The sequence below is a fragment of the Emticicia aquatilis genome, from assembly GCF_014644295.1.
GTDB lineage: Bacteria > Bacteroidota > Bacteroidia > Cytophagales > Spirosomataceae > Emticicia > Emticicia aquatilis.
The window spans coordinates 1-115343 of the sequence record NZ_BMKK01000009.1 but is presented as its reverse complement, the minus strand read 5'-3'; the positions used below and the strand labels follow the sequence as shown (position 1 = coordinate 115343).

At 38.2% G+C, this 115343-nt stretch carries 77 protein-coding genes (1 of these 77 running past the window's edge); 45 read left to right on the top strand and 32 right to left on the bottom strand.

Features of this window, described 5'->3' with window-relative positions; translation table 11 throughout:
- Together IEX65_RS19930 and IEX65_RS19925 are read left to right on the top strand one after the other, a co-directional pair.
- A protein-coding gene (locus IEX65_RS19930; RefSeq protein WP_188768652.1) for an alpha-L-arabinofuranosidase family protein crosses the window boundary here: on the top strand, positions 1-130 show its end. The gene continues 1844 nt to the left of window position 1, outside the view; the window shows 130 of its 1974 coding nt (coding positions 1845-1974); the start codon falls outside the window, past its left edge; its stop codon occupies positions 128-130.
- Positions 131-297: 167 nt separating this feature from the next.
- Positions 298-1953 (top strand): sodium/sugar symporter, encoded by a 1656-nt coding sequence (locus IEX65_RS19925; RefSeq protein ID WP_188768650.1) that lies wholly within the window; start codon positions 298-300, stop codon positions 1951-1953.
- Positions 1954-2009: 56 nt separating this feature from the next.
- On the opposite strand, the gene IEX65_RS19920 is transcribed toward IEX65_RS19925, so the two are convergent.
- The 5 genes from IEX65_RS19920 to IEX65_RS19900 form a co-directional block, all read right to left on the bottom strand.
- Positions 2010-2195: a hypothetical protein gene (locus tag IEX65_RS19920; RefSeq protein WP_188768649.1), complete on the bottom strand. Its 186-nt coding sequence runs from the start codon at positions 2193-2195 to the stop codon at positions 2010-2012.
- A gap of 83 nt (positions 2196-2278) precedes the next feature.
- Positions 2279-2785 (bottom strand): murein L,D-transpeptidase catalytic domain-containing protein, encoded by a 507-nt coding sequence (locus IEX65_RS19915; protein ID WP_188768648.1) that lies wholly within the window; start codon positions 2783-2785, stop codon positions 2279-2281.
- A 131-nt stretch (positions 2786-2916) separates the two neighbouring features.
- Positions 2917-4095: a hypothetical protein gene (locus tag IEX65_RS19910; protein WP_188768647.1), complete on the bottom strand. Its 1179-nt coding sequence runs from the start codon at positions 4093-4095 to the stop codon at positions 2917-2919.
- A 32-nt stretch (positions 4096-4127) separates the two neighbouring features.
- Complete coding sequence (locus IEX65_RS19905) at positions 4128-5585, bottom strand: S41 family peptidase (RefSeq protein ID WP_188768646.1); 1458 nt, start codon at positions 5583-5585, stop codon at positions 4128-4130.
- A gap of 112 nt (positions 5586-5697) precedes the next feature.
- A complete protein-coding gene (locus tag IEX65_RS19900) occupies positions 5698-7209 on the bottom strand; it encodes a S41 family peptidase (RefSeq protein ID WP_188768645.1) in 1512 nt (503 codons plus the stop codon).
- Positions 7210-7375: 166 nt separating this feature from the next.
- On the opposite strand from IEX65_RS19900, the gene nusB reads away from it, so the two are divergent.
- The 12 genes from nusB (at position 7376) to IEX65_RS19840 (ending at position 17145) form a co-directional block, all read left to right on the top strand.
- On the top strand, positions 7376-8512 hold the full coding sequence (nusB, locus tag IEX65_RS19895; RefSeq protein WP_188768643.1) for a transcription antitermination factor NusB: 1137 nt from the start codon (positions 7376-7378) through the stop codon (positions 8510-8512).
- Between the two features lie 91 nt (positions 8513-8603).
- Positions 8604-8924 carry a YtxH domain-containing protein gene (locus tag IEX65_RS19890; RefSeq protein WP_064198399.1) on the top strand — a complete coding sequence of 107 codons (321 nt, stop codon included), beginning with the start codon at positions 8604-8606 and terminating at the stop codon, positions 8922-8924.
- 139 nt (positions 8925-9063) lie between these two features.
- Positions 9064-9555, top strand: a complete 492-nt coding sequence (locus IEX65_RS19885; protein ID WP_188768641.1) for a DUF1573 domain-containing protein — start codon at positions 9064-9066, stop codon at positions 9553-9555.
- A 59-nt stretch (positions 9556-9614) separates the two neighbouring features.
- Positions 9615-9893 carry a preprotein translocase subunit YajC gene (yajC, locus tag IEX65_RS19880; RefSeq protein WP_188768639.1) on the top strand — a complete coding sequence of 93 codons (279 nt, stop codon included), beginning with the start codon at positions 9615-9617 and terminating at the stop codon, positions 9891-9893.
- Positions 9894-9980: 87 nt separating this feature from the next.
- Entirely contained in the window at positions 9981-10634 is a 654-nt protein-coding gene (locus IEX65_RS19875; protein WP_188768637.1) for a YbbR-like domain-containing protein, read from the top strand.
- 31 nt (positions 10635-10665) lie between these two features.
- Positions 10666-10971, top strand: coding sequence for a DciA family protein (locus IEX65_RS19870; protein WP_188768636.1), 306 nt, complete (start codon positions 10666-10668; stop codon positions 10969-10971).
- Between the two features lie 87 nt (positions 10972-11058).
- Complete coding sequence (locus IEX65_RS19865) at positions 11059-12018, top strand: ion channel (protein WP_188768635.1); 960 nt, start codon at positions 11059-11061, stop codon at positions 12016-12018.
- 76 nt (positions 12019-12094) lie between these two features.
- Positions 12095-13009 (top strand): S66 peptidase family protein, encoded by a 915-nt coding sequence (locus IEX65_RS19860; protein ID WP_188768634.1) that lies wholly within the window; start codon positions 12095-12097, stop codon positions 13007-13009.
- 158 nt (positions 13010-13167) lie between these two features.
- Positions 13168-13659 carry a nucleotidyltransferase family protein gene (locus tag IEX65_RS19855; RefSeq protein ID WP_188768633.1) on the top strand — a complete coding sequence of 164 codons (492 nt, stop codon included), beginning with the start codon at positions 13168-13170 and terminating at the stop codon, positions 13657-13659.
- Entirely contained in the window at positions 13649-15793 is a 2145-nt protein-coding gene (locus IEX65_RS19850; protein WP_188768632.1) for a 3-hydroxyacyl-CoA dehydrogenase NAD-binding domain-containing protein, read from the top strand. Before IEX65_RS19855 ends, IEX65_RS19850 begins: the two co-directional genes overlap by 11 nt.
- 197 nt (positions 15794-15990) lie before the next feature.
- The gene (locus IEX65_RS19845; protein ID WP_188768631.1) at positions 15991-16569 is read left to right on the top strand and encodes a hypothetical protein; all 579 of its coding nucleotides are present in this window, start codon (positions 15991-15993) and stop codon (positions 16567-16569) included.
- A 42-nt stretch (positions 16570-16611) separates the two neighbouring features.
- Positions 16612-17145, top strand: a complete 534-nt coding sequence (locus IEX65_RS19840) for a hypothetical protein (RefSeq protein ID WP_188768630.1) — start codon at positions 16612-16614, stop codon at positions 17143-17145.
- Here IEX65_RS19840 and IEX65_RS19835 read toward each other — a convergent pair.
- Positions 17142-18764, bottom strand: a complete 1623-nt coding sequence (locus IEX65_RS19835; protein WP_188768629.1) for a glycerol-3-phosphate dehydrogenase/oxidase — start codon at positions 18762-18764, stop codon at positions 17142-17144. The genes IEX65_RS19840 and IEX65_RS19835 overlap by 4 nt on opposite strands.
- Before the next feature lie 509 nt (positions 18765-19273).
- On the opposite strand from IEX65_RS19835, the gene IEX65_RS19830 reads away from it, so the two are divergent.
- From IEX65_RS19830 to IEX65_RS19810, 5 genes are all read left to right on the top strand, one after another.
- A complete protein-coding gene (locus IEX65_RS19830; RefSeq protein ID WP_188768627.1) occupies positions 19274-19864 on the top strand; it encodes a hypothetical protein in 591 nt (196 codons plus the stop codon).
- 105 nt (positions 19865-19969) lie between these two features.
- On the top strand, positions 19970-20761 hold the full coding sequence (locus tag IEX65_RS19825; RefSeq protein WP_188768625.1) for a hypothetical protein: 792 nt from the start codon (positions 19970-19972) through the stop codon (positions 20759-20761).
- A gap of 118 nt (positions 20762-20879) precedes the next feature.
- On the top strand, positions 20880-23819 hold the full coding sequence (locus IEX65_RS19820; protein WP_188768623.1) for a hypothetical protein: 2940 nt from the start codon (positions 20880-20882) through the stop codon (positions 23817-23819).
- Positions 23820-23821: 2 nt separating this feature from the next.
- Positions 23822-24361 (top strand): hypothetical protein, encoded by a 540-nt coding sequence (locus IEX65_RS19815; RefSeq protein ID WP_188768621.1) that lies wholly within the window; start codon positions 23822-23824, stop codon positions 24359-24361.
- Positions 24362-24364: 3 nt separating this feature from the next.
- Entirely contained in the window at positions 24365-24871 is a 507-nt protein-coding gene (locus IEX65_RS19810; RefSeq protein WP_188768619.1) for a hypothetical protein, read from the top strand.
- Positions 24872-24882: 11 nt separating this feature from the next.
- Here IEX65_RS19810 and IEX65_RS19805 read toward each other — a convergent pair whose 3' ends face one another.
- From IEX65_RS19805 to IEX65_RS19790, 4 genes are all read right to left on the bottom strand, one after another.
- Positions 24883-26061 (bottom strand): galactokinase, encoded by a 1179-nt coding sequence (locus tag IEX65_RS19805; RefSeq protein WP_188768617.1) that lies wholly within the window; start codon positions 26059-26061, stop codon positions 24883-24885.
- Between the two features lie 280 nt (positions 26062-26341).
- Positions 26342-29689 carry a VCBS repeat-containing protein gene (locus IEX65_RS19800; protein WP_188768615.1) on the bottom strand — a complete coding sequence of 1116 codons (3348 nt, stop codon included), beginning with the start codon at positions 29687-29689 and terminating at the stop codon, positions 26342-26344.
- A gap of 181 nt (positions 29690-29870) precedes the next feature.
- Positions 29871-31727: a RagB/SusD family nutrient uptake outer membrane protein gene (locus tag IEX65_RS19795; protein ID WP_188768613.1), complete on the bottom strand. Its 1857-nt coding sequence runs from the start codon at positions 31725-31727 to the stop codon at positions 29871-29873.
- Positions 31728-31738: 11 nt separating this feature from the next.
- Positions 31739-34930: a SusC/RagA family TonB-linked outer membrane protein gene (locus tag IEX65_RS19790; RefSeq protein WP_188768610.1), complete on the bottom strand. Its 3192-nt coding sequence runs from the start codon at positions 34928-34930 to the stop codon at positions 31739-31741.
- Positions 34931-35675: 745 nt separating this feature from the next.
- On the opposite strand from IEX65_RS19790, the gene IEX65_RS19785 reads away from it, so the two are divergent.
- The 5 genes from IEX65_RS19785 to IEX65_RS19765 all read left to right on the top strand — a co-directional run bounded on the left by IEX65_RS19785 (position 35676) and on the right by IEX65_RS19765 (position 45057).
- Entirely contained in the window at positions 35676-38873 is a 3198-nt protein-coding gene (locus IEX65_RS19785) for a SusC/RagA family TonB-linked outer membrane protein (RefSeq protein ID WP_188768608.1), read from the top strand.
- 14 nt (positions 38874-38887) lie between these two features.
- Entirely contained in the window at positions 38888-40771 is a 1884-nt protein-coding gene (locus tag IEX65_RS19780) for a RagB/SusD family nutrient uptake outer membrane protein (RefSeq protein ID WP_188768607.1), read from the top strand.
- Positions 40772-40910: 139 nt separating this feature from the next.
- Complete coding sequence (locus IEX65_RS19775) at positions 40911-42251, top strand: vanadium-dependent haloperoxidase (RefSeq protein WP_188768604.1); 1341 nt, start codon at positions 40911-40913, stop codon at positions 42249-42251.
- Entirely contained in the window at positions 42248-43978 is a 1731-nt protein-coding gene (locus tag IEX65_RS19770) for a CRTAC1 family protein (protein ID WP_229250799.1), read from the top strand. Before IEX65_RS19775 ends, IEX65_RS19770 begins: the two co-directional genes overlap by 4 nt.
- 68 nt (positions 43979-44046) lie before the next feature.
- Positions 44047-45057: a LacI family DNA-binding transcriptional regulator gene (locus tag IEX65_RS19765; RefSeq protein ID WP_188768600.1), complete on the top strand. Its 1011-nt coding sequence runs from the start codon at positions 44047-44049 to the stop codon at positions 45055-45057.
- 38 nt (positions 45058-45095) lie between these two features.
- On the opposite strand, the gene ppk1 is transcribed toward IEX65_RS19765, so the two are convergent.
- The 3 genes from ppk1 to IEX65_RS19750 all read right to left on the bottom strand — a co-directional run bounded on the left by ppk1 (position 45096) and on the right by IEX65_RS19750 (position 50273).
- Complete coding sequence (gene ppk1, locus IEX65_RS19760; protein ID WP_188768598.1) at positions 45096-47390, bottom strand: polyphosphate kinase 1; 2295 nt, start codon at positions 47388-47390, stop codon at positions 45096-45098.
- A gap of 136 nt (positions 47391-47526) precedes the next feature.
- Positions 47527-48345: a leucine-rich repeat domain-containing protein gene (locus tag IEX65_RS19755; RefSeq protein WP_188768596.1), complete on the bottom strand. Its 819-nt coding sequence runs from the start codon at positions 48343-48345 to the stop codon at positions 47527-47529.
- Positions 48346-48356: 11 nt separating this feature from the next.
- Entirely contained in the window at positions 48357-50273 is a 1917-nt protein-coding gene (locus IEX65_RS19750; RefSeq protein WP_188768592.1) for a Kelch repeat-containing protein, read from the bottom strand.
- Positions 50274-50774: 501 nt separating this feature from the next.
- On the opposite strand from IEX65_RS19750, the gene IEX65_RS19745 reads away from it, so the two are divergent.
- The 3 genes from IEX65_RS19745 (at position 50775) to IEX65_RS19735 (ending at position 53036) form a co-directional block, all read left to right on the top strand.
- A complete protein-coding gene (locus IEX65_RS19745; protein WP_188768590.1) occupies positions 50775-51554 on the top strand; it encodes a transglutaminase domain-containing protein in 780 nt (259 codons plus the stop codon).
- A 136-nt stretch (positions 51555-51690) separates the two neighbouring features.
- Positions 51691-52623, top strand: coding sequence for an outer membrane protein assembly factor BamD (locus IEX65_RS19740; protein ID WP_188768587.1), 933 nt, complete (start codon positions 51691-51693; stop codon positions 52621-52623).
- A 107-nt stretch (positions 52624-52730) separates the two neighbouring features.
- A complete protein-coding gene (locus IEX65_RS19735) occupies positions 52731-53036 on the top strand; it encodes a DNA-directed RNA polymerase subunit omega (protein ID WP_188768585.1) in 306 nt (101 codons plus the stop codon).
- 68 nt (positions 53037-53104) lie between these two features.
- Here IEX65_RS19735 and tamL read toward each other — a convergent pair whose 3' ends face one another.
- Together tamL and IEX65_RS19725 are read right to left on the bottom strand one after the other, a co-directional pair.
- Positions 53105-55543, bottom strand: a complete 2439-nt coding sequence (tamL, locus tag IEX65_RS19730) for a translocation and assembly module lipoprotein TamL (RefSeq protein WP_188768584.1) — start codon at positions 55541-55543, stop codon at positions 53105-53107.
- On the bottom strand, positions 55540-60465 hold the full coding sequence (locus tag IEX65_RS19725; RefSeq protein WP_188768574.1) for a translocation/assembly module TamB domain-containing protein: 4926 nt from the start codon (positions 60463-60465) through the stop codon (positions 55540-55542). Before IEX65_RS19725 ends, tamL begins: the two co-directional genes overlap by 4 nt.
- Positions 60466-60652: 187 nt before the next feature.
- Between IEX65_RS19725 and coaBC the strand changes: the two genes are divergently transcribed.
- Positions 60653-61849, top strand: a complete 1197-nt coding sequence (gene coaBC, locus IEX65_RS19720) for a bifunctional phosphopantothenoylcysteine decarboxylase/phosphopantothenate--cysteine ligase CoaBC (RefSeq protein WP_188768571.1) — start codon at positions 60653-60655, stop codon at positions 61847-61849.
- 113 nt (positions 61850-61962) lie between these two features.
- Complete coding sequence (gene porD / locus IEX65_RS19715; RefSeq protein WP_188768562.1) at positions 61963-62865, top strand: type IX secretion system protein PorD; 903 nt, start codon at positions 61963-61965, stop codon at positions 62863-62865.
- Between the two features lie 50 nt (positions 62866-62915).
- On the opposite strand, the gene IEX65_RS19710 is transcribed toward porD, so the two are convergent.
- From IEX65_RS19710 to IEX65_RS19650, 13 genes are all read right to left on the bottom strand, one after another.
- Positions 62916-63752: a DUF2306 domain-containing protein gene (locus IEX65_RS19710; protein WP_188768560.1), complete on the bottom strand. Its 837-nt coding sequence runs from the start codon at positions 63750-63752 to the stop codon at positions 62916-62918.
- Positions 63753-63906: 154 nt separating this feature from the next.
- Positions 63907-64428, bottom strand: a complete 522-nt coding sequence (locus tag IEX65_RS19705; protein ID WP_188768557.1) for a hypothetical protein — start codon at positions 64426-64428, stop codon at positions 63907-63909.
- A gap of 23 nt (positions 64429-64451) precedes the next feature.
- A complete protein-coding gene (locus IEX65_RS19700) occupies positions 64452-65231 on the bottom strand; it encodes a DUF3108 domain-containing protein (RefSeq protein WP_188768555.1) in 780 nt (259 codons plus the stop codon).
- A 111-nt stretch (positions 65232-65342) separates the two neighbouring features.
- Complete coding sequence (locus IEX65_RS19695; RefSeq protein WP_188768553.1) at positions 65343-65981, bottom strand: hypothetical protein; 639 nt, start codon at positions 65979-65981, stop codon at positions 65343-65345.
- Positions 65982-66058: 77 nt separating this feature from the next.
- Complete coding sequence (locus IEX65_RS19690) at positions 66059-66430, bottom strand: VOC family protein (RefSeq protein ID WP_188768551.1); 372 nt, start codon at positions 66428-66430, stop codon at positions 66059-66061.
- A 57-nt stretch (positions 66431-66487) separates the two neighbouring features.
- Positions 66488-67051 (bottom strand): Crp/Fnr family transcriptional regulator, encoded by a 564-nt coding sequence (locus IEX65_RS19685; protein ID WP_188768549.1) that lies wholly within the window; start codon positions 67049-67051, stop codon positions 66488-66490.
- Positions 67052-67061: 10 nt separating this feature from the next.
- Positions 67062-67643 (bottom strand): Crp/Fnr family transcriptional regulator, encoded by a 582-nt coding sequence (locus IEX65_RS19680; protein WP_188768547.1) that lies wholly within the window; start codon positions 67641-67643, stop codon positions 67062-67064.
- Positions 67644-67764: 121 nt separating this feature from the next.
- Positions 67765-68169: a hypothetical protein gene (locus IEX65_RS19675; protein WP_188768545.1), complete on the bottom strand. Its 405-nt coding sequence runs from the start codon at positions 68167-68169 to the stop codon at positions 67765-67767.
- 279 nt (positions 68170-68448) lie between these two features.
- Positions 68449-68883 (bottom strand): hypothetical protein, encoded by a 435-nt coding sequence (locus IEX65_RS19670; protein WP_188768543.1) that lies wholly within the window; start codon positions 68881-68883, stop codon positions 68449-68451.
- 93 nt (positions 68884-68976) lie between these two features.
- Positions 68977-69930 carry an aldo/keto reductase gene (locus IEX65_RS19665; protein WP_188768541.1) on the bottom strand — a complete coding sequence of 318 codons (954 nt, stop codon included), beginning with the start codon at positions 69928-69930 and terminating at the stop codon, positions 68977-68979.
- 109 nt (positions 69931-70039) lie between these two features.
- On the bottom strand, positions 70040-70942 hold the full coding sequence (locus tag IEX65_RS19660; RefSeq protein WP_188768539.1) for a sugar phosphate isomerase/epimerase family protein: 903 nt from the start codon (positions 70940-70942) through the stop codon (positions 70040-70042).
- Positions 70943-70988: 46 nt separating this feature from the next.
- Positions 70989-71306: a low molecular weight protein tyrosine phosphatase family protein gene (locus IEX65_RS19655; RefSeq protein WP_188768538.1), complete on the bottom strand. Its 318-nt coding sequence runs from the start codon at positions 71304-71306 to the stop codon at positions 70989-70991.
- Positions 71307-71332: 26 nt separating this feature from the next.
- The gene (locus IEX65_RS19650; RefSeq protein WP_188768535.1) at positions 71333-74080 is read right to left on the bottom strand and encodes a DUF1553 domain-containing protein; all 2748 of its coding nucleotides are present in this window, start codon (positions 74078-74080) and stop codon (positions 71333-71335) included.
- A 271-nt stretch (positions 74081-74351) separates the two neighbouring features.
- Between IEX65_RS19650 and IEX65_RS19645 the strand changes: the two genes are divergently transcribed.
- On the top strand, positions 74352-75017 hold the full coding sequence (locus IEX65_RS19645) for a hypothetical protein (RefSeq protein ID WP_188768533.1): 666 nt from the start codon (positions 74352-74354) through the stop codon (positions 75015-75017).
- 150 nt (positions 75018-75167) lie between these two features.
- Positions 75168-76151: a hypothetical protein gene (locus tag IEX65_RS19640; RefSeq protein WP_188768531.1), complete on the top strand. Its 984-nt coding sequence runs from the start codon at positions 75168-75170 to the stop codon at positions 76149-76151.
- 104 nt (positions 76152-76255) lie between these two features.
- Here the strand turns inward: IEX65_RS19640 and IEX65_RS19635 are convergent, their stop codons facing one another.
- The 4 genes from IEX65_RS19635 to IEX65_RS19620 form a co-directional block, all read right to left on the bottom strand.
- Positions 76256-77929 carry an ABC transporter substrate-binding protein gene (locus IEX65_RS19635; protein ID WP_188768529.1) on the bottom strand — a complete coding sequence of 558 codons (1674 nt, stop codon included), beginning with the start codon at positions 77927-77929 and terminating at the stop codon, positions 76256-76258.
- Positions 77930-77996: 67 nt separating this feature from the next.
- The gene (yidC, locus tag IEX65_RS19630; RefSeq protein ID WP_188768527.1) at positions 77997-79862 is read right to left on the bottom strand and encodes a membrane protein insertase YidC; all 1866 of its coding nucleotides are present in this window, start codon (positions 79860-79862) and stop codon (positions 77997-77999) included.
- 221 nt (positions 79863-80083) lie between these two features.
- The gene (pyrG, locus tag IEX65_RS19625; protein WP_188768525.1) at positions 80084-81721 is read right to left on the bottom strand and encodes a CTP synthase; all 1638 of its coding nucleotides are present in this window, start codon (positions 81719-81721) and stop codon (positions 80084-80086) included.
- 132 nt (positions 81722-81853) lie between these two features.
- A complete protein-coding gene (locus tag IEX65_RS19620; protein ID WP_188768521.1) occupies positions 81854-82588 on the bottom strand; it encodes a hypothetical protein in 735 nt (244 codons plus the stop codon).
- 291 nt (positions 82589-82879) lie between these two features.
- Here IEX65_RS19620 and IEX65_RS19615 point away from each other — a divergent pair, with 291 nt between their 5' ends.
- The 14 genes from IEX65_RS19615 to IEX65_RS19550 all read left to right on the top strand — a co-directional run.
- Positions 82880-83557 (top strand): hypothetical protein, encoded by a 678-nt coding sequence (locus IEX65_RS19615; RefSeq protein ID WP_188768520.1) that lies wholly within the window; start codon positions 82880-82882, stop codon positions 83555-83557.
- A 17-nt stretch (positions 83558-83574) separates the two neighbouring features.
- Positions 83575-84543 carry an oxygenase MpaB family protein gene (locus tag IEX65_RS19610; protein ID WP_188768519.1) on the top strand — a complete coding sequence of 323 codons (969 nt, stop codon included), beginning with the start codon at positions 83575-83577 and terminating at the stop codon, positions 84541-84543.
- Between the two features lie 91 nt (positions 84544-84634).
- A complete protein-coding gene (locus IEX65_RS19605) occupies positions 84635-85276 on the top strand; it encodes a TetR family transcriptional regulator C-terminal domain-containing protein (RefSeq protein ID WP_374757860.1) in 642 nt (213 codons plus the stop codon).
- Positions 85277-85352: 76 nt separating this feature from the next.
- Positions 85353-86687, top strand: a complete 1335-nt coding sequence (locus tag IEX65_RS19600; RefSeq protein ID WP_188768518.1) for an ABC1 kinase family protein — start codon at positions 85353-85355, stop codon at positions 86685-86687.
- Positions 86688-86880: 193 nt separating this feature from the next.
- Positions 86881-88953, top strand: coding sequence for a glycoside hydrolase family 97 protein (locus IEX65_RS19595; protein ID WP_188768507.1), 2073 nt, complete (start codon positions 86881-86883; stop codon positions 88951-88953).
- A 178-nt stretch (positions 88954-89131) separates the two neighbouring features.
- Positions 89132-90676, top strand: coding sequence for a bifunctional metallophosphatase/5'-nucleotidase (locus IEX65_RS19590; protein ID WP_188768505.1), 1545 nt, complete (start codon positions 89132-89134; stop codon positions 90674-90676).
- A gap of 73 nt (positions 90677-90749) precedes the next feature.
- Positions 90750-91265, top strand: coding sequence for an LVIVD repeat-containing protein (locus IEX65_RS19585; protein ID WP_188768502.1), 516 nt, complete (start codon positions 90750-90752; stop codon positions 91263-91265).
- A 98-nt stretch (positions 91266-91363) separates the two neighbouring features.
- Positions 91364-92098: an LVIVD repeat-containing protein gene (locus tag IEX65_RS19580; protein WP_188768497.1), complete on the top strand. Its 735-nt coding sequence runs from the start codon at positions 91364-91366 to the stop codon at positions 92096-92098.
- Positions 92098-92808 (top strand): hypothetical protein, encoded by a 711-nt coding sequence (locus IEX65_RS19575; RefSeq protein WP_188768496.1) that lies wholly within the window; start codon positions 92098-92100, stop codon positions 92806-92808. Before IEX65_RS19580 ends, IEX65_RS19575 begins: the two co-directional genes overlap by 1 nt.
- Complete coding sequence (gene porQ, locus IEX65_RS19570) at positions 92708-93769, top strand: type IX secretion system protein PorQ (RefSeq protein ID WP_188768495.1); 1062 nt, start codon at positions 92708-92710, stop codon at positions 93767-93769. The genes IEX65_RS19575 and porQ overlap by 101 nt, the downstream gene beginning before the upstream one ends.
- Before the next feature lie 179 nt (positions 93770-93948).
- Positions 93949-95220, top strand: a complete 1272-nt coding sequence (locus IEX65_RS19565; protein WP_188768493.1) for a sialidase family protein — start codon at positions 93949-93951, stop codon at positions 95218-95220.
- A 37-nt stretch (positions 95221-95257) separates the two neighbouring features.
- Entirely contained in the window at positions 95258-95830 is a 573-nt protein-coding gene (locus tag IEX65_RS19560; protein ID WP_188768491.1) for a YceI family protein, read from the top strand.
- A gap of 623 nt (positions 95831-96453) precedes the next feature.
- Positions 96454-112917, top strand: a complete 16464-nt coding sequence (locus tag IEX65_RS19555; RefSeq protein WP_188768489.1) for an Ig-like domain-containing protein — start codon at positions 96454-96456, stop codon at positions 112915-112917.
- A 435-nt stretch (positions 112918-113352) separates the two neighbouring features.
- The coding region (locus IEX65_RS19550; RefSeq protein WP_188768485.1) for a DUF11 domain-containing protein at positions 113353-115343 on the top strand (1991 nt) is incomplete at its 3' end.

Below are 115343 nucleotides of genomic sequence, written 5' to 3'. Positions count from 1 at the left end.
TAAGAACTTCAATACTATTACTGAACCCAATAAAATCGTTCCTGTTGAGTCGGCAATCAGTATTGCTCAAGGAAAGGCAAATCTTGTCTTAGAACCTTATTCATTTAAGGTTTTCAGGATTAAAAAGTAAGCTTTTTGATGTGATAAGAATGTATGTTTCATTCATGTCACCTCAATTTCAGTACCAATTTATTATACTATTTTATTGAAAAATGATGAATTGATATTCAAAATATAATGATTTAAAGAATTTATTGATATATTCACGACTAATAATTAACCCTAATACAATTACTAATGACACTTGGACTCGAAACGCTCGACTACACCATTTTTTTTATTTATTTCGTTATCGTATCTTCCTACGGCTACTGGATTTACAAAAACAAAGGCAAACAATCTGCCGATAGCAAAGACTTCTTTTTGGCTGAAGGCTCGCTAACTTGGTGGGCAATTGGTGCTTCAATCATCGCCTCGAATATCTCGGCCGAACAATTTATTGGTATGAGTGGGCAGGCTTTTCAGCTCGGTATTGCCATTTCGGTTTACGAACTTTTGGGTGGTGTTTCACTAATCATTGTGGCGGTATATTTTCTGCCGATGTACCTCAACAACAAGATTTTTACGATGCCACAATTTCTGGCCAAACGCTACGACAAGCGATTGGCAACAATTATGGCGGTTTTTTGGCTTTTTCTCTACATTTTCGTCAATCTTACCTCAATTATTTATCTCGGAGGTTTGAGTTTGGAAAAAATGACAGGTTTTAGCTTTATGACTTGTGCTATTTTCTTGACAGTTTTTGCGGTAATTATCACACTTGGAGGTATGAAAGTAATTGGTTATACCGACGTAATTCAGGTTGTTTGCTTGATTTTCGGAGGATTAGCAACTACTTATTTAGCTCTTGATTTACTTTCAAATAAAGTAGGAACTGGTGCGGGTATTTTTGAAGGTTTAAATCTAATTGCCGACAAAGCCGATAGCCATTTGCACATGATTTTTAAGCCTAATCAATATCAAGTACATGATGGAAAAGGTGGTTTTATTGATGCCTACAAGCAATTGCCGGGTATTATGATGTTTATCATCGGCGGCCAGTGGGTAAATAACCTCAACTATTTTGGTTGTAATCAATACATGACTCAGCGTGCTTTGGGTGCAGATATTTCTACGGCTCGTAATGGCGTTTTGTTTGCGGCATTTATGAAAATGTTAATGCCATTTATCGTTGTTCTCCCAGGTTTGGCGGCTTATGTGATTTTTCAAGAAAATGCCGATGCTTCAATCGTAAATGGAATTACGAGCAATGGCGTCGTGAAACCCGATAATGCTTATCCTGTACTATTAAATCTATTGCCAGTTGGCTTAAAAGGCTTAGCATTTGCTGCCCTTACGGCGGCAATCGTGGCTTCGTTGGCAGGAAAAGCCAATAGTATTTCTACGATTTATGTGTTGGATATTCATAAAAAATTCTTCAATAAAAATCTTACCGAAAAACAAACTGTTTGGACGGGTCGTGTGGCAATCGTTATTGCATTTATCATTGCTCTGATTGTGAGTCCACTTTTAGCTAATTTCGGACAAGCATTTGAATACATTCAAGTTTACACAGGCTATATTTCACCAGGTATTCTGAGTATTTTCTTGTTAGGTTTCTTCTGGAAGAAAGCTACTGCCAATGGAGCTTTAACGGCAGCTATTTTGAGTATTGCACTTTCGGCAGTGATTGCCAATCTTTATCCTGATTTTCCTTTCATGAATAGAATGGGCGTTGTATTTTGGATTTGTTCTTTGGTTCACATCATCATCAGCCTAATTGAAGGAAAAGGCAAAGACCAAGAAAATGCCTTTGAAGTGAAGAAAGAATGGTTTAAAGTTGATAGAACTTTTGCTATTGGAGCGGTAGCGATTGTAGCGATTTTTGTAATTATTTATACAATTTTCTGGTAAAAAGAATAGTTTTTATGAATGGTACTTTTGAGGAATTAGCTCAGAAGTGCCATTTTTTATGCTTCATCAATCGTTAGTCCATCTTTAAGTTGATACTTTATTAAGACTTTCGTGTAATGCCGATTTCGTCTGTTTTTCTTGGCATCGGCTCGTTTATCGTTGCGTTTGTCTTGCACAATTCTCTCTAAATTATTCAAATCGGTGATTTCCTGAATGTCATTAATCGAAGTACGTCTGGGCATAAAAAACTTTTCATTGATTTTATTTAAACTAATCAAGTGATAAAAGGTTTCTGAACTATAAAAGTACTGCCGCTCTATTAGACTTATTTATAAATCCAAAGTAAAACAGGTTTTGAGGTTTTACTAAGCTTTGAGTCTAAATCTTTCATTACTTCATTTGAAATAGCAGGGCATCCCCAGCCTTCGGGTGTGCCTTCTGGATACACTTCCCCTTCGGTCACATCATTCCACGAATGTAAAACTATCGTTCGAACAAGTGCATTATTATTTGTTTCTTCAAGACCGTGAAGTAAATACTTTACCTTTATTCCCCATTGACTCACGCCCCTTTCTCCGATTTTATATTTACCTAAAGCCGAACAGTGACTTCCGTCTTTATTGCTAAATGATGGGTTGGTTTTACTAAAATCTTTTCCCCACGGCATATTACCGCATCCATGGCTGCACATTCCACTTTTGATGATTTTATTTGTCTTGAAATCCCAAAGAAATAAGCGTTTTTTGCCTGAATGGATACTCATATCAATCAAAATACAGAAATCAGTATTGTATTTTTTTTGATTTACAAAACTCTTTTGCTTCTTTGGCATAAGCCAGATTTCTGAGATTTTGAAGAGAATCGTTTTGGGTTTTAGTTGCTCTGTAATTCTCAGCCTTAGATTGACAACTCCATGAAAGAACCCCTATAATAGTTGTGATAAATAAGTATCTCAGCATATCTTTATCTACAATATTTTTTCAGAAGAGGCTCTAACTCTGCCATTTCTTCGCCTGTAATATTACTTTTTATAAATGTTAAATCACTACAAATCATATCCAAAATATTTTCTGGTATTTCGTTAGCTAATAAATTTTCCACTGGAGTATCTTTTTTCTTTTTAGTATCAATAATTGGCTTTGGGTCGTAAAGATTTATTGCAGCAATTATTCTGTAATAATGAGCATCAAGCAGTAGTGGTTCTATTTGAAGAACTTTTGAGAAGTTATCTATAGCTTGGTCATATTCTTTCAAATCACTCAAAATATGTCCTCGCATCATGTAGTGGTCAGTATTGGTGCTATCTTCCATGATTATGTCCCCCAATTGATTAACCGCACTTATTGGGCTACCTGTACTTACACTATTTTTAGCAAAATATACTTTTCGCTCAATTCTCTTTTGTTGAGGCGTTAAGAATGTAAAGTTTTCTTGGTAAGTTACTGATGATTTAAGAATACCTGTCGAATACCATTCTTCTTTTTGCCCATGAATCCTTCCTTTTTTATAAGGAGTTTCTTCTCTTAACTGCCCATTCGGATACCAACTTCGATAGACACCATCGTATTTGCCGTTTACATAAAAACACCTTATTTTGAGTTTGCCATCTTCATAATATTCAAACCATTCGTCGTCTGGTTCACCATATTTATAACTTTTATCGCTCTTTAGTTGCGTATTTTCGTAATATTCATACATCACACCATCTAATTTCCCCTTAGCCAGATACCCATTGGCTTTTATCAAACCATTGATAAAATAATCTAAAAAACGGCCCTCATAGACTTGCTTTGAACCTTTTAGCCTGTATTTTTCTTGTAAGTCTAATTCCATCATGTTACGTGACGGAATCTTTTTGATTGAATCAGGTCGAGTGAAATAAGGTTTGGTTATGACAAAAATGATTTCGTCGGTTTTACCTTCTAAGTTATACTTTTTAAAGGTCTGAATATCTGTCGCTTTTCGTCGAGAATGAATTAATGTGTCTGCAATAAAGGCACTTTCGTTAGGTGGAAATGTGTAAATGGGGATTGAGTCAATGACATAAAATTTGCGACTATTCAATAGTTTTCCTCTGCTTTCTATCTGAGAATAAGCCCAAAAGCTGCAAAAAGTGAATAATAGGAGTAGTGTTTTTTTCATAAAAGCGGTTTTTATGATTTAACATTCGGATTTTATCTTTCTCTAATCGCCTTACTCTGCCGAATCATCTCGACCGTAAAATCAACTACACTTGTATTATTTTTGAGTAGTTCTTCACGGTTGCGGTTTACTTCATAGTCAGGTTGTAGGAAAAAATCTTTGTTTATATTGTTTGGTAAATTATGGCTGATTTTCATCAAAGGCGTATGTACAATAAATTTTGAATTGGGTAGCTTGAAATCTTGCCAATTTACTGCAAAACTTCCCCAACTGGCACCGCCTACTTGTTGGCCAATGATTTTTTCTGGGATTCCCAAATCTTTTGCCAAATTGAGCGTAAAAGTGGTTGCCGAATAGCAACCAGGGTCGGTTAAGAAATATGTTTTTCCACGATAGCCCAGTTGTTTTTCTGGTTTTTGCTTGTCATTTCGCTTATTTACCCGATACATAAATTCGCCCTCACGCTTCATAAAACCCAACCACATTGTCAATGGAGGGCCAAAATAATAAGGTTTGAAAAGTGTAAAATAGGCTTTTTTCTTTAAAGCCAGTGTATCGACCAATGTAAAAGGTTTCGGCGAAAGGTATTTCAAGAAACGAGAAATATTTGGAATAAATCCACCTCCATTGGCTCTGAAATCAACAATCAAATGTTCTACTTTGATGTCTTTTATGGTTTTGAATCTTACCCGCAAAACCCGCTTGAATTTTTGGTTGCTGAAATCCAGAAATTTCCCACTCATCGTAAACTCAGTAATATCAAGTTTGGCAATGTGATTAACACTATCCAAAATTTTCAGCGAAAGATTAGGGCGATTGAGGTTTTTGTAGCGTTTTTTATCAATTTTCAGAATTTCGACGTTCGTTTGGCAAGCTACTTTTTTATAGAAAATAGTGTCGTTTTTGGGTAAACGATAAGAGATTTTAATCGAATCAACTTCTCCGAAATATCTTTTAAAATAAGTCGGAAAAGCACTCAATGTGTAATAATCTTTTACGTGTTCATTGCCATTATCGCTCGAAACAAATACTTTGAGTTTCTGTATTAATTGCCCTATAGGCTCGTCGTTAAATGCCAAAACCTCGCTTCCTCGAATGATGGTCGAATCGGCCGAATAATTCAAGGCCAAATAGTAATTTTTGTCAATTTTGCGAAGATAAAAAGGTACAAACTTGGCATTTTTTTTATTGAATCGCTTCTTGTCGTATCTTAGATTAGTGTGTCCGTCTTTGACGTTTGTCACTAATTGAGATAAAACTCGAAATGTTTCTAAATAGTTAAGTGGCTGATTAATAGAATTATAGAGCGAATCATACACCTTATTGTAAGCTTCTCGACTCATATAATAATACATTCCTGGGTGAATTTTCTCGAACTTTTTTTTCAGAAATGCCATATCTGCTCGAATCTCCTCGGGCGAAAAAGTATCTTTTGATTTTTGTGCTTGTAGAAAAAGTGGAAATAGTAAAAAAACAATTATTTTCTGCATAGTGGTTGGTTACTGGTATACTGGAGATTAGTGTACTGGATACTGGTTATTTGTGTACTGGTTATTGGTTTTCGGTGTTGTCTGTGAACTATCGGCTGCTGACTCAATAATACTATCTAATTTTAACCTTATTTTTTATCAGATTGAGGGTGTATTTCAGTACAGTATCTTCATTATTCAAGAAATCTTCAAGGTTGGGGTTGACCTCAAAGTCAGGCTGCAAAATTGGCTTATTGTATTTTTTTGCATCAACATTATAGAGAATCCTTCCCAATGGTAATGAAATCTCCAGTTCGGTATTCGGTAATTTAATTGATGAAAACTGAGCAGCCGAGCAGCCGTCGTATGCTCCACCGCAAGTCATACCCACAAACGTACCCACACCCATGTTATGAAGTTTTGAAACCAATAATGCTGCCGCCGAAAACGTACCTCCATTCATCAGCACATACACGTTTTTGTTAAATCGAAACTCATCGTGAGGGCGTTGTTTTTGTTGGTATTTGCTTTCTAAATAGCCGTCGGAGTCTCGCACCGTAAACTCTTTGTTAAGCCTCGAAGCTGCCTCTTTGGCCAAATAAGCGTCGTATTTTTTGTAATCTTGTTTGAGTCGTTGTAAGCCTTCGTCTCTAAACCCTAACTTGTAAGCATCGAAAGGTTGATTGGCAAAGTATCGTAAAAAGAAAATAGAATAATCAATAATTCCACCCGAATTACCTCTTAAATCAAGAATCAAATTTTCGATTTTGTTTTCTTCCAATTTTCTGAAAATCTTGCGGGTTTCGCCTTCAAAATTAGTACCTTTGCCATAATCTCTAATACCGTACATAAAAGAGCGTATATCAACCATAGCAACTTTCTGAGTCGAATCAATTACTCGATAAGATACAATTCCTGTGGTGTCTTCGTCAACATCAGGATAACGAATTTCGAGCATCTTTTCCATAAAATCTACACTTTGGCCTTCTATTTTTGTAGTTTTAGGTTTATTTTGCCCTTGCTTGATGTACGTTATCAAGAAATTATCTTCTTCACCTTTCCATAAATAATACAATTTTCTGAACTCCCTAATCGCATAATACTTTCTTGCATTGGGGTTTACGCCATCGCCATTGTAGTAAGAAATTTTCTCCAAATGTTCCAAAATTTTCTTTACTGGCTGACCATCAATTTCTAAAATCTCGGTGCCACGAGTAATCTTTTTATCGGCAGAATAATTGCGAGAAACCAACAACTGATTATTGATGTATCGTACACTAAACGGAAAAAATTTGGGACGTTCGGTAAATGAGTTGCTCTTAGAAAGTAACCTCCGGTCGGGCGACATGTGTGTATGACCACAACCGACAGCCTGCACCAGCGGCAAAAATGTAAAATAAGCCTCACGTAGCGTATAACGGCCCGAAACTCTTTGTAATATAGAATCTTGTAAGAATGTAAAACGCTCTTTTGAAATATATTTGAAAGGGTCGGGATGATATTTCTCAATCTCATTTTTGAGATTCACAAGGTCTTCTTTTATCTGTTCTGCCGTGTAGGTTTGCGAGAAACCACTCAACTGGCTGACTAACAGTATAATAAGAAGGATATATCTTGATTTTATATTCATTTTCGCTTTTTTCATAAACCCAAATCTACTCTAAAATAATTATTTTTCCGTATTAGCCACAAAATAATCTATCTACTAAACACAAATTCGGTATTGGTGACGGTCGGCCGCTGCCGTTTGGGGTTGTGAATTTTTTTTACTAATTTTGCACCAAAATAAAACTTCAGTTCTTTGAACGCCTATGCTTAACAGACGCCTCATACGGATTCGTGCGATGCAAGCCCTCTTTGCTTACAAACAAGCCGAGGGTGCGAATTTCCAATTAGCTTTAGACTTAATTGCCGACCACTTCTCTCCAGATTTGAATTCGATGGAATATCAAGATAAAGAGAAACTGGAAGGATTAAAAAAGTTAGGTCAAAATCTTTTTCAAGAAGCTTTTTCTCGACAAGAAGCTGAAAAATTCGATGCACCCGACGAAGTGTTGAGAATGGTCGAAAAAGCAAAAGAATTTTATCTTCTCAAAAACAAAAAAGACGTTCAGCATTATGCCACCCGCATGGTAATCGAAGCCGAAAGAGTGTATGAATTGTATCTACAAATCTTATTGCTCTTTATCGAACTCGGCAACCGTGCCAACCAAGATAGCAACGGCGATGCAAAATCAAAATTAATTGATAATCAAATTATTAAGGCTTTACGTCAAGAAAAATCGCTTGAAATCCTTTGTAGTCGTCGCAGCATTAGCATGGTCAATGAGCAGGTTTTTGTTGCTAAGCTATACCGTGAGGTAATTCGTGCCAACGACCGCTACAAAGAATATGTATCGAAAACCAATCATACACTCGAAGAAGATTTTGCGATTTTGAAATATCTACTCAAAAACGTAATATTGAAACACGAAATTGCATGGGAGTTTTTTGAGAAACAAGATTTGTATTGGATTGACGATATCGAGACTCTTAGAGCAGCCGTAACGCATACTTTCCAAGCTTTGGTAGAAGACGGTAAATTAAAATTAGCTCTTTTAGACGAAGAATGGGACGAAAGAAAAGAATTTTTACAAACTTTGTATCAGAAAAGTATTCTCGAAACCAAAGATTTAGAAGAAATTCTGATTCCGAAGCTCAAAAACTGGGAAATCGAGCGTATTGCTATCACTGACCATATTTTATTGAAGATGGCGGTTGTAGAAATGCTCAACTACCCAAGTATTCCGGTGAAAGTTACAATCAACGAAATCATCGAAATCGCTAAAGATTACAGCACCCCAAAAAGTGGGCAGTTTGTGAATGGTATTTTAGATGGTGTATCGAAAGACCTCAAAGAATCTGGCAAACTTCGTAAGAGCGGTAGAGGTATGTTGGATAATAAATAAGTCTAAAAAAGAGTTCTGTATAATAAAAAGTAGTTTTAGTGGGAAATTAACTCACTCATTCAAATATTCAAACATTCACTCATTGAATTTTATGAGCAATTCATCAAGAACTTTCATTGCATTTTTGGCTGGAGTAGCCACAGGAGCAGCCATCGGTATTTTATATGCACCCGATAAAGGCGAAGTAACTCGTGATAAACTGTCATTCCGTTTATCTAAATACCGTGAACAATTACAGAAATTCATCAATGACCTCATCGAAAGAGGCGACGAAGTAGCGATGGAAGTAGTTGGTGGCGATAGTTCGGCCAAAGCAGAAGGCCAAAAAGTGGTAAGCGAAGCACGTCAAAAAGCCGAAAAATTACTCGAAGACGTAGAATCTTTGATGAGCCAAATTAAATCTAAAAACTAAGAGTAGGCAATAGACGATAGCTTTTTGAAAATTTCAAATTAATCAGCTTAGCGTATCTATTGAAAATTGGCATTTCTTTGTACATTAATTATACACCTTTTGTCTATCGACCATCGTCCATGGACTATTGATTAAAAACATGAAAAAAGTATTTTTAGCTCTTACTTCAACGATTATTTTAGCAGGATTGAATTTTTCTTGCAACCTAATTGATTCAAAAGGACAGACAGGAATGAGCCAAGAAGACTCGTTGGCTGCCCTTGCAAATGCTCCAATCATGGAGTTTGATAAAGAGGTTTTTGATTTTGGTACACTCACCGAAGGCGATACTGTATCGCACGCATTCAAATTCAAAAACGTCGGAAAAAGTGCTTTAACAATCACAGATGTGCAAGTGCAGTGCGGTTGTACGGTTGCTTCAAAACCCGACCATCCAGTTGGTGTTGGCCAGTCTGACCAAATCGTTGTGCGTTTTAATAGCAAAGGAAAAGTGGGAACAAACAAAAAATTTGTGACTATTTTCTCTAATGCCAATCCTCCGCAAACCGTTTTGGCTTTTACGGCTATCGTTTACGGAAAAGATATGCCAGATTCGGCTAAGGCAGCATTAAAAGCAATACCTAAGTTATAATAGGCCGAATATCGAGCCGTTGAAATTCAAATATAATCTAACCAAAAAAATCTAAAATAATGATTCTTTTACAAGCACAGGGCGGAAATGGTATGTTTTCGATAGTTATGATGGTCGGGATGATAGCAGTATTTTACTTCTTCATGATTCGTCCACAACAAAAAAAGACCGAAGACCAAAAGAAAATGGTTGAGGAATTGAAAGAAGGTGATGAAATCGTAACTTTCGGAGGTATGCACGGTAAAATTGTTGCTAAAGACGAAACTACCGTAACTATTTCGGCAGGTGGTGGTGCAAGATTGACTTTCGATAAAACTGCTATTGCAAGAAAAAAATAATAGAAAACAGTCCACTGTCGATAGTCTATAGTCCACAGAAAATAATTTTATCTGTTGTCTGTGGACTATCGTCTATTGACTTTTAAGATGAATATTAAAACCTTATTACTGTGCTTTTTGGCTGCCTTTGTAATTTGGCTGCTAAACTCTCTAAATAAATCGGGATATTCGGCCAAAATCAGTTATCCCCTCACCATTAAGTATAACGACTCCCTATATATATCAACCAAACCTTTACCCCAAAAATTAAATGTTAGTTTGTCGAGTACGGGTTGGGACTTGTTGAAGTACAACTTGTTTTCAAATGCTACACCTTTGGTTTATGAAATCAATAATCCATTGTCAGTCAGCAGTTTAGATAATACCTCATTGCTCGAATCGCTTACAGTTTTGTTGAAAAGACCAAAGTTGAATTATATCTTGGCCGATACAACAACCCTACATTTTGAGCGGAAAAAGAGAAAAACTATTAAACTGAAAGTTGATAGTTTAGGAATTGATTTACAGAAGAACTTTGTGGTATCGAGTCTTATTAATATTTCTCCATCAGAGATAACATTAGAAGGCCCAGAGTCAGTACTCAAAGAATATAATGATACGATTTTTCTCACGATACCAACCAAGCGTTTAGCAACTAACTTTGATGATAAAGTGAAAATTACTTTGCCGCCGAATAATTTAGTAAAATCGAATGCCGAAAAAGCATTAATAAGTTTTGAAGTAGCAGAGTTGTTGAAATAGTTTTGATTCATCGCTAAAAGCACCAAAAATCATGGCATCAGAAACCGCCCGTCGTTCGCAAGCTACACCACTGAAAGATGCTATCGAAGCATTTCTGAAAACATTCGACCTAAAAACTCGTTTCAACGAAACCTATCTGATAGCGTTTTGGGGACGAATGATGGGGCCAACCATTGCCTCCCGTACCAAAGAAATCTACGTAAAAAACAGAGTTTTATATCTCCGAATCGACTCCTCGCCACTTCGCCAAGAACTTTTTATGGCAAAAACCAAGCTACTCGACCTCATCAATAAAGACGTTGGAGAATCAGTTGTTGATGATGTAGTATTTCTTTGAAAACTTTTTTATAGTAAAATTGTGTTTTCTGTTTAAAACTATCCTAACAGAATGCGGTCGAGGTCTGATTCGCACCACAATATATTTATGAAGAAAAAAGATTCCCTTGTTGAAAAAGAACGTAATCGTCAAGATTTAGGCTTTGGTACAAAAATGACCGACCGCCAAACCCGTCTGATTACGGGTGCAGGTCAGTTTAATGTAAAGCGAGTTGGGCAGTCATTTGAGGCTTGGCTCAACTTATACAATCGCCTTATCACAGTTCGTTGGAGTGGCTTTTTCGTTCTTGTATTATGTGTTTATTTGGTTTTAAATCTCATTTTTGCAAGTTTATATTATCTGATTGGTATGGAACACTTAGCAGGTGTTGATATGACCAATACTCATTCTCAGTTTTGGGATGCCTTCTTCTTTTCGGCACAATCACTCACTACCGTAGGTTATGGCCGTATTGCTCCAGTAGGTTTTGCTGCCAGTTTTGTGGCAGGTATTGAGGCTTTGAGTGGCTTGATGATGTTTGCTATCATTACAGGTCTATTGTACGGTCGTTTTTCTCGCCCAAACCCTCGAATATTGTTTAGTAGAAATGCAATTATTGCTCCGTATCTCGATACCAACGCCTTTATGTTCAGAATGGTTAATGAAAAAAGTAACCAAATCATTAATATGAGTGTGAGCTTGGTTTTCTCTAAAGTAGAAGAAAAAAATGGTGTTAGAAGCAGGCAATATTATGGCCTTACCCTCGAACGTTCGAAAGTTAATTTTTTTCCTACTAACTGGACAATCGTTCATGCGATAACTGAAGATAGCCCACTTTATGGCGAAACCGCCGAGTCGCTTGCTGAATCAGACGCCGAATTTATGATTGCTACTGAGGGTATTGACGATACTTTTGCTGATGCGGTTCATAAGCGTCATTCATACTTTAATGATGAACTCGTTTGGGGGGCAAAATTCAAACCAATGCTCGAAAACGATGGTGAAGAAAGGTATATTTTAGATTTACGTAAAATTCATGATTTTGACCTCGTATCTTTGAACCCTTAATTTTTTTAAATTCTTACGAGAATCAACTCCGTGAAGCTCTGTATTATCCGTGCCTCCGTGGTAAAAAAATACAATAATGAACTCATTAATTTCTCCTCCGTTCCTAAAAAAAGGCGATAAAGTAGCCATAGTTGCTCTTGCCAGTAAGCTAAATCCAGAAGATATTCGGTCGGCTATAAACCTCATGCAAGAAAATTGGGGCGTAGAAGTTATCGTAGGCGAATCGGTGAGTGCATCATATTTTAATTTTGCAGGAACAGACGAAATACGTTTGAGAGATTTTCAACAGCAGCTTGATAATCAAGAAATTAAAGCAGTTTTTTCGGCCAGAGGTGGCTACGGAAGTTCAAGAATCATTGATGCCGTTGATTTTACCGCATTTAAGGAAAATCCAAAATGGGTTATTGGTTTCTCAGATATTACGGCTGTGCATGGGCAGTTGCAAGTAATGGGTTTTCAGAGTCTTCATGCACCGATGCCTAAAACGTTCATGCGAGATTATGATTCGGTTCAAAAACTCGAAGCATTTCTTCTTGGCAGAAACATTGACTACACCATTCCATCAAAACCAAGTAATAGAATAGGAGTAGGGGCAGGGCAAATTGTAGGTGGAAATCTTTGTATTTTAGCTCACTTGATTGGCTCGAAATCAGAAGTAGATACCGATGGCAAAATTTTGTTTATCGAAGATATTTCTGAATACCTATATAATATCGACCGCATGATAGTGCAATTAAAACGTGCAGGCAAACTCAAAAACTTAGCGGGCCTGATAGTTGGAGATTTTTCGGATGTAAAAGAAAATGATGAGCCATTTGGTAAAACTTTCTACGAAATCATAGCCGAGCATACTGCCGAATATAATTACCCAATCTGCTACGATTTTCCTGTCGGTCACGAAGCTATAAACTGGACAATTCCTTGTGGTAGAGTTGCCTCGTTGAGTGTTGATAGTGAGGATGTTAGGTTAGCGTTTCCATTGTTAGGATAACTAATATTTATATTTTTTAAAGCTCTCAAGATGTATTTTTCTTACATTTTGAGAGCTTTTTCTTTTAAATCATTATTTCTGTAATTCATTTCTAATCGGTATTACTATTAACTATAATTTTTTTATATTTGCAAATAGTATGCAAGCATACGGTATTTATGTTAGAAAAGATTAAAGAATCAATCACGTATATTTCAGAAGACTTAACTCATCTTCAAGACCCATTTTGGGTTGTTGGAAGCTCTGCTCTGGTATTAGCGGGGATTCAGCTTGAAAGTATTGATGATATTGATTTATTGACCTCAAATCGTGATGCTGACTTTTTAAAACAACTTTGGCAAAATAATAAATTGGAAGCTTATTCGCCTGCTCACGGTGATAAATTTCTATCGAATTTTGGTAGATTCCGATTTGGCGAGATACTTATCGAAGTAATGGGTGAATTGAAAGTTTTTCATGAAAATAAATGGCAAATACTGAGAATTAATGACTGGCAAGAAGTTGTAATCAATGAAAAATTGAGCGTGAAAATTCCAACTTTGGCCGAACAATATCGAATCTTTAAGCTATTTGGTAGAGAAAAGGACTTAAAAAAAGCAAATTTGATTTTACAACAAACAACATATATTCAACCATCTAATGGAAATTAACTATAAAGTAGAAAACAACGTGGCGATTATCAGTTGGAACATGACCACTTCGCCGATGAACGTTATGAATGATATTTCGATTCCTGAATTTGAGGGGCATCTCGAAAAAGCCTATGCTGACTCAGAAGTCAAAGGAATCATCATCACTTCCGAAAAAAATGAATTTATTGCGGGAGCTGATGTAAAGATGATTTTACGTAATAATGGTAAAGACCAGAGCGAAATGCACAAATTTTCGCTTGATTTCAATGCTATTTTCCGTAAACTCGAAACTTGTGGAAAACCAGTAGTTGCGGCTATGAACGGAACGGCTTTGGGTGGTGGCTACGAAGTTTGCTTATCGTGTCATTATCGTATTGCTCTTGATAATCCAAAAGCTGTTATTGGCTTGCCCGAAGTACAACTTGGTTTGCTTCCTGGCGGTGGTGGTACGCAACGTTTGCCTCGTCTAATCGGTATGGAAGCTGCTTTGATGTTGATGGTTGAAGGTAAGCGAATTTCGCCAAAAGAGGCATTAGGTTATGGCATGGTCAATGATATTGCGGCTACTCGTGGAGAAATGATGGAGAAAGCCATGAAATGGATTTTGGCAAACCCAAAGGCCATTCAGCCGTGGGATGAGTTTGATAAAAAGACTGGAGCAATCAAGGCTCGTGAAAATTTCAAAGTACCAGGTGGAAATGTGCAGTCGCCAACTGGAATGAGAACTTTTGCAGGTGGAACAGCCATGATTATGGATAAAACCAAAGGTAATTATCCTGCTCCGATTGCCATTCTTTCGTGTGTGTATGAAGGTTTGCAAGTAAATATGGACCGTGCAATTCCGATTGAGGCTCGTTATTTCGTGAAGGTTGCTACTTCTCGTGAAGCGAAAAACCTGATTGGAGTAATGTTTTTAGGTAAAAATGAAGCCGATAAAGGTGCAAGTCGCCCGAAAGATATTCCAGCCACTGATGTGAAGAAACTCGGCATTTTAGGGGCTGGTTTTATGGGTGCTGGCATTGCTTATGTATCGGCAATGGCAGGAATTGAAGTTGTTTTGAAAGATATTACTGTCGAAGCGGCCGAAAAGGGCAAAGATTATTCGAGAGGACTGGTACAAAAAGGTATCGAACGAGGAAAAACGACTGCCGATAAAGGTGAAAAACTATTGAGTTTGATAAAACCAACGGCCGAAGTAGCTGATTTGCAAGGTTGTGATTTGATTATTGAAGCAGTTTTTGAAAACCGTGAGCTAAAAGCAACTGTAACCAAAGAAGCTGAACCAATGTTAGTTGAAGGTGGAGTATTTGGCTCAAATACTTCTACGATTCCGATTACTGGCTTGGCAAAGGCCTCTGCAAAACCCGAAAATTTTATCGGTATTCACTTCTTCTCGCCAGTTGATAAAATGATGTTGGTTGAGCTAATTCGAGGCAAACAAACTTCAGATTATGCCGTAGCCTTAGCCGTTGATTTTGTGAAGAAAATCCGCAAAACGCCAATCGTTGTCAATGACTCTCGTGGTTTTTATACTTCTCGTTGTTTTAGTACATACACCACCGAAGGCATTGCTCTGTTGAAAGACGGTGTTGACCCAGTTTTGATTGAAAATGCAGGAAAAAATGCAGGAATGCCAGTGGGGGCCTTAGCAGTATCTGATGAAGTGGCTTTAGATTTAGCCTTGAAAATCTCGAAACAGTCAATTGCTGATGGAGCCTTGAGTGAAGAAGATGGTGCTTATCAAGTAACCAAAATGATGGTGGAAGATTTGGGGCGTTTTGGTAAGAAAAACAAAAAAGGTTTTTATGAGTATCCAGAAGGAAGAAAAAAACATTTATGGGAAGGTTTGGCTGAGTATTTCCCTGTCGCAGAAACCCAACCCGATGTTGAGGAAGTAAAGAAACGTTTGCTTTACCGCCAAGTGGTAGAGTGTATTCGCTGCTTCGACGAAGGTGTTTTGATGACCAAGTTAGATGGAAATATCGGTTCGATTTTGGCTTGGGGCTTTCCTCCGTATGCGGGCGGAACGCTCAATTTTCCCGAATTCGTAGGAAAAGAAACTTTCTTGAAAGAAGTAGATAGATTGGCCGATACTTATGGTGAACGATTCAGATTGACCGAAAAACAAAAGGAATTAGTTAGAAATTTGTAAGTAATATTCAAACGTATATGTAAAAAAAGACGAGGCAACTCGTCTTTTTTTATGACTAAGTATTTGATATTGTAATTTTTTAAGCTTAAAATTCGTTTTCAAATAAGAAAAATGGTTAGAAAATTACAAATTATTATTTAGCGGATACATTTTGGCACGTTTTTATCTTACTTAAATTGACGTAATCCTATAATCGAGTGAAGTATTTTCTAACCCTCATCATTTTAGTCACATTATTTGAGACAACTAATGCTCAAATAATGTATCGTACACGTTATCGTACGGCAATTATGGCCGAATCGTTTGCTATTAGTCCGTTGGGGTCAGTCAATGTAGAATATTTACCTGTAAGGTGGAGAAATAGTTTTTTAGCATTGCGTACGGGTATTGGTTTTCTACCAGGTGGAAGGTCAACTGGAGTTGGGCAAGTAGCCAATGGTGGCGGCGTTTCTGTGCCAACGTCAGTTACTTATAATTATCTAATTAATAATCTTCGTAGAGGAATTAATAAACGAGTTGCTGTGAAGTGTAAGTCGGCTCCTTCTAAAATTGCTGCTGAGTGGTTTGTTGAGATGGGAGCAGGAATAACCCCCGTTGCATACAGAAGTGCCGAAACTCGGAGTTATTCATTTGGCATTTTGGGCTTGAGACAACAAGTCATTTTTGATATTCCGCCACATCCAAGAGTTGTTTTCTTTAGGGTGAATGTCACTCCTTCTTATTCATTCGGTAAATATGAACTTCGTGGAGGACTTAGCTTAGGCGTTTCGCTCTAAAATCCTTATCTTTGCGGTTACGAAAATTCAAACTATTCTTGAGTGAAACGGAACACCGCCCGATTACATTTTGCTGGTATTTTATCTTTTATTTTTTTCTGTAAAACTGCTGCTCAAATTCAATACCGTACTCGCAGTGACATTGCTTTGTCTGCTGAGATTGGGGGAATAAGTCCGTTTTTATCAGCTAACTTTGAATTTGTGCCTTACAAAGCTAAAAATTCGTTTGGAGTTATCAGGGCTGGGGTTGGGTTTAAGTCAAACAGCACTTCACAAGCCGTTTCGGTGCCATTTTCTTTAACCTACAATTTTTTATTGAATAAGAAAAAGGATTGCGATGCGGCCCCGCAAAAAGTTTTTAAAGAACGTTTTCTGGAAACAGGATTGGGGTTGAGCTATGTTTCTTCACTGGGGCAAAGGCCTGTCTTGTATCTCGCACCTATCGTAGGTCTTAGAAAACAGTTTATAAAATGGGGAAAATCTGATGTTTTTTTCTATAAAATTCACCTCACACCAATCTACGCTGAACAACACTTTCGGTTTGGAGCTGGCCTAAGTCTTGGGCATTCGCTCTAAATTACATTGGCTTTTTGCATGAAATTTTTCAAAAGCTTTTTATAATCAGCAATATTGGTTTGTGTTTGTTGTTCATTCCAATTTAGTTCGGAAGCCATGATTTCTGCTACTGCATCTACCGAATTAAATGTAGCTTTCCAATCCATTAATTCCATGCGAGTTCGGCGGGCAAAGAAATCTCGGAGGCTGCCTACCATTTCCTCACGAACCGTGTAAATCACTTCGGCTTTGATGAATGGATAATCTTTATGAATTCGGTCAGTTTGAATCGAGGTTTCCAGCACATTGTGTGCCTTAGTACCGTATTTTTTTACTAAATGCTGACAAATATCTTCGTCGAGATTATATTTTTTCTGAATGATTTTCCATTCTTCAAAATTATAATTTTCTCCACCAATTAGATAGTGAAGCTCGGTGGTACATTCAGTTTCGTTATTCAAAAGCTTACACGCTTCATCAATTGTATCCTTTGCCATTAAGCGATAAGTAGTCCATTTACCACCTAAAAGGCTCAGTAAATTTGATTTCTCATCGTATTCTACTTCGTGGTCACGTACCAGTTTTTTTGTTGCTTTCGAGCCAGACGAAGCGATAAGTGGACGTAAACCGCCAAATCCAGACTTAATTTGTGATTTATCTGGAACTTTGGCAATGTATGGTCGGAGTGTATCGAGCAAGAAATCAATTTCCTGTTCAATTAAAATAGGCTCTTTATCTAAATCTCGGTATTCATCGTCGGTTGTGCCTACCATCACTTCACCTTCAAACGGAATAACAAAAACAACCCTACCATCTTTGGTTTTAGGAATCAGCATCGCATCTTGGCTACGCAAAACTTCGGGAGGAAGCATGATATGCACACCCTTACTTGGGCGTAGGCGTTTTTCTTGGTCAGGGTTTGCCAATAGCCTAATACTATCTCCGTGTGGGCCAGTGCAGTTAATGAAAAGTTTGGCTTTAACGCTAAAGCTTTTATCTGAAAGATTGTCTTTTATGGTTGCAGCAATCAACTTACCGCTGCTATCTTTTTCAAAATTTGTGATTGAGGCATGATTAACTACGGCTGCTCCTGCTTCGTCGGCAGAGTGGGCAAGGGCTAAACAATAACGTGCATCGTCGAGCTGGCCATCGTAATACATTACAGAGCTATGAAGCTTTGGCGTAAGCGTAGGGATATGCTCAAATGTCTCTTTTTTATTAAGCCATTGGGCTTTGGGCATGGTATCGTTTTTGGCAAAGAAACCATAAATAGTAAGCCCAATAGTAAAGTAAAAACCTTCAAACCAACTAAATACTGGCGTAATCAAGGCCAATGGGTGAGCTAAGTGCGGTGCATTACGAATCACGGTATGGCGTTCTTCAAGCCCATGTCTGACTTGGCGAAGTTGGGCAAAATCAAAATTTTTGAAGGCTTGCTCCAAATATCTTACTCCTCCATGAATTAGTTTGGTTGATTTTGAAGAAGTTTCGGCTGCAAAGTCTTCTTTTTCAATCAAGGCTACTTTAAAACCTCGCAAAGTAGCATCTAAGGCACATCCTGCACCACTGGCACCACCACCAATGATGCAAATATCAAATTGTTCGTTTTGTAATCTTTCAAGGTTTTTACTTCTATTCATGAATTGCTGTACTTGATACTAATTGATTTGGGCGAGCCTACTGGTCAGTAAACGATTAGCGAAAATAATATTTATTTTTTAGACGTGTAACACTTTTATGATTTACTTTCAATTAATTGATTTTTAGGACTTAAATCTGCCAATTATTAAAAAAGCAAATGGTACAATTTTTGCTATTAGTTACTGCATAATAGAAATCCTCAGTAATACATACTATTTTGCCTATAATTACTTGCTTAGATGTATATTCTCTATTACTTTCGTTGATTGGTATATTTCTTGCCGCAGTTTATAGTATAAAGACTATAAAATATTGTAGTCTAACTCTCCGTTAAACACCCCCTTTTAATAAGAAATTAGTTTCTGAGCCACAAAATTGTGTTTCCGAAATTAATTACCTGCTATTGCTGTGTTAAAAATTCAGAAATGCTATTAGAGTGTCTTGAAAGACTAAAAATTGTATCACCGTTTGTTATATCCATATTTTTATTAAACACCCATTTACGTCAATGAGAAAGATAATTATCGCACTTGCACTTTTAAGTGGAATCTACACCGAGTCCTTTGCCCAAACTACTTCACATAATGTCAGTATTGAGATTCCGGCAGTAACAATGATTAGAATTAGCCCTACAACTGGCAACACTAAGACATTGACTTATTCGGCTCCCGCAGTAGCCGGTGACCCAATCACGGGGGCTGTTGCGAGTGGTGCTGCTTTGTACTTACAGTATTCTTCAATTATGGGTACAGCCATAACTGACCGCAAGATTTATGTTACTGCTACTGGGGTTACATCGCTTACTAATGGTCTGAACGTAAAAGTTGCAGCCGCAACGCCTTCATCTGGTTCTGGTGTGCTTGGTACAACTACTGGAGCTCAGGTGGTATTGGCTCCAACTCAAACCTTAGCCACTGGTACAACCGTGAAAGTCTTAGATGGTATCACGAGTTGTTACACAGGAACTGGAGCAACGGATGGTAGTTTGCTGACATATACTTCAGATGTTTTGCCTGCTACGCTCAGTTCGGCTCAATATGGAGCTTTGAGAGCAGGTACATACACCATTACAGTAACTTATACACTGGCAGATAATTAATTTTGGTATCAGTATTTATAAAAAGGTTAAGTTGTATGGCTTAGTTATTCGATTTAGCTAAGCCATATCTTTATTGTACTTGTTTAAATAAAATCCATCCTTCAAATGAGAAATCGTCGTATTGCTGCTTATTTGGTTTTATTTCTTTTCTGGTCAACTCAAACATTCGGAACGATAGTCGTCTTAAATGGTCTTACTCACCAACATACGGGTTCGGATGGAAGTATTATTACAGGAAAAATAAAACTAAAAAATGATGGCGTAAAACTCGAAAAGTTTGTGGCATATAAACAAGATATGCTATTTTCTTGTGGAAAAAACGAGGTTTTTTCGAGTACCGAAACCCATGATAGAAGTTTGAAAAATTGGCTCAAAACGAGCATTGATGAAAAGAATTTAGTAGGCGGAGAAGAATATGATTTGTCTTATACCATCAATGTTCCACGTCAAGTCGATAAGAAAGGTACATACTGGGTAGTGATAATGATTGAACCTGGCGACCCCGTTTCGACCAGCGAAAAAAATGGACTAAACATAGCATCAAAAGTAAGATATGCTATTCAGATTTTAGTTGATTTAGGCTCTTTTGAAGCACCAAAGATGACCTTTGAAGATATAAATCTAAAGAAAACCCAAATATCTTCTCGATTAGTGGAAGTCCAACTCAAGAATGAAGGGCAGTTTGTGGTTCGCACAAAAATGCAATTAGAAATCTATGATGCTAAAGGCCAGAAAATAAAGACTTTAGATGCAAACCCTCGCCGAGTATTTCCCGAAAAATGCAGCAATTTTGAAATTGAAGTAAGCGATTTGCCCAAGGGTAAGTACGACGGAGTATTGGTAGCAGATAACGGTAAGAACCTAATTGGGTCGAACCTGACGATTGAGATAGAGTAAATATTGACTTACGCCTAATAATTCCCTGACTAATAGACCTGTGAAGCCCTTTTACTATATATTATTTTGTTTGATGATTTCTTTTGGTTGTTTCGGACAAGAGGAATTAGAAATAAATATGCTTAATATTCCAAAAACAGCTTCACCTGGTTCTCATTTTAACATCATTTTTGAAGTAAAAAGCCCTACCAAATTGCAAGAACCTATCATTGTTTCGGTTGGAGTTCCTGCTTATTGGCAAGTACTTTTCAAGAAAGAGCCACAAAACCAAGTCAATGAAGAAACCCTCCGATACATTTATACCATCATGTCTCCAAAGTTCGCAAAGGCAGGGAGTTTTACGCTTTATGTCTATGCAAAAAGGAAAGATGGGCCGATTATCTCAAAGAAATTATTGATTGATGTAGTAAGAGTAAGAAAAGTAGAAATAACTCCAGTGGTTTTGCCAGAGTATGTTAAAGAAGGAGATACGCTAAAAGTAGAGTATTTGATACATAATTTAGGCAATAGTCAGGAAGAAGTAAGGCTCGAAAGCATAGGTGGGCGAATAGAGTTTAATAATGATTCGCTAAAAATAGGTCCAAATGAATCGGTAAGGCTCAAAAACATACAACTGATAAAAGAGAGCGATAGTAATTCATGGGAAACTCCCTTGGGTATCAAAGCCTATCTGAAAGATTCGCTTGTGCCGATACAAGTGATTAATTCACTGCCAGTATATTCTAATAAAATCAAGAAAAAAGACCCATATCTAAGATTTCCGATTGAAGCAGGTATATGGTACACCAATTATATGATTGGCAACAAAAATACTTCGGGGGTGCAGTTTGATATTAGAGGCAGAGGTTTTTTGGATATGAAAGGTAAGCATTTCTTAGATTTTACGGCTCATGGCCCCACCAATATTGATATTCCGATTTTGGGAAGCTACGATGTGTATTCGCTTAATTATAGTTTTAAAAATCAAAACTTTATCAAATTAGGCGACTATACTTTGCAATTTAATAACCTCATGGAATTTGGTCGTTTTGGCCGTGGAATGCGTATTGATAATGAATTTAAGAAGCTCGGTTTTTCGGGATTTTATATTCAACCAAGGTTTTTTAATGAGCAAAAAGAAACATTTGGAGGTAGTTTTTTTCTGAAACCAAGTACCAAGTTTAGGGTCTCGATTGATTATATGTCGAAATACATGGTCAAGAAAAACCGAGCATTTTGGTCAGATTTAGTGGGAGTTTCTACAAAATTTCAGGGGAAAGTATTAAACTGGGAAACCGAAGTAGTAGGAAATAGGGTAGAGCAACAGTATGATTATGGTCTTTTTAATCGGGTTTCGATACAACTTAAAAGATTCCAACTCCACAGCGACTACATATATGCTGGCAAGGACTTTTATGGATATTATAACAACAGTTATTTGTTGGTCAATAATCTTTCGATTGCTCTTAGTAAGAAAATAAGTATCGGTGTAGGGAATAATATTACTCGTATAAATCCGAGTTTAGATGCCATTAATTTTAATATATCGCCTTATAATTCAAGTATACAGGCATTCACCAGTTTCCAACTTAGTAAGTTTAGCAATTTATTGCTGAGTTATAATAAACAAGAACGAGAAGACAGGCTCGAACCTAAAAAGTTTCATTTCAAACAAGATTTTGCCCGAATCGCCTACAATCTGAATGCTCCTAAATTTATTCTTTGGTATGAAGGAAGATACGGTACCGCTCAAAATCTATTACAAAATAACGACGCAAGTGTGCCGAGACAGTCGATAGCTAATTCTCTACAACCTCAAGTGAGAGTTTTTCCGTGGATGTGGATTGGCGGAATGGCTGAACACCAACGAACAAGCCGATTCTCGACCGAAAACACACTGACAGATTTGTTTTTCTATGGTGGTTCTTTGCGAATGTTTGTAGGCGATAAATTGAATGCTAATTTTTCGTATAGAAATAATTTCGCACCCGACGAACTCATCGAAAATAGAAGCTTAGTTGATTTGTCGGTAGGGCTTAGGATTAAAAATCATAGTTTTAACCTAACTGCGGGACAAACTTTTATACCGAACTTATCGGTCGATTTTCAGAAAACAACGTATCTATCGCTGAAATATACACTACGAATCAATGCCCCAGTTGCTAAAAATAAAAATCTGAGTAATATCAGAGGGCAGATTTTGGGCCTTTCTAATAGCACGAGCAAGAAAGGTATTGTGGTTCAGTTAGGCGAAAAACGTATGCTAACTGACGAAAACGGTAATTTTTATTTTAATAAATTAATTCCAGATAAATATTACCTTGAAATAGATAAAAGCACAACTCCATTTGGTGTAATTACGAACGTAAAATTGCCATTAGAAGTAAATTTAAAAGCTGATAGCACGACCAATATTCAGATACAGTTACTAAAAACAGGTGGAATTGAAGGAAAGGTGTTTTTTGAAGATGGTGAAAAACTTGCCACAAATTATACCGAAAAGCCAGTTGTTTTGGTGAAGCTTTTTAATGATAATGAAAGTTTTGTTACTCAATTGAATGAAAGTAATCGGTTTTCGTTCAAAGAGATGAAGCCTGGTACTTGGCAAATTTTAGCAACTTTGGCAGGTAATGAAGAAGGGTTCACGGTGATAAATGCCCAACAAACGATAGAAATTGTGGTTGATAAGATTAAGAAAACCGAATTTGCTGTGCGTCCAGTTGAGCGTCAGATAGAATTTATGCCGAGAACCTTCAAACTTGTAGATAAGCAGGGAACTGATAGTAAAAAGCAGAATTCAAATCGAACATCTACCGATAATAAAAAGAAAGTATCACAGCCTATTTCAAAGAATAATAAAGCCAATCAGGCCAAAAAACTATTCGATTCGACGCCAGTTAGCCTTATTCTGAAGCGAGAACCGATATTAATAAAGTTGGAGGTCGAACCCAAGTTTCAGTTGCAAAATAGAATTGTGCAGCGTAATAAAACAAAAACAGGGAATATAGAAGGCAACCGCACTTCGAGCATCAAACAGAGCGATAACTTAAACAAGAGTGTAGCCTCAAATTTAGAATAGAAATGAGAAAAATCGTGCTTACATTATTACTAACGCTTATTTACCTAAAAGGCAAAGCTCAGACTTCTGGCAATGCTTCGGTAAGTTTGACTTTTAGTAGTGTTGCCCGAATAAGTATAGCCTCAAGTGGAAGTAGTACATTGACGTTGGGAAGCCCTGCAACGGCTGGTTTGGCACTAACAACTACTGTCAGCGACGAAACCAAATGGCTCAATTTTACTTCGGCAGTAGCGAGCGGTGTAAGCCGAAGAATAGAAGCCAGTATTTCGGCTGGTACTGTGCCGAGTGGATTACAATTAAAATTAGGTTTGAATGCAGCAGTGGGCGGCGGCGGAACACTGGGAACAATAGTGGCGAGTGTGGCAAGCCCTATAACACTCGGAACGGCTGCCACTGTCTTAAATAATATTACTGGGGCATATACAGGCGTTGGAGTTGGCAACGGATTTAAACTTACTTATACCGTGAATGTTTCAAACTATGGATTGCTGAGAAGTGGCACAAACGTTGTCCAGATTACTTACACACTCATTGATAATTGATTTATGATAAAGACTGGACTTCTTGGGGTTTTACTAACGATAAGTTTGTTGGCTGAAGGTCAGGCTATTTCGGTTAGTGGAAACTGGCTACCAAGTATTACCGCAATTTCAACTACGGGAAGCGATTATTCGCCCAGTACGTTGACCAGTGCAGCTAATCAAACATTGATTACTGCCAGTGGTTTGGGGTCCTTGTTGGTGGCCAAAAACTATCGGATTTCGGTTAGTAAAACCAATACTGATTGGCACAATAATTTAGTACTAACTGCTCGCAGAACTGGTGCTGGAACGCCCAGTATTTTGAGTGCAGTGAGTGCCAGTGGAGGCACTACTGCTCAAACTATTACAAATATTTCTACTGCTTTTTTTACAATAAACGTTAGTTTTTTAAGTCTGGGTGGTATTAGCCTTAGTAATATACCGATTGAGTACTCGTTAAGTGGTATATCGGTTATATTGCCAGTAAAAACATATAGCACAACAATCACCTACACGATTGTTGAATTATAAGTTATAAAAATTTATGACGCTTTTTCGACTATTTCCTGTATTTCCTCTACACCATTCGTGATTTTTACTTTGTATGATAGTAATTCTCGGTCAAACTTATCTTTATAAGCTAAGGTCATACTTTCAATAAAATCATCTACAACATCGGCTTTGACTAAATTAATTGTGCAGCCACCAAAGCCACCACCCATCATTCTGGCCCCAGCAACCGTGTCAAGGTTGAGTGTCTGTTCAACCAAAAAATCTAATTCTGGGCAGCTTACTTCATAATCTTGGCTTAGACCCTCATGCGTTTCGTACATTTTTTGACCGAAAGTCGTCAAGTCTCCATTTTCAAGTGCTTCGCACGCAACATCTACTCGTTCGATTTCTTCGACAACGTATTTGCAACGACTATATACAACAGGCGATAATTTATCGGCTTGGCTACGAAGCATTGGTATTGTTACATCACGCAAGCTATCAACTTGTGGAAAAGGCTTCTGAAGTATTCTGATTCCTTCTTCGCATTCGGCTCGACGTTGATTATATTCGCTATCGCCGAGGTTATGTTTCACACCTGTATTGCACAAAACGAGTGAATATTCTGGGAAATCAAACGGAAAATATTCAAAAGTAAGGTCTTGGCAGTCGAGTTTAATAACAGAATTTGTTTTTCCATGAATCGAAGCAAACATATCCATGATACCACAGTTAACACCCGCATATTTGTGTTCGGCTTGTTGGGCAATAAGTGCCAATTCGAGTTTTGAAAGCCCTAAATCAAATAATTTGTTAAGAGCGAATCCCATTCCGCTTTCTACGGCTGCCGATGATGACAGCCCCGCACCAAGAGGTACATCTCCGCCAAAAACTAAATTAAAGCCAGTATTGATTTGTTTGCCTGATTCTTGAATCTCAGCTAAAACACCAATCAGGAAATTAGCCCAATTCTTTTCTGATTTATGAATATTGTCTAAAGAAAGCTCATACGAATCATCTAAATCATAAGCGAATAAAATACACTTTTTATCATTTCTGGGAGAGATTGCGAAGTATATAGCTTTGTCGATAGCAGCGGGGAGAACAAATCCATTATTGTAATCGGTATGCTCGCCTATAAGATTAATTCGACCGGGGGCTCGTACTAATAAAGTAGGATTTTCCCCAAAATGGTCTTTAAATTTTTGGGTTAACAGCTCATTCAACATTATATTGTCAATAGTTTGTGTTTTTGGTTAAAGAGTAAAAAAAAGAAAGCCCCAAGAAACATCGGGGCTTCTATAAAGTTTTGTTAACTTAATCACTTTTGATTCTTTCTACTAATATCAAAAATAATATTTTTTTGAATAAATTATAGATAAAATTTTGAAAAACAGTCAAATAACTATCAGTGCAATCGTTTGAATAGTCTTATTCTCGCCTATAATATGGTATTGCAAAGGTTTGCACATAATTTGTAAAATTCTAAGAAAGTATATAATGTTTTTCTTATAATTTGGTTTTAAATGCTCGGATGCCCTGCTGGTTGATTCCGAATAAAATATGGTTTTTAATTGATAAAGCAGAGCGTACATCGCCTTGTAAATTAAAACCTGATTGACGTTGAGGAATACTCACGAATTGCCCTTTTCCATCGCCCTTGAGCAATAGCCCGTAGTTGGCATCATATTTGCCAAATTTCAGACGAGCTTTATTCAAATTACCACACATGATAAGGTCTTTTTTGCCATCTTGGTCGTAATCAGTAATTGTAATTGTATAAATCGGTGCAAACTGAACCTCAATCGGGAGTGCTTTTTCTTCAAACTTTCCTTGGGCATTTTGTGTTAAAAGGACTGTTTTTAAATAGTTTGTTTCCAGTTTTTTAGCATCTTTTAGTTCATCTTCGCCAAAAACATCAGTCAAGGTTGCATTTGAGTAACTATCATAAGACGTAAATTTTGGTCGTTTGGTTGGTACTTGCTCCAATAATTCGTCACGAGTCAAATATGGATAACTTTTTCCCTGAATATAAGTACACAAAATTGGGTCGATGCTACCATTATCGTCGAAGTCTTTGTAGTAAAGTTCGGTAGGTTGTTTATCGCTTACTTTACACTGACTATTCAGCCCTAAATTACCAACTAATAAGTCGGGCGAACCATCGCCATTGAGGTCTTCAACTGTCAGTTTATTCCACCATCCTGATAGTTTACGGTCAAAATAATTTTCGGTTTTATCTGTCAGTTTACCTTCGGTAACTTCAAAAACTGTTATTGGCATCCATTCACCAACAACTACTAACTCTTGTTTTTTATCTTTATTCAAATCAACAAAAGCGGCATCTGTTACCATACCGATGTTTTTTAATTCTTCTGGTGTGTTGTCTTTGAATCGTGGCGACGAACCGTTTCCTTTACCATCATTGATTAACACATAACTACGTGGAATGTTTGGATATTTGCCCACCGAAACTCTACCACCCACAAAAAGGTCAGGTTTTGAATCGCCATTGATGTCGGTTACTCGTACACAACCTGTGCTTGTAAGCATAGCAGGTAGGGCAGAAGCACTAAGTTGGAAATCGCCTTTGCCGTTATTCAAGAAAAGTTGGTCTTGTAGATTTGGGTCATTTTCGGTGAAATTTCCGTAGCCACCGTGAGCCACATAAATATCTTGAAAGCCATCGCCGTTGGCATCAAAGAAAACAGCATCACTCACATCTGCATTAGGATTTGAAGGAAACGGTTTCTTTGTAAATTGTAATGACGAGCCATTCGATTGAATATAAAGTTCGCTGTTTTTGCCATAACTTCCACCTACAAAAACATCTTCAAGACCATCGTTGTTGACATCACCTTTGGCCATTACTGGACTTATATAAGATTGAGAGTTGGTCAACAAAATTTGTCTTTTGAAATCATTATAAGTCGTTTTATTCTGAACCGATATGATTGGAGAAGTTACTTCCGTGAAAATTGTATTACTCTGAATGCCTAAATTTGCTTTATTCGTAGCATTTTTTTCTTCTAAAACTAAAGTTTGATTAGGTTGGACGTTGGTCAAAACTTGACTTTTATCGCTATTCCAAATAACTTTTATTGAGTCGATTTTAGCATTTTTACCCAAACCGAAATTCAACGTAAAACTCACATTCGATTGAAAACCACGAGTAGGCATTTGCTCTTGATATTGACTTTTTCCTTGAGCATATAGATAAACTTTGGCACCAATACCCATTTTATTACCGTTTTCACCGTTGAGTTTTACTTTCAAAAACTGATTGCCAAGTTTATTGTTGGCTTCGTTTTGGTAGATAAATGCAGGTGAATTAATATTATTGACCACTAAATCTAAATCTCCGTCATTATCTAAATCGGCATAAGCCGCTCCGCTACTATTCGACTGCTCGCCCAAGCCCCAATTGGTAGTTTGGTCTTTGAAGCTGAGTTGACCATTATTTCTGAAAATGTAGTTTTTTACATTGGATGAAGGCATTTTTTGAACCAATTCAAGTACATCGGTTCGTTGGAAACCACCTTGTTTGGTAGCCATGAAATCGTCCATGTATTTCAAGAAATCAAGGTTGGTATAATCGTGCAGATACCCGTTCGTGATGTATAAGTCTTTCAAACCGTCGTTGTCATAATCGGCAAAAAGGGCAGCCCAACTCCAGTCTGTATTGGAAATACCCGAAACTTGCCCAATTTCGCTAAATGTGCCGTTTCCGTTATTGAGTTGGAGCATATTTCGCATATATTGGTGATGAAACCCTGACCTTACACTCAAATCAAACTTATCATAATTATCGGGTGCCATCAATAATTTCTGACGACGATTATCTTCAGGAAGCATATCAAGTGTGAAAATGTCGGGTAAGAGGTCATTGTTAATGTCGGCTACATCATTTCCCATCGAGAAATTAGAGGTATGGCCGAGTTGTTCGTTGCTTACTTCCTTGAAAGTTCCGTTTTTATTATTAATGTATAACCTATCAGGTACGGCATAATCATTACTCACATAAATATCTGGCCAGCCATCTTGATTAAAATCTGCGATTCCCGCCCCAAGCCCATAAGATAAAGCCGAACTTTGGATACCTGCTTGGCGAGTAATATCTCTGAAAAAACCTTTATCATTTTTATAAAATCTCGAACCACTTACGGCATCATCTTGCTTGATGAGTGCTGCCGTACGGGCTTCGTCAAGAACAGGCAGCGACTTGATATTATGATTGAGTAAAAACATATCTAAGTCACCATCTTTGTCGGCATCGAAGAAGTAAGCATTAGTACTTGATGCTGGACTATCAAGTCCATATTGTTTGGCTTGTTCAATAAACTTAGGAATACCATTAGCATCATTACCTTGATTGACGAATAACTCATTGGCTTTTTTTTCAGGCATGAGGTTGCCCGAGTGGCACACATAAATATCAAGTTTTCCGTCGGCGTTTATATCTACCATCGTAGTACCTGTTTTCCAAGGGCCTTCACGACCTGCAACACCTGCTGGGGTTGTTATGTCTTTAAATTGCATCTTGCTTTTATTCAGATACAATTTGTTTTGCTGCATGTTGCTCGTAAAGTAGAGGTCTTCGAGGCCATCGCCATTTACATCGCCAACCGCTACACCTCCACCATTATAGAAGTATTCATACATCAATACATTGGTGTTTAGGCCTTCGTTAATGACATTCTGAAAATCGACGTTGGTTTTATCGGGAAAAAGTAACGTAAATATGGGTTCTTGTTTTTCACCTTCATCTTCATCTTCGGTTACCTCTGATGACGACTTATTACAGCTTGTAATGAATACACTTATTAATAATAGGTATGCGATTGTAGAGATTTTCATTTTTTAGGTCAATAGTCTCCGAATGGGAGAATAAAAAGTGGGGTTGATATTTGCTTTATTGTAAAAGAAAACAAATATACAAAGATGTGTTATGATAGAAAGAATTGAATTATGAAATAGAAAAAATGGGTAGCTAAAAGTATTACTACCTTCAACTACCCATTTTGATTCAAAACGTATATTAGTAACCAGGGTTTTGTACCAGTTTACTATTTCTATTCATTTCATCTCGATGAATTGGTAAGAAATAAATTTTGTCATCCCAGTTACGATTTTCTTTGCCTGGGTCAATTTTACCTACTGTGAAAGAATAATCGTAGTTGCTTGGGTCATACTTATATGTCGAAACAGTTTTACCTGCTTTAAGTGTGCCTTTTACAACAATGATACTTGCCTTACGGCCGAGCGTGGTTGGGGCAATCATCCAACGGCGGGCATCGTGGTAACGTTGTTCTTCAAAGACCATCTCAATACGACGCTCATTGCGATAACGTTGACGAAGTGCATCGCCCGATTCAGTGATAGCTGGCATACCTGCACGGAAACGAATTTGGTTTAACCATTTTCTGGCTTCGGCATCTTCGCCAAGTTCGATACATGCTTCAGCGTAGTTAAACATTGCTTCAGTATAACGTAAGAACGGCCAAGGAATTTGTTGCCACGAGTTTTGGTCAACTAAACCTGGGTTAGGGTCAGTAAACTTACGCATATAATAACCAGTGTAGCTACCATTCCAGTCTTCGATGCTACTCTTACGAGTATCTAAACCAAAGTGTGTTTTCTTTGCTCCACCCGAGATAACTTCGTATTCACCAGTTTGGATTTGGTTGGCAGGGTCAAGCGGAGCTGCACTTGCTGAACGTGGTTTCCAAGGAGAACCTTCGTATAAGACAGATGCTTTTAAGCGTGGGTCACGGTTATCGTAAGGGCTTTTTGCCAATTCTGGTTTAGTCCAATCGAATTTCGAGCCATCCATCATTTCATAATCATCAATCAATTCTTGGATTGGAGTGTTTCCAGCCCAGTTATTGTAGCCATTAGGGCCATTGAAAAGTCCAACACGACCACCATCTTCGTTTTTGCTTTGGATAAAATAACGTCCAAAAATGATTTCGTTTTGTCCCCCATTACGAGCAAGCGATTGGTTTATGTAGTTAGTTGTACCTTGGTCGGCAGTTGCAGGTGCAGTTAAGCCTAATTGAAATCCGTATCCCGAAAGGTCAAGCACTGCTTTTGCAGCAGCTTTTGCTTTTTGCCAACGTTCAGTACGGCTACCCGATACATAGCCCATCAACTCAGGCTTTCCGAAAGATGCCATTGCTTTAGATTTTGCTTTAGCCGTTGGCACATCATATAAGTCACTGGCAGCATAAATTAGCATACGTGATTTAAGAGCTAATGCCGCAGCTTTTGTAGCACGACCTTTTTGTAGTGATTTGCCATCAAGTAGAGTAGCTGCTTCGTCGAGGTCTTTTACTATGAAGTTTAGACATTCCTCAAAAGTATTACGAGGTGTCAAGAAATCTGCATCAGTTAATGCAAAAGCCTTATCAACGATTGGCACACCACCATAATAACGCACCAATTGGTGGTAATAATAAGCACGCATAAACTTAGTTTCGCCAATAAGTCGCTCAACGATATTACCTGTATTAGGGAATTGTGGTTTTGCTAAGTTAGCGAGAGCTAAATTACAAGCTCTGATTCTTGAGTACATATTCACCCAACTTAAAGTACCGTTAATCCAACCTGGGTCAGCAGGATTACTTCTACCTTCTGTAACAGTTGTTATACCTCTACCTGGGTGTGTAAAAATTGTTTCGTCAGTTAATGAAGCAAGCATTTGCTCATTGAAACCGCCCACACCTAAGCCTCCGTACAATTCGCTTACAAAGGCTTCGGCCAAAGAAGCATCGCCCCATACTACCTCTTGCGAGAGTTGGTCGAGCGGTTTAGTATCTACAAAGTCATCGTTACAACTAATCGTAAAAAACGAAACTGTAAAGAATGACAAAATTATTTTTTTATACATTTTCATTTTTCTAATAATTAAAATTTAACGTTTAAGCCTAAGTTAAGAACTCTTGATTGAGGATAATATTGACCAGTTGTACTTGCTGTTTCTGGGTCAAATACTTTCAATTTGTCAATCGTAAATAAATTGATACCACTTGCGTAGAGTCTCATGCTGCTAAAACCAACTTTTTTGCCGATTACTTCAGGAATCGTATAGCCTAATTCGAAGTTTTTCAAACGCATATAATCTGTGCTTCTCAACCAATAAGTGTTTCCACCCGAAAAATATTGGTCAGAACGGTTAGCGATACGTGGGTGTACATCGCTTGGATTGTCAATCGTCCAACGATTTTGATAGATGTCAAGCAAATAGTTACCGATATTACCCATTTCACCAGCACTTACATATTGTTTTGCACCTGCTGCACCTTGAATCAAGATAGTGAGGTCAAAGTTTTTGTATTGAGCACCGAGATTGATACCTCCTTGGAAAAGCGGAAGTGTAGTATTATCAGTTCTTACTTGGTCGTCAGGTGTGATTTTGCCATCACCGTTGTAATCTTTATACTTCATGTCGCCAGGGCGGAGTTCTTTTACGATAGCCGAATAATCAATACCACGAGCATCAATAGCAGCTTGGTCTTTGAATACACCATCATAAAGGTAAGCCATGAAAGTATTCATCGGGCGGCCAGTTGTGCGTTGCCATTCTGGAGCACCTGGAGCTTCATCCCAGAATTCGATTCGGTTTTTAGAATAACCACCGTTTACACTTACATTATACTTAAATTCGCCAGCTTGTCCACGGTAGCCAACATTAAAGTCAAATCCACGGTTTGATACTTCACCAATGTTTTGAGCAGGAAGTGTAATACCTGTCGATTGTGGTACCGAAGCATTTTTAAACCAAAGGATTTTTGAACGGTAGTTGTAGAAATAATCAAACTCGAAGTTGATTTTTCCGTTAAATAATTGACCTTCTAAACCAACGTTTGAGTTAGAGGCAACTTCCCAAGTAATGTTTTCGTTAGGAAGACGAGTCTCAAATAATGTTTTTTGCTCTGCATCACCTAAGATATAACTACGGAAACCGTAAGTTGACAAGTATTGGTATGTTGCAGGAGTAGAAGAGTTAGGAAGGTTCACTTGGTCGTTTCCAAGTTGTCCCCACGAACCTCTCAATTTCAAGAAACTGATTGCTGGAATTTCTTTCATGAATTTTTCTTCAGAAAGTACCCAACCTGCCATTACACCTGGGAAGAAACCATAGCGAGTTGCTTTAGGGAAACGGTCAGAACCATCATATCTCCACAAAAACTCAACTAAGTATTTTTCTTTGAGGTTATAAGCCACACGACCAAAATAGTTGATACGTGCAGTTTCAAATCCACCACCACCGTTGTTTCTTTCGAGGTCGCCACCCGCAAACATTTGGTCGAGAGCAGGAGAGATGAAATAACGACGATAAGCATTGAAGTTATTTCCTTCGATAGTTTCAGTGTTTGTTCCTGCCAATACCGTTAAGCCATGATTACCAAATTTACGCTCATAAGTAGCAACTCCACCGAGCAAGATATTCAATTGGTCATCGAATGATTGTGTTAAGTTTGGCTCAGCTGGACCTCTCTTGCTCGCAACTAACTTAGGTGTTGTACCATCAGCCTCGAAGCCAGAGCCTTGTTGATAAAGTGTCCACGGAATTTGCCATAATTTTCTTGTTCCCAATCTTTTGTCGATAGCGGCAGTTCCTGTAAATTTCAAACCTTGTACCCACGGAATTTTAATATCGAGTGAGCCATTTGTTTGGATATAGTCTTGTTTCTGACGGTCATAACCCGATAGACTTGTAGTGATTACAACTGGGTTTTCGCCGTTTTCGATATCAGGACCCGGAAGACCGTTTGGCCAATAAGCTTGTTGTTGTGGTTTTCCACGCATCTGCATTCTGAAGATAGCAGCAGCCGAACGAGTAGGGTAGTTGCGAGCTTCTTCACGGCCTAAGATACCTACGTTGAGGTCGATGTACTTATTGATTTTTGCATCAATATTAAAGCGAATATCATATTGTTGATAAGCCGTGGCTGAGTTTTTGTAGAAACCATCTTGATTTTGGTAGCCAATCGAAGCCAGATATTTTACGTTTTCTGTACCACCCGTAACTTGTAAATTATGCTGAGTTTGAGGCGACCACGGTTTCAATGTAGCTTTGTACCAATCAGTATTTGGGTGAAGCCAAGGGTCAGAGCCATCAGAGTATTGTTGAATATCTTTAGGCGTAAAAGGAGCTTTTCTGATTGTTCCGTCAGGACGAGTGTACGAACCCGTCGATTTGTAGGCCGAGTTAGCAGCAGCCCATTCGCTCACAGGCAAACCATAAATATCAAGGTCATTGAGCATACTCACGTACTGAGCTGCATTGGCCAATTTAGGGATTACGGTAGGTTGTGCGAAACCTTGGTTAGCCGAATACGAAACTTGTGGTTTTCCAGTTTTTCCACGTTTGGTAGTAATCAAGATAACACCATTGGCAGCACGAGAACCGTAGATAGCTGCCGAAGCATCTTTCAAAACTGAAACACTTTCGATGTCGTTTGGATTAATACGGTCAAGACCACCCGCACGGTTCGGGATACCATCAACTACAATAAGGGCATCTCCATTGTTGAGGGTATTTGAGCCACGAATACGAATTGCCGAACCATCGGCACCAGGCTCACCACTTCTGTTCACTGCCACAACACCAGCCATACGACCAGCGATTGAGTTACTTAAGTTTACGGTTGGCGACTTGATTAATTCAGAACCTTTTACTGATGCAACCGAACCAGTAATGGTTTCTTTTTTCTGTACGCCATAACCTACGACCACCACTTCGCCCAAAGTCTTTGTGTCAGATTTCATACCAACGTTTATGGTAGTACGGTTTCCAACCGCAACCTCTTGTGGCTCATAGCCCACAATACTGAAAACCAATACCGCTTTGCTGTCTGCAACAGTGAGGGTATAGTCGCCATTAGCATCTGTTGTCGTGCCTTTTTGAGTGCCTTTGATGAGAATACTCACCCCTGGAAGTGCTTCTCCTTTTTCCGAATCGGTTACTTTTCCCGATACTTTTTGTTCAAGTATTTTACCTGAACTGGGACCAGCAAAAACGTTAGGAACTGACAAAGCACCTACTGCCCCGAGCAACAAGACAAAGATACTCCGTAGAGTAAATTTTTTCATAGAAGATTTAGTTAAAAGGTTAATAGACGTTTAAGATTAAAATTCGATTAAAATTAAATTAATTTTTTTTAATAATAGAATTGAAATAATTAACACTATTGAAGAAAAAAGGCTTAGTTATGCGTTTTTTTGGAAAAATATGGGCTAAATCTTATAATTTTTGATTTGCAATCGTTTGCACAAAATTTCAATATTTGATTAAAATATTATACTTTTCTAATAATTTTAAGAGCGTATCAAATTGAGATTAGGATGCCAAAGTTGCTTGTCAATTTTGGTTTTTAAGGGCTTTCTTAAAGAGAGTTTTAAGAAGAAAAAAATGCCTAAGAAAATACTCAACGAATTATCTATTGTTGCCTATATTCTCAAAATTTAAGCGATTGTTCGAAGATGCTTTAAATATTGGAAAAATTAATGAAAAACTTAAATCTGTGCAAACCTTTGCACGCTGGTATGTTGCTCTAAATGACAACTTTCAAACGTTTGCACAAGACATCACTTGTTAATTTAATATGAATAGTACAAATCTATATTGTATAGTTTATATGATTATTGCAATTTGCACTGAAGAAACCTAATATTTATGAAACTTCTGCATTGTTCAAGGCGATTTTCAATTCGCACAAAAACGCATACCTAATCAATTCAATAACATGGCTCGCTTGTTCAATATCGAATCTCCTCGCTTCGATAATCGTATTGTTTTAACCTTAAAATCAAAATTTAAACCTACAAAACTAAAATTATGATTATTTCTACTCGGTGTATTCATCCCAATAGGAAAGTGAATTTCTTGTTGTTGATGTTTATTTTTACAATCTTTACTAATGCCATCGCCCAGAACGTCAAGGGTAAAATCGCTGACGATAAAGGGCAAGGCTTACCCGGCGTAAGCGTGTTGGTGAAGGGAACAAACGTTGGTAGCATCTCTGACGTTAATGGCGAATACTCTATTGCGGCAGGAAAAAACGCTACATTAGTTGTTTCGTATATTGGTTTCGTTACACAAGAAGTTGCCGTAAATGGCCGCTCAGTGCTTGACATCGCTCTCGAAACTGATACAAAAGCCCTCAGCGAAGTAGTTGTTGTAGGTTACGGTACACAGAAAAAAGTAACCGTTACGGGTGCCGTCGTACAAGTACAAGGCGAAAAATTAATCAAGTCGCCAGCAACTGATATTTCAAACTCTTTGGCTGGTCGTCTCCCAGGTTTGGTTGTTATCCAAACAAGTGGTGAGCCAGGTAATGACGGTGCGAAAATCTCAATTCGTGGTACAAATACACTCGGAAACAGCAGCCCATTGGTAGTTATTGATGGTATTCCTGACCGTGATGGTGGTTTGGGTCGTTTAAGCCCGCGTGATATTGAGTCTATCTCAGTATTGAAAGATGCTTCGGCAGCCATCTATGGTGCAAGAGCTGCCAATGGTGCAATCTTGGTAACTACTAAACGTGGTAAGTCAGGCAAGCCGACAATCACTTATGATTTCAACCAAGGTTTTTCGCAACCAGCGAGAGTTCCTCAAATGGCCAATGCTTCGGAGTATGCTGCCATTATGAATGAATTGCCGATTTACAAATCAATTCCTGCGGGCGAATGGTCTGCTGCTTGGCAAGCAATCAAAACAACGGGTGTTTATAAATCACCAACGGCGGGCGTTAGCTCATTGAGTGCCAATTATAGCCCAGAAGCTGTAAAAGGATACGCAACAGGCAATAACCCTTGGTTATATCCAGATACTGATTGGTTTGGCGATGCCTTCAAAACTTGGTCGCCACAAGCACGTCATAACTTACAATTATCAGGTGGAACTGAGGCCGTAAAGTATATGGCTTCATTGGGTTATGTAAACCAAGATGCTTACTACAAAAACTCAGCAACCAACTATCAGCAATATAACTTCCGTACAAACCTTGATGCAAAAGTGAATAAGTATATCAATACTAATTTAGGCATTATGGTTAGAAGAGAAGACCGCAAATATCCAACTGAAGATGCGGGTGCAATTTTCAGAATGTTGATGCGTGGCCGTCCGACTGAGCCAGAAGTTTGGCCAAACGGAATGCCAGGCCCAGATATTGAAAATGGTCAAAACCCTTACGTAATTACTACTAATGCGACTGGTTATAAGCAATCTCCAACCGATTATATCCAAGCAAATGGTGGGGTGAATATCACTAACCCTTGGATTGAAGGTTTGAAATTATCATTATCAGCAGCGATTGATAGAACAAGCGGAACAACTAAAACTTGGCAAACGCCGTGGTCGTTGTATTATTGGGACAAAAAGACTTTTGAAGCAGATGGCGTAACTCCAAAACTCGAAGGTGCTATTCGTTCAAACTTCAAAGACCCACGCCTAACGCAAGAATATCGCTCAGTATTGAATACCAACTTGAGTGCAGCTTTAACTTACGACAAAAAAATCGGTGCTAATAATAATATATCGGCATTGGTTGGTGTAACGAAAGAGGTTTTCAAAGGCGATAACTTCAGTGCTTTCCGTAGAAACTACATCTCGCCAGCAATTGACCAAATCTTTGCGGGTGGTTCGCTTCAACAAAGTACAGGTGGTAGTGCATATAACAGAGCTCGTTTAGGTTACTACGGCCGTTTGCAATATAACTACAAAGAAAAATACCTCATCGAAGGTATCTACCGTTACGATGGTTCGTACATCTTCCCTGAAGCTAAGAGATTCGGTTTCTTTCCAGGTTTATTGGTGGGTTGGAATCTTACTAACGAAAGCTTCTTTAAAGTACCGGGCATCGACTACTTAAAACTCCGTGCATCGTATGGCCAAATGGGTAACGACCAAGTATTCTACAACAACCAGTTGCAAGAATATGCGTTCTTATCAACTTATGGCTTTGGACAGTATCCAATCAACAACCAAGTGGTTACGACTTTGAGAGAAACGGTGTTGGCAAACCCTAACTTTACTTGGGAAAGAGCCAATAACTATAACGTAGGTTTAGATGGTACTTTCTTGAATGGAAAAATTGATGCGACTTTAGAATATTTCTATAACCGTCGTGACCAAATCTTGATTCAGAAAACAGGTTCAACTCCATCATCATCAGGTATTAACTCATTGTTGCCTCCCGTAAATGCTGGAAAAGTTGATAATCGTGGTTTTGAGTTCAACATCGGCTATAACGGAAAAGCGAGCCAAGACCTTACTTTCAGAGCGGCCATCAATGGTGGTTATGCTAAAAATAGAGTGGTATTTATGGATGAAATTCCAGGAGCACCAAGCTATCAATTACAAGAAGGTAAGCCAATCAATGGTTATTTAGTGTATAAATCAGATGGTGTATTTAAGGATGCTGCATCCATTGACGCTAACAAAATTGACTATTCGGCCGTAACATCAAAACTTATCCCAGGCGATATGAAATTTGTTGATTACAACGGTGATGGCAAAATTACGGGTGACGATAGAGTTAGATTAGATAAAAACGATACGCCTACATTTAACTTTGGAGCAACCCTTGATTTCAGATACAAAAGTTTCGACCTTAATATCTTGTTCCAAGGTGCAGCGGGTGCAGCTATTCGTATTCAAACAGAATCGGGTGACATCGGTAACTTCTTGAAATATTCTTACGATAATCGTTGGTCAATTGATAATCCGAGCAGCGAACACCCTCGTTTGGCGAGTAGAGGTGATACCTATTATACAGGTGGAAACTACGGAAACAACACTTACTATTTATTTAGCAAAGATTATATCCGTTTGAAAAACTTAGAATTAGGTTATACTTTACCTACAAAATTGACAGATAGAGTAAAACTCGGAACCGTGAGAGTTTATGTAAATGGCTTAAACTTATTTACAATCGACAAGATGAAAGTTTATGACCCAGAAGCAACAGCTCAAAGTGGTGTTTACTACCCTCAGTCTCGTGTAATCAACACAGGTTTAACTTTATCATTCTAAATCTAAATTAAAATATGAAGAATATTAAAATAAAAGCAAGCCTGTTTGCAATCTTAATGGCATTTGCTTTATCGTGCGACAAGGATTTTTTAAATACAAAGCCACTTGATAAAATCTCAAGTGCAGCTACTTGGGGCGATGGAGCCTTGTCAGAGGCCTTCATTTTCAATGTTTACTCGTTTTTGGGATATGGCGGTTTTGAAGAGCAAGCTCTTGCCGCCTATACTGATGAGGCGATGTTTACGCACGCTGGACGTAATATCAATACTTTTACCGAAGGAACCGAAAGCCCAAATAACTTAGGTTGGGAAAGTGATACTTACAAATGGAGTACTATGTATTTGGCTATCAGACAAGCAAACGTAGCACTTGAAAATCTTCCAAAAGCTACATTTACTGATGCGGTTTTGAAAGATAAACTCATGGGTGAAGCGTATTTCTTGCGTGCTTATTACTACCACCAATTACTTCGTTTTTATGGCGGTGTACCTTTGATTAGCAAGGCTTATGGCTTAGATGAAGACTATTCTGCTCCACGTAATACCTACGATGAGTGCGTGAAATTTATCGTAAGCGACCTTGACAATGCGTCGAAATTATTAGATGGAAAGCCAAATATTGCAGGTAGAGCATCAAAATTAGCAGCGATGTCGCTTAAAGCTCGTGTATTACTTTATGCGGCCAGTGACTTGCACGATGGGCCAACCGTTAAAGCTAAATCAAGCATTTTGGGTAGCTATCCAAACCTTGATTTGATTGCTTATCCATCAGGCGACCGTGCTGCAAGATGGAATGCCGCCAAAGTTGCTGCCAAAGCTGCTTTAGATGCAGGTGTTGGTTATAAAATGGCTTTATCGGCTCCAGTATCGGCCGAAGAAGGCAGAAACAACTATATGTCGATTGCTCTTGGTGGACAAAGTGCTGTTGGCGACCCATCAGCCGCAGTTGAGTTGATTTTCCAACGTACGCATACGGCTCTTTATACGCAAGAAGACAACTGGCCTTTGGGTGGTATTCACTATGGTATCAATAACGGCCCGAATGGGTATCATAACTGGGCTGGTAACACACCAATCCAAAACTTAGTGGATGATTACGAAATGATGGACGGCTCGAAATTCGATTGGTCAAAGAAAGAACACAAAACTGCTCCTTATGATAACCGTGACCCACGTTTCTATGCAACCGTGTTATATGATGGTGCAACATGGAAACCAAGACCATCGGATGTGGCGGGTTTAGACCCTGCTAACCAAATTCAAACTGGTTATTATGATGATGGGAAAGGTGGAAGAATCAACGGTATCGACACTCGTGAGTCTGCTATTGAAAACTGGAATGGTAGCCGTACGCACTACTATACTCGTAAGTTTATCGACCCAAATCCAGCTTTAGCAGATAACCAATCATCAGCACAAGTAATTCCGTGGCCATTTATTCGCTATACAGAATTAGCTCTTAGCTATGCTGAGGCTTGTATCGAAACTGGCGATGAGGCAGAAGCCCTTAAATGGATTAACCGAATCAGATTCAGAGCAGGTATGCCAGCCGTGGCTGATAAAGGTACTGCATTGCGTGATAGATTACGTAACGAACGCCGAATTGAGCTGGTATATGAAGAACACCGCTATCATGATGCACGTCGTTGGATGATTCCTGCAACTACTGTTGGTCGTGGTATCAAATCAATCAATGTTGATGCTAAACTTAAAGCAGGTGCAAAAGCTCCAGCTATCTACAAATACGATAAATCATTGTATGATTATACTTATACCGTAGAAGATAATACATCGAACGAAACCCGTAAGTGGACTGACAAAATGTATTATCGAGCTTTAAGTCGTGATGAAGTAAAACGAAATACGAAATTAGTTCAGAATCCAGGTCACGAACAATAATCGTCATTCATTCAAACGACAGTAATTTAAAAATCTACCTCTTTGTGGGGTAGATTTTTAAATTTTAAAGCAATTTTATAAAGAATTGCTTAATTTTCAGCATTAATACTAACCGACTCAAATCCCTAATGAGTTTCCTATGAAAAAAAGTTTACCGAAATCTATTATTGTCTTAGTTTTTATAATCGGTACGCTCCTTAGTTGCAAAAAAGATATTGTGTTGGATGAGCAAGACTTAGCAACTAAATGGGCCGATATGACCCTTTTTATTACCAAAAACACTCCTTCAAATTCACCTACTTATGCGTCTCGATGCTTAGGTTATATCGGATTGACGATGTACGAATCTTTTGTATATGCCGATTCTTCGTATCAGTCACTTACTGGTCAACTCGATGGTCTTGATAGTTTGCCAAAGCCCAACCCAACCATAAAATACGATTGGAAACTCGCTCTAAATGCCGCCCAAGCCTCAATCCTTAAAAATATTTATAATCAAACTTCTGACCAAAATAAGCTAAAAATAGACTCTCTGGAGAAAACCATTTTTGAATACTATACAAAAAATAAAGAAGATAAAGCACTGATAGAAAGGTCAGTAAGTTTTGGAAAAGAAGTAGCTAAAGTGATTTTTGAATGGTCGAAAACCGATGGTGGATACCGTGGCTATTTACGAAATTTTGATAAGAAAATGGTCTATCCAAACCACTTAGGTTCGTGGAAACCACCACTTTACGGACAGTCGTTTAGTCATTATCCGCTTCAACCACATTGGGGCGAAAACCGAACATTCTTAATCTCAAATCATCAAATTCCCGACCCTAAACCCATACCTTACGATACTTTACCCAACTCGGCTTATTACAAGCAATTTTTAGCAGTTTATAATCAAGAAAAAAGCCTTACCCAAGCTCAGAAAGAAGCTGCTATTTGGTGGGGAGACGACCCCGACGAAACTTTTACACCACCGGGGCATTCGTATTATTTGGCAACTTTAGTAATCAAAAAAGCCAAACCAAATCTAATGAAGTGTGTCGAAACCTACGCCAAAGTTGGCTTAGGAGTAGCCGATGCCTTTACCAATTGTTGGAAGTGGAAATATAAGTTTTTTACCGAACGCCCCAACACATTTATTCCTCAGTACATTGATAAATTTTGGGAGTCATTTTGGCCTGACCCTCCGTTTCCAGCTTTTCCGTCGGGTCATGCTATTCAAGCGGCTTCAACCGCAACTATTTTGAGTAGTTTGTATGGAGAAAAATTTTCATTTACTGATGATGCCCACGTAGGTCGGAAGCGTGATGAACTGCGAAATGTAGATTTTAAAGCCCGTCATTTTGAGTCTTTTTGGCAAGTAGCCGAAGAAACCGCCAAGTCTCGTTTCTATGGAGGTATTCACGTTCCGCAAGATAACGAAGCAGGCTTAGAAAAAGGGAAGGTTGTGGCAGAAAACATTATTCAATTGAAATGGAAGAAATGAAGAATATTAAATTTATAGTCGTTGCCAATGCGGGTTTTCAACTCAAATCACTTAACTTGATTGGGTTTTTAACTTATATTTTAGTCTTTTGTGGTAGTTATTCATTCGCTCAAACACCTTTCAAAGACATCACTGAGCAAGCTGGAATCAAACACCAATTTAAGGTTTTTGAAGGGTTTTTAGGTGGTGGAGCTTGTGTTTTAGATATTAATAATGATGGCTTTGATGATATTTATTTGGCAGGTGGCATGGCCGACGATGTGCTGTATTTGAATAACAAAAAAGGGGGATTTACAAATATCTACGAAAAATCTGGTCTTATTGACACTAAAAAATTTATTACACAAGGTGCTGCCGCAGCCGATGTAAATCGAGATGGATTCGTAGATTTATACATCACTACCATTACTTCAAAAGGGCAAAAGAAGATTATTCCAAGAGCCATTAATTTATTGTATTTGAATAATGGCAACAATACTTTTCGTGATGCAACGGCCGAATTTGGACTCGGAAAACTAAACTCTTTTAGCACTGGAGCAAGTTTTGGCGATTTCAATGCCGACGGCTATCCTGACCTTTATGTTGGAAATTATTTTACCGAATACCCTGGCGACCTCAGCACTATCAACGACGCCATGATTGTAAGTGCCAATCAGATTACGGAAGGATATTTGTTACTCAACGAAAAAGGGAAATCGTTTAAGAATGTTTATAAAGATTATGGACTGAGCCACAAAGGTTTTGGATTTGGTGGACTTTTCACTGATTTCGATAACGATGGCGACCAAGACCTTTTCGTAAACCATGATTTTGGTTACAAACGCACGCCCGATTTATTGTTTAAGAATGAATACCCGTGGCATGAGTTTAGAGATGTGAGCAAGGAAACTGCAATGGATTTGAAGATAAATTCAATGGCTTCGGCGGTGGGTGACTATAATAACGATGGTTGGATGGATTACTTCATTACCAACATTCGTTTCAATAAGTTTATGGTCAATAATGGCGTAGGAAAGCCATTTGTTGAGAAATCCCGTGAAGTTGGCTTAGGATTTATCACGATTAGTTGGGGGGCAAATTTTGCTGATTTCGACCATGACGGCGACCTCGATTTATTCGTAGCCAACGGAGATTTGAACCCAAATTGTGTACCGATGGGCGACTATTATTTGGAGAATATCAACGGAAGATTTGAAGAAAAAGGCCGTTTGATGGGTGTAAGCGATTACGGAATTGGTCGAGGTTCGATTGTTTTTGATTTAGAAAACGATGGCGATTTAGATATTCTGGTTGTCAATCAAGAACCGATTTTGACGGGCTATCCAGTTGCTTCAACTACCCATTTGTTTCGCAATGATTCGGCCAAAGGAAATTGGATAAAAATTGCACTTAAAGGTGTTGATGCTGAGTCGCACGGCTTGGCTTCGAGGGTAGAAATTGTAGTTGATGGGAAACACCAAATCAGAGAAATAGATGGGGGAGGGTCGAGTCATCTTTCACAGAATGCCACCTTTGCTCATTTTGGCGTAGGCAATGCCACCCAAATCGACGAAATAATTGTGCATTGGACAGGAGGAGAAAAACAAGTCTTGAAAAATCAGAAAGTTAATCAGACGATTACAATTACCGAAGAAAAACATTTTGCGATTTGGTCAATATTGAAATGGATTTTATTAGCTTTGGGACTTTTGGCAGGAGTTTGGTATTTCTGGCGAAGAAATAAGTGATTTTCCTTTAAAACTGCTAAATCCTTTAACATTTATAACCCTAACTAAATTTATAACGACTTGCTTTTATGCAAAGACATCAAGCCACCATCAAAGAAATAGCCCAAAAATTGGGTGTTTCCATTTCAACGGTTTCGAGGGCTTTACAGAATAACACTCGAATTGGCCTTCGTACACGAGAGCGAGTATGGGAGTTGGCAAAAACAATGCACTATGTGCCAAATCCAGCTGCTATTTTCTTAAAAAAGAATCGTACATACACCATTGGTGTTCTACTTCCGTACTTGCAAGAAGAGTTTTTTTCGATGGCTATTTCGGGTATCGAAGATGTAGCTTTGGAGAAAGGTTATAACGTTGTTGTGAGCCAATCAAGAGATAAGTTTGATAGAGAAGAAAAGGCTCTCAAATCGTTTCTAAGCAGCCGAGTAGATGGGGTAATTGCCTCAGTAGCTGCCGAAACAAATAATTACAGCCATTTTAAAGAAGTAGAGCATTTCGGAACCCCACTTGTCTTCTTTGACCGTGTGCCACGCAATCTTGAGGCCAATAAAGTGCGTTGTAGTATTACCGATGGTGCTTTTGAAGCAATTGAATATTTGATAAATAGTGGTGTTAAGAGAATAGCTCTTTTAAATGGCCCATCGAATTTGGAAGTGTGCGATGAACGCCTAAATGGCTATCTGACTGCCATCAAAAAGTTTAATCTTGAAACCTCACCTAAGTACATAAAATCAACCGATTTATCGAAAGATGATACAATGGTAAAAATGGAGGAACTCTTGGCTCTGCCAGAACCTCCTGAAGCTATTCTGACTTTCAACGATTATTTGGCACTTTATGCGATGCAAGTTTGCAAGCAAAAGGGGCTTGTACCCAACAAAGATATTCTGTTCGTAAGTTTTGCCAATCTGCCTATGACATTTTATTTAGATAATCCTCCGTTGGCCTCAGTCGAGCAATTTGCTTACAATATGGGTATAAAAGCAACAGAACTACTGATAAATATCATCGAAAATCCATCCGAAGAAATGCCACCGTATCAAGAAATTGTGATGGGTACGAAGCTAATTGTGCATTAAAAAAGGAGTTGGATTCTGAAATCCAACTCCTTTTTTACTCAGTTTTCAACCTCGCTTGTTTCTATTTCTTCAACTACTTTTGGTTCGGTATCGAACAATACGATTGGTTCGTTGTCTTGTCCTGTTACTTCAAAGAAGCGTTGGTGAATATCAAAAGGCTGTTCTTCTGATGAAAGAGAGCAAACTACCCGCTTATAGGTGCCATCTTCTTGAAGCTCATAAGCGTTTACATTATCTCGAAGATTATAGTCTAAGATGTGCATCACTTGGCGTTTTATATCTTCATCAACAATTTCAAATAGAGACTCAATACGTTTATCAAAACTTCTCACCATAATATCAGCACTGCCACCATAGAGCTTTGTTTGGTTATTATTATGGAAATAGAAGATGCGTGCGTGTTCGAGGAAAAGCCCAACGATTGAGCGTACGGTGATGTTTTCGCTTAATCCTTTTCTACCTGGGCGTAAACAACAAATACCTCTCACAATCAATTTTATTTTTACACCTGCTTGAGAAGCCTTGTAAAGTTCGTTAATTACGTGTTGGTCTTCGAGTGAGTTAAGCTTGATACAAATACCGCTTGGCAAGCCATTTTGAGCATTTGTGGCCTCATTGCGAATCATCTCAATGAGTTTATTACGCATATCACGAGGCGACGTAATTAAGTTATGATAATCGGCAGGCTGTGAATGACCCGTAATTACATTGAAAAACTCCGAAATATCCTTCGTGTAAGTCGGATTACTTGTTAGCAAGCCAATATCTGTATAAAGTCTTGCCGTATCTTCATTGTAATTTCCACTCGCTAAGTGAGCATATTGGGTAACTTTATTTCCTTCTTTTCTTACAATCAACATGAGTTTGGTATGGGTTTTATACCAACCAATACCATAAATCACAAAGCAACCCGCACGTTGAAGTCGGTCAGCTTCACGGATATTGTTTTCTTCGTCGAAACGAGCTTTAATTTCAAACAAAACCGATACGTGTTTGCCATTTTCAGCCGCTTTCAGAAGGGCTTGTGTTACACGAGATTTTTTAGCCAAACGATAGATGGTAAGTTTAATAGCCAAAACATCTGGGTCTTCGGCAGCTTTTTCGATAAGTTGTAAAACTGGCTCAAAATTGTTGTATGGATGATGCAACAATAAGTCTTTTTCACGAATTACCTCAAAAATATCAGCGTTTTTATCTCGCAATCTCGGATGAACGATTGGCGGATGCACTGGTTTAATATCTTCTTGAAACTCTGGATGACGAATAATTTGCCATAAACAAGTATAATCTATAAGGTACTCATCAAAAAAGATATTGTATTTGTCAATCTCGAAACGCTTTTGGAGCATCGTAAGCATCCACTCATTTGGATTGGGTTCAATTTCCATGTGAACCACTCGTCCTAAACGGCGACTTTTAATTTTTTGCTTGATTTCGTCCACGAAGTCTGCTTCAATATCATCAGATTCTTCGAGGGTAAAATCTCCATTCCTTACGATGCGAAACAGATTAACCGATTGAATTTCTATGTTTCGATATAGTTTCTTTATTTCGTGTCGAACGATTTCTTCGATTGGTAAAAACAAAATTTCTTCTCCACGCTCAATCGTAAAAAATCTTGGGAGATTTCCTGGAATCTGAACAAATGAAAGTTTTTTGTTTTCGCTATCGTCGGGAAAGAGTGTTGAACGATTAGCATCAGTTACGACCCCAAAAATCAACGTTTTAGCAATCAAAACAGGGAAAGCATGGGTGTGGTCGAAAAGCATTGGCGTAAGCATCGGATAAACAGTATTATCGAAGTACGCAATGGTTTCTTCTAACTCGGCAGGAGAAAGCTCGCTGATTTTTACGATTTTAAACTTATAATCAGAAAAAAGCGGAGTGAGTTCTTCCTTAAAAATTCTATCTTGTTCCTGACAAAATTGCTTAACCGAGAGCATGAGAGCTTTCCGGAAAGGAATTTCACGCAAACCAGAATAGTCGATACGCTCTTTATTGAAGTCAAGATAATTGTAAAGACTGCCCAAACGAACCGTGAAGAACTCATCAAGATTAGACGCTGTAATGGCCAAAAACTTCAATCTTTCAAATAGATTAAGGTCTTTTTCACGAGTTTGGTCAAGAACTCGCTCGTTGAATTTGAGCCAACTTAAATCACGACTCAGGTAATTCGACTGTTCAATGCTATCAGCATAGCGGTTGATTTTAGAATCTTCTGCAATGCCTTTCGATTCGTTGGCTTTATTACTTGGGACTAATCCATTTAAAAAAGAAAAAAGGCTACTTTTCGAGCCTTTGTCATTGGGGGTATTTTTTATGCTTTCTTCCATCGCTCGACAACAAAATGTGTTCTGCGAAATAAGTCAAAAATGGCGTAAAATTCAAGTATTTAACAATAATTTAACGATATAACCTCACAAAAAGAGCCAATTCTAATGCTAATTTAATGAAAGATTAGGTTAAATCTCAATCACAAGTCGAATAAGAAGTTTTACTATCAATTAATGCCGTGTTATTTACAAACATTGGTTGTATTTTTTTCGGAATAGTAATTTTTGCGATATTATTCGACGAACAAATGAGTTTGAGAATTTCGGTATTATTACATAAGTCAAGCGTTGATAATGAATTGTTCGATACATCTAAATAACGTAGCTTAGTGTTTTTACTCAAATCAATTGTTGTGAGTTTATTGCTGTTGCATTTCAACTCAGCAAGAGCTTGATTATTGATTAGGCTAATGCTTTTGATTTGATTATTTGATAAATAAAGCAATGAAAGTCTTGTAGCCGCATCAACTGATACCGTCACCAATAAGTTATTATTGGCATTTAGGGCATATAACTGCTTACTCGGAATGGATAAATCTTTTAATTGATTATTAACACAATTAAATGCCGCCAAATTGAGATTTTTGCTTAAATCAATATTAGTAAGAAGATTTGATGAACAATCTAACGATTCCAAAGCAGTATTCTGACTTACATCAAGATTTGTTAGCTGATTTAACGAACAATCTAAATAAGTAAGGGATTTAAAGCCTTCAATACCACTCAATGATTTTATTTGTAAGTTCGGAACGCTCAAAACTTTAACGTCTTCGGCATCAGACCTTTTTATTTGACCATTAATAGTGCTGTCAGAGTCAATTTTTTCTGCAATTAAGGCTTTTTCAAAATTACTATCTTGAATAAGAATAATATTTGGGTCGATTTCTATGGTTCGAGAGCTGCAAGCTACTACAAACACACCAGCTACTAAACAAGAGTAAAAATTTTTTTTCATCTTTTTATATTTTAATTGCAGCCAGATATCTTGGCTTCAAAGGTTGAACCATTATTAGTATTGACTGTCATACCAGGTAGAAATACAATTGATGTGGCGGCATTTACTTTAACTGTCACTGTATTTTCACCGACAGGATTTATTTTATTAATAAGTTTGGCAGATTCATTATTATTGTATTGATAGACTCCGTTCGTAATATCGTTAGAGGGTGACGCAAGAGTTAATTGGGTCGTGGCACATTTATAGACAATTAGCTTGAGCTGTGCCGTGTTTGAAACATACTTAGCCGAATTTTGGTAAGTATAACTCAATAAAACAGTTCCCACAAAGTTGGTGGTTGTTGGTTTAAACCAAACAGTTCCAGTACTGTCAACCGTAAATGTACCACTGGTAGTACTAAGACTCTTCTGGATTCCCGCAAGGTTTATATCAATATCAAATGTGGCATTATTAAATGAGCCTTTGGGTAAGTCATTTGCTTTTATATTACAGGCAATAGAATCTCGGTAAGGTAAAACAAGAGAGTCTGAATTGGCGATTGGTATTAAATTGGGATTATAGCCATCTAAAGAATATCGCCACATGGCTCCTGTAAAGCCCAAAAGGTTATTCGACCCCATACCATATCCGCTAAACATATAAGTATGTGAGCCAGTAGTGAGGTGATTGAGGGTGTTAACTGAAGACCCTGGCATATTAGTAGAATTTTCGATTTTAAGGCCTGCCGAAATAGGAGCTTCGTTAGTTAATGTATCTATTTTGACAACTTCCCAACTACCGTTTGTGGGGTTTACTCGCCAAGTATCTCTTAAAAAATACCAGTATTGTCTTTGCCCGCCAGTCATGTATAGTTTGTTGTCATTACCTACCCAACAATAAGGAGCATTTCTTGAACCTGGGTTAGTTGCAGTTTTAGGCGGGTTTAAAGTGTCATTTCCCGAAATGAGTGTCCATACTTTTGTGGTAGGATTAAACTTCCAAAGGTCACCATATTCATCTGAGCCATGAGATTCGGCATAACCACCATAAATCCATACATTCCCAGAGTTGTCTTTCCAATATCCATAATCAGACCTCGCACGTGGAAAATACTGTGTCCCACCAGTGCCTGGAGTTGTTGGATATACGCCATTGAGACAATTCTTACAATATGAGGCATTTTTGTTACCACTTATAAAAAACCAACTTTTAGTTGTGGTATTAAACATCCATAAATCATTATACGAGAGCGAACCGCTTGGAGAATCAATCGCACCACCATATAACCACATATTATTGTTATCATCAAACCAAGCTCTGGCCCTATATCTGGGACTTGGCTTATCTGGAGAACCTCCATGCTCATCAAAATAAGTGAATTTTTTCGTTTTTGGATTATATTTCCATAAGTCTGACTTTGCATAGGAATCAGACATATTTCTATCGTAATAAAGCCCACCAAATAACCAAATATTTCCATTTTTATCAACCGTAGAAGCCGTCCTGTTTCTTCCTCCAGGATGTGCAATTGTGCTTTCTTTTCCAATAGAGTCAGCTATAGCTTGAGAACCTAAATCAGAAATAAATGCCCATTTTTGTTGAGAAACGTCATATACCCAAAAATCAGAAGAATATTCAGACTCTAAAGAAGCCCCTCCATAAACATAAATTTCATTATTATTGGCTATACCTCCAGCAGCGTGTTCTCTAACCGAAGGTTTAAAGGTACTGCCTAAAGTCCACGGAGTGCCTCGCACGCTTAAAGGCGAGGGTAGAGGACGGGGGTAATTCCAAGCTGCATCACTTACCAAATATCCTGACATCCAAGTCCATTGATTTTGAGAAAAACAATTAAAAGAGATGACCGTAAGAATAATTAAGGGGAAGGTTTTTTTAATTTTTATGCAGGGATATACAGTAAAAGCGTAGCTTTTAAGGTTAATCATTTGCGTTATTAGGAAAGTTAAAGATAACAAGTTAAAAACACGATAAAAATAAACGTAATTCTAAAAAGGTTTATAATTTTCGCAGTTTAACTTATTTTCAGTGAAAAGCTAAGGCAAAGGTAACACTTCTTCAAATTATAAAGTTATTAAGTGGTATTAAAAATACCTTAAAATTGAAAGAAGTACCTATTAAGAATTTGCCTAAAGTCTATTTTGGCAGAATTATTTTTTGCTAAGTGGTAAGCAAACAGATAAGGTTCTTAATTACACTTAAATAAACAACGACAATAATTAAACGTTAGTATTTTAAGGAAGAATTATTTTTTGAAAGTTGTTAGGTCGTTGAAAGGAGTTTGTAGTACGTGTCAGAATATTCTAAAATCTTAGGAATTAATAATAATTTAACATTAAAATGTATATTTCTAATGTATTTTTGAGGTAATGGATAAAAGGATTTCTTCTTCTGAATAATTCCACTATCTTTATCAAAAATAGCCCCCAATGAAATTAAAAGTATCTTGCCAGCTTGATTACGATTGTCCCGATAATGTCCCTTTAGTGATGATGCTTCGCCCGCAAAGTGGGGCTGCTCAACAGGTTTTAGACGAACAATTTTCGCTTTTTCCATTCACAAATTTTACTGAGTATCAAGATATTTATGGTAATCTTTGCCAAAGATTATTGAGTCCGATAGGTAATTTTAAGATTCAAGCTTCTGCACTTGTTGAAACTTCAGAAACAATTGATGTTAATTTTGCTGCTCAAGCAGTTTCGATTGAGCAACTTCCCGATTATAGCTTAATTTATTTATTACCAAGTAGATATTGTGAGTCAGACAGGTTTTTGTATATGGCCGACGAAATCACACAAGCCTATCGAACAGGCTATGAGAAAATCGATGCAATATGCCAGTGGGTACGAAATAATGTAGTTTACGAATATGGTTATAGTTCATCTTCATCATCAGCTTGCGATATTAATTTGAGTCGAATTGGGGTTTGCCGAGATTTTTCTCATCTCTGCATTGCACTTTGTCGAGCCATCAATGTACCTGCTCGTATGGTAGTGGGATATTTGTATGAACTTAACCCCATGGACTTGCACGCATGGTTTGAAGTATATCTCGAAAACCAATGGTTTACATTCGATGCTACACAAGCTCAACCCAAAGGGAATAGGGTCGTATTGGCCTACGGACGTGATGCCAGTGACGTAGCATTTGCCACACAATTTGGTAATATTTACCTCAATGATATGAAAGTATCGGTTGAGCAAGCCTAATTCTCTAACTCGCTTATTTCAAATATCTTAGATTTGAGCCGTTTCAGACCATAAACCACTTATATTTTAATCATTAGAAATAATTAAGCTATAAAATTCGTTACAAAAACGTAGCATTTTTATTATCTTTGCACCCATGTTTTTAAAAAGACCACATATCGCCCTGTTATTTGTTAGTATTTTGATGCTTTCGGCTTGTTCAAGTAAGTTTATGAAGCTTCAAAAGAAAGGTACTACTGATGAGAAATATAAAGCTGCTAATGATTATTATAAAAAAGGTGACTACTACAAAGCAGGCATACTTTTTGAAGAAATCATTCCATTGTTGAAAGGTGACTCTCTCGCCGAAAATGCTCAGTTTTATAATGCTTATGCTCAGTATCAGCAAAAACAATACAGCATGAGTGCTTATTTGTTTAAGAGTTTTTATGCAACTTATGCCAATAGCCCAATGGCAGAAGAGGCATTTTATATGTACGCCAACTCGATGTACAAAGACTCTCCAAACTTTAATCTTGACCAGTCAAGTACGCTTACAGCTATTGATGCTTTACAGACTTTCATTAACTCGTTTCCTGAAAGTAAGTATGCTGAAAGTTGTAACCAAAACTTGAAGGAGTTAAGACATCGTTTGGAAGAAAAAGCTTACGAAAAGGCTAAACTTTATTATAAAACAAGTGGTGTAACGATTGCTAATTTTAAAGCAGCGGTTGTGGCGATTGATAATTTCCAAAAAGATTTTCCAGATTCGGAGTTTATCGAAGAGTTATCATTCCTGAAAGTGCAGTCACAGTATGATTTGGCAGCGGTTAGTTTTGAAAATAAACAAAGGGAACGCTATACAGATGCTTTGAAATTCTATGAAGATTTCATTGATAAATTTCCGAAAAGTAAATATATAAAACAAGCTGAAAAAGTATATGACGGTGCTACTAAAGGGTTAGAAAAAGCCGTAAAATACGAACAAGAAGTAAAAGAATTGAAAGCCAAAGAAGCTGCAAGAGTTGCCAAAGAAAAAGAAGATGCCGCAGCTAAAAAAGATGATAAAGCAGGAAAAAGTAATCCTTGATTTATTACTTATTCGGGTGGTTAGTATCAAAAAGTATAATAGTTAAAATAGATTATAAGTAAACTTAAAATAAAGTTCCTTTGAAAGTAGGGGACAAAAATAAAAATATGGCAGTAAATCCTTCAATCATTGCAAGAGACGTAGATAAATTAGCCGCTAAAACTGGTAATGTCTATGAGTCGGTTTATATTGCATCACAACGTGCCAGACAAGTGGCTGTGAAAACCAAAGAAGAATTGACTCAAAAATTGGGTGAATTTGCTTCAAATATCGACAACTTAGAAGAAATTTTTGAGAACCGTGAGCAAATCGAAATCTCAAGATTCTATGAGCGTCAACCAAAGCCAACTTCAGTAGCATTGGAAGAATTTATTGAAGATAAAGTTGAATACCGTTGGAAAGACGCTGAGTAATTTTTTACAGAAAGAACTTTTTAAGGAAGACTTCACCCCAAAGTGGAGTCTTCCTTTTTTGGTTTATGTCAGAATGGATAATCGACGGCAATGTTTAGAATCAGATTTTGTTTTCTCCATGCTTTATCAAATGGTTTGATGTCTTGAATCACCCAACGCTCGCCTTCGGGCAACCACGGCTTACAGAATGGTGTCGCTAAGTCGAGGCGAAGTTTGACATACGTGAAGTCAAGACGTAACCCTAAGCCTCCACCAACGGCCAGTTGTTTGTAGAAATTTTTACCAAAAACACTACTTTCTGGATAACCCGAAGATTCATTATATTTTGCCAACCATATATTTCCTGCATCAATAAAGGCGGCTAAATTTATAATCTGACTAACTTTTATGCGTAGCTCTGAATTTAATTCGAGTTTTACGTCTCCGTATGCTGTTGTGAAAATAGCAGTGCTATCTCCCAAAATATTATAGTTGCCAGGGCCAATAGACCTTGCTCTAAACGCTCTGATACTATTGCTACCACCTACAAAATATTGCTTTACCTGAGTTGGCAAGTTTTTAGAGTTTCCATACGGTAAACCATAGCCCAATATGGCTCTATTGGCCAGCCTAATGCTCGGTGAAAGGTCTAAGTAATAACGAGTTTCGACATCAAAACGGGTGTATTGCTCAAAGACAGTATTGGCAATACGTTTTGAATCATCTGACTGTTTTTTTGTAAATAAACCTGCTATATTTCCAGCAATATCAACTCCTGCATTGAGATAAAAATAATGCTTGCTTTTGGGTGTTTGTACGGGGGTATAAACAATATTGTATTGCCCCCCTAAAATCAAACGTGTGATTAGAATTTGGTCGTAACGAAGCAAATCTTGTACATTTCCTGCACCTGCACTTCTAAATATCTTTTCTGTAAATTCCTCACTAATATTCTGTGGTTTAATCAGATTGATGGAAAGCGGTGTGAAATTATGCTCTACGGAGGCGTTTTTTCTTAAAGTATAACTAAGCGAACTTCGTAGCGAGGTAATTGTATATTGATTATAACGATAAGTGCTACTATCGGGATTTATACCAACGCCTTTTTGCACCAAACGAACATACCCTAAATTGATATTGGTTTTGGGCAAGGCCTGATTTCGGCCTGCTCTTACACTATAAAATGGTAGCAGGAATCTCGGAAAAGTCAAATCCGCATCAGCGGCCAAACGATAATAGCTATTTAGCGTATTATTGAGATTTTTACTTGCTAACTGAAAGTCGAAACCAGTATTGATACCTATTTTTAAGATTTCAGCTCCCTTAAAAATGTTTCTATTGAGCCAGTTGACACCCAATTGTGTACCAGCAAGGTTATTGGAACGAGTCAGAAAATTCGCTTCTGCTTGTAATGATTTATTTTTGAGTGAAGTAAGGTCATAAACCACATTGATGAGTGCAGAATCAGAGCGATTCACCATCTCAAATCGGTTTTTTACAAACTTAAAATTTCGTAAATTGATTAATCTTGAAAGTGAGGCATCGTGCGTTTGGCTATTATAGAGCCGTCCACTACGAAAACCAATGGCATCATTAAATACTCTGTTATTATATGCCCGTTTTGGGTCGAAAACTTTAAGCCCACGCCTGATTTGCACGCCAGTGTTGGTGGTGCTATCGGGGGTATCAATATAAACCAAAACATCTTTGATTGTATATTGCTTGAGTGAGGTTTGGGTGATGTTAGGTTTGAGTTCCAGATACAAGTTTACTTGTCGAGCATTTTGGTTTGAGTCAGCTTTGATGATTAGAAAATCAGGTCGGAAATAATAATAACCGTTGAGTTTTAAGGCTTTATCAATTCGGTCACGCTCAAGTTTGATATTATCAAATCGGTATGGTTCGCCTACTTTTAGTAGTGAATTATCTTTGGTTTGAATGAGACTTTTGCTGAATGCTGAAGTATCCTTTTTTATAAATTCTACCTTTCCAATCGAATATCGTGGTTTCACATTCGCTACATAAATAGCTTCGGCTTTTTTGCCTTTTACAACTAATTCGCCCGTGGCAGTTGAGCGGAAATACCCTTCGTTGTTTAGATAATTACTGATGATTTCAGTATTAATATTTACGGCTCTTTTGCTTGCCAGAACTGGTACTTCACCGAAACGTTTTCTGAACCAAGCTCGTGGACTTTTTTCTTTTTTAGGCTTACCAACTACGTAATAGAACCAAACTTTATACGGAAACCCAAAAATCATACTGTTTGGTATTGGCCGAATGATGGTTTTTAGTTGTTCGTCGAGGGCTTTCTTTTGGCTTTTATTTAAGCTTGAATCAATATTGGTCTTGATTTTTGCACCTGTATAAAGGCTTTCACCCGATTGAATGTATTTGTTTACGGAGCAAGAACTAAGTACGAAGAAACCTAAGAGACAAGAAATAAAGTAGATGACATAGCCTTTTAGCTTCTTTCCGAAAAAAGAAAAAATATCAGTTTGAGTATGTAAAAGGTAGGCTTTTCTCATTTTTTCTTTTCAAATAACTCTTTAAAATACGCATAGTCGAGGGTGAGTGTAAATGCAACTCCAGTTTCGACTACAAAGCCATCGAGAATAGCTTGATACTGGTTTTTGCGGTAAGCACTAAACAAGTATCGTCCGTCTTTGCTGAGGCTATAATTAAGCGAAATATTATCTACGATTTCATTTGAGCTTGCTGCCGAACCCGTTGTGTTTTCGAGTTGGAAGTTGCGGCCAACCGCAATTTTTAGGCGGTCATTGAGAAATGCCTTACTTAAACCCACATTCAAATCAGTGCGGGCTTTATTTCCAGCATCGGTACTCATTGCGGTTGAGTTAAGGTTAAAATCAAGTTTGATACCTTTAATTAAATCGCCAGCCAGTAGGTTGAGTTGGTCAGTGAGCAATTTACTCACACTTTGTCGAGCAATGGCTTCTGGATTTATACCCGAAAAGAAATCACTCGATTGTTCGCCCAAGAATTTATTCAAAACCAATAAGGCAAAAACCTGCTTGTTCATTTCTACTGGGTTTTGCTCAAGTGTTTTTAAGTATCCATCTTTCTCGATTTCGCTGCTTACATCAGACGGTGCATTGTCGGCAACGACAACTTTAAAATCAATGACTGGACTCGATAAGTTTCCACTCATTTTGAGTTGTACTTCAAGCGGAACTTTGGTTTTATTGGTGTTTTTATCAGAAGCAACTGCTCTTGGTACTTCAGCTTCAATATTATAAACCGCCGTAATATCCACTTGGGCTTGCATTGGGTCGCCCGTCCAGAGTAGATTGCTGCCTTTTTTAATGGCAAATTCCTTCTTCAGAAATTGGAATGACAAATCATAACTACCAGAGGTAAGTTCGTATAAACCGAGTACATAAGGCTGCCCGCTGGGTGTAATACCAGTATTGAGTTGGGCATTTCCTTTTACCTTGATGTTGTCGCCGTTTAGCTCATCAACAATAATTGTTAATTGAGATTTATCATCGACTTCGATATTAAGAGAAACTTCTTCAGCAAAATCAAATGTAGGGGCAATGTCGTTTGAATCAACTTTGGCAACATTGGCTGCTGATGGATTTTTAAGATTTACAAATTCAACAATGCCATCGGTTTCGGCTTTATCAATTTCTCGGTCGGGGAGAAGAACCGTAATATCACTGCCGTCTTTTACTTTTACGCTACCCTCAATGGCTGGTTTTGTACCAACTCCTTGAATGTTTAGGTTAGCATCAACAAAGCCTTTTCCGTAAAAGAAATCATTGTCTTTGCGGTTGCCATTTAACACCATGAAGTTCTTGGTGTCGATGTTGAGTTTATAGTTGAAGTTTGGAATATTTTGCAGTGAAAGATTGCCATTGACAGTCATATTCTGACCAAGCGAATCGGCAATAATAAACTTATTGAATGAAATGACACTGTTTTTAAATATCATTGACTGATTTTGAATACGATATACCGCACCCAATTGTGCCAAACTAAACGAAACTGTATCGAATTTGATAGTTCCATCCAGTACAGGTTTGCTTGGTTCGCCTTTCAGATTGAGTAGGCCCGTTAGGTTTCCTCGGGCATTTTTCAACTGCCCAAAACTAAATGCTTCTACGGTTTTTGCTCCAATCTTATTGATATTAATCTTGAAATCAAGTGGTTTCTTTTCTTTCAAAAGATACTTTCCATTGATATTAACATCATTATTATTACCCAAAATTGTTGCTAAAACATTGATTCGGTCGGATGTTTCGTTGGCAGCATTTACTTGCAAATTCCCGATAGGGATTTGGGTGAAAACAAAGTTTTTGATGGCCAAATCTCCTGTAAACTCAGGGGCATTCATGTAGTCGGTGAGTGTGAAAAGACCGTTGAGTGTACCACCCGCAAGCGTAGAGTCTTGCGTAGCGAGCGTAACAAATGGTTTGATATTGAGACTATCAATTTGAATGTTGAGCGGTGAATTGGGAGTAGTACTTTGGCTATTAATTGTCAATCGCTGTTTGTCTTGTCGAAGTTGTAGGTTATTGATATAAATTCCTGCTGGGCTGTACTCAAGATAGCCTGTTGAATCTGCCGTCCATGCTTTATAATCAATCAAAGTGCCTTTTTCGTCGAGGTGTAAGCGAAGTTTTTTATCAATCGAACGCAGGTTTGCCGCTAAACCATAACGATTGGCATTGAGAGAATCTTTGGCAATGAGATTTAGCCCCAAAACATTATTTTCAACATCTCCACCTATAAAAATACGACGGAAGCGGTAATCACTATAAAAGATTTGAGCGACATTACCTTCGTATTTTGCATGATTATTTGCTCCAAAAATCTTGAATCGGGCATTATCAATGCTTGAAGTATCGTATTCGATTTTGGGTATAAACAAGTTTGCTTGAAGTGTTGTATCTCGCTGATTATTGATTTGTGCATCGAAATTTACTGTATCTAATTTGCTGATTCCCGAAACAAAACTTTTGATAATTGGGTGGTTATTTAGTTTTGCTGAAATGCTCAAATCATAAGGTGCTGTAATGGGTTTATAAGCAATATCGGGCAAAGCAAAATACTTATTTACTTCGGTTAATAGTATATCGCTTAGTTGGGTATAGATAAATTGGCCATTAATCTGAGCATTTAGAAATGGCGATTTTAGCGTAATATCTCGTCGATTGTTGGTATTACGAATATCCAAATCAATGCCATCTAAAGGGATAGTTTTTCCGTCTTTTTTGATTACGGCATTGTTAATTAATATTTTTCCGAGTGGATTATCAGGGTTTGTCGAAACCATATTCATTTCAATATCGCCTTTCAGACTCAGACTACCCGTATAAAGTTTGAGTTTATTGAGGTCGAGTTCGTCGATATTTACTTTTGCTTCAATGGCTGGATATTCGTCTGCTAAATTGATTTTGGTACTTAGCACTACTTTCGCATTTTCGTCATTGACTGAGGCATTGAAGTTAGCTATTTGGTCTTTAACTGAGCCTTTCAGAAGTAAGTTATTATACTCATAACCATTGACTACGGCCTTCTGAGCCACACCATCAACGGTAGTATTCATCGTTTTTGGGTCGAAATCTGTTCCTTTGACTGTGGCATTTAGCGTAAGTTTACCAACTTTTTCGGGTTGTTTAGTCAACTTCCCTAAATCAAAATCTTGTAGGTTTATTTGCCCATCATACATTTGATTTTTATCGGCGGTAATATTTTTAAGCGTACCTTTGAAAGCCGCTCCTCCCAAATCAGAATCAAGCGAAGCATCAAGCACCAAGTTTTGTAAACCACCTTTTATTTTACCTTTTACATCAATAAATTGTGGTAGTTCGATACTTTTAGGAATTGCACTATCGCCCGCCATTCGCAGAATATCTGCTTTGGTCATGCTAAGTTGCCCTAATTCCATATCGACAACCATTTTATCGGTATTGGGCAAACCTACGATTTTACCTTTTACTTGAAGATGAGCTTCACCAAAGCCATCAACCGTTAGTTTTGAAACTACAAGGTTGTTTACTCGCCCGCTGATTATTCCATCAGCTTTGATTATCTCGTTGGTTTTACCTTTAAAAGTAGGGTTTTCGGCTAATGTAGGCACTAAAATTAGTAAGTCTTTTACGGCCAGTTGACTCTTTTTTAGATTTAGTTTGATACCAACATTACCTAAGTTTTCATTAAAATCTTCGACCGAATTGTATTGCATCGCCAATTCATCTTGCAATAAAGTATTCGGTGTTTTGATGATGAGCTTTTTGAGATTGAGAGCTTTGTTGGTGTAACTGAAGTTCGAACTAATATTCTGAATATTTAAACCGCTTTTTTCTTGAAAAGTGGTATTTTTCAAGATACCCGAAATCTGATTTTGAGCAAAAACAAATTTATCGAGTTTAAATCCTAACTTTTCGATACCAATATGTGCTGGGTCGAATCCCTTTGCTTGCTTGGTGTTGTTATTGTCGTCGTAGCGGAGATTCGTGTTTTTTACAATTACTTCACCCAAATTTAACTTCCAAGTTTTGTTTTCGGAAGTGTCTTTTTTTATTACTGGTGAGCTTTGTTGAGCTTTTTTTGCAAACTCTACAAATGCTGTGGCATTGTTGAGTAGTACTTTTGGTAATTTGATTTCTTGGTTTTCTAAGTAAACCTTTTCACCTTCGGCTTGAACCGTGTCGATTTGACCACCACTCCTGATACCATCTTCGCTGCTATCAAATAGCCAACTTATATTTGTAAAGTTGAGTTTTTTGAAATTAAAATCGAGGGTATCTGTGCTTGTTGTAGGAGCTTGGGTAATGTTTACAGTTTTTTCTAAAGGTTTATAAAGATTCAGAATAACTGAGCCTTTATTTCCGTTAATAGATGCAAGATGATATTGCGATTTGTTGAGGTTAAATTTATCAAACTTTGTTTCTAAAAAAGCAAAATTTGCATCGGCATCAGTTCCCAAAACGGCATCTTTGTAGGTGATATGGACATTCTGGAGTTTTACGCCTTTCATTCCCACATCAAATGGTTTGGAAGTAGTATCAGCCGATGGCCCCGAATCAAAAGCTTTTAGAATAAAATTGAAGTTAAAAGTAGTATCGGGTAGTGTTCGATTAATTTTCAAACGAATATCTTGAAGCTCGATTTGATTAATATCGGCACGGTTTTGTAGCAATGCCAGCATATCAATGTCAAGATAAAGGCGTTTTCCTGATACCAATGTGTCTTTCGTTAGGTCTTCGATATAAACATTTTCGAGCGAAACCCAGTCAGGAAAATCAAACCTTACTTTTCCGATTTCAACCTTAGTGTGTAGTTTTTTTCTTAAGTACGAAACTATTTCTTTTGTCAGAAAATCTTGCCCAGTAGGAGATTGTAGATACATCAAAATACCTCCTATTAGTAAAGAAATTCCAACAAACAGCCAACCTATTATGTGGAGAAGTCGTTTCATCAAACAAATTTAGCCAAAAACTACGTACTTTTAACGAACAAAGCGAATACTTCGCATTTAGATTTTGATTTTTATTATGAATTATCTCAATTTTGTGAGACATTATTTAACACTAAAAAACTGTGCCAGCACTAAAATAAGCAAGTAAACCTATTAATTGAATCATTCACCGAAACTGAAATATACATTGAGCTTAAAAAATAAAAAAATATTGTTGGGAGTATCGGGCAGTATTGCGGCTTATAAGTCTGCATTGTTAGTACGATTGTTGGTAAAAGAAGGAGCAGAAGTAAAAGTCGTAATGACCGAATCGGCTAAGGACTTTATTACACCTCTTACTCTTTCGACGCTTTCCAGAAATCCTGTTTTGTCAAGTTTTACGAAAGGAGATTCGGGAGAATGGAACAATCACGTTGAGCTTGGTCTATGGGCAGATGCTATGATAATTGCACCAGCATCGGCCAATACGCTCGCTAAATGTGCCAACGGAATTTGTGATAACTTATTGGTTGCCACGTATTTATCGGCTAAATGCTCGGTGTTTTTTGCTCCTGCAATGGACTTAGATATGTACAAGCATCCAAGCACGATTGAGAATTTACGAAAACTGACCTCGTATGGCAATCAGATAATTAATGCTGAATTTGGTGAATTGGCAAGTGGATTGGTAGGTGAAGGGCGTTTGGCCGAACCCGAACAAATAGTGCATGAGTTGAACCGTTTTTTCTCGAAGATACCTGCTTTTCAGGGCAAGAAAGTATTGATTACGGCAGGGCCAACCCAAGAGCCAATCGACCCCGTGAGGTTTATTAGTAATCATTCATCTGGCAAAATGGGTTTTGCTATTGCCGAGGCCTTTGAGATGGCAGGGGCCGAGGTCACGCTCGTAAGTGGGCCAGTTTCGATTGCATCACCAAAGGGAGTGAAGCTTGAAAAAGTACAATCGGCACAACAAATGTTTGAAACAACCGCCAAATATTTTGCCGATAGCGATATTGTGGTATTATCGGCTGCCGTTGCTGATTATACACCTCTACATGTAGCCGACAAAAAGATTAAGAAAAAGGAAGATGTGTTTAATATTGAATTAACCAAAACTACCGACATTGCGGCTACTTTGGGGCAACAGAAAAAAACTGGTCAGATAATTGTAGGTTTTGCACTTGAAACAGATAATGAGTTTGAAAATGCAAAGGGAAAACTCGAACGCAAAAATTTTGATTTCGTAGTTTTGAATTCTTTACAAGATAGTGGGGCTGGTTTTCGTTATGATACAAACAAAATCAAAATAATTGACCGAGAAGGACAAGTGTATGATTTTGACCTTAAAACAAAAAAAGAAGTTGCTCAAGATATTTTGGCAACTGTCATGAATAAATTGTAGGATTTTTATTTAGGCGAATAACATCAAAAAAAACGTCTGCATGGTTCAAAACCATGCAGACGTTAGCTAATTTAAAGATAGTGTTTTGACAAACACAAAAACATTCATTGAAAATGAAAAAACTTGTATTATTAGTATTACTAACTGGCTCATTTGTGAGTAATGCTCAGGAAATAAACTGTAACGTAACGATTGTTTCTGACCAGTTGCAATCTCAGCAGGCATCGGAAAAGCAGGTGTTTGTTGATATGAAAACTGCTATAAGCGATTTTATGAACGGCAAACGCTGGACAAGCGATATTTACAGCCAAGAAGAACGCATCAAATGCAATTTGATTATTACGTTTACGAAATCTCCGCAGCAAAATGTCTATCAAGGAAATGCACAATTTCAAGTCATTCGCCCAGTCTATAATACTACTTACGAGACGATTGTGTTGAGTTATGTTGACCGAAATTTCAATATTTCGTTCACACCAGAAGACCGACAAATGAATTTCAACGAGCAAACTTTTACCAATAACTTAACGTCAATTTTGGGCTTCTATTCCTTAATTGCCCTTACGGTTGATTATGATTCGTTTGGGAAATTAGGTGGAAATCCGTATCTGACGAGAGCGTATAACATTGCCAACTTAGCCTCAAGTGCTGGGCAAGGTGGTTGGGAACAATCAGGCGACCAACGTAATCGTTATTGGTTAGTAGAAAACCTACAAAATCAACAACTCTTGGCCTTCCGTGAGGGAATGTATAATTATCACCGAATTGCTCTTGATAATTTTACGATTGACCCAGTAGGCGGACGCAAGCAAGTAATGGATTTACTGACCTCGATAAAAGCAATGCAGCAATTAAAGACAAACTCAGTATTGCTTACGAGCTTTATGAATGCCAAAAACCAAGAAATGGTCAATATCTTTTCAGAGGCTACCAAAGATGAAAAGCAAAAAGCATTCACTTTATTATCAGCCGTTGACCCTTCAAAAACCGAACTTTATAGAAAGTTAGTCAAGTGATATTTTGAATGAATGCTCTTATTATCAATAATTTAATCGAGGGTTTTGTTTTAGATTCTTGGTAGCCACATTCCCATTGTTGCTCCAAAAATCCCGACTGCCATAATAATTGTAAATAAGAAAATAATGCTTGCGGTAAGGTTAGAAAAGGTTTGTCGTTTCATTTTTTGAGCATAGAAATACATTTCAAGTAAAATCAAAGAGATAGGAACTGCATAAGCGAAAGTAGATAATACCCACAAGAATGGCCCTGTAAAAGTTTCTGGGTCAAACCCAACCGCAGATTGATTGATAACCAACCAAGCCATTAGACCAACTCTGAAAAACCAAACCCCATTGGCTACCATAAAAAGGCGAAGTGCAGACATTCGGTGTTGCTTTATTAGCCGTTTTTGAGCAAATCTGATTGTTTGAATGGCAAAAAATATAATATAAATGACTTGAATACTGTTGGTTATGTGCATAAAAGTATCACCAACCGTGCCACGTGTCCAGACCATAATGAACCCCGCCGAACTAACTACAATGGCTGTGATAACATAAATTCTACCCAACCAACGATGAAAATTCGGTAGCCGCTCACGAATCTGCGGAATAAATTGTAAGGGGCCACCGATTATCATAATTGCGGCTAAAATTACATGAATGCCGACCATCAAATTTCCTTTCCAGTCGCCCGCAACATAGCCTTTTGGAAGTACAGTATTCCATTTTTCAAAGTTGCCTTTGAAAGTTGAGACATGATAAACCGAAACTACATAAAAGCCAAAAATCCATTGTCCAATGGTGGCAATGATGAACCAAAATTTTGCTGATAAATTCAATAGTTTTGGATTGTAACTAACCTGTTCGGTAGTTTTTTCGAGAGGTAGAGTGTCTTTTTGCATAAAGAATAGCGTTTTGTTTTTCAAAACTAATGAGCTATTCTTTATGCGTAATTAGACAAATGTCCTATTAGGATGAGTGGCGATTTTTTGATGTAAAAGTTACAAAAAATTACGTAAATTCTTTTGGTTATTTTCCAATACTTCAATTAACATCTCAATTTGGTTTACTGTTTACTTTTAAAAGTTTATTAACTATATGCGACCCTCCGGCATATATGGGATGAGGAATTTTATCTGATGAGGTAACACTCAATCCCGTCAGAATTAATGTGTCTCCACTAAACGAACACTTGAATTTTGCCAGTCCATTGACAAACATCGGGTTCATAGCGAGTAGTGCTTTTGTGGTCAAGATTGAGTCTTTAAGTTCAAAAGTACCAGTATTGATAATTGATTGGTTGAATCGGTTTAACTTCACACTATCAGCTATTTGCCAACTATGGATAGTGGAAACATGACTTGTCCAACAAAAACTGTAATGATTATCTGAAAAGATGGCGACACTTTCTTTTGGGTAGGTGGAAGTATATCTCCCATTAGGTTTTACGGTCTGTACTTCAATAAAAGTCCAAACACCATCAATTGAAAGCTTTTTCTTTGATTTGAAACCTAATAAGGTGGTCGAAATAATGAATACAATAAGAGTACTCGAAAGAATAAAAAACTTTGATTTCATCCTGCAAAATGTTTTTGGTTATCTTAAATATCTGTTTCCGACACTATCATTCTAAGTTTTATTCGATAAAAATTATTGACTTTATCTTCTTCTTTAATAAATTCTCTTGTTTTCTTAGCAATCCAATATCTTTGATACCCATTCATACCTTTCGGAAGAGCATACTCCATTACCCAACAATCAATTTTTTCGTCACCCAAACCTTTTAATGTTTCACTTTTGATGATGGTATAAATTTCGTTGGTTGGAGTTTTTATACCTGGGTCATGAAATCTGATTTTAAAAACCGCATTCTCTTTAAAAGGTAAAAGCGGAAAAATGACCATATCGCAGTGCCAATTCAAGAAATTGCCACTTTCGGTAGCGATATTGAAATCTTTCATAAATTTCTCTTTTTGGGTATCGTTAAACTTACCTTCTAAGTTTGCTGTTCGCTTTTCAAAATCTAAGCTTATTTTTTGTCCTGTTCGCTTCCACCAATAATCATGCTGAATCGTACTTAAATCGTTCGCTCTTAATAAACTAAATGCTCTATGTTCGGTAGTGTCGGCTGCTTCCCAAACTTGGTTAATTGCAATAGCCTCACGCCCATTATGATTTTGTTTAGATACATTTACTTTCACTAAAGTATTACGTTGAGCTGGCTTGTTTTCGCCATTTTTTGAATAAATGATATAAGTAGAGTTACCAAAATGTATATCATTGATTTTAAGATTTTTTGAGTTTACTTCGATGGTATCTTGTTGAGCAAAAATATCAAACGCAGATGGTAAAAGAAGAATTGTTAAAAGTAATAGTTTCATAATTGTTGAAAATGTTTCAGAAATGATTAAACGATTAGCTAAAAATATGCTGAGTTTTATCAAAATAATAAGACATTTTATGAGCGGGCTTTTTTTGATTTTAATGATATTTCAGAAGCTTCTTTTTGAAGTCATAAAAATGCCCGCAAGTACTATCCAACTGACAATTCCGAAAATGTAAATTCTGAATCCCCAAACGCTGATAAAGTTATATTCTAACAAAAATCCAAGAAGTACGAATGCCAAAAGAATAAAACCGTAAAAGCCAATCCAACGAGGCAGCTTTGAGGTTTGAATAATGATTACTGACCAAATAAACATAGCAATCGAATACCCCCAGATAAAAATATAATCCATTGCTTTGTTGAATTTAGAACCGTAACTGATAATTAGCTTTACATTTTCGAGATTTTGCCCAGATTCGGTCGAAAACTTTGAAGCATACATCGGTAATATCAATCCATTGATTGAAGCGGCCATCATTGCAGCAAACAATGCAAATACAATAAAAGCAAAGCCCAAATAGGAGAGTCGGTTATTGGTTGTTAAGTTTTCGGATAAACCATAAAAGCCAAAAGCAACGAATGGTACGCTAAAAACAGCAATCGAATGACTGATAATTAGCACATTTGAAATGCTGACGATATGCTCTAAGTCTCCGCCAGCTGGGTGCAAAACCATCGTCAGAATCATTAATACTGAGCCAATAACTAAACAATAGCCTGCAAATTTTGTGAATGTTGTTTTCATTGAGTATGTATTTTTTGTGATGCCACAAAAATAGATGCTCATCTTCAAGCCTACACTTGATTGTAATCAAGAAAGACTTACCCTTTGTTAAAAAATTCACCAAAATGCCATAATATGCCTGATGGGTCGTGCAGAAAACATTCTTTTCCCCACGGTAACACTTTGACTGGCGTTAGCCTTACACCCTCATACTTTTGGGGTAAATTTAGACTTAAAAGTTCGTTGTAATAGCGGTCTGTATCATCTACTTCCAAAAAAATCATTGAATTGTCAATCCAATCTTTAACATAGGCATCTTGTAAATAAAAGCCGATACTTTCGGTTTTGAAATAAGAAAAATTATGACCTAAAACGACTTCTTGAAATCCTAAGTCACGATAAAAACTGCGGGAAATTTCAAAGTTTTTGGCTCCAATAAATGGCCTGATAGAAATAGCTTTATGTTCCATTGATATATTTTTTTCCTAAAAGTACGGCGTTACTTTCACTTAAGCACTTGATTGTAATCAAGAAAGCCCTTTGGTGATTTTTTCTCGAACCCTACTCAAGGTTTCGGGCGTTATTTTTAGATAAGAAGCAATGATTTTCAATGGAAAAGCCTGTACAATCTCTCTACGATTTTCGAGTAGATATTGGTATTTCTGCAAAGGGCTAAGAGAATTATCAAAAAATTGAATTCTTGAATGGGCTGGCTCTAAAATACTTCCCAGTTGCAGAAAAGCAGGCGAGTTGGCAATCAAATTATGGATAGAGTGAATGTCTAACTTAAAAATAACGCTTTCTGAAAATGCTTCGATGATGGTTTCAGAAGGCTCTTGCCTGACAAAACTTTGTTTATTCAGAAGCCATTCATTTTCAATGTATAAATCAATAATATTCTGTTCGATTTCATCTTTAAAATTGTATTCTAAAAACGCTCCTTTTGAAATAAAATATACTGTTTGACAGATTTGACCTTGTTTGAGGAGAATCTCTCCTTTCTGAACCACTCGCTTGGACAGACTTTTTTCAAAAAGCTGAATGTCTTTGTCAGAGAAATAACCAATTTTTTCTAAAATTTCAGTCGCCATTTTTGTGTTTTTACCTATTTTCTTTTCGTAACCTACTCAAATGTCTTTGTGTAATGCCTAAAAATGAAGCAATATAACCCAAAGGCACATGACGAATGATATTAGGGTTTTCTTTCATAAATTTATTATAACGCTCTTCGGCTGTTAAGTTGGCCATATCAAAAGCCCGTTGTTTGTTGATTTCCAAGCGTTTATTTAAAATCTGAACGGTATAATCTTTTTGTGTGATACCTTGACTGGCTGCAATATCGACATCATCTCGACTGATTTGTAGAAGTTCACAGTCAGTAATAGTATGTACGGTTTCGTTTGAAACCGTACGATTCATAAAATTAAAATATGAAGTAAAAAACCTTGAGCCGTCGTTTAGGTCATTAGTGATTTCGTTGCCATCTTTATCAAGATAGAAGTTCCGCATAAACCCCGAAACTATAAATGTATGATTCTGATGCACAGTACCCGCCTTTTCAATTATAGTATCTTTTGGCACAAAAACAGGCTTAAATAATTGCCTACAAAGCTCTTTGTCCGACTCTGGCATTATCAGAATTTCGGATACATAATCGAAGAGTTTTTCGTAATAATGATTCATTTTTGTAATTTTCTTGAAAAATGAACCGCAAATGAGCATAATATTTACCTTTTTTACAAAGAATTTATATGAATGGTAAATTTCATGAAATAAACTAAAGGTCGGCTATGTTAGGATTATATTACTTCAGAATGTATGCCTTATTTGTCAATGAGATAAATCCTGAGCTTAAAGCGGTTCCAGTTCCCGAACTTACTTCTGTACCGCCAACGTAGGTCTTCAAAGTAGCGGTTTGGCCTGCTAAACCAGGTGTAGAACCCTGTGCTGTTGCTACCACAGTTTGGATAGATTCTTTTGCGGTAAACTCAAGTTTCCACGGGAGCTTTTTTACCTCAATCAATTCGAAATTATCATTATTTGTGGTGGCTACTACGAGTAATTCTCCTGAATAATTACCAGTAATTTCATACTTAATAGCTCTACTACCACTACTGTTTGGCGATGAGTCAACGTCATCTTTTGAACACGCTTGAAGAACAAATACGAGTGCGGTTAACGCAAGAATAGATTTTAATTGCTTTTTCATGGGTTTTAATTAATGTAGATTTATGTGAAAAATTTAAAGCACAAAACAAGTTTTTTATAGAGTGAGTGTCGCTTTATCTTGTAAGATGAAACGAATTTCTATATGGAACATAGTTGAAAAATAGCTGTTTATAGACAGTTTTGTGTGTCTATTCACTACTTCTGTGCAAAGTTGAGACTTTAAAAATAAAAATTAGTTAACCTTAGTTAATTAATGAGTAGTATCGAAAAAAAGCTCTAAATACTGAAATTTAGAGCTTTGGTAAATATATTTTTGTGTTTAGTAAACCAAAACAGGTTTGCCGTTTTCGCATGAAACATTCTTTGGAGAAGGACTTATCATACAGTCAGATATGATACCGTGCTTTGTATTATACTTTTTGGTTTGTGCGGTATAATGCTCAACTTTTTTCAAAAAACACGCAACATCAATCTGCGAGCTATAAGCAATATAGCCACTCGGCCCACCACAGGCTTTTGCACCAATGGGTGTAAAAAGCCATTGTCCTGCATTATCACAAGTTTTAGAGTTGCTCAAACTCTCAATTTCCTTGAAAAGCTGTGTTAAGACCGCATTATCTTCGTCTTTTGATGTTTTGTCGCCTATCACGCTGGTAGGTGTGCAGTCAGTGTTGACGCTTTCGGAAGTACAACTCATAGTCGAGCCAATCAGAAAAGTAGCCAACAAAAAGATTTTAATACCTTGCTTTTTCATGATTCAATAAAATTTTGATATTTCTGATAAGATACCATTTTCTTAGAAAAGGTTGGATAGACATCATCATTTTACCGTAATCATGTAATGCTTTTATTCATCCCAAAGGTTAGCTATCGTATAATCGCTGCCCTCTAAGCACCAAAAATCTCCTTTAATATATCTATAATGTTGGTCTAAAGCACTCATGGCTTCCAGTTGTATTGCTGAGAGGTCAATATCGGCTGCGGCCAAATTATCAGCTAAGCGTTGTGGATTTACTGATTTCGGAATTACAGAAGTACCTCGGCAAATTGCCCATGCAAGCATTACTTGTGCTGGAGAGCAGCCGATTTCGGAGGCAATACTTAGAATTGTCTGATTCTCAAAAAGTTTTGGTTCACCAACTGAAATCCTACTGGCTGGTCTATCTGCCGAACCGAGCGGACAATAGCCTGTGAGAATAATCTTATTTTCGTTGGCAAATTTTAGGATGGCTTTTTGTTGTAGAAATGGGTGAAGTTCAAGTTGTAAAACTTCTGGACAAACGCCTGTATCTGCTTTTATTTGCTCGATTTTTTTGATACTAAAATTAGAAACACCAATATGCTTAGTCAAGCCTTTGGCTTGTAAATCAATCATTCCTGCCCAAGTTTCAGTCAGCGAAACTTCATTGAGGCTTACTAAGTGTTCGCCACTTTGTGGGTAATCAATATCATTGCGGAGTACGATTGGCCAGTGAATTAGATAAAGGTCGAGGTATTCAAGTTGTAAATCACGCAAGGTGATTTCAATCGCTCCTTGAATATCTTCCTTTCTATGACGGTTATTCCAAAGCTTTGAAGTTATCCAAAGTTCTTCTCTGCTTACTTCTCCGTTTTTGATAGCATCGGCAATGGCTTGTCCAATTTCAGCTTCATTGCCGTAAATAAAGGCACAGTCAAAGTGGCGATAGCCAATGACAATAGCTTCTCTTACTGCTTTATACACTTCACCTTTGGCCGATTTCCAAGTACCCAAGCCCAAAGCAGGCATTTTATCGCCATTACTAAAACTGAAATATTTCATAAATCTTGGTTTGTTGTAAGAATTAAAAATATAAAGTACACAAAGCATTTACCTTGTGTACTTCATATTTAAACTATGGTTTATAAGAAATGTTATGAGCAAAGGGTGATTAATAACCCCATTTTTTCATGATTGCCAAATCTTCTTTCATGCAATCCAACGGAGCTTTGCCTTGATAAGATTCTTGCTCAATGATAAACTGAGTTGTACCACCCGATTTCTTACCTGTATCAATAATATCTTTCACACCGATAACGCCTGTGCCGAGAATCGCACTTTCCCAACCGATGTGTTCGGTTGAACTTTTGATTTCATCTTTTACGTGCATCAATTCAAACCTGCCTGGATATTGCTTCAATAAATCGGCAGCACGTCCGCCACCACCGTACATATTACCAATGTCGAGTTGTTGAGCAACCAAACTTGGGTCGGTATTTTGCATAATTATATCATAAACCTTCATACTGCTGAGTTTCAGACTAAATTCAAAGTCGTGGTTATGGTAACCAAACTTCATACCTGATTTTTTACAAAGCTCGCCTGACTTATTAAAGACATCCATAAAATACTTTAATTGCTCTAAATCTTTACGCATACTAATATCGAGCGATGGACTTATCACATATTTTTGTCCACAAATGGCAGCATCTTCTACTGTTTGTTTCCAAGAATCAGTAAAATCTTTTGTTGTTTCGTCCCAGTGTTTTTTGCCCATTACGGTATGTCCGCTTGGCATTTTTAAACCTAAATCATCTAATACTTTACGAAATTCTTTAGCCGAATATCCATAAAATTTGCGGTCGATATAGTTGGCGTGTTCTACGTGTGTATAGCCCATTTCTGCCAATTTCTTTAGGCTGCTAAGTGGGTCTTTTTTCATATCTTCTCTAATAGAGTAGAGCTGCACACCAACCACATGTTTTTCTTTTGCTGCGGCAAATAAATCGCTCGAAAAAGCGGCTGTACCTGCCAGTGCCAATGCACCTTTTTGAAGAAATTCTCTTCTTTCCATAAGTTTATCGTAGGTTTTGATAGATTGAATTTTAAATGTAATGATTTTATAAATAAGGCGAAACCGAAAGTTTGATTAAATCTACTAATTCTTCATCCATAAATTGATACTCGTCAGGAATATCTAAGACAATTAATTCTTTTTCATCGACCACCGTAGCAAATCTTTGTTTGATTCGTTCTTTATGTTTCTTTTCCATCACAAAGATAATATCTGCCCAGTTGATTAACTTTTCGGTAATTTTTATGCGTGCTGAAGGCTCAGTTCCAGCCGATTTTGCTTGATGTTCTTGATTATTTTTGAATATTTCCTCAGCCGTTGGGCTTCGCCATTGATTTCTGCTACATACGAAAAGTAGATTCATTTGTTGGATTTTGTTTGAACGGATGCTCACTCCTTAGTCACTACCTCATCTAAATTCATCATGGCATTGGCCGTAACTGCCATAGCTGCTAATGATGGAGAAGTATCTGAGCGACCAAAGAATTTATAAGCCTCTACTGGATTTTTGCGATATTGTTGCTCGGTTTGCTGATAAAGTTTTGTTAAAATCTTCAGTTCACGGCTGTCAATATCTCGCATCATAATTTTATTAAAACCTGCCTGAATCTGTTGTTCTGGTGTTTTTCCTTTCTTCAACATACTTTTTGCCAACTCTTGTGCTGCTTCTACGTAAGCAGGGTCGTTGAGGGTTACGAGTGCTTGCAAAGGCGTATTCGTCCGCAAGCGTCTCGACTGACAAAATTCTCGGCTCGGTGCATCAAACGACATCATTGAAGGATACGGTGAAGTGCGTTTCCAAAATGTATAAATGGCACGACGATGTTTATCTTCGCCATTTGACGTATTCCAAGATTCGCCACTCCACGGTGACTGCCACATTCCTTCGGGTTGGTAAGGCATTACACTTTTACCATACATTTTCTGTGATAAAAGTCCACTTACGAGCAATGCTTGGTCACGTACTTGCTCGGCTGTGAGTCTAATTCGTGGGCCACGAGCCAAAAACTTATTTGTTGGGTCCTTATCGAGCAAAGTTTGGTTGACCGCCGAAGATTGCCTGTAAGTGCCAGACATTACCATCATTTTAAGCAGTTTCTTTACGCTCCACTTCATGTCATCTTGAAAAGTAATGGCCAGATAATCAAGCATTTCGGGGTGTGAAGGAGCAAAGCCTTGCGTGCCAAAATCTTCAACTGTTTCCACGATTCCAGTGCCGAAAAGTTGTTCCCAAAAACGATTCACAATCACTCTCGAAGTTAGCGGATTTCGGCCATCGACCAACCATTTAGCAAAGCCCAGTCGGTTTCGAGGATATTCTTTTGGCATCGAAGACAGATATTTCGGGACATCGGGTTTTACTTCTTTACCTTTCACGAGCCAATTTCCACGTTCAAAAATATGTTGTTTGCGAGCCAAATCTCCAGTGCCTTCTACCAAAATCGGACTGTAATCAGCTTTTGCATTCAGAATTTCTTTGTATTTTGCCTCAACGGATTGATAATCAGGTGTTTCGGTAAATGTATTCTGAAAAGCCACCCATTTGATTTGTAACCACTCTTTCGGTGTTTTTGGGTTTGTGAATACAAAATATAAATCATGTTTACCTTCCAACTTCGGTAAATTATAAAACATTACCGTATCACGGGTTTTGAAAATCGGAATATTTACCAAAACTTTACCATCTAAAGCATTATCTCTTACGAGTAAAGTACCTTTTTCATTACCCGTATTGAAGGTCATCAACATTCTGTTTTTACCAGTTAGCGTAACGTTTCTTAGTCTGCCATAGCCAGTGTGTTGAAGTCCCAAATATTTAGCATCGAGTAATGAAGAAGTAACTGGAGATAGTTGTTCAATATCGTGCGAATTAAATTTTGGTTCTAAAACTCGGGCAAAATGTTCAAATTCTTGGGCTTTTTGGGGAGTACTTTTGCTCAAAATCCATTTTTTTACTTCTTGAATCTTGCTCGAATCTTCTTTCTTATAAAACCTTAAATAAGGCGTTTCGCTCACTACATCTTCATCACGAGTATTGTTGAAAAACGCCATCGTTTTATAATATTCATCATGCACGAAAGGGTCGTACGGGTGTGTATGGCACTGTACACAGGCCATCGTTGTTCCTTGCCAAACATCAAAAGTAGTATTTACTCGGTCGATTTGAGCGGCTACTCTAAACTCTTCATCAACTGTTCCACCCTCATCGTTAGTCATGGTATTTCGGTGGAAAGCTGTCGCTACGAGTTGATTGTCAGTTGGTTGTGGTAATAAATCACCAGCCAGTTGTTCAATCGTAAATTGGTCGAATGGTTTATCTTCGTTGAACGCCTTAATTACATAATCTCGGTATCGCCAAATATTTCGGTAAACGTCACGTTCGTAACCTTTGGTATCGGCATAACGAGCCAAATCGAGCCACATAGAAGCCCAACGTTCGCCATACGCAGGTGAAGCCAGAAGTTTATTCACTACTTTTTCATAGGCATCTTCCGATTCATCTTTCAAGAAATCTTGTAATTGCTGTTCGGTAGGAGGTAAGCCTGTTAAATCTAAATAAACACGGCGTAGCAATGTGCCTTTTTCTGCTTCGGGTGAGTGCGAGAGTCCTTCTTTTTTGAGTTTATCCAACACAAAATGGTCGATTTCGTTTTTAGCAAAACGGGTTTCATCATCTTTGAAGAGTCCGATTCGAGCAAAAAATCCGCCTACCGATGGAACACTTGGCTTTTCGGGTTGCTGATAGGCCCAATGTTCGCCCCATTTTGCTCCGCCATCAATCCATTTTTTTAATATCTCTATTTCTTCTTTTTTAAGCGGCTCTTCGTTTTTTGGCATTCGCTCATCCAAGTCATTCGTAATGAGGCGTTTATAGAATTCTGAATGCTCGGCATCGCCCGCCACAATCGCAATTTTTCCTGATTTTCCCTTAGTATTAATAGCTTCGTGCGAAAACAAAAAGCTCAGATTCGCAGCTTTCTTTACACCACCATGACACGCAACACAGTGTTTATTTAAAATAGGCTTTACTTCGGTATTAAAATCAACTTCGTCTTTGAACGGATTGAAGCTAAACGCCATTGAGCCAATGGCAGCCGCAACGGAAGCACTTAGAAGAAATATTTTTGAGCTTTTCATAGATGTCTATACAAGTATGGGTCTTACAAATTTAAGACTTTCGTGCTGATTTCATATAAATATTTTCTAAGAATAATTTATATTCAAAATATCATCACTAAATTTAGCCATTCGACACACCTTTTGCTTGGATTGTATGAAATGAGTTGTAGAATCCTCGAAATACCCAAAAGTTTGTATCGTAAATGTTGCACGTTTTAATAAAACAGCAATATTTAGGTAAATAAAATGTCTATTTTTTGACTTTTAAAACTTACAAAATCTCAATACAATGAGCGATTTTTTATCAAAACTAAAAGGTATTTTTATTGTTCAGACACCCGCCGACGGGCAAACTGCCGAAGCTACGCCTGCAAAAACGGATGCAAATGCTAAACCCGCAGTAACAACTACCAAAACTGAGGTAGTAACGCCAACGGGCAAAGTTTCGGATAAGTTTTACGAGATTCTGTTTGGGGCAATGGAAACAAATAATCAGCCTGGGTTTGATTATTTAGAGTACAAAAAGTCTTTGCAAACACTGGCCAAAATGCCAATGGATGAAGCTACTCGATACAGTTCGGCTTATGCGGCGGCACAAGCAATGGGCGTTTCGAGTCAGCAGCTCAATGATTCGGCACAATTTTATCTGAATGTATTAAAGACCGAAGATTCGAAATTTCAAGAGTCGGTCAATGCTCAACGCCAAAAGCAAATCGGGAGTAAAGAAAAAGCTATTGCAGACCTTGATGCCACCATTAAAGCCAAAGGCGAACAAATTGCCAAACTCACCCAAGAAATAGCTGCCCACCAAGAAGATATGGGCAAAATGAAAGCTGAGATTTCGGAAGCAGTGGTGAAAATAGAAACAACCTTGAGCGATTTTCATGCAACATACAGTGATTTAATTGGCCAAATCGGACAAGATGTTGAGAATATGAAGAAGTATTTGAAATAGAAAATGTAGTTTTATTGGAGAATAGAATTTTACATTATCCATTTTCAATTATTCATTAAAATATTACCTAAACCAAAGAGAGAAAAGCCTCTTTCTCTTTTCAATCAAAAACAAGGCTCCCCTTTAGGGGCGGGGGGGTGTTATTCAACAATGGAATTACAAGAATCAAAACCTAAATCATTTTGGAATCGCCCAGAAGGCACCACAGGAATGCTTTTTGCCGCAGGTGCATTGTTGGGTGGAGGATATTTACTATACCAAGCATTGCCATTTCTGATAACTTTGGCATCAAATACCCTTTATTTGGCTGGTTTGCTGATTGTTTTGGCGGCAGTAATCTACATGATTCTCGACCCCAAAATGCGAAATTTGATTTTTTACATCTATAAAAGTATCATGCGTTGGGTTACGGGATTATTTATTCAACTGGACCCAATTGGAATCTTGAAAACTTATATTGATGAGCTTCAAGGAAATTTGGGTAAGATGAATCAGCAAATTTCGAAGCTGAAAGGGCAGATGATAAATCTGAAAACTATCATCGAAAATAACAAAAAACAGATTCAGAATGACCTTACTTTGGCAAGTAAAGCCAAAGAAACCGACAAACAAGCCATGATGGTGCTAAAAGCCCGTAAAGCTGGCCGTTTGCAAGAATCGAATATGAAACTCGATGATTTGTACAAAAAAATGGAAATTCTTTACCGTGTTTTGGGTAAAATGTACGAAAATTCAGAAATCATGCTCGAAGATATTAAAGACCAAGTGGTAGTGAAAGAGCAAGAGCGTAAGGCGATTCGTGCGAGCCACTCAGCGATGCGTTCGGCGATGAATATTATGAACGGAGACAAAGACCAACGCCAAATGTTTGATATGGCTATGGAATCAATCACCGATGATGTGAGCCAAAAAGTAGGCGAAATGCAACGTTTCATGGAAGTATCTTCAAACTTTATGGATTCGATTGACCTACAAAATGGCGTATTTGAAGAAGAAGGCTTAAATATGTTGGAGAAATGGGAGAAAGAAGGCGTATCGCTTCTTTTGGGCGATGATAAAAAAGCCTTAATTGCTGGAAGTAGTGTTTCTTCAAGCAAATCTTCGGGTAACCAATACGATAAGTTGTTTGAATAGTTTTCTGAAAATAATTGATATAAAAAATGGTGGTCAGAAAAGTTTCTTGACCACCATTTTTATATATCTAATAACCAGTTTCCCAGTAACAAATCACCAATAAACTACCTCATTACTTCAATAAATTTCCCATCTTGATATTTGATAATTGGCACAATCTGATTTTCGTTTGAGCCGTTGGTATAATCAAATCCATCTAAAGTATATCCTTGCGTATATTCAATAGCATTCAGGCTATTACGTAGCTGATTTTTGCCAGCATTTAGCATTCGAGCATAAAAAATAAGCATATCATACCCCCAATAACTGTAATATGAAGGAGCAATATTTTGTTCGTTGAAATACAGACTTCTAAAGTTTTTTACTTCATCTTTATCTCGATTGACATAGTCTAATTGAATCAAAGATAGTTCTCGATTGAAAATATTGAGCGAAGAACTTTCAAAATCAAAAGCCGAAGATGCAGCTATGATTGGAGATGTGACTTTCTTTTTATCAAGTGCATTGATAACTTTACTACCAAACGTAACATCGCTACCCGAAATAAAGATATGACTTGGTCGGCGGCGAGTATCAATATCTTCAGCATTCGTAAACTTCTTAATCATTATTACCTCAACACCAGCTTTAAGGGCTTCGTCACGATAAGCGTAAGCAAAAGTCGAGTCTTTTCGGGTATTCCCGTAATAAATGGCTACTGTTTTACCAATCGTTTGAGATTTCATGTATTCCAGTGCCTTTGCTGACTGGGTTTCAAATGATGGAGCAGCTAAAAAAGTATTTTTGTCGCTCGCTATTAGTTGCCTATTATTTGAAAGAGGATGCACTTGCACCACATCATTTGATTTGGCAAAATTGTTGGCTATTCTATTAGCTTCGGGATAAAGCGGCCCAATCAATAAATCAACTTGTGTAAACTGGCTATCTTCCACCAAAGATGAAATCAAACTTGCATCACGGTCAATATCGAATGTCAGAAGATTAACGTTGATTTGTTCAGACTCAAGTCTGTTTTTTGCCAATTTCATACCCGCATACATATCATATATGTACTGATTGGCTCTATTAGATTGAGCAGCTTCAAAATCATTGAGTCGGAAAGGAAGTAATACCGCAATATTTACAACCCCTTTGTTTTCTCTTCTTTGAGGTGTTTTTTTAGTTGTAGTTGGATTTTCTCCCAAGTTAAAACGATTCGTAAGGCGGTCAGATATTTCTAAATCCTCTTTGCTTACATTTTTACTCTTTTGAATATTATCGACCAATAATTGGGCAATAATTACATTATTTGGGAATTTCTGATTGAGCTGTTTTAACTGGTTGCGGTCAGTTACTTTACTGAAATGGTAGTAAAGCATATTTTCGATGTCCTTCTTCATGACATTCCCCGAAATACGGTTGATGTACTGCATCCCTTCATCAATATAATTATCGGCAAGGGCTGCATTGGCATAAAGATAATAGCCTTCATCAATCTTATTCCAATCAGGAAAACGCTCGAAGAGTTGGCGTAAGACTATGCGTGTTTCAAAGAATTTATTTTGTTTGAAAGAGCATAGAGCATGATAATAGTGAGCATAAGGAACCATCGAATTGTTGTATTTTCGATTGGTGAGAGGGGTAAGTTCATTTTGAGCTTCAAAATACATCTGGTCAGCGTATAGCTGCACCGCTTTTTTGTATTTTAAGGCATAGTCTCGCTCCGAAAGCGTGGCTTGTTGAGCCAGCAATACGTTAGAGAGCAGCAAAAAGATGAAAAGACTATAGCACCTTTTCATAGGTTAGATTTGGAGGTTAAAGCCCTTAAAAAATCCCTCTCCGTGCGGAGAGGGATTGGGCGAGATATTATTTTTTCTTTTTCTTTTCGTCGTTTTGTAACTTACGATTCTCCTCAGCCAATTTTACTTGATTCTCCATGAATTGAGCAAACTTGCCTTTTTTAGCCGCTTGCGGATTCGCTTTGAACTTAGCTTTATTTTCATCTAAGATTCTACGAATTTTATCTTCATCAACGAAACGACGCACAATTTGTTGTTGAGCAATCGTAACAACGTTAGAAACTAAGTAATAAAAACTCAATGCCGCAGGGAAACTATTCAAGACAAAGAAGAACACAATCGGGAAAACATAACTCATTTTCTTCATATCGATTGGCCCTGGTTGGTCTGGCGTAATTTGGTTGTTATAATAAGTAAACGCCAAACTTGAGATAGTCATTAATACCACAAACAAACTAATGTGGTTGCCTACAACTGGTAAGTTGGTTGCCCAACTAATTGGATAATCATAAGTTGAAAGGTCTGATGCCCACAAGAAGTTTTTCTGACGAAACATAATCATGTTCGGGAACAAGAAAAACACTGACATCAAAATTGGCATTTGCAACAACATCGGCACACAACCACTCAGCGGATTTACGCCCACTTGTTGGTATAGTTTCATTTGCTCTTGTTGCATTTTTACTTGGTCGTCGCCCACTTTTTCTTTCAATTCAGCGAGTTCGGGTGCCATTACACGCATTTTAGCCGAACTAATATACGACTTATAAATGAGTGGTGTAAGCAAGGTTTTTAGAACAATTACCACCACAATAATCAAAAGACCGTAATTGCTGATAAACGATTCGGCCAATTTGAAAAGAGGCACAAATACAAAACGGTTGATTGGCTTCACGAAATCATAACCTAAGTAAACATTGCGGTGGAAACCATCTGCTACAACTTTTACTAAATCATAATCGTTTGGTCCGAAATAAAAACGGAAATTTCCTTTACCTGTTTTCAAATCAGAAATGGCCAAATTTGCATCAACTTCAACAGTTTTTACAATATTTTGGTCGTTTTCTGGAGTAACTAATTTGAGTTTCGCACCTGTTAATGGCTGATTTTTAGCAACAAAACCTGATACAAAATACTTTTGTTTGAATGAATACCATTTGATTGGGTCTTCGGCAGCTAAGTCGGCATTGCCAGCTGCATTTGCTCCTAAATCATCGAATTCATCTTCTTTGGCATTCCAATAATTGATTTGAGCTGATTTACGGTTTTCGGCAATATCATGCTCTAATACTTTTAGATTATCTTGCCAGAAAAATCTTGCTGGTTGGTTTTGCACAAGGGCATCAACACCTACAAAATTAATGTCATAATCAATCGTATAGCCTTTACCTTTGATGGTATAAACTTGGTCGATGTATTGGTTTTGACCTAAAGTTAGGCGAAAAGTAACTTTAGTTGAGTCTCCTTCTTTCAAAATTGTTGGTTTTGAGTCAGAAGTAAAATAAAGTTTCTTTAAATCAACTTTGCCTTTGTTGGTCTGCACTTCTAAGCTCATTGTTGAACTTTTAGAGTCGAATAAAACCAACGGATTTTTTGCTCCTTTCTGAAAGTCTGAATACGTTGAGTAATTTTTCAGAACGGCTTCTTTGATTGAGCCACCAAGTGTACTAAAAGTGAATTTAGCGTCTTGGTTTTCGATAACAATATCTTGGGCTGTACCTACGGCTGCACTTGCGAAATCGCCAAAAGCGGCTTTTAGAGCAGTTGTATCTTGCAATACATTAGGTGTAGCAATTGTTTTAGCTTCAGTTTTTGGTGCAACCTTCGCAGGCTGTTCGGGTGGGGTTTGTGGCATGAAATACATGTAACCTGCCCACATACACATCAACAACACGATACCAATTAGCTGGTTTCTATCTACTAATTTTTCCATTAAAGTTTAAAAATACGTAAAAAATATAAAGGCACTCACTGAGAGCTGCCGTATTCTACTACAAAATTCGCAAAGATTAGTTATAAATCCTAATCAAGTATCTGACACTTAGACCGTTAATCATAAAATAGCCCCATAACTTCAACGAAATAGGAAAAGTTATGAGGCTATAGGTTGATATTCTTTGGCTTTCTACGATTTTTAGAAAGTTTAAGATTTTATTATTTCTTTGTTTTAGAAAAATCAATGGCGGCTTTTACGAAATTTACGAAAAGTGGGTGAGGATTCATGACTGTACTTTTTAATTCTGGGTGAAACTGAACGCCAATGAAATATGGATGATTTGGTAATTCAACGATTTCTACTAATCCGCTATCTGGGTTTACGCCCGAAATCACCATTCCTGCTGCTTCGTAATCTTTCAAATACTTATTATTAAACTCCCAACGGTGGCGGTGGCGTTCGCTGATGTTGGCTTTGCCGTAAATCTTACGAGCCAAAGTTTTATCTTTGGTTTTACAAGCATACGCTCCCAAACGCATCGTGCCTCCTTTATCAGTTACGGTTTTTTGCTCTTCCATCAAATCAATCACTGGAAATTGCGTTTCTGGACACATTTCGGTTGAGTGTGCTTCTGTAAGACCGATTACGTTTCGTGCAAATTCGATACAGGCCATTTGCATTCCCAAACAAATTCCGAAAAAAGGAATGTTGTTTTCACGCACGTATCTTACTGCTGCAATTTTCCCTTCAATACCACGCTCTCCAAAACCTGGGGCAACCAAAACGCCATCAAGTCCTTTAAATTTCTCGGCACTGTTATCTACTTGCAAACTTTCTGAGTGAATCCACTCAATGGTTACTTTACATTTATTAGCTGCTCCAGCATGAATAAATGCTTCGATGATTGATTTGTAAGCATCTTTCAGCTCAACGTATTTTCCTACTAAACCAATTTTTACGTGTTCAACAGGATTTTTATATCTATCCAAGAAGCCTTTCCACGCTTCCATATCGGCATCTTGGTCGTTGTAGATGTCGAGCATATAAAGCACACGTTGGTCGAGGCGTTCTTTTTGCATCAATACAGGTACATCATATATAGTTTCGGCATCCATTGCTTCGATAACCGAACTTTGCTCAACATTACAGAAAAGAGCAATTTTGCGGCGAATATCAACAGGAAGCGGATGCTCGGTGCGGCAAACAATAATATCGGGCTGCACACCAGACTCTTGTAGCATCTTTACTGAGTGTTGTGTCGGTTTGGTTTTTAGCTCACCAGCCGAACTCAAATAAGGAACAAGTGTAAGGTGAATTGTGAGCAAATTGTCTGCTCCTAAATCCCATTTTAATTGACGTACGGCTTCTACGAAAGGCAATGATTCAATATCACCAACGCAGCCACCTAATTCGGTGATAACGATGTCGTATTCGCCTGTTTCGCCCAGTTGTAAGATATTACGCTTGATTTCGTCAGTGATGTGCGGAATTACTTGTACGGTTTTGCCAAGATAATTTCCACGACGCTCGTTCGTAATTACGTTGTAGTAAATACGGCCAGTTGTTACGTTGTTTGCCTGTGAAGTCGGAACATTCAAGAAGCGTTCGTAGTGACCTAAATCGAGGTCAGTTTCTGCTCCATCATCGGTTACATAGCATTCGCCGTGTTCGTATGGATTAAGTGTTCCCGGGTCAACGTTGATATACGGGTCAAATTTTTGAATGGTTACTGATAGTCCTCTGGCTTGCAGAAGTTTGGCAAGAGAAGAGGCAATAATGCCTTTGCCGAGTGAAGATGTTACGCCACCCGTTACGAAAATATACTTAGGGTTACGTGTTTGCCCGTGTACTGACATGAGGTTTGTTGTCTTTGATTACGGGATACAAAGGTACGGAATTTTGGCGGATTCTGTGGCCTAAAAAAACATAAATTTGCCTTTTTATTAGTAACGAGTTGATTATCAGTAGATTAAAAATGTATATTTAATTTACTTACAAGTGTAGGTGTAAGTTTCGTCGTGCGACTCTTCTTTACCATTTTGTTTTTTTACTACTTTCACCTTAGAGGCATAGCCTTCGGCAGTATATTCGTATTTATAGGTATAAGTCATATCGCCGCTATCATTATAGATTTTGGTCGAAGTGGCGTTGTTTTTGTTCTGAAAGTAAGTTGTATTTTCGCCCCCAATGGTTGCTGAGAATATCGTAAAATACATCATCAGATTATTGAGTGGAGTATTGAGGTATGGCGATTTTTTATCATCAAAACTTAGATTTTCGAGAAGAAGTTTGTTTTTGCCATTTTCTACTAAATACATTTTTTTGATGTTGTTGTTGGCATCATATTCAAATGTTGTCACCAAAATATTGTCAAAAACTGGCATTGTTAAATCAATTCTTTCGATTTGTTTTTTTGAGTTGGTATAAACTTTACTCTTAAACTCAAATGGCTTATCTCGACTGTCTTTTCCGAGAAAATTAATTAAGGTAGGATTGCCTTTTACATCATATTCGTAAGTGATAAAGTATGATTCATCAAACGAGCTATAAACTTTTTTGGGAAGACTATTTTCGTAGTTGATTTTATTAAAATCAGGGAAACCATCAAATGTAATTAACTGATTATTGGTATTGTACCCTAAATTATAGATTACACCATGTCCGTGGTCAGCATCTTTCAGATAGCAGAGTTTTTTGGTTTCAATTACTGGTTTGTTCTTCAAGAGGGTTATCTCTTTGTCGTTGCACGAGAGCAAAACAATAAATATAAAGAAAAAACTTAATAAAAACAGATATTTTGGTTTGGTCAGAAACATTAGTTGGTGTATGACTGAATGTCTATATATAACAACTTCAGTCGTTGAATTATTGTTTTAGCAAAAATCGTGCAATAAACTTGCCAATAAATGTATATCTGTGAAAAAATAAAAACTGACGTAAATCATATATATATATTGTGATTATTGTTTAATTTTATGATGGTATATCCCAAAAAGACCTATTAAACATAACCCATGAGAACAGCATTAATGCTTGTGTTTGTGTTGCTTGCTCTTATAGACTTAATAAATTGTATAATACCCGGTCAAGAAATTAGTATATGGTTTCGGCCAACTCAGATGATAGTTTTAATGCTTTGGGTAAATCAATTAAAGTTAAATCAGAAACGCTCTACCCTTATTAGCATCCCTTTAGTGATGGCCGCCATTATGGACTACATTTTTTTTAAGTTTGGTGCGAAGGTTGAGTCTGTAATGATTCTACTTATTTTTATTAAATATGGCTTCTTTCTTTATTTGCTTTATATAGATATTGGTAAGTTACGTTACACCAAAAAGTTACTTCGCTGGGCGATTAATTATATCATTATCTTCACTATTATAGCTGCACTTGTTGGTGGTAAGAGTAATATTTTGGCTTATATGTTAGGTATTCAAGTAGCGATTGTTTTTCTGTTCATTTCTTTGAAAAAAAGCGATAGTGAAATTTTTCGACAGAAATACTTAGGATATTGTTTAATGATTTTCTCGCTCATTTTTGGTAAAATTTTATTAGCTGATTCTCGTTGGTTTGTTGAACTCATTAGTAGGTTTTCGTTTGTTGTGGGGCACCTTTTATTTATCTCTGGTCTGGCCAATGTAAAGTTATTTTCAACGAAATCAAACACTTTAGATTATCAAGCCGTTAAGTAATCATAGAAAAGTATTTTATGGTTACGAAAGAAAAATTAAGTATATACCGTACTTTAGGCGATAAAGAAGCTGACGAAATTATCGAACAAATTGTTTTGCAGCACGGACTTACTTATTTGAGACAGTTTATGTTGTTTCTTTCTGATTATCAGAATCTTAGTTTTGAAAATCAATCTCCGATTCTTCAAGCATTTTTATCTGCAAATTCTTCATTTCCAGTTTTTTACGATAAAAAAAAACTCATTCGAGCAACTGATTTTTACCGTGATAATCAACAAAATATTGGCTTAATTTTAGGGCTTTACTCTTTGCCCTATTGTTATTTAGGTGCTGATGGAGCAAAGGTTTTGTATATGTCGGAGCGAATCAAAAATGACACTTATAAACGTTTGACCGAAACAGGAAATTTCCTGAAAGCCGTAATGAATTATGATAATTGGCAAAGCGAACGAATATTTGCGATTTGCTTGAAAGTCAGACTTTTGCACGCAGCAATTAGGTATTTTACACTTCATAGCAAACAATGGGATATGGCTTGGGGATACCCCATAAACCAAGAGGATATGTTGGGTACGAATTTAGCTTTTTCGCTCGTGGTATTGCGTGGAATGGAAAAACTGGTCTATTCGGTTGATAAATCTTATGAAGATGCCTACATCAATACATGGAATGTGATAGGTTTTTTATTGGCAGTAGAGCCAGAAATTATGCCCGAGAGTTATTTAGAAGCTGTAAAAATAGATAAGCTGATTGCCGAACGACAATTTCGTGAATCGCTTGAAGGTCAGCAACTTACGGCTTCTTTGATGAATGTAGTTCGCTCATTTGCTCCGAGCGGAATTACGGCTAATCTTCTGCAATCGCAATCTCGGATGCTTCTTGGTGAAAAATATGCCAAAATGCTGGGCATTGCCGAAACAAATATTCCAAACACTTTGTTGAAAGTATATAACACAACATCGGTTTTGATGTCGAAAATATTTTAGGTTGTAGAACAAGTTTCTAACTTGTCTTGTTGACATTTAAGCCCCAATTTTATTGCTATAACTGACAGGTTGGAAACCTGTCCTACATATTATGACACAAGAAAAAATAAGACAAGCATACACCGAATACGTACTCGAAAATGGAAAACAACCAGAGTCCGTTTATGCTTTTTGCAAGAAATTGAAGATTAAGGAAGAAGCTTTTTATGATGAGTATTCGTCGTTTCCGCAGATAGAAAGCGAAATTTGGAAGGCTCTTTTTATCGAGGCTCGTGCTGCTGCTGAGCGTGAAGAAGTTTATCAAAACTACTCAGTTCGTGAGAAATTATTGGCTTTTCTTTACACTTGGATTGAGACTTTGAAGAAAAATCGTAGTTATATTCTGAAATCTTATGAAGGTTTTCAGAAGCCAATTTATACCAAACGCAATGCTCAGTTGGTTGATTTCAAGGCTTCGTTTTATGATTACGTAAACGAACTTTTGATGGAAGCCCGTGAAACTCGTGAGGTTGAACAACGCCCGATTCCGCAATTAATGCAGCGTTATCCAGATTTATTTTGGGCAAAAACACTCTTTGTGCTTGATTTTTGGATAAATGATACAAGTAAGGCCTTCGAAAAAACTGACACAATGATTGAGAAAACCGTTAATACGGCCTTCGATTTGTTGGGTCGTTCGCCACTCGATTCGTTATTTGATTTAGGAAAGTTTATTTTTCAGAATAGAAAGTAAAGTTGTAGGACAGGTTTGTAACCTGTCGAAAGCTATACATCAAAAAAAACAGGTTACAAACCTGTTCTACAAGATTATGAATTCACAAGAAAGTATCCCCACATCGAAAGTTGCTCGTGCTACGCAATTTGCCAAAGCAGGCGTAAAGGTTGGCGGTAATTATATCAAACATTACAGTAAAAAACTTTTTGACCCATCGCTTACAAAAGAGCAACTTCACCAAGAAAATGCAGCCGATGTATATGATACACTCAGCAATTTGAAAGGTAGTGCTTTGAAGGTGGCTCAGATGATGAGCATGGACAAAAACTTGTTGCCACGTGCTTATACCGATAAGTTTGCGATGTCGCAATATTCGGCTCCGCCATTGTCGGCACCATTGGTTATTAAGACTTTTAAGAAATATTTTGATAAATCACCTTCTGAAATTTTCGATAAGTTTGATTTGAAAGCCGAAAATGCCGCTTCAATCGGACAAGTGCATAAGGCCGAAAAAAATGGCAAGAAATTGGCCGTGAAAATTCAGTACCCAGGTATTGCCGACAGTATCAGTTCGGATTTGAAAATGGCTCGTCCGTTGGCGGTGCAATTATTAAATCTGAATGATGCCGAAATCGACCGCTATTTCAAGGAAGTTGAAGAGAAACTACTCGAAGAATCGAACTATGAATTAGAATTACAACGTTCGGTTGAAATAACGAATGCTTGTAGTCACATTCCCGATTTGTTTTTCCCAAAATATTATTCAGAGTATTCATCGAAAAGAATCTTAACGATGGATTGGATTGAAGGAGTGCACCTAAAAGAATTTTTGGATACCAATCCTTCGCAAGAAGTAAGAAACCGAATCGGACAAGCACTTTGGGATTTTTATGATTATCAGATGCACACGCTTCGCCAAGTGCATGCCGACCCACACCCGGGGAATTTTCTGATGACACCAGATGGGCGTTTGGGAGTGATAGATTTTGGTTGTGTGAAAGTGATTCCTGACGATTATTATCAAAACTATTTTGCTTTGATAAACCCAGATACACTCGAAGATGAAGCCGAAATTCAACGAATTTTCTGGACTTTAGAGTTTATCGTAGAAGAAGATTCTCCGCAGAAAAGAGTATTTTTCTCAGATTTATTCAAGCAAATGATTGAATTGCTGGGTCGTCCGTTCAATGCCAATACATTTGATTTTGGGCAAGAAGGCTACGTTGATGAAATTTATAATTTCTTCGAATACGTATCAAAATTGCCCGAACTGAAAGACTCAAAAGCAGCTCGTGGTTCGCAACACGGTTTGTACGTAAACCGCACGTACTTTGGCCTTTATACAATTTTGAATGATTTGAAAGCAGAAATAAAAACCACCAAACCCGATTGGCTAACACCAAGACATTTGAAAGGGGAGTTGGTTTGATGATTGTCAGTGAGGACACTGACAATGGCGTAGAAATTAATAAATTTTTGTTTGCTTTGTAGAGCCGTTACATGTAACGGCTCTACTTTTTTATAGCAAATCCATTGCATAATTCCGTTTTTTGGCTTTAGTTTGTTTATACTTTAAACCTATACAGTAGAGCAATTTTCAAAATTGCCCCTCTATAAAACCTATGAAAAATTTTACACTTTCGCTTGTGTTTTTGTGCTTCTGCATGACACTTTTTGCTCAGAAAAGCTCTTCAATTTCTTCTCCGAATAAACAAATTATACTAAAAGTTACAGTTGCCGAAAACGGTAGTTTGTCTTATCAGGTTTCGTACAAAAACAAGACTATTATTGAGCCATCAACGCTTGGTTTTGCTCTGAAACGTCCCGAAATAATGCTGAATAAATTTCAGCTTATAGGTGTCGATTCGAGCAGTGTTGATGAAACTTGGAAACCAGTTTGGGGAGAAGTGAGTAGTATTAGAAATAATTATAAACAACTGATAGTCAAAGTAAAAGATAAGTCAAAGTTCGAAAATTTATTAAACATTGTCTTTCGAGTTTTTGATGATGGCGTCGGTTTTCGCTATGAGTTTCCGCAAGAAACCGCTATCAAACACTTTATTATTAAAGATGAGTTGACACAATTTAATCTCGCAGGAAATCATAAAACGTTTTGGATTCCTGGCGATTATGATACAAATGAATATCTATATAATACTACTAAACTGAGCGAGATTGATGCCCTAAAAGCAGCAAAAAAAGAAACTGATATTGCCTTTCAAGCTGTGATTGGTGCAAACACCGTACAGACGCCTCTAATGATGAAAACCGCTGATGGTGTTTATATTAATATCCACGAAGCGGCTTTATTGAATTATCCAGCTATGAATATCACGCTCGATAAAGCTACGTTTACTTTTACCTCACATTTGGTACCCGATGCTGTTGGAAATAAGGCGTATTTACAAGCACCGTTTCAAACACCGTGGCGGACGATTGTGGTAAGCGATAAAGCCACTGAAATTCTTTCTTCAAAATTGATTTTGAACCTTAACGAGCCTTCAAAAATCACCGATGTTTCGTGGATAAAACCTCAGAAATTTATCGGAATGTGGTGGGAAATGCACGTTGGGAAGTCGAATTGGTATTTAGAGGGCGGTAAACACGGAGCAAATACCGAAAACGTAAAAAAATATATTGATTATGCCGCCAAACATGGTTTTGATGGTGTTTTGGTAGAAGGCTGGAACGAAGGTTGGGAAGATTGGTTTGGTAATTGGAAAGAAAATGTATTCGATTTCGTAACGCCATACAGTGATTATAATATTGACGAACTTACTGCCTACGCCAAAGCCAAAGGCATAAAAATAATCATGCACCACGAAACTTCGGGTTCTGCCACCAACTATGAACGTCATTTCGATAAGGCATACAAATTTATGCAAGACCACAACATGAATACCGTGAAAACGGGTTATGTAGGCCGAATCATTCCTCGTGGCGAGCATCACGATAGCCAATGGATGGTGAACCATTATCAGCGAGTAGCCGAAAAAACTGCTGAGTATAAAATCATGGTGGAAGCCCACGAACCTGTGCATCCAACGGGCTTGCATCGCACTTATCCAAACTGGTTGGCTAATGAAGCTGCTCGTGGAAATGAGTTTAATAATGCTCCAAATCTCGGACTCGTACCCGAACACGAAACAATTCTGCCTTTTACGAGACTGATGGGAGGCCCAATGGATTATACGCCAGGTTTCTTTCATTTTCAGCTCAATCAATATGATGCCAGCCGCTCAACTCGTGTGAAAACGACTTTGGCGAAACAATTGGCTTTGTATGTAACGATGTATAGTCCGCTACAAATGGCGGGTGATTTTCCTGAAAATTTTGATAAACATTTAGATGCGTTTCAATTCATCAAAGACGTGCCTGTCGATTGGGACGATACCAAAGTTTTGGAAGCTGAGCCAGGTGATTTTATCACGATTGCTCGTAAACAAAAAGGAAAAGAAAATTGGTTTATCGGAGCAATTACCGATGAAAATGCTCGAACAACTACCCTAAAACTTGACTTTTTGGAAGAAAATACTCGCTATGAAGCTATCATCTATCAAGATGCCGCCGATGCTGATTGGAAAACCAAGCCAGAAGCCTACAAGATTGAAAAGAAGATAGTTACGAAAAAAGACATTTTGAACTTGAGCCTTGCCAAAGGGGGCGGTTGTGCAATTAGTTTGATGAAGATGTAGTTATAACTGCTTTGAATCGACACAAGACTGCCATAGCTCAAAGATATGGTACATCTAATTTTTGCCTAATAATAATGACTCGGAGTATTGAAGATAAATATAGATTTTATCAAGTGATTTTTTAGACTACTTTTGTGAAAATTTAACACCTATTTCATTGATAAATTAATTACTAACCATGAAGAAACTCTCTCTACTCATGCTGCTTGTGGTAGTGTCGGTTGCTTGTCGAACAGCAAAGACCCCACAAAATAATACATCCAATAGCCAAAACGAAATTTCTGTAACTTTTTTACACCTTAATGATGTTTACGAAATCTCACCACTTGATAATGGTAAAGTTGGTGGAATGGCCCGTGTAGCTACTGTTCGTCAAGAGTTATTAAAAGAAAATCCAAATACAGTAACGGTTCTTTCGGGCGATTTTCTTAGTCCATCCGTAATCGGAACGCTTCGCTACGAAGGTAAAAGTATCAAAGGGAAACAGATGGTCGATGTGATGAATACTGTTGGTGTTGATTGGGTTTGTTTAGGAAATCATGAGTTTGATTTAGACCAAAAAGATTTACAAGAACGCATCAATGAATCTAAGTTTAATTGGTTGAATACTAATGCTTTAGAAAAAGTAAAAGACGAGTATGTACCATTTGGAAAAGTGGTTGATGGAGTAAAAGTGCCATTCTTGAAAACTACAATTTTGACATTCAAAAATGCCAAAGGCGACGAAGTAAAAGTAGGTATGTTTGGTATTTTGTTGCCTTCAAACAAAAAAGATTTTGTGATGTACGATGATTTCTTCGAGGCAGCTAAAAAAGCTTATGCCGAATTAGAACCGAAGTGTGATTTTGTGGTAGGTATTACGCACATTAATAAAGTTGATGATATAAAATTGGCCGAAATGCTTCCGAATGTAAAGTTGCTTATGGGCGGACACGACCACGATAACATGAAAGAACAAATCGGTAATGTAATCATGGCCAAAGCCGATGCAAATGCAAAAACAGCTTATATTCACCGTATTACATTTAATAAAGTTACAGGCAAAGTAGATGTCAAATCTGAATTAAAGAAAATCGACAATACAATTGCTGACGAACCAATAACCGCCGCTGTGGTGAAGAAATGGGAAGATATTCAAGACGGAGCTTTTAAGGCTCTCGGTTTAAATAAAGATGAAGTAATTGCCGATTTGAAAGAGCCACTTGATGGCCATGAAACAGTAGTGCGTAATATGCAAGGAAACATGGGAAGCATGATAAACAATGCTTTGTTGGCTTCATCACCAACCAAATTCGATTGTGCATTTTTCAATGGCGGTTCGATTCGTATTGATGATAATGTTTCGGGAAAACTTACGCAGCTTGATGTGCTTCGTATTTTACCGTTTGGTGGAAAGTTGGTTGAGGTAAAACTTCGTGGACGTTTGTTGGAAAGAGTACTACAAACTGGTTTAGAAAACAAAGGCAGCGGTGGATATTTGCAGTGGGAGAAAATTTCATACGATGAAGCCAAGAAAGAGTGGAAAATTGACGGAAAATTATTGGATGTAAATCAAGAATACAACATCATTACGAGTGATTTCTTGTTTTCGGGTAAAGAGCGAAATTTAGGGTTCTTCACCAAACAAAACCCTGATGTGATTTCGGTAGTTGATACTTTCCTCGAAAGTGATGTTAGAAACGATATTCGTAAGGCTGTAATCGCTTATTTTAAGAAAAAATAACTTACTAATCTTACAACCTTTATAGTATATTAAGAGTCATGGTAGTAAAACAAAACGCTACTATGACTTTTTTATGAAAAAACTACTATTATTGGCCGCAATTATTGGTATAAATGCTTGTAATCCAGATTCAAGCATGACTACTGAAACCGTAAAAGGATATCGGCCAGTTTATGCCAGTTACGAAACCCTTCGAAAAGTTTCTTCGGGTTCGCCTCAAAAACTCCGCAAGCCTGGTAAAATCTATACCAAAGATAAATACTTATATATCAACGAAATAGGGCAGGGGATTCATGTTTTTGATAATTCTGACAAAACAAAACCCAAAGCCATTGCTTTTATTTCGATACCTGCCAATCAAGATATTTCGATTGCTGATAATATTCTCTACGCCGATAACGCCGATGATTTAGTAGCGATTGATATTACTAATCCGTTGGCTATAAAGGTAGTGAAGCGAATAGAAAAAGCTTTTCCGTATCCAAGTCATCCAAAACAAAATGGGAAATTTGAGTGTGTTGACCCATCGAAAGGCTATGTCATTGATTGGCAATATACCGATTTGGTGAATCCAAAATGCTCTCGATAGGTTGTTCTATTTTGAAAAATACACCAATACTCACGTAGAGACAGGGCATGCCCTGTCTCTACCACCTACGAAATAATTATTCATATTCTCATTTTACTATGAAAAAGATATTAGCCATTTTACTACTTTCGATAAGCATTTATGCGTGTAAAGGCGATGCTGTTTCGGTTTCGCCAACATCTGGTACAGGCGGTTCAACGGCACGCTTTACGATTGCGAATGGATATTTGTATATTGTTGATAATCAATCGCTTAAAACTTATAATATCCAAAATACATCGAACCCGATTTTTGTAAAAAAGAGTTCATTAAATACAGTTGTCGAATCCATTTTTCCGTTCAATGAACATTTGCTTGTAGGAACTCAAAATGGTATGTATATCTTCAATATTTCTTCCCCCGAAAACCCTCAGTTTGTATCGGTTTACTCCCATATTGTTTCCTGCGACCCCGTGGTTGCCGAAGGAAATTATGCTTACGTGACCCTCAGAAATGGCACAAATTGTAATCGTGGACAAAATGTGCTGGATGTGATTGATATTAAGGATTTGAAAACGCCAAAATTATTGAATAGCTATCCAATGCAAAGCCCTCACGGCTTGGGTATAGGTGGAAATCTACTCTTTGTAACCGAAGGGGATTATGGAATGAAGGTTTTCGATAGAACAAATCCAGCGGCGTTGAAGCAATTGAGCTATTTCCAAGATTTTGCGGCAGTCGATGTGATTCCACAAGATAATGTATTGATAATTACTGGTAAAGATGGGCTTTATCAGTACAGTTACAATGAGCAGAAAGAATTGAAATTATTAAGTAAAATCGGGGTAGAATAATGAAAAAATATACATTTTTGATAGCCAGTTTCGTTATTTTTGTAAAAATAGCAACAGCACAAGACTCACTTGACCGAAAGCATTTGATTGTCAAGATTGCACCCTTGACGATTTTCGACATCGACAATACTTTTGAGTTTTCCGCTGAACATAGTCTCAGTAAAAACAACCGCTGGACGCTATCAGAGCAGCTGGGTTATGGAGCGGGAGTAGCCAATATTTGGCAAGAAGAAAGTAGTAAATACGGTAATACCAGAGAACATTACAGAGTAAAGCTCGAAGCCCGCAGGTATCGACACGCACGACCTGATATGACTGGTGGATATATGGCCTATGAGGTGTTTTATAAGCAAGTCAATGACCGCATTAATCGGAATATTGGACGAGAATGTGAAAACGGCCCGTGTAATTATTACGAAAACCTTGATTATCCCGCAAGCAAGTATGTTGTGGGCGGAACAATAAAGGCGGGCTACCAGCATAGATTTAAAAATGAATTCAAAAAAAATACTAACTTCGTGTTTGATTTATACATCGGGTTGGGTATCAGGCGAGTAATGATTGACCATAAAGTTGATGTTCAAGTCAGCGAATCGCCTTGGTTTTATTATGGAGGAAATGAATGGTTTGGTAGTTTTGGCTCGAAAGATAGAGCATACAATATTCCGCACGCTTCGTTTGGGATTAGGTTTGGCTATTTCATTTTTTAATATTCTTGAAGCATCGGCACAAAACAGTTTTTCGTTTCTAAATATGCCTACCCACGCACGGGTCAATGCACTTGGTGGCGTGAATGTATCAATTACAGGCCAAGATTTGAATTTTATTACTTCCAATCCCGCTTTGCTCGACTCTACTCAGCGTGGGCAAATTGGCCTGAGTTATTCGCCATATTTAGCACAAAGCAATTATCTGACACTTAATTATGTGCCTCAGATTCGTTCAAAAGGCACTTGGGCGTTTAGCTTACAAAATCTTCATTATGGTACATTTCAAGGAACTGATGCTGTCGGAAATCTGACAAACGAATTTTCGGCCAATGACTTTGTGTTGGCTGGTACTTACGCTCGAAAAGTAAATTATATAACACTTGGGGTATCGGCAAAATTGGTAGGCTCAGTGCTTGAGTCTTATAGTTCGGTGGCAATGCTGACCGATTGGGGAGCTACTTTTCGGCACCCAGTTCACGAATTTAGCATTGGTTTAGCGGCCAAAAATGTGGGTTATGTGCTGAAATCTTACGGTGCTATTCGCCCCGATATTCCTTTTGATTTGCAACTTGGCACTACATTCAAGCCTAAATATATGCCAGTGCGTTTTTCGTTGACGGGGCATCATTTGTATGTGTACGACATTGCCTATAACAGTATTGAATCGAACTTTATATTTGATGAGCAAGGTAACAAAATTCAGAAAAAAATCTCGACAGCCGATAAGATTTCTCGCCATTTTGTAATCGGCACTGAATTGCTCATTCATAAGAATTTTAATTTACTACTTGGTTATAATTTTCTCCGTCGTGAAGAATTACTTATCAAGGGTTTGGGCGGTGCGGCTGGGTTTTCGTTTGGTGCAAGTCTTCGTATCAAAAAGATTGATTTTTGTGTTTCTCATGCTATCCTTACAGCTCCCAAAGGACAAACAACCTTTAGCCTTATTTGGCGTAAATAGATTTTCAAATTCTTTGATATAAAATCAGCCGAAGCGTCGATAGATAATACCGAGTTGTCGGATAAATATGCCTTATTTGTCAATCGGTCGATTATTTTAGATGATGCGTATAATAACTATAAAAGAGAAAGTTTTTGCTATTAGTTTTGCTTCATAATTAGTATTAAATATATATTCCGATGATAAAATTGATTTTCACTTTGCCGCTCATACTGATTAGTTTATGGGCCAATTTTGTTGCTAAAAATGATAGTCCCTCTGCCGAAATAACGATGTGTATGACCATGCCTGCCGATGGAATTTATCAAAAAATTGCACCTGATAATAGCTATAATGCTTTTCAAAACGATACAACAAAAGCCTACACGATGCCATTGCTTGCCAAAACACCAAAAGGCGAAGTGATGCTTTCGTGGACAGAAAAAGACCTTCAAGGAATAACTTCATTTTGTGTAGCTTTCTCGAAAGATAACGGTAAGACTTTCGGTGATAAGAAAACCATTTATAGTGGTGCTGGTATTGGCAATAGCCGCATGATGCGTGCGAGAGTGCTTGCCAAAAAAGATGGAAGCTTGGTGGCTGTTTTTACGAATAGCACTGCTTCGCAACCTGCTGGTGGTGGCCGAGGCGGACGTTCGTCAAATATAATGTATTGTGTATCGAAAGATGGCGGCTCTACATGGACGGCACCTGCTCCAGTGGATTCTGACCCAAAACAAGGTATTGTAAGAGGATTTTTTGATGCAATCGTGATGTCGAATGATGAAATTGCGGTGGTTTATCTGAAAGATGTGGCCAATAGCACTAAGCACGAAGAGCGTGATTTGCGTTTGGTTGTAACTAAAAATGGCGTAATGCAACCCGAAAAACTCATTGACCCAGTTGTGTGTGACTGTTGCCCAATCAATATGCTCATTGATGCCAACGGAGCGTTGAATATTGTTTACCGTGATAATAATGATGACATCAGAGATATGGCAAGAATCGTTTCGACAGATAACGCTGAAAGTTTTTCTAAGCCTCAAATCATTTATAATGATGGTTGGAAAATCTTAGGTTGTCCGCATAGTGGGGCAGTTTCGAGTACTTATGGAAAATCGGCTTTGGTTGCGTGGTTTTCGGGTGCAGAAAAAGAAGCGGGAGTAAGATTAGCTACTCGTGAAGGAAAGAAATTGTTTGTTTTAGAAGATGCTTCGGCAAAAAATCCTTACTTGGTAGATTCTCCAAAATCGGCTGTGATGTTGTGGGAACAAAATGCCGAAAATGGAGCTTCAAAGATTGCTTACCGAACAATTAAAAATGATAATGTATCGGCCACTACATGGGCTGAAGGGACATCGAATGCTACAAATATGGTGGCCTTGAGTGTTGATAATCAAGTGCTTATGGCTTATGAGGTGAAACAGCCAAATAAGAGAAATACAATAAAAGTAAGTAGTGTAGTATTATAAAATCAAAATAAATTTTCACTCTTTTTTACCTATTATCATGAAAAAAACAAGCTTAGTTTTAGCATTTTTAGTGGCATCTTTTGCCTCATTTGCTCAATGGTCAATCGACAAAGGGCATACGAAGTTTACGTTCATTGCCGAGCATCATGGTCTATCAGAAGTTGATGGTTATTTCAAGAAATTTGATGGCAAAATTACAGCTGCTAAAGATGATTTATCAGATGCTGTTTTTGAAATTACGATTGAGTCGGCCAGTATCAATACCGACCTCGAAATGCGTGACAATCACCTGAAAAGTGAAGATATGTTTGATGTAGAAAAATTTCCGACGCTAACTTTCAAGAGTACTAAATTTACGAAAATAGCAGGAAATAAATACAAAATGGAAGGAAATATGACCATCAAGGGCGTGACGAAACTAATCACTTTAGATGTTACGATGAACGGCCCAATGGCTCATCCGAATCCAAATAATAAGACTCCACAGCTTGGAATTAAAGCAACGACTACCATCAAAAGAAGTGATTTTGGAATAGGTGGAAAACTGGCAACCGTAATGGTTGGAGATGAAATTTCGATTCGTGCAACTGGCGAATTTCAGAAGAAATAATAACGTTTTTTTCAATAGATTTAACGCATGGTATAGCAATATATCATGCGTTTTTTATTCTATAACAATGGGTTTTAGCGAAATAAATAAGCCTTTAAATTGACTCTGTTTTCAGTCGTAGTTATTACGTATAATGCCATGAGGTGTATTTTTTAGCCTACTTAATTAAGATTTTAGCTTTCAAAATACTCCTCCGAATAATGAAATTTTAAACTTCTACTGGTTCATTTTTACTGAAATAATTTTCCATTTTTTGTATTTTTCTAAGGTTTGGTCTCCTAATACCTTGTAATGCGGCGGCTTAGCCTCAAACTCCATACCAATTTTACTAATAAAAAAATATTTATCTGCGAAACCATAAATTACTGACTATTAGGTTGATTTATGCAATAATAGCCTGATTAATAATTTACTACGCTAAATTTGATACCACTTAATAACTTATGGCATAAGTTTTGCTATTATAATAAAGTAATTGCCGTAAGAAATTTTTACAGGCTTCGTGTCTTTTTCAATTCCGAATAAAACGTATAAGTTATAGAATATAGGTGTCCTTAACAACAAAACATACTTTTGCATTATCTAACATTTGTGACTTCACAAAAGATAAAACAATCCTCTTAATGCCTTACGGTAGTTTAGGTGGTAGAGTGTTGTTTATTTTTCTACTATTTTTCTCGCAATACGCACTTTCTCAAAACCCAATAGCGGGCAATCAGAGTTTTCAGATTCTTAGTGAAGGAAACTTTACTTCTACAAACTCTCATCATATTCATGGGCCTCTGGCAGTTGGAGGAAACTTGGTGATAAATACACCATACATGGGTGAGATAAACATGGATAATACTGGTTCTTATATTTTTACTGGTGATGGCTCAGTTGCTACTGGTTTGTTGGTGAAAGGTGGTATTACTTGGACAACAGGAACGTTGAAAGTGAATAATGGGAACTATATCCATATTGGAAGTAGTACTGGGTCTATAACGAGTAATAATGGAGGTACGGGGCTTACGCAGGTTTTGCCAACTGGTACTTCATACAATAATGCCAAAAGAATTGAAGCCTCGGTCAATCAGCCAACTAATGTTTTACAAACAGTTGGATTTGACTTTACAACGCTTTTTAATACCTATCGAACGACCTCAACCACGCTTAGTGGGAAAGTCAATAATGTGCAGTTATACAATTCGAGCAATGCAGCAATTGCAAGTAATACAGTTTCCTCCGCTCAGAATGTAAAGATTAACTCGCTTAATTCTGGGGTTAACTATCTGAATCTTACTTCGGCTTCACTCAATAATATTACCGAACTTTCTTTTGCTACGGCCGCAGTGCCAAGTGCTAATAAGATTTTGGTCATTAACGTGCCAATAACTGCCAATTTTGTTTGGAATAATTCAAATATGGCGGGTATTGCTGGTACGCAAGGCCCCTACGTGATTTGGAATTTTTATGGAGCTACAACTTATAACCTTACTATCAATACAGCAAGTATGGTAGTAGGAACGGTGTTTGCTCCAAACATGAACCTAATTAAGGCTGGTACGGGTGATACAGAGGGGGGATTAATTGCCAAAACAATACAATTAGGGGCTGGAGAAATCCATAATTATCAGTTTGTAAGTGACTTAACTACTTTTGAAACATGTTCGGGAAATAGTTATGACACAGGAGGTAGCACTGCTGAATATGTAGATAATCAAGATTATACAGTTACCTACACAGCTTCTGCTGGTAATTCGGTTAAATTGACCTTCAATAGCTTCAGCACAGAAGCAGGATATGATTATTTGTATATCTACGATGGACCAAATACATCTTCAACATTGCTTTATTCATTAAACGGAACTACGTTTCCACCATCAGTTACTTCGACTGGTAGCACGCTTACGTTAAGGTTTGTGTCCGATGCTGGTGTAACTTCAAGTGGCTGGGATGCCACTATTTCTTGTGTGGCTCCTCCTTGTTCGTGTACTGGAAATTTACTGACAAATAATAGTTTTGAAAATGGTATAACTGGATGGAGTTCGTCGGGAGGAAGTGCTTATAATGGCACTGGCTATGAAGTCTGTGGTACTTATAATGGCTACTTACAAGCTACAACTACCAATGCTTGGCTTTGGCAGCAAGTAAGTGCAACCGTAGGTACTACTTATTACATGTCGTTTTGGGGTGGAACACACGACCCAACCTTTAATCACTTCGTTCGACTTGGATTTTATAATAGTTCAAATACGCTTATTGGTTCGAACCAAGTGAGTGTCGATTATGATGTTGACCCAAACAATGACATTGCATTCTACTCATTCTCGGCAACTGCTCCAGCAGGTACGTCGTATATGCGAGTAGAAGCATTTGCCAACGGAGATTACCTCAAACTTGACCAAATGTGTTTGTCAACAACTAGTGTTGGAGCCTCGACTACTTGTACTGCACCTACGGTATCAGCAAGCTCAAATTCACCTGTCAATGCGGGAAGTACAATTAATTTAACATCAACAAGCTCAGGTGGAATTGGTGCTCAATTGGTTACGAATGGCGATTTCAGTGGCGGAAATAATAGTTTCTCGTCTGATTATACATTTGGTGGCGGATATAATATTACAACTAATCCACAAACTATTTGGAGTTGGGCTGTAAACTGTACGAATCCTAATGGAAATTTGATGGTAGGTGATGGTAACGGAAATGCCAGTTCAAGATTTTGGTATCAGTCAATCAACGTAACCGCAGGAACAACTTATACACTGACGTGTAATGCTTATGATTTTTGGGGAGGAACCTCTGCCGCAAAACTTCAATGGGGAGTAAACGGAACAAAGATAGGTACTGCTCTCAATTTATCAACAGGTGGATGTAATACTTGGCAAGCACTCACCACAACATGGACAGCAACTACAACAGGTACAGTAGTTTTTGCCATTTATAACAATGAAGTTTCGGCCGCAAATAATGATTTCGGCATAGATGATATATCAATAAGAGCCTCTGGTCCTATAACTTATAGTTGGGCTGGGCCAAGTGGATTTACATCGACCAGCCAGAATCCGAGTATATCAAGTGTAACAACCGCAAGGTCGGGAGTTTATACAGTTACGGCTACGTTATCAGGAGCAAGTACTTGTCCGGCCACTGCCACAGTAAATGTGGTGGTTAATGGTGCATGTACTCCTCCCAATATCACAGCCACCTCAAACTCACCAGTTTGCCTTGGTTCGACCATTCACTTTGAAACCAATAGTACAACTGCGGGTGTGACTTATTCATGGACCGGCCCAAATGGATTTACTTCAACGAATGAGCAATATCCTTGTGTAAATAATGCCCAGACAATCAATGGGGGAACATATACCGCAATGGCAACCTTAAATGGGTGTACTGCCACTGCTACTGTAAATGTGATAATGAACCCTACTGCTGCACCAGCACCTCCAACTGTACCAAATGTTTATAAATGCTCAGCTGGTACTGCTACCTTTACTGCATCAAATTGTGCAGGAGTAGTAAATTGGTTTAGTGCAGATTGGACTTATTTAGCAACTGGAAGTACATTCACAACGCCTTCGTTAAGTCAGAATACTCAGTACTTGGTTGAATGCCAGACGGCCACTTGTTTATCGGAGAAGGGGAGTACTTATGTAATTTTTCAATCTACACCAACTACGAGTGTTTCAGCGAGTAGTTCAGCTATATGTTCAGGACAATCCACCACTCTGACAACCACATCAAATTGCTCATCATTAGCACCAAACTTATTGATTAATGGTGGATTTGAAAGCGGAAGTCTAACTCCTTGGTGGACGGGAGCATCAACAGTTACGTTGGTTAATAACAATGCCCGCACAGGAATTTATGCCGTATCGGTGATAGGAAATGACGTGGGTGTTGGAACGAATATTTCAAACCTTTTACCCAATACTACCTACACGCTTTCGGGCTATATGAAGGCGTCAACAGCTGGGCAGAATGGTTTTGTTGAAGTAGGAAATTATGACGGAACAGGCAACTGGATTTCTTCAACAACTACATCAGTAGGTACGACATATACACAGTTTACAGTAACATTTACAACTGGTGCAACAAATACTTCGGCCGATATTGGAATGTGGAGATATGGCACAGGAACGATTTACGTTGATGATTTTACACTTACACAAAATTCGCCAAGTTGTACATACAGTTGGAGTCCAGGTGGAGCAACAACCTCTTCAATTACTGTAAATCCGACTGCAACAACTACTTATACCGTAACGAGTGGTTTGAATGGCTGTACATCTACCGCATCAACGACAATAACAGTTTCTGGAACTTCTCCAACCGTCAATAGTCCAACTATTTGTAGTGGACAATCGGCCACGCTTACTGCAAGTGGGTGTACTGGTACTGTATATTGGAGCAATGGTGTAACTGCCAATTCTATTACTGTAAGTCCAACTACAACAACTAACTATACCGCCAATTGTAATACCGTTAGTGGAAATTTATTAACAAATCCTGATTTTGAAACAGGTTCATTATCGAGCTGGGCTAACTGGGCTAATAGCTCGATTACATCAGTTTCAACTGAAAAACAAAACGGCACGTATGGGTCAAAAGTAAGTGCATTAATTACGGGTGGAGGATTTGCACAAAATGTAGCTGCTGTTGCAGGCGAAGCATTTACACTTACTGCTTGGGGGAAAGTAAGTTCAACGACTCCTTGGAGCGGAATTGGTATTAAGTTCTTAAATTCATCAAATACGCAGTTGGGGTCTGATATTGGAGTAGAAATAAATGCTACGTCTTTTGCCCAATTTACGGTTACGGGTACAGCTCCAGCAGGAACAGCTTGGATTCAGGTTTACTCATGGACTGACCCAATTACAACATTATATTTAGATAACTTTGTTCTGACAAAAGCAGGGTGTATTACTGCTGCTATAAGTACGGTTACTGTTAGTTCGAGTACACCAACGCCAACCGCTACAGGTGCAAGTCGATGTGGAACAGGAACTGTAACTTTAACGGCATCGGGTTGTACGGGTACTTATAACTGGTATGCCGCAGCTACTGGAGGTTCGAGTCTCGGAACAGGTGCTTCCTATATAACACCAAGTATTTCGGCTACGACTATTTATTACGTTGACTGTACAATTTCTTCTTGTACGAGTAGTAGAGCTTCGGCAACAGCAACAGTCAATGCAGTGCCAGTTACACCAACAGCAACTGTTGTTAGCACTGGTTGTACAGGTGCGACAGGAAGTATTACTGTAACGAATTTACCAGATGGTTATTCGACTAATATAAACGGTGGTGCTTGGACACAGTATAAAAATAGTTATGTAGATTTAGCTGCAGGAACATATACCATTGGTTATCAAGGTGGTGGATGTACTTCTTATGCTACTTTTACAGTTGCCACCTCGACAGACAATCCTTTATTGAGTCTTGCTAAAACTGACCCTACTTGTTCGACCACGGGTAGTATCACGGTAACAGGTAGTGGCGGAACGACAGGTTTAGGGGAGGCAACTTATCAATTATGGTACGGTATCACAGGAAGTCTTGTTTCTAATTTAACATCTAATGCAAATTACCCAAATACGCCTTCATTATCCACATTAGTGGGAATTGCCGAGGGATATGAAAATTCGATGGATAATATCGGTGGAAGAATTTCAGGGTATATCGTTCCGCCAACAACTGGAACATATTATTTCTGGGTAGCATCGGATGATTATAGCGAGTTTTGGGGAAGTGGCGATGCAAATCCTGCTAATAAAACACTTTTAGCAAGTGTTTCGGGTTATACAGGATATAGAGAATGGAACAAGTATGCTTCACAAAAAACTGCTGCCTTAAATCTTACGGCTGGACAAATATATTATTTTGAAGTTTTATATAAAGAAGGAACTGGCGGTGATAATATCTCATTAGGTTGGGCTAAACCTGGAGAAGCAACAACTGCTCCGAGTGAGGTTGTACCAGGTAAGTACCTCAGACCAAATATTGCAAGTTCAACTACAACACCAGTTTATCAATACAAATTGAATAGTGGAGCTTTCCAAACAAGTAATGTTTTTTCGGGTTTGGCAGCAGGAACATACACAGTTACGATTCAAGATGCAGGTGGATGTACGGCTACAACCACAATCACATTGGCAGTTTCGGGGGGAACAGCTGCTCCAACAGGCACTGGAGCAAGCAGATGTGGAACTGGTACGGTGACTTTATCTGCTTCGGGATGTACAGGAACTTATAACTGGTATGCGGCATCAACAGGTGGAACAAGCCTTGGTACTGGTGTTACCTACACCACCCCAAGTATTTCTGCCACTACAACATATTACGTAGATTGTACCGTAAGCACTTGTGTGAGTAGTCGCACGGCTGTAACGGCTACCGTAACTGCTATACCATCGGCCCCAACAAGTACGGGAGCAAGTCGTTGCGGAACTGGTACCGTAACATTATCAGCTTCGGGTTGTGCAGGTACATACAACTGGTATGCAGCATCTACTGGAGGAACAAGCCTCGGCACAGGAGCATCCTATACAACACCGAGCATTTCGGCTACAACAACTTATTTTGTTGATTGTACGGTAAGTGGTTGTTCGAGTGCAAGAGCATCAGCAACTGCAACTGTAAATGCTCAACCTGCAAACCCTTCAGGTTCGGGAAGCCGTTGTGGAACTGGAACAGTTGTTCTTACAGGCTCAGGCTGTTCAGGTACATATAACTGGTATGCCGCCTCTACGGGAGGAACAAGCCTTAGTTCGGCAGCCACCTATACTACACCGAGTTTATCAACTACAACAACATATTATTTAGCATGTACAGTTGGAAGTTGTACAAGTAGTATTGTACCAGCCGTAGCAACGGTTAATGCAATTCCAACGGCTACTGCGAGTTCAAATTCACCAATAGTTGTGGGTGGAACGCTAAACTTGTTTTCAACGGGTGGAACAACCTATACTTGGACAGGACCTAATGGTTTCACTTCTACATCACAAGATGTTTCGATTGCTAATCTTGCTGCCTTAGATGCAGGTACTTATACTGTTACTGCCAACACTAATGGCTGTACGGCAACTGCCACAACTCAGGTTGTAATTAACAACTACGACCCAGGTGATATTGATTGTAGTTTAGTATCTTCTTTGAATTTTTCAAGCCCTACACTAATCTCAGGTACAGCAGGGGCAAATAATGCTCAATATAGATTTAGTAATGTTGCCGCAGGAACAGATGCCATTGTAACGATTTTGAGTAGGTCACACACCGATGTCGAAATCGTTGATTTAGATATTCCTGCCGCATCTTATGGAGGATATGATGCGGCCTTCCAGCCAATGATTGATTATAACTGGATAAATAGCAATGGTACGTTTGATGCGGCAGGTGAGAAATCAATTACGTTTAAATTTGATTTTGTACAGTCAGGCACAACAACCCCAAAGACAATTCCTAATTTATTGGCAACGGGATTAGATATTGATGGTAGTACAAATGAGGTAAGAGAGTTTATTCAAGCAAGTAATTACCAAAGTTATCAAATTCAAACACCATCTTCATTGACTTTGAGTGGTGCTTTGAAAGCAAAAGGGCCTTTGACAACGTATGCTGGTATCAACGAATTGGCTTTAGATGCCATGATTTCGTATGCTTATATCAATTCTTCAAGCATAACAGTTACGTATGGTGGCGATTGGAATGGAAGTACTGCTGATTTTGGAGATACTGCTCCTGGTAATAGTGACGAAAAACGTTTAAATTCGTTATATTTCAAGTGTTATAATTTCAATACAACCGTTTGTGCATTGCCACTCACTGCTCCAACTGGTACAGGTGCAACTCGCTGCGGAACAGGCTCTGTTACGCTTTCGGCGAGTGGTTGTACAGGCACATATTATTGGTACGCAGCCAGTACGGGCGGTTTGGCCGTTGAAGTTGGAAGTACATTCGCTACACCAAGTTTATCAGCTACTACAACATATTATGTAGAATGTAATGCTGCCGGATGTACAAGTACACGTACGCCTGTTGTGGCGACTATCAAACCAGCAGTTACAATATCAAAAGTTTTAGGCGATAGCGAATGTTTGAATAGCGATATAAATTTAAGTGTAACTTCTTCGGGTGGTACTAACTTAACTTATAGCTGGACTGGGCCAAGTAGCTTTGTATCGACCTTACAAAATCCAACGAGAACATCTGCTACGGCTGCAATGGCTGGAATATATTCAGTAACTGTATCAAACGCAGAAGGATGTGCGGCAACTGCAACTGCTACCGTAACAGTTAGTAACCTTCCAACGGCTTCTATAACTGGAACAACAACTATCTGTAATGGTCAATCAACAACACTGACCGCTGCTGGTGGTAATTATTACGTATGGGGAGATGGTTCGACGAGTGCAGCCATTACCGTAAACCCGACAGCTACTACGAGTTATTCGGTAACTGTTTATCAAAATAATATTTCAAATACTGACCTCGTTACGAACGTAACAGGTTTTAATGCAGCTAACTTTAGTTTTATTAATGCAACAAATTCTTTTGGAGGCCCTGCATCATTATTTGATGATATTGATAATTTGAATGCAGAAACTTTCCACGCAACACGTACTACTGCTGGAGCAGATTGGGGTATTTCGTATAATTTAGGTGGAAATTTCTTAATAAATAATTTAAGTCTTGACCGTAGAAACGATTGTTGTACGGATAGAGCCGAAGGTGGCGTAATGCAAGTTTGGCGAAATGGTACGATGGTTTATCAAAGTAGCATATTGAATAGCACAGGAGATGGAATCCTTGCTGCTACACCAACTCCAAATGTTATAGGTAATGAGATTCGCTATGTATTCTTAGCAGGTGCGAATACATTGACTGGAGAAAGTGTACTTAATTTTACTGAATGGATTATTGGCGGAACTAAGCTTTGCTCAACAACTTCGACAGCAACAGTTACCGTGAATCCTATACCATCAGCCCCAACCAGTGTAGGAGCAAGCCGTTGTGGAACAGGAACAGTGGCCCTTTCAGCAAGCGGTTGTGCAGGTGGAACAATTTCATGGTATGGAGCCTTAACAGGTGGAACAGCCTTAACTACGGGAGCAACCTATACAACACCAAGTATTTCGGCAACAACAACCTATTATTTAGAATGTACACTCAATGGTTGTGTGAGCAGTACCCGAAACTCAGCAGTTGCTACAGTTAATGCCATACCAACCGCTCCAACCAGTACAGGTGCAAGTCGTTGTGGAACAGGAACTGTCACATTATCGGCAGCAGGTTGTACAGGTACGTATAACTGGTATAATGTAGCATCGGGTGGAACAAGCCTCGGTAATGCTTCAACCTATACAACCCCAAGCATTTCAGCTACCACAACTTATTATGTTGATTGTACGGTTGGAAGCTGTACGAGTTCTCGTACCTCATCAGTTGCGACTGTCAATGCGGCAATAGCTGCCACAGCATCATCAAATGCCCCTGTTTGTGTGGGTAGTGCCATTAATTTGAGTGCTACTGGCGGAACAAGTTATGTGTGGAATGGTCCAAACTCATTTACTTCTACTACACAAAACCCGTCATTGGTAGCAAGTGCAACTACATCGGGTGTATATACTGTAACAGTAACTGGCACGGGTGGATGTATGGCAACAGCTACAACGAATGTAGCGAACCCAAATATTACGATTTCAAATATTGTGGTGAGTGCTTGTATTAATCAACCATTACAAGATGTTGCTACCGTAAGTATGTCTATTGCATGGGTAAATGCACCTTCGGGCGATAAGATTAAAGTAGTAATCAATAATAAAATAGAATACATAGATGTGGCTGCGGGTGCTACCTCGCCACAAACGATTACATTTTTAGTTCCAGCCAGCGGAATCTCCAACATACCGATTTCGGCAGGTTGGGTTACTTTCCAAAGTGGTAACTGTAATACACTTGCGAGTTTTAATGCCCCAGCTGCTTGTTCGGTAGATAATCTTAATTGTGAGAAAATTTTGTATTTGTGTGGGCCAGATAAACCAGCCGATGGTGATGCTTGGGACCACGGATTTATGAATTACTTGACAGGACAAGGAGCAACCGTAACAGCAACATATACCAAACCAGATGCTTCAGGATATGGTCTTTACAATCCATTGAATACAGCTACATTGATGAATATTAATCTCAATGATTATACATCTATAATTATATCGCCAACGACCGAAGCCAATTTAGCAGCAAATTTATTGACAGCTTTGAAAGGTTATTCGGGTGGAATATTAATGATGAATTATACAGAAGCAGATGATTTAGGTTTGACATCTACCCCTGCTTCATATAGCTGGCAAGATAATGCTTACACCAATAATACTAATACAATTAAAATATATAATTACGATAATATCAATCCGACTTTCGGAAATGTCGTAACAATTGGTAATTATTTTGCTAACGCCGATGCTTATTTGTGGTCTGGTGCAAATAATATGTCGTCGGCCATCAATGGCTTGTATTTCTATTATACTCCATCGGATGTATTGGCTGGAGTGCCTTCTACTCACGGAGCGAGAGTTTATTTAGGTTATCACATGAATGGGCTTTATGCTAATTCACAAAATGGAGGAGCAATGCCTGCTCCATCGAGTAGCTATTTTTCACCGACCAATCACTTAACATTAGAAGCAAAAGCATATTTCGACCAAGCAATAAAAAATATTACAACTGGATTAACAGTACAAGCTACGGGCGACACTAAGTGTGCTGGAAATACTATTAATCTTACATCAACTGGAGTTGGTATTGTGTCATATTTATGGAGTGGGCCGAGTAGTTTTGTGAGTACACTCCAAAATCCAACATTAAGTAACACAACAACTGCAATGAGCGGAATTTATACTGTTACTGTTACAGGAGTAGGTGGTTGTACGGCCACAGCCACGGCAAATGTTGTAGTGAATACGATACCAACAGCTCCAACAAGTGCAGGAGCAAGTCGTTGTGGAACAGGAACAGTGACGCTTTCTGCAAGTGGTTGTGCAGGTGGAACGATTTCATGGTATGGAGCCTTAACAGGTGGAACAGCCTTGACAACAGGAGCAACATACACAAACCCAAGTATCTCATCAACCACGACTTATTATTTAGAATGTAGTTTAAATGGCTGTATCTCAACGACAAGAAATAGTGCCGTAGCCACAGTAAATACGATTCCGACCGCTTCAGCAACTGGCGATACAGAATGCGTGGGTTCAACAATAATTTTGGCATCAAGTGGTGGAAGCACCTATTCATGGAGTGGCCCAAGTAGTTTTACCTCTACTTTACAAAATCCAACGATAAGTAATGCGACTACTGCAATGGCAGGAGTTTACACCGTTACAGTTACAGGAACTGGCGGATGTACAGCGACAGCTACGGCGATTGTTATAGTAAATACGATACCAACCGCCCCAACAAGTGCAGGAGCAAGTCGTTGCGGAACAGGAACGGTGACCCTTTCTGCAAGTGGTTGTGCAGGTGGAACGATTTCATGGTATGGAGCCTTAACAGGTGGAACAGCCCTGACAACAGGAGTAACTTACACAAGCCCAAGCATCTCAACAACCACGACTTATTATTTAGAATGTAGTTTAAATGGCTGTATCTCAACGACAAGAAACAGTGCCGTAGCCACAGCAAATACGATTCCGACCGCTTCAGCGACAGGTATAACGGTTTGTGTAGGCTCAACAATAAATCTGACTTCAAGTGGTGGAAGCACTTATTCATGGAGTGGTCCAAGTAGTTTTACCTCTACTTTACAAAATCCAACGATAAGTAATGCGACCACAGCAATGGCAGGAGTTTACACCGTTACAGTTACAGGAGTAGGCGGATGTACAGCGACAGCTACGGCGAGTGTTATAGTAAATACGATACCAACAACCCCAACAAGTGCAGGAGCAAGTCGTTGCGGAACAGGAACGGTGACGCTTTCTGCAAGTGGTTGTACAGGTGGAACGATTTCATGGTATGGAGCCTTAACAGGCGGAACAGCCTTGACAACAGGAGCAACATACACAAGCCCAAGTATCTCAGCAACTACGACTTATTATTTAGAATGTAGTTTAAATGGCTGTATCTCAACGACAAGAAATAGTGCCGTAGCCACAGTAAATACGATTCCGACCGCTTCAGCGACAGGTATAACGGTATGTGTAGGCTCAACAATAAATCTAACTTCAAGTGGTGGAAGCACTTATTCATGGAGTGGCCCAAGTAGTTTTACCTCTACTTTGCAAAATCCGACGATAAGTAATGCGACTACAGCAATGGCAGGAGTTTACACCGTTACAGTTACAGGAACTGGCGGATGTACAGCGACAGCCACGGCAAATGTTGTAGTGAATACGATACCAACAGCTCCAACAAGTGCAGGAGCAAGTCGTTGTGGACCAGGAACGGTGACCCTTTCTGCAAGTGGTTGTGCAGGTGGAACGATTTCATGGTATGGAGCCTTAACAGGTGGAACAGCCTTGACAACAGGAGCAACATACACAAACCCAAGTATCTCATCAACCACGACTTATTATTTAGAATGTAGTTTAAATGGCTGTATCTCAACGACAAGAAATAGTGCCGTAGCCACAGTAAATACGATTCCGACCGCTTCAGCAACTGGCGATACAGAATGTGTGGGTTCAACAATAATTTTGGCATCAAGTGGTGGAAGCACCTATTCATGGAGTGGCCCAAGTAGTTTTACCTCTACTTTGCAAAACCCAACGATAAGTAATGCGACCACAGCAATGGCAGGAGTTTACACCGTTACAGTTACAGGAACTGGCGGATGTACAGCGACAGCTACGGCGAGTGTTGTAGTGAATACGATACCAACAACCCCAACAAGTGCAGGAGCAAGTCGTTGTGGACCGGGAACTGTAACTTTATCGGCAAGTGGTTGTGCAGGTGGAACGATTTCATGGTATGGAGCCTTAACAGGCGGAACAGCCCTGACAACAGGAGTAACTTACACAAGCCCAAGCATCTCAACAACCACGACTTATTATTTAGAATGTAGTTTAAATGGCTGTATTTCAACGACAAGAAACAGTGCCGTAGCCACAGTAAATACGATTCCGACAGCCTCAGCAACTGGCGATACTGAATGTCTTGGAGCAACAATCTTATTGAGTGCATCTGGTGGAAGCACATATTTGTGGGCTGGACCAAATTCATTTACCAGTACTTCGGCTACTCCATCTATTGCCAATGCTCAACTCGTTAATGCGGGTACATATACAGTTACAGTAACGAGTGCAGCAGCTTGTAGTGCAACGGCAACTGCAAGTGTAGTGGTAAGTAGCATTGCTGCTCCAACTACAACTGGTGCATCCTTATGTGGTTCGGGGGCGGTTGCCCTTTCTGCCAGCGGATGTAGTGGTACTTATAATTGGTACACCGTAGCATCAGGCGGAACAAGTATCAGTGTTGGAGATTCATACATTACCCCAATTATTAGTAGTTCAACAACGTATTATGTTGATTGTACAGTAAATGGCTGTGTTAGTCAAAGAGCTTCTGCAACGGCTACCATTCTTACAACAATTACAGCAACCGCTTCTTCAAATTCGCCATATACTTCAGGTGGAACATTAAATTTGTATGGAACAGGTACAGGAACTTATGTTTGGAATGGACCAAGTAACTTTAGTTCGACTCAACAAAATCCAGTAATAACTAATGCGGGTACTGATAAAGTCGGAACATATACATTGACAGTCACGGCGGCAAATGGTTGTAAAGCGATTGCTACAACCTATGTAACGACTACAACTGGAACAGGAATTGAAGGAAATGGGGCTTGTAATGACCCAATAGCTGCCGGAACTACCAAAATTAATGCAAGCAGAACAGGTATTTGTATTGGATGTAGTGTAACGGCTGCTTCGACAGTTGTTAATGGTAATCTTGGAGATTATGCTGAAATGACCATTGGGGCATCAATTATTGGTGGAGGAGTTGCTATTTCGGTTCAAGATACTGTGAGCGATTATCCATCTGGATATTACGCAGGTTTCACAGTTCAGCCCGTAGGAAATATTCTAAGTGCCAGTATTTTAAGTGGTATTACAATCAATACTTACTTAAATGGTACATTACAAGAAACTGCTACATCTGCCAATGGATTATTAAAATTATCAATACTTTCTGGTTATGGCTCATTGCAAAGAGTAGGGTTACAAACAACCAAGAATTATGATGAAATTCAAATAATTGCGAATGGTGGCTTAGCTACATTATTAACAGGTTTGAGAGTATTCTATGCTTTCGAAGAACCAATTTCTTGTGCGAAAAATTGTGAACAACCAATATCTACTTCAAGTTTTGGCGGCACAATCGTTTCATCAAGAAGTGGTATCTCTGGCTTATTATGTTTGGGTAGTGTAACAAATACGGCCAATGTCCTTGATGCCGATTCAACTAATTTTGCTGCTATGAGTTTAGCGATTGGTGCTTTGTGTCAATCGGCTCTTTCTGTCAAAGCAAATACTTCTTTCTCGGCAGGAACTCATGCGGGTTACGTAGTTGCTAATGCAAGCGGAATTTTATCTTTAGATATTTTGAGTAATATCAGAATCGAAACCTATCTCAATGGTGCTATCAGAGAAAGCATAAGTGCCAACAATAGTGTAGTATCGGTAGGTTTATTTAATCCAACGACCAACCAAACTGCAATCAGTTTTAAATCAAGTTTATCTTTTGATGAAGTACGTATAGTAGTCGCAGGTACTGTAAGTTTACTTACTCAACTGAATGTGTATTATCCGTTTATCAGAAGAGATGCCGATGGAGATGGTATTCCTGACTGTTTGGATAAATGTGCTAATGGTAATGATTTAGCTGATAGCAACGGTGACGGTGTGCCAGATGCGTGTACTCCAGAATTTCCGACAGTAGTTGCCAATGGGGATACTGTTTGTGTAGGTCAAACCATTTACTTGACAAGTAACGCTACTCAAACTGAGCTTTTAGAAGACAATAAAGTTTGTAATGATGCTATCGTAGGTACAGGCGTAAGACTTAATCCGAGCCTTACTGGTATTTGTCTTGGTTGTACGGTAAGCAACGGAGCAGCCGTAATTGATGGTGATTTGACCAACTATACAGAATTAGCTATTGGCGTATCAATCATTGGTGGGGGAACTGCCCTATCAGTACAAGATACGATGCGAAGGTATCCTGCGGGGAATTATGCTGGCTTTGTGGTTCAACCAGTAGGAGGGCTTTTAGATTTAAGTGTTTTGAGTTCAATTACTATCAGGACATACCTAAATGGAACTTTGCAAGAGTCAGCCACAATCAGTAATAGCCTTTTAGGTGTTTCGGTACTTACGGGCAACGGTGGCCTACAAAAAGTAGGATTTATAGCTACTAAAACTTACGACGAAATTCAGATAATTGCCGGAGGAGGTTTAGCAAGTTTACTTACAGGCCTTAGAGTTTATTATGCCTTTGAAGAGCCTTCATCTTGCTGGAAAAACTGCGAAGAAGCCATGAAAGTAAGCAATTTTGGAGCTTCAATAGTATCTTCTCGTACAGGTGTTTCAGGTTTACTATGTCTCGGAAGTGTTGCTAATTCAAGCAGATTGATAGATAGCGATACAACTAATTATGCAACCATGAACTTAGCGATTGGTTTGGTGTGTCAGACAGCCGTTTCGGTGAAAGGAACTACAACTTTACCAGCAGGAACACACGCAGGTTTTGTGGTAGAAAATGCGGGTGGTTTATTGTCGCTTTCATTACTTGGAAATATTAAAATTGAAACGTATCTGGCTGGTAGTCTTCGAGAAAGTGTAACTCTCAATAGTAATCTGGTGACGGTAGGTTTATTAAACCCAAGTTCTCCATTGACTAAGCTGAGTTTCAAAACAGGACAGTCTTTTGATGAAGTTCGTCTTGTTGTATATGGTACAATCAGTCTTATTTCTCAACTAAATGTTTATTATTCGTTTATACGTAGAGATGCTGATAGCGATGGAATCGCTGATTGTATGGATAAATGTACTGGAACTGACTTTACGGATACTGATGGAGATGGAACACCTGATATTTGCGATGCTACAAATACCACATTATTGACATATAGCTGGACTGGGCCGGGTGGCTTTACTTCAAACTTACAATCACCAACTCGTCCGAATGCGACAACTGCAATGGGTGGTATTTATACGCTTACGATTACAAACTCTTCGGGATATGTCCGAACTCTCACTACCAACGTAACCGTAAGTGCATATCCTACAATCTCGGCAACACCAAGCACTGTGTGTGCGGGCGGAACCATCAGCATGACTGTTAGCGGAGCTATTACTTATACTTGGACTGGGCCTGGCGGATTTACTTCAAACGAAATTATTATTACTCGTACCAATGCCACAACTGCTATGGCGGGTACATACACCATAGTTGCCTCTAATTATAGTACATGTAACTCGACTGGTACGGTAGCTGTTACGGTTAATGCTCTACCAGCAGCACCAGTGGTTGCAAATGCTGCTCGTTGCGATGTAGGAGCAATTACGATTACAGCCACAGGTTGTTCGGGCGGAACTATCCAATGGTATGCTTCACAGACAGGAACTGCAATGCTCGCTACTGGAACGAGTTATAGTATTGCTTCCTTATCGAGTAGTGCCGTATATTTTACTTCGTGTGCGGATGCCAATGCTTGTGTGAGTTCATCAAGGAGCTATGGAGTGGCCGCTATTAATTCAAACCCTGATGCCACATTAACTGGAATCGGCTCTCTTTGTTTAGGGTATCAGCCTACCAATAATGGGAAATTGCTTTTAACAAAATTCAAATCGACAGATACATTTTCGTATAATACGGGTTCAACTTATAATTCTGGCACGGCTTCTGCTTTTGCCGCAATTCCAACAAATGGAGAAATCGTAACAGGCTTGTCTGACCCAAGTACGAGTATAGTATATACCGTTAGAATAAAAAATTCAGAAAATTGTACAGTAGATAGAACCGTAACTTTGAGCAATCAATGCTCTGTTTGTCCAGCAGGCTATTGCGAACCATCGACTGTCGTAAAAACTAAGTAAAATCTTTTTTTTGCGTAATTATTGGTCTGTTTAACCCATAAAATTTGAATAGAAAATGAATAGGTAAAATACCTAATTAGAGTAAAAAGAATAGAGTTACATATAAAATTTAAGATTTGAATGCCTTCAATAGAGATAATTCGCTGATAGTCAGTGAGCTGTTTTTGTTGTAGGCTTTTTTTTGGCATAAAGATTGCTTTAATAAAATTATTGAACGGTATCGTTCTTTCCTGATAATTATAAAAATATTAATGTATAAGACTAAATAATGAATCTTCTTCATAGAAATCTTAATTACAGTAAGCCTTTGGTCATCTTTAAAAGCACGCAAAGGCATCAATGTTTTTCCGAAATTACTCAAGGTTTTAAAACAATTTTTGCTGTCATATAAACATACCTACCATATACCCAAAACATCAAAACACATTACGTCCCATGAAAAAATTTTTACACAATTTAACTTTCAAGGATAGGCTTGGAAAGAAATTGATACTTTTGCTGATACCAATTTTACTATTGAATTTTCAGGATACTTTCGGTCAGGCTACACCATGTGCCAGTCCGATTGTTTACTTTTTAAAGACAGAAGGAACCAGCACCGATGCAGCTCTTGATGGAAAAATCAAACTTTATGGAGATGTAACGGGAACAAACAAAGTCGTGATTTCGACAACTGCTTTGGCTGCTCCTACAAGTAATACTGAATTTACGAATGCAGCATTATTTTCGTCTTTTACGAATGGTTATATCAAAACCAATGCTCCAAACACTAATCAGACCTATTATGTAAGGGTTTACTCGGCAGATGGTTTGTGTTATACAGATAATACTGTCAACTTCGAGAAGACAAACTTCACAACAATTCCAACTCAGCCAGACATCATGGTAGCCGTCTCACACAATGGGGGGGCTTTTGTTGCTAAAAATACGCCTTTTACGGCGGTTGTAACTGTGCAAAATGATGGTACTGCAACTGCAACAGGCTTGGAAGTAACAGTAACGATTCCTGCGGGCTTAACAGTTGGAACTCCAACAGCTTCAGTCGGTACATATAGTGCCGCAACAGGAAAATGGACGATTCCTTCGGTAGCACCTGGAAGCACCAATAATGCAACTTTGACTTTTGCTAATACACAATCTACAACTGAGGGAGTTAAATTTATTTCAGCGAATTTGACTGCTGAAACACAAACAGATAAAGATTCGAGTCCTACAACAAACAATGCTGGTGAAGACGACCAAAGTACTGTCTGTGTTTCGACTCCTTATGAGCTTTGTAACGGAAATAAGATAGATATCACATTAGCTTCATACACAGGTATTGTTTGGAAAAAAGATGGAATAACAATCACAGGTACAGTAGCAGGTCAATATACACTTAACGCAAACGGTTCATTGACAATTTACTCAATAGGTGAATATACCTATAATATCACATCGGGGCCAAATGCGTGTCCAACGGGTGGATGTTGCCCAATTAAAGTGGTGGCAGCACCTCTACCGGTATTATCACTTACATCAACACCAGTATCTTGTTTTGGTGGAAATAACGGTACAATTACAGCAACGGCAACAAGCGGAACTACACCTTATGAGTTTAGTAAAGATGGAACAGCATTCCAATCGTCGGGTGTATTTAGTGCATTGACAGCTAATAACTACACAATCACAGCGAAAGATGTGCAAGGATGTACTGCAACTGCAACTATTGCCGTAACGCAACCAACTTTATTAACTGCATCTATTGCTCCAACAGCACCAGTAATCTGTAATGGACAATCGGTAAGTTTAAATGCAAGTGCCGCTGGTGGTACAACTCCATACACGTATGCGTGGAGTGCAGGACTTGGAGCAGGTGCAAGCAAAACAGTTTCTCCAACAGCTACAACTTCATATACAGTAACAGTAACGGATGGGAATGGCTGTACAGCAACAGCGACAGTTAATGTGACGGTGAATCCATTACCAACCATCACAGTAGCAAATGCTACTATATGTAGTGGTACAGCTCCATCGGTAGCGATTAGTTCAAGTGTAGCAAGTACGTATAGTTGGACAGTTGGTACGATTACAGGTGGTATTACCGGAGCGAGTTCAGGCACAGGGTCAACGATTTCACAAGTTTTAACAAACCCAAGCAATACTACTGCCGGAAGTGTACAATATATCATCACGGCCACAGCAGGGACAGGTGGTTGTACGACCACAGCGAGTGTCTTAGTGACGGTGAATCCATTGCCAACAATCACAGCAGCCAATGCTGCTATATGTAGTGGCACCGCACCATCGGTAGCGATTAGTTCAAGTGTAGCAAGTACGTATAGTTGGACAGTTGGTACGATTACAGGCGGTATTACTGGAGCGAGTTCAGGCACAGGTTCAACGATTTCACAAGTTTTGACAAACCCAAGCAATACTACTGCCGG

Excerpts from the sequence above, each read along its gene's own strand:
- IEX65_RS19925 (WP_188768650.1), top strand. The coding sequence starts at position 298 with ATGACACTTGGACTCGAAACGCTCGACTACACCATTTTTTTTATTTAT.
- IEX65_RS19920 (WP_188768649.1), bottom strand. The coding sequence starts at position 2,195 with ATGCCCAGACGTACTTCGATTAATGACATTCAGGAAATCACCGATTTG.
- IEX65_RS19915 (WP_188768648.1), bottom strand. The coding sequence starts at position 2,785 with ATGCCAAAGAAGCAAAAGAGTTTTGTAAATCAAAAAAAATACAATACT.
- IEX65_RS19910 (WP_188768647.1), bottom strand. The coding sequence starts at position 4,095 with ATGAAAAAAACACTACTCCTATTATTCACTTTTTGCAGCTTTTGGGCT.
- IEX65_RS19905 (WP_188768646.1), bottom strand. The coding sequence starts at position 5,585 with ATGCAGAAAATAATTGTTTTTTTACTATTTCCACTTTTTCTACAAGCA.
- IEX65_RS19900 (WP_188768645.1), bottom strand. The coding sequence starts at position 7,209 with ATGAAAAAAGCGAAAATGAATATAAAATCAAGATATATCCTTCTTATT.
- nusB (WP_188768643.1), top strand. The coding sequence starts at position 7,376 with ATGCTTAACAGACGCCTCATACGGATTCGTGCGATGCAAGCCCTCTTT.
- IEX65_RS19890 (WP_064198399.1), top strand. The coding sequence starts at position 8,604 with ATGAGCAATTCATCAAGAACTTTCATTGCATTTTTGGCTGGAGTAGCC.
- IEX65_RS19885 (WP_188768641.1), top strand. The coding sequence starts at position 9,064 with ATGAAAAAAGTATTTTTAGCTCTTACTTCAACGATTATTTTAGCAGGA.
- yajC (WP_188768639.1), top strand. The coding sequence starts at position 9,615 with ATGATTCTTTTACAAGCACAGGGCGGAAATGGTATGTTTTCGATAGTT.
- IEX65_RS19875 (WP_188768637.1), top strand. The coding sequence starts at position 9,981 with ATGAATATTAAAACCTTATTACTGTGCTTTTTGGCTGCCTTTGTAATT.
- IEX65_RS19870 (WP_188768636.1), top strand. The coding sequence starts at position 10,666 with ATGGCATCAGAAACCGCCCGTCGTTCGCAAGCTACACCACTGAAAGAT.
- IEX65_RS19865 (WP_188768635.1), top strand. The coding sequence starts at position 11,059 with ATGAAGAAAAAAGATTCCCTTGTTGAAAAAGAACGTAATCGTCAAGAT.
- IEX65_RS19860 (WP_188768634.1), top strand. The coding sequence starts at position 12,095 with ATGAACTCATTAATTTCTCCTCCGTTCCTAAAAAAAGGCGATAAAGTA.
- IEX65_RS19855 (WP_188768633.1), top strand. The coding sequence starts at position 13,168 with ATGTTAGAAAAGATTAAAGAATCAATCACGTATATTTCAGAAGACTTA.
- IEX65_RS19850 (WP_188768632.1), top strand. The coding sequence starts at position 13,649 with ATGGAAATTAACTATAAAGTAGAAAACAACGTGGCGATTATCAGTTGG.
- IEX65_RS19835 (WP_188768629.1), bottom strand. The coding sequence starts at position 18,764 with ATGAATAGAAGTAAAAACCTTGAAAGATTACAAAACGAACAATTTGAT.
- IEX65_RS19830 (WP_188768627.1), top strand. The coding sequence starts at position 19,274 with ATGAGAAAGATAATTATCGCACTTGCACTTTTAAGTGGAATCTACACC.
- IEX65_RS19825 (WP_188768625.1), top strand. The coding sequence starts at position 19,970 with ATGAGAAATCGTCGTATTGCTGCTTATTTGGTTTTATTTCTTTTCTGG.
- IEX65_RS19820 (WP_188768623.1), top strand. The coding sequence starts at position 20,880 with ATGCTTAATATTCCAAAAACAGCTTCACCTGGTTCTCATTTTAACATC.
- IEX65_RS19815 (WP_188768621.1), top strand. The coding sequence starts at position 23,822 with ATGAGAAAAATCGTGCTTACATTATTACTAACGCTTATTTACCTAAAA.
- IEX65_RS19810 (WP_188768619.1), top strand. The coding sequence starts at position 24,365 with ATGATAAAGACTGGACTTCTTGGGGTTTTACTAACGATAAGTTTGTTG.
- IEX65_RS19805 (WP_188768617.1), bottom strand. The coding sequence starts at position 26,061 with ATGTTGAATGAGCTGTTAACCCAAAAATTTAAAGACCATTTTGGGGAA.
- IEX65_RS19800 (WP_188768615.1), bottom strand. The coding sequence starts at position 29,689 with ATGAAAATCTCTACAATCGCATACCTATTATTAATAAGTGTATTCATT.
- IEX65_RS19795 (WP_188768613.1), bottom strand. The coding sequence starts at position 31,727 with ATGAAAATGTATAAAAAAATAATTTTGTCATTCTTTACAGTTTCGTTT.
- IEX65_RS19790 (WP_188768610.1), bottom strand. The coding sequence starts at position 34,930 with ATGAAAAAATTTACTCTACGGAGTATCTTTGTCTTGTTGCTCGGGGCA.
- IEX65_RS19785 (WP_188768608.1), top strand. The coding sequence starts at position 35,676 with ATGATTATTTCTACTCGGTGTATTCATCCCAATAGGAAAGTGAATTTC.
- IEX65_RS19780 (WP_188768607.1), top strand. The coding sequence starts at position 38,888 with ATGAAGAATATTAAAATAAAAGCAAGCCTGTTTGCAATCTTAATGGCA.
- IEX65_RS19775 (WP_188768604.1), top strand. The coding sequence starts at position 40,911 with ATGAAAAAAAGTTTACCGAAATCTATTATTGTCTTAGTTTTTATAATC.
- IEX65_RS19770 (WP_229250799.1), top strand. The coding sequence starts at position 42,248 with ATGAAGAATATTAAATTTATAGTCGTTGCCAATGCGGGTTTTCAACTC.
- IEX65_RS19765 (WP_188768600.1), top strand. The coding sequence starts at position 44,047 with ATGCAAAGACATCAAGCCACCATCAAAGAAATAGCCCAAAAATTGGGT.
- ppk1 (WP_188768598.1), bottom strand. The coding sequence starts at position 47,390 with ATGGAAGAAAGCATAAAAAATACCCCCAATGACAAAGGCTCGAAAAGT.
- IEX65_RS19755 (WP_188768596.1), bottom strand. The coding sequence starts at position 48,345 with ATGAAAAAAAATTTTTACTCTTGTTTAGTAGCTGGTGTGTTTGTAGTA.
- IEX65_RS19750 (WP_188768592.1), bottom strand. The coding sequence starts at position 50,273 with ATGATTAACCTTAAAAGCTACGCTTTTACTGTATATCCCTGCATAAAA.
- IEX65_RS19745 (WP_188768590.1), top strand. The coding sequence starts at position 50,775 with ATGAAATTAAAAGTATCTTGCCAGCTTGATTACGATTGTCCCGATAAT.
- IEX65_RS19740 (WP_188768587.1), top strand. The coding sequence starts at position 51,691 with ATGTTTTTAAAAAGACCACATATCGCCCTGTTATTTGTTAGTATTTTG.
- IEX65_RS19735 (WP_188768585.1), top strand. The coding sequence starts at position 52,731 with ATGGCAGTAAATCCTTCAATCATTGCAAGAGACGTAGATAAATTAGCC.
- tamL (WP_188768584.1), bottom strand. The coding sequence starts at position 55,543 with ATGAGAAAAGCCTACCTTTTACATACTCAAACTGATATTTTTTCTTTT.
- IEX65_RS19725 (WP_188768574.1), bottom strand. The coding sequence starts at position 60,465 with ATGAAACGACTTCTCCACATAATAGGTTGGCTGTTTGTTGGAATTTCT.
- porD (WP_188768562.1), top strand. The coding sequence starts at position 61,963 with ATGAAAAAACTTGTATTATTAGTATTACTAACTGGCTCATTTGTGAGT.
- IEX65_RS19710 (WP_188768560.1), bottom strand. The coding sequence starts at position 63,752 with ATGCAAAAAGACACTCTACCTCTCGAAAAAACTACCGAACAGGTTAGT.
- IEX65_RS19705 (WP_188768557.1), bottom strand. The coding sequence starts at position 64,428 with ATGAAATCAAAGTTTTTTATTCTTTCGAGTACTCTTATTGTATTCATT.
- IEX65_RS19700 (WP_188768555.1), bottom strand. The coding sequence starts at position 65,231 with ATGAAACTATTACTTTTAACAATTCTTCTTTTACCATCTGCGTTTGAT.
- IEX65_RS19695 (WP_188768553.1), bottom strand. The coding sequence starts at position 65,981 with ATGAAAACAACATTCACAAAATTTGCAGGCTATTGTTTAGTTATTGGC.
- IEX65_RS19690 (WP_188768551.1), bottom strand. The coding sequence starts at position 66,430 with ATGGAACATAAAGCTATTTCTATCAGGCCATTTATTGGAGCCAAAAAC.
- IEX65_RS19685 (WP_188768549.1), bottom strand. The coding sequence starts at position 67,051 with ATGGCGACTGAAATTTTAGAAAAAATTGGTTATTTCTCTGACAAAGAC.
- IEX65_RS19680 (WP_188768547.1), bottom strand. The coding sequence starts at position 67,643 with ATGAATCATTATTACGAAAAACTCTTCGATTATGTATCCGAAATTCTG.
- IEX65_RS19675 (WP_188768545.1), bottom strand. The coding sequence starts at position 68,169 with ATGAAAAAGCAATTAAAATCTATTCTTGCGTTAACCGCACTCGTATTT.
- IEX65_RS19670 (WP_188768543.1), bottom strand. The coding sequence starts at position 68,883 with ATGAAAAAGCAAGGTATTAAAATCTTTTTGTTGGCTACTTTTCTGATT.
- IEX65_RS19665 (WP_188768541.1), bottom strand. The coding sequence starts at position 69,930 with ATGAAATATTTCAGTTTTAGTAATGGCGATAAAATGCCTGCTTTGGGC.
- IEX65_RS19660 (WP_188768539.1), bottom strand. The coding sequence starts at position 70,942 with ATGGAAAGAAGAGAATTTCTTCAAAAAGGTGCATTGGCACTGGCAGGT.
- IEX65_RS19655 (WP_188768538.1), bottom strand. The coding sequence starts at position 71,306 with ATGAATCTACTTTTCGTATGTAGCAGAAATCAATGGCGAAGCCCAACG.
- IEX65_RS19650 (WP_188768535.1), bottom strand. The coding sequence starts at position 74,080 with ATGAAAAGCTCAAAAATATTTCTTCTAAGTGCTTCCGTTGCGGCTGCC.
- IEX65_RS19645 (WP_188768533.1), top strand. The coding sequence starts at position 74,352 with ATGAGCGATTTTTTATCAAAACTAAAAGGTATTTTTATTGTTCAGACA.
- IEX65_RS19640 (WP_188768531.1), top strand. The coding sequence starts at position 75,168 with ATGGAATTACAAGAATCAAAACCTAAATCATTTTGGAATCGCCCAGAA.
- IEX65_RS19635 (WP_188768529.1), bottom strand. The coding sequence starts at position 77,929 with ATGAAAAGGTGCTATAGTCTTTTCATCTTTTTGCTGCTCTCTAACGTA.
- yidC (WP_188768527.1), bottom strand. The coding sequence starts at position 79,862 with ATGGAAAAATTAGTAGATAGAAACCAGCTAATTGGTATCGTGTTGTTG.
- pyrG (WP_188768525.1), bottom strand. The coding sequence starts at position 81,721 with ATGTCAGTACACGGGCAAACACGTAACCCTAAGTATATTTTCGTAACG.
- IEX65_RS19615 (WP_188768520.1), top strand. The coding sequence starts at position 82,880 with ATGAGAACAGCATTAATGCTTGTGTTTGTGTTGCTTGCTCTTATAGAC.
- IEX65_RS19610 (WP_188768519.1), top strand. The coding sequence starts at position 83,575 with ATGGTTACGAAAGAAAAATTAAGTATATACCGTACTTTAGGCGATAAA.
- IEX65_RS19605 (WP_374757860.1), top strand. The coding sequence starts at position 84,635 with ATGACACAAGAAAAAATAAGACAAGCATACACCGAATACGTACTCGAA.
- IEX65_RS19600 (WP_188768518.1), top strand. The coding sequence starts at position 85,353 with ATGAATTCACAAGAAAGTATCCCCACATCGAAAGTTGCTCGTGCTACG.
- IEX65_RS19595 (WP_188768507.1), top strand. The coding sequence starts at position 86,881 with ATGAAAAATTTTACACTTTCGCTTGTGTTTTTGTGCTTCTGCATGACA.
- IEX65_RS19590 (WP_188768505.1), top strand. The coding sequence starts at position 89,132 with ATGAAGAAACTCTCTCTACTCATGCTGCTTGTGGTAGTGTCGGTTGCT.
- IEX65_RS19585 (WP_188768502.1), top strand. The coding sequence starts at position 90,750 with ATGAAAAAACTACTATTATTGGCCGCAATTATTGGTATAAATGCTTGT.
- IEX65_RS19580 (WP_188768497.1), top strand. The coding sequence starts at position 91,364 with ATGAAAAAGATATTAGCCATTTTACTACTTTCGATAAGCATTTATGCG.
- IEX65_RS19575 (WP_188768496.1), top strand. The coding sequence starts at position 92,098 with ATGAAAAAATATACATTTTTGATAGCCAGTTTCGTTATTTTTGTAAAA.
- porQ (WP_188768495.1), top strand. The coding sequence starts at position 92,708 with ATGGAGGAAATGAATGGTTTGGTAGTTTTGGCTCGAAAGATAGAGCAT.
- IEX65_RS19565 (WP_188768493.1), top strand. The coding sequence starts at position 93,949 with ATGATAAAATTGATTTTCACTTTGCCGCTCATACTGATTAGTTTATGG.
- IEX65_RS19560 (WP_188768491.1), top strand. The coding sequence starts at position 95,258 with ATGAAAAAAACAAGCTTAGTTTTAGCATTTTTAGTGGCATCTTTTGCC.
- IEX65_RS19555 (WP_188768489.1), top strand. The coding sequence starts at position 96,454 with ATGCCTTACGGTAGTTTAGGTGGTAGAGTGTTGTTTATTTTTCTACTA.